Raw genomic sequence first — 112,442 nt, forward strand, 5'->3', positions numbered from 1 at the left:
ATATCCTCTCGGGCATGCGCCCGTTCATGGGCGGCGGCGAGATGATCGAGGAAGTGACGGAAGACATCGTCACCTACAACGAGCCGCCGCATCGTTTCGAGGCCGGTACGCCGCCGATCGTCCAGGCGATCGGCCTGGGTGCGGCGCTCGACTACATGGAAAAGATCGGCCGCGAGCGCATCGCCGCGCACGAGGCCGATTTGAAGGTCTATGCCCATGAGCGGCTGAGAAGCATCAACTCGCTGCGCATCTTCGGCGATGCGCCGGGCAAGGGCGCCATCATCTCCTTCGAATTGCAAGGCATTCATGCCCATGACGTATCGATGGTGATCGACCGGCAAGGCGTAGCGGTCCGCGCGGGCACCCATTGCGCCCAGCCGCTGTTGAAACGTTTTGGCGTAACCTCCACATGCAGGGCATCGTTCGGCATGTATAATACCAGGGCCGAAGTCGACGCTTTGGCCGATGCGCTCGAAAAAGCGCGCAAGTTTTTTGGATGACGCCCATGGATGATGCGAGCCAAACCACAGAGACGGTACCGGAAGCAGCAGTCAATCCGCTGGTTTCCGCCTCGGCCATTCCCGCCGACGAACTGGCGCGGCTGACCGACGACATCGTCTCGGCGCTGAAGACGGTCTATGACCCGGAAATTCCGGCCGACATCTACGAGCTCGGCCTTATCTACAAGATCGACATCGAGGACGACCGTTCGGTCAAGATCGACATGACGCTGACCGCGCCCGGCTGCCCGGTGGCCGGCGAAATGCCCGGCTGGGTGGAAAACGCCGTCGGCGCCGTCGAAGGCGTTTCCGGCGTCGAGGTCAACATGACCTTCGACCCGCCCTGGTCGCCCGACCGCATGTCGGAAGAGGCGCAGGTCGCGGTGGGTTGGTATTAATGGGCGCACTTGCGCCGGGTAGAAAACTTCACCATTTTAGGTGAGGAATCATTCGGCAGGCCTTGAACCTGCACGGAATGGAGAAGGAAAACATGGGACGCTTCGCCGTCATCACGATGACCGAAAAGGCTGCCGACCGGGTACGCGAGATCGTCGCTACGCGGGAAAGCGCGCATGGCATCCGCCTCGGCATCAAGAAGGGCGGCTGCGCCGGCATGGAATATACGGTCGACCTGGTGACCGAGCCCAACACCAAGGACGACCATATCGAGCGTGATGGCGCCCATGTCTATGTCGCGCCGGAGGCAGCACTTTTCCTGTTCGGCACCGAGATGGATTTCGAGCAGACGACGCTGCGCACGGGCTTCACCTTCAGGAACCCGAACCAGAGCTCGGCCTGTGGCTGTGGCGAATCAGTCGAACTGAAGCCGGCCGATTTGAAGGCTCTGGCCGAGGCGCGCGCGACAAGCGCTGCTTAGCGCCGAACGATGAGCGCGGAGGCATATCGCTGGCGGTGTGCCTGCTGTGGTGAAGAGAATACCGGCCTTCCGATGGACATGGCGTTCGGTGTTCCGGTGACCCCGGATGCGCTCGACGATGCCGCTCGATCGAGCTTCCGACAGAATGATGATTTCTGCGAGGTGCGCTATGCATCAGGCAAGACGGATCGGTTCATTCGTTGCTTGCTGCCTTTGCCCGTCCCTCAACTGCCCGACGAGTTCTGTTTCGGCGTATGGATGTCTGTCTCGGAAAGAAGCTGGAAAGTCTACCGAGATGGATATGACAGCGGCCAGTATGAAGACGAGCTGTGTTTTGGGTATCTGATGCACGACATTCCTGAGTATCCGGGCTCGTTGCTGCTGCATGCCAATGTTGTGTTCCAACCTGGCAGTGATCGTCCGAAGGTGTTTCTGCATGACGCAGATCATCCCTTGGTCTCGGCCCAACGCAATGGGGTGGATGTGACTCAGATCGAACGCTGGGTTGCTCTTTCGCACCGGACCTAGGGCCAGGAGCAACTAATCCACCCACATCCCCGTTCGCTTGTGCCAATCGGCGATCGTCTCTTGGGGATAGACGTCAAAGCTCTTGTCCTTCCTGCCAATGTCCGGCTCGACCCAGTTCGCCTTGTACTTCAGCATCAGGTGCACCTTCTCCGCCGGTTTCGGCAGGTCTGTGTCGATCGCCGAGGCGAAGGGATGCACCAGCTCCGGCCAGGTCGGATCGTAGAGCCAGAGCGCGGACCCGCATTTCCTGCAGAAATTGCGCTCGCCTGACGAGATCTCGCATTGCGGATGCTCGTCGTCCTCGATCTGCGCCCGGTAGACGCCGAGATTGCGCTTGCCGGTTATCTTCAGCGTCTCATAGTCGGCGCCGAGATTGATGGCGAAGCCGCCGCCGCCCTGCTGCTTGCGGCAGATCGAGCAATAGCACAGCATGAACGGCACCGGCGTGTGGCTTTCCACCTCGAAGCGGACGGCATTGCAGCGGCAGGATCCCTTGAGCAGAAGCGGCATGACAAAACTCCGACGAATTGGCTCTCAACCTGTCAGCATGGTTTTGGTTGCGGCGATGACAAGGCCAAATCCGGATGACATGATCACGATATGGACAATGAACGCATCGCCGAACTTTTCGAAGGGCTCGGCCCGGTCAGCATACGCAAGCTGTTCGGCGGCAAGGGCATCTATTTCGACGGCGTCATCGTCGCGATCGTGCTGCGCGGCGAGCTGTTGCTGAAGGCGGACGTTGAGAGTGCTCCCGATTTTGAAGCTGCCGGCTGCCGGCAATGGACCTATACCGGCTCGCGGCACGGCAAGCTCGTGTCCATGCCTTATTGGAGTATTCCAGACAGCGCCTTCGACGACCCCGACGAGATGGCCGTCTGGGCGCGCCGGGCCTATGAGGCCGGGCTGCGGGCTGGCAAATAGGCTATCTGCCTTGCCGATGTCATACCACGTCCCGCGCCTCGGGCACGAGGGCCAGCGCCTCGGCAAAGGCCGTTGCCGTGAAGGCCGGCGCAAGCTCGGCGCTTTCGCTGGCAAGCATCGCTGCGGCAACGCCTTCGCGCAGCGCCGCACGCAGCGTCCGTCCGTTCAGCAGGGCAGCCACCGTCGCACCCGCCAGCGCATCGCCGGCGCCGGCGGCATCCACGATTTTTCGCGTCGGCGGCAGGATTGAGAAGGCGCCGGTTTCGTCGAAGCCCAGCACCAGACCATGGCCCGCCGTCACCGCGCCGCTCTTGAGGCCGGCGCGCCTCAGCCCGCCAACGAGGTCTTGCTCCCCGGCATCGGCGCTGGCCAGCGCGATGGCCTCACGCCGATCCATGAATGCCAGCGCCAGGCTGCCGAGTACGGGTGTCAGCCGCGCCGCCTTGTCAGGCGAAACGGCGATGGCGAAGACCGGCTTGCCGGCAGCGAGACCCACCAGCCGCTCAAGCGCTGCCGACGGCAGGTTGGCATCGCACAGGATTGCATCGGCGGCAGCGATCGCCTCGCGCACCTTGGCGCGGCGGATCTGCTTGGGTAGCGCCAGATCGTAGAGCCCCATGTCGGCAAGGCCGGCGATCGGCGCGCCGTCGCGGTCGAAGAGCACCGTGTGGCTCGGCGTCGCGCGGTCGAGGAACACCGCCGACAGATCGGCGATGCCGGCGGCGGCGATGGCCTGTGAAACCCTTTCGGCCAGCGCATCGCCACCGCGCACCGAAAGCAGCGAGCCGCAGGCGCCGCGCCGCACGGCGCAGCAAAGCGCATTGAACGCATTGCCGCCGACATCCTCGCGCATCGTGCCGGGGTTCGACGCAGCCGGCGAATAGCTGCCCGAGATCCGGCCGCGCCTGTCGATATGGGCGGCGCCTATGGCCAGGACTTTCGGAGATTTCGTCATGCTGCGGTTATTCGCCTGTTATCTGTCCGGCGCAGACACTAGGCTGAGCAGGAGTTGCCCGCAAATCGAAGCAGCGATTCGGAAGACCAGCGCGACAACGAATCCCTTACTGTGCGGATACATCCGAACCTGATTCCGTGAAACAAAAAAAGAACAAATCTGGATATTCCTTGTTTTTCAAATGTTTGGTGCCCCTTGCCAAACGAGAACAAAAAAGGTACAAATAGTCAGGGATTGCGGATTGTCCGGCCTTCATTGACGACCAAGGGGTGATGTATCATGGCTCAGAATTCTTTGCGGCTTGTAGAGGACAAAGCGGTGGACAAATCAAAGGCTCTGGACGCGGCGCTGTCGCAAATCGAGCGTGCTTTCGGCAAGGGCTCGATCATGCGGCTCGGCGCGAACGAGCAGGTCGTCGAGATCGAAACGGTGCCGACCGGCTCGCTTGGCCTCGACATCGCGCTCGGCGTCGGCGGCCTGCCGCGCGGTCGCATCGTCGAGATCTACGGGCCGGAAAGCTCGGGCAAGACGACGCTGGCGCTGCATACGGTGGCGGAAGCCCAGAAGAAGGGCGGCATCTGCGCCTTCGTCGATGCCGAGCACGCGCTCGATCCGGTCTATGCCCGCAAGCTCGGCGTCGACCTGGAGAACCTTTTGATCTCGCAGCCCGACACTGGCGAGCAGGCGCTCGAGATCTGCGACACTCTGGTGCGCTCCGGCGCCATCGACGTGCTAGTGGTCGATTCGGTCGCGGCGCTGACGCCGCGCGCCGAAATCGAGGGTGAGATGGGCGATTCGCTGCCTGGCCTGCAGGCCCGCCTGATGAGCCAGGCGCTGCGCAAGCTGACCGCCTCGATCTCGCGCTCCAACACCATGGTCATCTTCATCAACCAGATCCGCATGAAGATCGGCGTCATGTTCGGTTCGCCCGAGACCACCACCGGCGGCAACGCGCTGAAATTCTATGCCTCGGTGCGCCTCGACATCCGCCGCATCGGCTCGGTCAAGGACCGCGACGAGGTCGTCGGCAACCAGACCCGCGTCAAGGTTGTCAAGAACAAGCTGGCGCCGCCCTTCAAGGTGGTCGAGTTCGACATCATGTATGGCGAGGGCGTGTCCAAGACCGGCGAGCTGGTCGACCTCGGCGTCAAAGCCGGCGTGGTCGAGAAGTCGGGCGCCTGGTTCTCCTACAATTCGCAGCGTCTCGGCCAGGGCCGTGAGAACGCCAAATTGTTCCTGCGCGACAATCCCGACACGGCGCGCGAGATCGAATTGGCGCTGCGGCAGAATGCCGGGCTGATCGCCGAGAAATTCCTCGAAAATGGCGGCCCTGAGCGCGGCGAAAGCGACGACGGCTTTGAGGAAGAATCCGGCGCCATGTAGGACCTCAGTGGTGGCCGGAATCTGGCCATAATCCCGGTTCATTACCTTCAACTTATGTAATCGAGTTCCGTATCCTTGCGTTTCAAACCGCCGGCCTAGCGCCGGCGGTTTGCGTTTCAGCCGTAGTGCAAGGACGACCGGCAGGCCCCGTGAATTGGCCCAATTCCGTGTTTCTGGACAGGCTGCGGCGTGATCGCTAAAAGGCCCAATCCATCTTCTAGAACGAAGAGCCCATTTGCCGTCGGCCGGGCCGGCGGTTCTCTCCAGAAGGCAGTATCATTCATGAGTGGCGTGAACGAGATCCGGTCGACATTCCTCGACTACTTCCGCAAGGAGGGTCACGAGGTCGTCGCGTCGAGCCCGCTGGTGCCGCGCAACGACCCGACGCTGATGTTCACCAATGCCGGCATGGTGCAGTTCAAGAACGTCTTCACCGGCCTGGAGAAGCGGCCTTATTCGCGTGCCACCACCGCCCAGAAGAGCGTTCGCGCCGGCGGCAAGCACAACGACCTCGACAATGTCGGCTACACCGCGCGCCACCTGACCTTCTTCGAGATGCTCGGCAATTTCTCGTTCGGCGACTACTTCAAGGAGCGCGCCATCGAGCTTGCCTGGAACCTGATCACCAGGGAGTTCGGGCTGAAGCAGGATAAGTTGCTCGTCACCGTCTATCACACCGACGACGAGGCAGCCGGCTTCTGGAAGAAGATCGCCGGTTTTTCCGACGACCGCATCATCCGCATCCCGACCTCGGACAATTTCTGGGCGATGGGCGACACCGGACCGTGCGGGCCGTGCTCGGAGATATTCATCGACCGCGGCGAGCATATCTGGGGCGGCCCTCCCGGCAGTCCGGAGGAGGATGGCGACCGTTTCCTCGAATTCTGGAACCTGGTGTTCATGCAGTATGAACAGGTGACGAAGGACGAGCGCATCGACCTGCCGCGCCCGTCGATCGACACCGGCATGGGCCTGGAGCGCATGGCCTCCATCCTGCAAGGGGTGGAAAGCGTCTTCGAGACCGACCTGTTCCGTCACCTGATCGACGCCGCGTCGTCCGCGCTTGGCCGCGGTCCGGATGCGGACACTGTCGCATCGTTCCGCGTCATCGCCGACCATCTGCGTTCGTCCTGCTTCCTGGTGGCCGACGGCGTGCTGCCATCCAATGAAGGCCGTGGCTATGTGCTTCGCCGCATCATGCGCCGCGCCATGCGCCATGCGCAGTTGCTCGGCGCCCGCGATCCCCTGATGTGGCGCCTGGTGCCTGCGCTGGTGCGCGAGATGGGCCAGGCCTACCCGGAACTGCTGCGCGGCGAACAGATGATCACCGAGACGCTGAAGCTTGAGGAAACCCGTTTCCGCAAGACGCTGGTGCGCGGCCTCGGCCTGCTTTCGGAGGCGACCGAAAAACTGGGCGCCGGCGACATGCTGGATGGCGAGACAGCTTTCAAGCTCTACGACACCTATGGCTTTCCGCTCGATCTGACGCAGGACGCGCTGCGCCAGCGCAACATCTCGGTCGATCTTGCCGGCTTCACCCATGCGATGGAGCAGCAGAAGGCCGAGGCACGCAAGCATTGGACCGGCTCCGGCGAGGCCGCGACCGAAACGGTGTGGTTCCCCGTGCGCGAGAAGACCGGCGCCACCGAGTTCCTCGGCTATGAGACCGAGCAGGCGGAAGGCCTCATCCAGGCGCTGGTCAGGGACGGCAAGACCGTCGACAGCGCCGCCAAGGGCGACGCCGTTGCCGTGGTCGTCAACCAGACGCCGTTCTACGGCGAGTCCGGCGGCCAGATGGGCGATACCGGCGTCATTTCGGGCGAAGGCTTCTCGATCGAGATTTCCGATACGCAAAAGAAGGCCGATGGGCTGTTCGTGCATCTCGGCAAGGTGGCCAGCGGCACGGTCAGGACCGGCGCGACCGTCGAGCTGAAGGTCGACCATGCGCGCCGTTCCAGGCTGCGCGCGAACCACTCCGCCACGCATCTGATCCATGAGGCGCTGCGCGAAGTGCTGGGCACCCACGTTGCGCAGAAGGGTTCATTGGTTGCGCCCGAGCGCCTGCGCTTCGACATTTCGCACAACAAGCCGATCTCGCCTGACGAACTCGAAGAGGTCGAGCGCATGGCGAACGAGATCGTCGTGCAGAACAGCCCGGTGACCACGCGCCTGATGTCGGTCGACGATGCCATTGCCGAAGGCGCCATGGCGCTGTTCGGCGAGAAATACGGCGATGAAGTGCGCGTCGTTTCGATGGGCACGGGCCTGCATGGCGCCAAGGCCAACCGACCCTATTCGGTCGAGCTCTGCGGCGGCACCCATGTCAGGGCGACCGGCGATATCGGTCTTGTGCGCATCGTGTCGGACGGCGCGGTCGCCGCCGGCGTACGCCGCATCGAGGCTTTGACCGGCGAGGCCGCGCGAAGGCATCTCGACGAGCAGGACAGACGGCTGAAGGCGGCCGCGGCAACGCTGAAGATCTCGCCGGCCGATGTGCCGGCGCGCGTCGAAGCGCTGCTCGACGAGCGCAAGAAGCTCGAGAAGGAACTGACCGAGGCGCGCAAGAAATTGGCGCTGGGCGGTGGTGCTGCAGCCGGTGCACCGGCCGAAAACGAGACGGTCGCCGGTGTCGGTTTCCTCGGCAAGGCGGTCTCCGGCGTCGCGCCGAAGGATCTGAAGCCGCTGGCCGATGCCGGCAAGAAGTCGCTCGGCTCCGGCGTCGTCGTCTTCGTCGGCGCCGGCGAGGACAACAAGGCAAGCGTCGTGGTCGCCGTCACCGATGACCTGACCGCCCGCTTCAGCGCCGTCGACCTGGTGCGTGTCGCATCCGCCGCCTTGGGCGGGCAGGGCGGCGGCGGCCGCCCCGACATGGCCCAGGCCGGTGGCCCCGACGCCTCGAAGGCCGGCGAGGCGATCGCTGCGGTGAAGGCGGCGCTGGAAGCCGCCTGATCGGGTAGGAGAATTTATCGCAAGGCTCGGAGGGACAGCCCCCCTCTGTCCTGCCGGACATCTCCCCCTCAAGGGGGGAGATTGGATGTCATGCCTGCTTTCGCCAATTTTCAACGTTGGAGGAAAGGCGGGGCAATGAAGCTGCCAATCTCCCCCCTTGAGGGGGAGATGTCCGGCAGGACAGAGGGGGGTGCTGTCCCTCGGCCTCTCGTATTTTTCACCCAACCTTTTCGGTACGAGCAAAGCTCGGGCGCTGAACGATGCCGTCCCACCATCGCCGAATGTCTGGAAACGCAGCCAGCAGCTTCCGCCCTTCGGCGACCTTGAGGAAATAGCCGATGATCGGCGCCGCATGCAGGTCGGCGAGCGTCAGTTGCTCGCCCAGCAGCCACGGCCCGGCGGCTTTCAGTGAGGTGAGCACGCGAAGCACCGTTTCCGCCTGGCCAAGCCCATCGGCAATCTGCGCCTCGTCCGGTGTTGTCTTCTCCAGCCGCTCGACGGCGACGTCCCAAACCATCGCCCGATAGGCATAGGCGTCGAGCATGCCGATGATCTGGTTCATTCTCGCGCGGGCGCGGGCATCCGCAGGTTGCAGCGCCGGCCCGTCGAAGGCCTCGTCGACATAGCGCGCGATCGCGCTCGCTTCGAACAGGCGAAAGCCGTCATGCTCGAAGGCCGGAATGCGGCCGAACGGATGATGCTCGAAATACCAGTCGGGAATGCCTTCAGCCGCGAAGACATCGACCGGCGCGAGCTCGTAGTCGATGCCCTTTTCCTCAAGCGCGAGGCGGACGATGCGCACATAGACGCTGTAGTCCGCCCCGTAGACGACGGGCTTGCTCATGCTGCCTGTGCGATCAGGCCATAGCCTTCTGCAAATTCTCATCGATCTTGTCGAGGAAGCCGGTGGTCGACAGCCAGGGCTGATCCGGGCCGATCAGCAGCGACAGGTCCTTGGTCATGAAGCCGCTCTCGACGGTCTGGATGCAGACCCTTTCCAAGGTCTCGGCGAAGCGCTTCAGCTCGGCATTGTCGTCCAGCTTGGCGCGGTGCGCGAGGCCGCGCGTCCAGGCGAAGATCGAGGCGATCGAGTTGGTCGAGGTTTCCTCGCCCTTCTGGTGCTGGCGATAGTGGCGGGTGACGGTGCCGTGCGCTGCTTCCGCCTCCACCGTCTTGCCGTCCGGCGTCATCAGTACCGAGGTCATCAGGCCGAGCGAGCCGAAACCTTGCGCCACCGTGTCTGACTGCACGTCGCCGTCATAGTTCTTGCAGGCCCAGACATAACCGCCCGACCATTTCAGGCTGGAGGCCACCATGTCGTCGATCAGCCGGTGTTCGTACCAGAGCTTCTTGGCCTTGAACTCGGCCTCGAACTCCTGCTCGTAGACCTCCTGGAAGATGTCCTTGAAGCGGCCGTCATAGGCCTTGAGGATGGTGTTCTTGGTCGAGAGGTAGACCGGATAGTTGCGCAGCAGGCCGTAGTTCAGCGAGGCGCGGGCGAATTCGCGGATCGACTCGTCGAGATTGTACATGGCCATGGCGACGCCGGCGGCCGGCGCATCGAACACATCGTGCTCGATCACCTTGCCGTCCTCGCCGACGAACTTGATCGTCAGCTTGCCCTTGCCGGGGAAGCGGAAATCGGTGGCGCGATACTGGTCGCCGAAGGCGTGGCGGCCGACGATGATCGGCTTGGTCCAGCCTGGCACCAGCCGCGGCACGTTCTTCATGATGATCGGTTCGCGGAAGATGGTGCCGCCGAGGATGTTGCGGATCGTGCCGTTTGGCGACTTCCACATCTTCTTCAGCTTGAATTCCTCGACGCGCTGTTCGTCGGGCGTGATCGTCGCGCATTTCACGCCGACACCGTGCTTCTTGATGGCGTTGGCCGCATCGATCGTCACCTGGTCGCCGGTCGCGTCGCGGTGCTCGACGCCGAGGTCGTAATATTCGAGCGTCAGGTCGAGATAAGGATGGATCAGCTTGTCCTTGATGAACTGCCAGATGATGCGGGTCATCTCGTCGCCGTCGAGTTCGACGACCGGGTTCGCCACCTTGATCTTCGCCATGGAAAGAATGCCTCGTTGTTGGGGATCGGAACGGCCTTGCCCGCATGGCTTTCGGCCGGGGATGCGGCCCGTATATCAAAGCATTTTTGGCCGCGCAAACGGCGATCCGCCCCAGCGAGCATTGGATGCTCTTTTGCGAAAGCTTCATTTTCGCGGCCGTATATGGCAGGGAACGCCGAAATGCCGCAAACAGCAGTTCATTGACAGCCATGCCCAAGGATCCCGACATTCCTCTTGCCGCCGGCCCGGCGATCATCCTGGTCGAGCCGCAGCTCGGCGAGAATATCGGCATGGTCGCGCGCGCCATGGCGAATTTCGGCCTTGCCGAGCTACGCCTCGTCAATCCGCGCGATGGCTGGCCGAGCGAAAAGGCGCGCGCTGCCGCAAGCCGCGCCGATCATGTCATCGACGCCGTCACGGTCTTTGAGGATCTGGCCGCGGCGGTCGCCGATCTGAACTTCGTCGTCGCCACCACGGCGCGCGAGCGCGACGGCTTCAAGCCGGTGCGCGGTCCGGTCGAGGCGGGCAGGGTGCTGCGGGCACGGCAACGCTCCGGCCAGCGCACAGGCATCCTGTTCGGTCGCGAGCGCTTCGGTCTCTACAATGACGAGGTCGGTCTCGCCGACGAGATCGTCACCTTTCCGGTCGACCCGGCCTTCTCCTCGCTCAACATCGCGCAGGCGGCCCTGCTGATGTCCTATGAATGGATGAAGTCCGGCCTGGAAGACGAGACCAGGACCAATTTCTCCAGCCCTGAAATGCTGCCGGCGACGAAGGAGCAGCTGCACGGCCTGTTCGCCTATCTGGAGGGTGCGCTCGAGGCGCGCGGCTATTTCCGCCCGGCGCCGAAGAAGCCGAAGATGGTCGACAATCTGCGCGCGGTGCTGACCCGCGCCGGCTTCGCCGAGCCGGAGCTCAAAGTGCTGCGCGGCATCATCTCATCGCTGGACAGGTTCTCGCCGGCGATGCCGCGCGGCGACGGATCGCCAGGCGATGATCCCAGACGGCTTCCTGCGGCCGCGCGCGCCCGTAAGGCGGAGATCGACGGTCCGGCCGACACGGCCGCCGGCAAGGACGACGACATACCACTGCCGGGTGGCAAGGGAACCGACAATGACTGATCGCCCGATCCTGATGTTCGATTCCGGCATTGGCGGCCTGACGGTGCTGCGCGAGGCGCGCGTGCTGATGCCCGATCGCCGTTTCGTCTATGTCGCCGACGACGCGGCTTTTCCTTTCGGCGCATGGGAGGAACCGGCGCTGAGGGCGCATATACTGGAGCTGTTCGCCAAATTGCTCGACCGGTTTTCGCCGGCCATTTCGGTCATCGCCTGCAACACCGCCTCGACGCTGGTCATCGATGCTTTGCGCGACAGATTTCCCGACCATCCTTTTGTTGGCACGGTGCCGGCGATCAAGCCGGCGGCCGAACGCACGCGTTCGGGACTGGTTTCGGTGCTGGCGACGCCCGGCACGGTCAAGCGCCAGTACACGCGCGACCTGATCAGTAAATGGGCGCAGAAATGCCATGTCCGCCTGGTCGGCAGCGACAATCTGGCCGGGCTGGCCGAAATCTATATGCGTGAGGGTTTCGTCGATGAAGAGGCCGTGCGCGCCGAGATCGCGCCGTGCTTCGTCGAACATGACGAACTCAGGACCGACATCGTCGTGCTGGCCTGCACGCACTATCCTTTCCTGGCCAATCGCATGCGCAAGACGGCGCCTTGGCCGGTCGACTGGCTCGATCCCGCCGAGGCGATCGCGCGCCGCGCGATGTCGCTGCTCGTTCCCATGGACGGACCTCTGCCGGTCGACAAACCCGATATCGCCGTCTTCACCTCCGGCAAGGCGGATTTCGCCATCAGCCGGCTGATGCAGGGTTTTGGCCTGACCGTTCCTTGAGACGGGAACCCCAGGAACATAGACGCGACCATCGCGTTTTTCTCCCATCGCAAACGGGAGAAACCATCATGCCAGCCACCTCGAAAGCCCAGCAAAAGGCCGCCGGCGCGGCCCTGTCCGCCAAGCGCGGCGAGACGAAGAAGAGCGAACTGAAGGGCGCCTCGAAGGGAATGTACGAGTCGATGAGCGAAAAGCAGCTTGAGGAATTCGCTGAGACCAAGCGCAAGGGCTTGCCGGCGCGGCGTTCTCGGCCAAGCCCGGCGAGACAAAAATGAGCCGGCTCAAGGCACCGCCGGCGATGCGCTGAGCAAACGGCGGGTTTGACTCAACGCTTCCTTGACCCATAGTCTCCAATCCCCGGACGCTTGAAAGGAGATGGAGTCGATGGCGGACGCTGCGATGCACCAAAAATCCGTGGAACCAAGTCTGCACCGGGTGATGGGTCCGTGGCTGCTTTTGCTGTTCATCGTCGGCGATATTCTCGGCACGGGCATCTACGCTCTGACCGGCAAGGTTGCGGCACAGGTCGGCGGCGTTGTCTGGTTGCCTTTTCTGGTCGCCTTCGCCGTCGCGGTCATAACTGCCTTCAGCTATCTCGAACTGGTGACGAAGTATCCGAAGGCCGCCGGAGCGGCGCTCTATACGCACAAGGCGTTCGGCGTCCATTTCATCACCTTCATCGTTGCCTTCGCGGTGATGTGTTCGGGCATAACGTCGGCGTCGACGGCGTCGCGGGCATTCGCGGTGAATCTCTCCAAGGCCTTTAACCTTGGTTGGGAGGGAACCGGCGCGATCGTCATGCTCAGCCTCGCCTTCATGGCTCTGGTCGCCATCGTCAATTTCAGGGGCGTCGGTGAAAGCGTGAAGGCCAATGTGGTTCTCACCTGCGTCGAATTGACGGGCCTGTTAATCGTCATCTTTATCGGCCTGTCGGCGATTGCCGGCGGCCAGGGCGATGTCTCGCGCGTTACACAGTTCCATGCACCGGACGGCGGCGGCGTTTTTTGGCCGGTGATCGCGGCGACGACGCTGGCCTTCTTCGCCATGGTCGGCTTCGAGGATTCGGTGAACATGGCCGAGGAAACGAAGGAGCCGAGCCGCATCTTCCCCAAGATACTGCTCGCCGGCCTGCTGATGACCGGCCTGATCTATGTTCTGGTGTCGATCTCCGCGGTGACCCTGGTCGAACCGGCCCAGCTTGGCGAAGGCGAAGCGCCGCTGCTGAAGGTCGTGGAAGCCGGCGCGCCCGGCTTCCCGCTTTGGATCTTCGCCTTCATTACGGTGTTCGCGGTGGCGAACAGCGCACTGATCAACATGCTGATGGCTAGCCGCCTCGTTTATGGCATGGCGCGCGAGCACGTACTCCCGCCCGTGTTGGGCAAGGTGCACGCCGGCCGCCGCACGCCGTTTGTCGCGATCGGCTTTACGACGCTGCTCGCCTTCGGCCTGATCACCTTTGTCGGCAATGTCCCCGATCTTGGCGGCACCACGGCGTTCCTGCTGCTTTGCGTCTTCACCATCGTCAACATCGCGGTGCTGGTTCTGCGCAAGGACAAGGTGGCGCACGATCACTTCACCGCCCCGACGATCCTGCCGTTGATCGGCGCCGTGTGCTGCGGCTTCCTGACCGGGCCCTGGACGGGCCGCAATCCCAATGAATACAGGATCGCCGGCATCCTGCTCGCCCTCGGCATCGCCTTGTGGGTTGTCACGGTGTTGATCAACCGCGCGACCGGAATGAGGCCGGCCGCACCGACCATGGAAGAGCTGGGCGGCGGCGGACCGGTCAATTGACGTCGGCCAGCCTGACGTTCTGATCGTGGAATTGTCGCGGCCGGAGAGCTTGACAGCGACCAACTCCCGGTTTAATCAGCGCGCCAACACCGGGCCGCAATGCCCGGTGGTTTCTTTTATGTGTGCAAGGCTCCATGGGAAGCCGATTTATACTTTCCCAGAGCCTTGTTGAAATGACGTGTCCCGTGGGTTTTCCGTCGCGTTGCGTGGAAAACCCTGTCAGGTCTCGAAAACGGAGGCCAGAGGAGGGCGCGTTTCCTTCACCCGGACCATGAGGTTCGGGTGTGTTGTTTTGAAAGGGAATGCGATGAGCAAGCGCGAATCCGCGAAGTACAAGATCGACCGCCGTCTCGGCGAAAACATCTGGGGCCGCCCGAAGTCCCCGGTCAACAAGCGTGAATACGGCCCCGGCCAGCACGGCCAGCGCCGCAAGGGCAAGCTTTCCGATTTCGGCCTGCAGCTGCGCGCCAAGCAGAAGCTGAAGGGCCACTATGGCGACGTTTCGGAAAAGCAGTTCCGCAAGGTTTATGAAGAGGCTGATCGCCGCAAGGGCGACACTTCGGAGAACCTGATCGGCCTGCTCGAATCGCGTCTCGACGCGGTCGTCTACCGCGCCAAGTTCGTGCCGACCATCTTTGCCGCCCGTCAGTTCGTCAACCACGGCCACGTCAACGTCAACGGCAAGCGCGTCAACATCGGCTCCTACCGTTGCAAGCCGGGCGACGTCATCGAAGTGCGCGAGAAGTCGAAGCAGCTGGTGATCGTGCTGGAATCGGTTGGGCTCGCCGAACGCGACGTGCCCGACTACATCGAGGCCGACCACAACAAGATGACCGCGAGCTTCACGCGCATCCCCGGCCTGGCCGACGTTCCGTTCGCCGTGCAGATGGAACCGAACCTGGTCGTCGAATTCTATTCGCGCTGATCGGGCACTTCGTCCGAGACATTATCGAAGGCCGCCCGTCGAGGCGGCCTTTTCTTTGCCCGCCATGTCCGTTAATCCCAAGTCCAGCAAAGACTCTTCCGGGCACCAATGAAGACTCTGGGGCCGACGCGCCATGAACATGCTGCCAGAAACGCTCGAACCGGTCGCCGATGCCGAAGGCGGCTTTCATCCGTTGTTTGCCGACGTGCCGTCTTCCGTCGAATTCAACAAGCTGCGCAAGCGGCTGCTGCGGCTCACCCGTCAGGCGATCGACGATTTCGCGATGGTGACACCCGGCGCTCGCTGGCTGGTCGCTTTGTCCGGCGGCAAGGATTCCTACGGCCTGCTTGCTCTGCTGCTCGATCTCAAATGGCGCGGCCTGCTGCCGGTTGAGCTCTTGGCCTGCAATCTCGACCAGGGTCAGCCGAACTTCCCCAAGCACATCCTGCCCGACTATCTCGACAGAAACGGCATCCCGCACCGCATCGAATATCAGGACACCTATTCGATCGTCACCGACAAGCTCCCCGAGGGCAGCACCTATTGTTCGCTCTGCTCGCGGCTGAGGCGCGGCCATCTCTACCGCATCGCGCGGGAGGAGGGTTGTTCGGCCCTGGTGCTCGGCCACCACCGCGAGGATATCCTCGAAACCTTCTTCATGAACCTGTTCCATGGCGGACGCCTCGCCGCCATGCCGCCAAAGCTGCTCAATGACGATGGCGACGTCATGGTGCTCAGGCCGCTGAGCTGCTGCGCCGAGGCCGATCTCGAAAAATTCGCTGCCGCCATGCAGTTCCCAATCATCCCTTGCGATCTCTGCGGTAGCCAGGAAGGCCTGCAGCGCAACGCCATGAAGGCGATGCTCGACGAGCTGGAAAAGCGCATGCCCGGCCGTAAGGATACGATGATCCGCGCCATGGCCAATGTGCGGCCCTCGCACCTGCTCGACCGCAAACTGTTCGATTTTACCGCCCTCAACGACACCCTCACCGCAAGGCAAGATATTTCCGATGACATTTGACGATACCGCGATCGATTGGCTCGCCGAACTTCTGTCCGACGTCGCCAAGGCCGAGATCATGCCGCGCTTTCGCCGGCTGAACGAGGGCGACATCCGCCAGAAGACTTCGGCTGCCGATTTGGTTACCGAGGCCGACGTCAACGCCGAGCGGCTGATCACCGTCAAGCTGCGCGAGCGTTACCCCCAGGCGATGATCGTCGGCGAGGAGGCGTGTTCCGACAATCCGGTGCTGCTTGAGGGCCTCGGCGACGCCGATCTCGCCTTCGTCATCGATCCGGTCGACGGCACCTTCAACTTCGCTTCGGGCGTACCGCTGTTCGGTGTCATGCTCGGCGTCGTGGTCAAGGGTGAGACCGTCGCCGGCATCATCCACGATCCCGTCGGCAAGGACTGGCTGATCGGCGCCAAAGGCGCCGGCAGCCACATCCGTCACGCACATGGCAATATCGAGAAGGTGCATGTCGCCAAGCCCGCGGCGATGTCGCAGATGACCGGCGCCGTGTCCTGGCAGTATCTGCCGGAGCCGGAACGGTCGCGGCTGGCGCGCAACCAGACCAAGACCCTGTCGCAGTTCAATTATCGCTGCGCCGCCCACGAATACCGTTTGCTGGCAAGCGGCCACGGCCATTTCGTCGTCTACAACAAGCTGATGCCATGGGACCATCTGCCTGGTGTCCTGATCCATGCCGAGGCTGGTGGCTATACGGCGCGTTTCGATGGCAGCGACTATCTGCCTTCGCATCTCGGCGGCGGCATCATTGTCGCGCCGGACAGGGAAAGCTGGCGGGAATTGCGCCGCGAGCTCTGGGCTGAATAGGCTCGCCAGAGTTTAACCGGCGGGGGTCCATGGCTGAAAGATTGGCGCAACCTCGTCCACATGGGGAGACGCGAATGAAGACGCGGTTCGCAATTGGTGCAGCGGCCCTTGCCCTCGCTGTGGTTGCCGGCGCTACCCAGGCAGGGGCACAGGAGCGCGCGTGTCGCAGTCCCGAGCCCATCAACACCATAGACGAGATGTTCTCCGCGATCTTTGCTTGTTGGGAGCCGCCCCCCGGAAGCGCGGGCATGACCCTGACGCTGCAGTTCTCACTTCGACGAAACGGCACGCTTATTGGCAAGCCTCGCGCCACCTATTCCCATCTGGGGAACGATGGCCATCTGAACCGGCTTTTCGTGGCTTCCGTCCTCAAGGCTCTCGACAAGGCTCTGCCAATGCCCCTTTCGAACAGCATGGGTGGAGCAATCGCGGGACGTACGCTGTTTCCTCGTTTCACTGCAGCCGCTGACGGTAGGTCCTAAGGCGCGCGGCCATCAAACCGGCGGATTGTGTGGCTGGAACATCTTGCCACGCTCGGCGATCAGGATCATCAGCAGCGCCGCGACCGAGACGCTGCAGAAACCGGCGGCCAGCGGCGTGACCGTGCCGTTGAAGGCCTGGCCGATCAGCGTGCCGAGAATGCCGCCGAGGAAGGTCTGCATGAAGCCCAGAATGGACGATGCCGTGCCGGCCAATTGCCCAAGCGGCTCCATGGCGAGCGCGTTGAAATTGGCGCCGAGCGCTCCGAACGGAAGCATCGCACAGGCGAAAAAGGTAATGAAAAGCCAGAGCGGCATCTTCATTTCGATCGATACGACCAGCCAGGCGAGGCTGATGGCCAGGAACAACAGCAGCGCGCTCTGCGACAGGCGGCGCATGCCGATGCGGCCGACGAGGCGGGAATTCAGATAGTTGGAGAAGGCGAGCACGCCTGCAACGCCGGCGAAGATGACGGGGAACATCTCACCGACATTGAATATGGTGACATAGATCTGCTGCGCCGAGGCGATGAAGCCGAACATGGCGCCGAAGATGAAGGTGCTGGCGAAGGCGTAGCAGAGCGCCATGCGGTTGGTCAGCACGATGCGGAAGCCGCCGAGGACGGACTCGACCGTCAACGGTCTGCGATATTCGGGATGCAGCGTCTCGGGCAGGCGCAGCAGCGACCAGGCCGACACGACCAGCGCGCCGGCCGCCATGACGATGAAGATCACATGCCATGTCGCGAACAGCATGATGAACTGGCCGATGCCGGGGGCGATGACGGGTATCGCCATGAACACCATGAAGATCAGCGACATCACCTCGGCCATGCGCCGGCCGTCGAACGTGTCGCGCACGATCGAGACGGCGATGACGCGTGTGGCGGCGGCGCCGATGCCTTGCACCGCCCTGCAGATCAGAAGCGTGGCGAAGGAGGGCGCAATGGCAGCCGCGGCTGCCGCCGCGACATAGATCACCAGTCCGGCGACCAGTGGCGCGCGCCGCCCGAAGCGATCCGAAATCGGCCCGAAGAAAAGCTGTCCGCCGCCGAAGCCGAGAATATAGGCGGTGATCACATATTGGCGGTGGTTTTCATTGGCCACGCCGAGCGACGCGCCGATCTGCTGCAGCGCCGGCAGCATGATGTCGATGGCAAGCGAGTTCAATGCCATCAGCGCCGCACACAGCGCAATGAATTCCCAGCGCGGAATAGGCAAGGTGCTTGCCTGTTGCGGCGCTTGTGCATGCTGATCCACGGCGAAGTCCGATCTTTAAAAACGAACGCGCGCCGGGCATGCCGGCGCAATAGCTCGTCCTGTTCCCGACATTTCGGGACTTAAGAAATGCCGAGGTGGGGGCTGCCCCGGTGCCTTGGCGCATGACCCCGAAAATCGGAGCCGATTCTCGGACAGGATCATGCGCAAAATCAAAGTGCTACAGCGTCCCTTTGCGCGTCCCAAAGGACGCGCGGCGCTGTAGTGCATGTCGCCCAAAACTGTGCGGCGGACATGCACAAAAGAGAAGTCAGGCGGCGCCTTTGACGCTCACGCCCTTTTCGACGAGGAATGTCTGCAACTCGCCCGCCTGGAACATCTCGCGTACAATGTCGCAGCCGCCGACGAACTCGCCCTTGACATAGAGCTGGGGGATCGTCGGCCAGTTGGAATATTCCTTGATGCCCTGGCGCAGTTCGGCAGAGTCCAGCACGTTCACGCCTTTGTAGTCGGCGCCGATATAGTCGAGGATCTGGACGACCTGGCCGGAAAATCCGCATTGCGGGAAACCGGGCGTCCCCTTCATGAAGAGAACGACGTCGTTGCCCTTAACTTCATTGTCGATGTAGTCGTTGATACCGCTCATGGAGAATCCTTTCACGCCCGTGGGAGGCAGGCTCGAAGCATACTCTTCAAATAAACCCATAGGTTGCTCGAAACAAGACGTTTGCCGCATCGCCTTGCAAATGGCGCAAAGGATGCCTGATGTTGGGCCAAGAGATGTGGTCACTGTTTTTCCCGGAAGATGATGAAAAGGCGGCATATCGCGGCAATCCTGACTGGCGTTCTCGCGCTCGCGCTGGCCTTGATCTGGTGGTTCAGGCCGTCGGCGTCTCCGCCAGTCATCATTGGTGGCGAACTGCCCGCGCCATGCCGCGATCTCAGCTTCGAGGCGGTTCCTTACGTCGTCTGCGAGATCGATCTTCGCAGCCATGACATCGGCGTCTTCCACGCTGGCGCGGACGGCAAGGCCTTCGGTTCGCTGGAAGAATTCGACAAGGCGATGACGGGCGAGGGCAGGTCGGTCCTGCTCGCCATGAATGCCGGCATGTATCACGAGGATTTGTCGCCGGTTGGGCTTCTCATCGAAAGTGGACATGAAGAGGCGCCGCTCAACCTTACCGAGGGCGAAGGCAATTTCTTCCTGAAACCGAACGGCGTGTTCCTGGTCCGTAAGGACGGCAAGGCTGCGGTCATGGAAACCAGCGCGTACGCCGCCGCTCGACCGGATGTGGCATTCGCCACGCAATCAGGCCCGATGCTGGTGATCGACGGCCGGCTTCATCCTCGCTTCGAGGAAAATGGCGTCTCACGCTATATCCGCAACGGCGTCGGCGCGCGCGATGGCAACACCGTCGTGCTGGCGATCTCACGCGCCGAGGTCAGCTTCGGCAGTTTCGCCCGGCTGTTTCGCGACGCGCTGCATTGTTCCAACGCGCTCTTCTTCGACGGTGTGGTGTCGGCGCTGTCGAATGGCGACAGGATGATCGTCGGCGGCAAATACCCGGCCGGGCCGATCATCGCCGTGTTCGCGAAGAAGCCGTTGTCCGGGTAGCTCCAAAAGGAAGGCCTCTGCCTGCCTTGTTCAGCATCAATCGGTCGTTGCCTGGAATATAGCTCTAGCTAAATCTTAGAGCATGCACTATGCTTGCTCCCATCTGGAGGGTACAGGCATGCGAGAGACGAAATCCTTGCTGGAACGAAAGCTCGATCGAAGGCTTCTCCTGGTCGGTGGCCTTGCCGCTGCCGGCGGCACGGCGGTCGCGGCGAGTACCGCTCGCGGGCAGACAAGCCATGCCGGTCACGAGATGCCAGCGGCGGCCGCCGGTGGAGAACCGCCGGCGCATCTTTCGGCCCATGGCTCGATGATCACGGTCGGCGAGGTCGACGACGCCCGCAACGGCTTCGATCCGTCGAAGCTGTTGGGCGACTGGGACACGGGGACTGTCTCGACGCTGCCGGACGGGCGCACGCTTCGCAGCTTCGAAGTCACGGCCGAGGACAAGGAGATCGAGATCGCGCCGGGCATCATGTTCCCGGCCTGGACCTACAATGGCCGCGTGCCGGGGCCATCGTTGCGCGCGACCGAGGGCGACCGGTTGAGGATCGTCTTCCGCAACCACGGCTCGCATCCGCATTCGATGCATTTTCACGGCATCCATGCCGCGCGCATGGATGGCGTCCCGGGAGCCGGCCTGATCGGGCCGGGCGAGGAATTCGTCTACGAGTTCGATGCAAGGCCGTTCGGCTGTCACCTCTACCACTGCCACGCCCTGCCGCTGAAGCGGCACATTCAGAAGGGCATGTACGGCGCCTTCGTGATCGATCCCGATCCGGCCCGGCATCCCGAATACGAAGCGGTCGCCCGCTCACGCCTCCTCGGCACGCCCGAGAATGCCGGCTGGCAGGAATTCGTCATGGTCATGAATGCCTTCGACACCAATTTCGACGGCGCGAACGAGGTTTACGCCGTCAATACCGTCGCCCACGCTTATGCGAAAAAGCCGATCCGGGTGCTGAAGGACAAACCCGTGCGCATCTATCTCGTCAATGTCGTCGAGTTCGATCCGATCAATTCCTTCCATTTGCACGCCAATTTCTTCGACTACTACAATCAGGGCACGACGCTCACCCCTACGCTCAAGACCGTCGACCTGATCACCCAATGCCAGGCCGAGCGCGGCATCCTCGAGTTCCATTTTCGGGAGCACGAACCGGGCCTCTACATGTTCCATCCTCACCAGTCGGAATTCACCGAACTCGGCTGGTCCGGCATGTTCGACGTCGTGGAGGCCGTGTCGTGACCGATCTGAGCCAGCCTTCCGCCGACACGCCTGCCGACCGCCCGAGATGGGCCTATCTGTTCTGGATCGCGCTGCCGCTCGCCGTGCTCGGGCTGGCCGTCGCCTGGCTGCTCGCCTCGGACCCGCTGTCGAGCTTCCGCAATGGCGCGCCGCCGGTCGAGAATATCACCTTCGAACGGACGATCCTGGGGACGGATGGCATCCGCGTCCTCGTTCGGGCCGGCGGATCGGAACCGATGACCATCGCGCAGGTCCAGGTCGACGATGCCTACTGGCAGTTCACGCAAGACCCGCCTGGCCCGATCGCGCGCGGCGGAACGGCCTGGATCACCCTGCCGTATCCCTGGGTGCTGGGGGAGGCGCATGCGATCAACGTCGTGACCAATACCGGGACCACGTTCACGCACGAGATCGCTGTCGCCGTACCCACGCCGACGCGCGATTCGCTGAGCTTCGCCGCGCAGGCGGCGCTCGGCGCCTTCGTCGGCATCCTGCCCGTGGCGATCGGCCTGATGTTCTATCCCGCCCTCCGCGGCGTCGGACGAAGCGGCATGGACTTCCTGCTGTCGCTGACCGTCGGATTGCTTGCCTTCCTCTTCGTCGATGCCCTGGAGGACGCGTTTGAACTGGCGAGCGAAGCCGCCGCCTTGTTCCAGGGGCCGACAATGATCGTGCTCGCCTCCGCCGCCAGTTTCCTTCTGCTGATGGCCGCGGGCCGGCGGAGCGGGACGCCGACGGGCCTGGCGCTCGCCACCTTCATCGCGCTCGGCATCGGCCTGCACAATCTCGGCGAAGGACTGGCGATCGGCGCCGCCTTTGCGTCGGGCGCGGCGGGGCTCGGCACCTTCCTCGTGCTCGGCTTCACATTGCACAACATCACCGAGGGCATCGGCATCGCCGCCCCGATCCTGAAGCAGCGCCCGCCACTGCGGACCTTCGCCGCGCTGACGCTGCTCGCGGGCGGTCCTGCGGTCGTCGGCCTGTGGATCGGCAGCCTCGCCTATGCTCCGCAGTGGTCGGCACTGGCGCTGGCGGTCGGCGCGGGGGCAATCCTGCAGGTGATCGTCGAACTGGTGTCGATGCAGCTTCGTCAGCGGGCCGACGGCACGCGCGCCTTATTCGCACCGGCCGCGATGGCTGGATTGGCGGCCGGGGTTGGCTTCATGTACGTGACGGCGATGCTGGTGAAGATCTGAGCAACGCCGGGCGGCTAGTCCGGCACGCTGGTCTGCAGCGCCAGTGCGTGCAGCACGCCGCCCATATTGCCCTTCAGCGCGTCATAGACCATCTGGTGCTGTTGGACGCGGCTCTTGCCGCGAAAGCTTTCGGCCACCACTTCGGCCGCGTAGTGGTCGCCGTCGCCGGCCAGGTCGCGAATCGTCACCTTGGCGTCCGGAATGCCTTCCCTGATCAGTTTCTCGATGTCGTGGGCGTCCATTGCCATGGCAAATTCCTGTTTCGGGCGGGGCAGCGGTGCGCCCCGTGCGATGTGACTCGGATGAACCTAAAGCCTTTCTGGTCCGTATTGAAGCGGTTCCGTCCAGTGCCAAGGCGATTGGCGGTTCACGACTGCTCAGGATGGGCAGCATCGGCGGGAACGTCCTCGCGTGTCGAAAAGGCACGGCCAAGGCCGAAAGCCAACACATAGAGCGGAACGTTGATCACCAGGCTGACGATCGGGAGGTAGCTCGTCATCTGCCAGAGCGGCGAGAAGAACGGCTGGCCGTAACCATCACAGGCCAGCGAAGAGCCGTATTCCCACAACGATCCCGTGACGATGGCCACGCCAAACAGCTTGACGCAGGTGGCGACGTGCCGTGCCCGCGCCGGCTCAGGCGAAAGCCGGTTCCAGAGGAGAAGGCACAGGATCGGAATCGCATAGACAAGGCTCTGGACGGCCAACATCAGGAGCGTGCCATTGGCCGCGGCCAGGAACTCCGCACGGGTTTCCAGCCGGGGACAAACCTCGCTTGAGGTCGTCGACAGCAGGAAAAAGACGAAAGGCCCGAGAAACCAGAAGAAGAACAGCGACGGCCAGAAAACGACTGCAAGCAGTGCCCGGGCAGCCAGCCTCGTCAAATGGCTTGATCCATGAAGCGGGGAAACCAGGATTCGTGGGCGGCGGTCAATTCGCTGACCGGGATCGCACGCGCCTCGCCAAGTTTCAATTCGCTTCCTCCGGTCGAGCCGATCCACGGCGCAAAGATGCCGAGCTTGCCCTGCTCATCGCGAATGGCGTCCCATTGCTCGCTCTGCGGATCGATCGACAGCGTCAGGAGATAGCGGCCCTGGTCCTCGCCGAACCAGACCGGGATGGGATCGGTCCCGACGAGGCCGGGAACGGTTGCGCCGATACCGGATGCCATCGCCATCTCGGCCAGCGCCACCGCTATGCCGCCATCGGAAACGTCATGTGCGGCGGTCACGACGCCGGAGGCGATCAGCGCGCGCACATGATCGCCGACGCGCTTTTCATGGTCGAGATCGACCGGCGGCGGCGGGCCGTCGGCGCGGCCGTGGATGTCTCTGAAATAGACGGACTGGCCGAGATGCGTTCCCCACATCGGCGGCGCGCCGACCAGCAGGATCATCTGGCCTTCGGCGGCAAAGCCGATCCGCGCCATCTTCGACCAGTCGGCAATCAGCCCGACGCCGCCAATGGTCGGGGTCGGCAGGATGCCCTGTCCGTTGGTCTCGTTGTAGAGCGAAACGTTGCCCGAGACGATCGGAAAGCCAAGCGCCCGGCAGGCATCGCCAATGCCTTTCACCGCGCCGACCAATTGGCCCATGATCTCGGGCCGTTCCGGATTGCCGAAATTCAGGTTGTCGGTGGCCGCCAGCGGCAAAGCGCCGGTGGCGGTAAGGTTGCGCCAGCATTCGGCCACCGCCTGCTTGCCGCCTTCATAAGGGTCGGCCTCGCAATAGCGCGGCGTCACGTCCGAGGAGAAGGCCAGCGCCTTGGTCGCATGGCCCTCGACGCGCACCACACCGGCATCGCCGCCCGGAAGCTGCAGCGAATTGCCCTGGATCAGCGTGTCATACTGCTCCCAGACCCAGCGGCGTGAGGACAGATCCGGCCCGCCGAGCAGTTTCAGCAATGCGTCGGCGACGTCCGCCTGCGGGGCATCGGCGGCCGCCAGCGGCGCCGGCTTCTTCGCCTCGGTCCAGGGCCGGTCATATTCCGGTGCCTGGTCGCCAAGATCCTTGATCGGCAGATTGGCGACTTCGTCGCCCTGGTGCAGGACGCGAAAACGCAGATCGTCGGTGGTCTTGCCGACGATGGCGAAGTCGAGGCCCCATTTGTGGAAGATCGCCTCGGCTTCCTTTTCCTTTTCGGGGCGCAGCACCATCAGCATGCGCTCCTGGCTCTCCGACAGCATCATCTCATAGGCGCTCATGCGCTCCTCGCGCACCGGCACCTTGTCGAGATCGAGCTCGATGCCGAGGTCGCCCTTGGCGCCCATTTCGACCGCCGAGCAGGTGAGGCCGGCCGCACCCATGTCCTGGATGGCGATGACGGCGCCCGACGCCATCAGTTCGAGGCAGGCCTCCAGCAGGCATTTTTCGGTGAAGGGGTCGCCGACCTGCACGGTCGGGCGCTTCTCGTCGATCTTGTCGTCGAATTCGGCTGAGGCCATTGTGGCGCCGCCGACGCCGTCGCGGCCGGTCTTGGCGCCGAGATAGACGACCGGCAGGCCAACGCCCTTGGCTTCCGACAGGAAGATCGCGTCGGTCTTGGCGAGGCCCGCCGCAAAAGCGTTGACCAGGATGTTGCCATTATAGCGGGCATCGAAATTGACCTCGCCGCCGACCGTCGGCACGCCGAAGGAATTGCCATAGCCGCCGACGCCGGAAACGACGCCGGCAACCAGATGCCTGGTCTTGGGGTGGTCAGGCGCTCCGAAGCGCAGTGCATTCATCGCCGCGATCGGCCGCGCGCCCATGGTGAAGACATCGCGCAATATACCACCGACGCCTGTCGCCGCCCCTTGATAGGGCTCGATATAGGAGGGGTGGTTGTGGCTCTCCATCTTGAAGACGACGCAGTCGCCGTCGCCGATATCGACCACGCCGGCATTCTCGCCCGGACCCTGGATGACCCGCGGCCCGGTGGTCGGCAGCGTGCGCAGCCACTTTTTCGAGGATTTGTAGGAGCAGTGCTCGTTCCACATCGCCGAGAAGATGCCGAGTTCGGTAAAACTCGGCTCGCGCCCGACCAGGTCGAGGATGCGCTGGTATTCGTCGGGCTTCAGCCCGTGCGCGGCAATGAGTTCCGGAGTGATCGGCACGGAATTGGAAATGGTCATGGGCGGCGATTGGTATCCGTGGGAGCGGGGATTTTGAGTCCCCTCTTATCGCAAGCTTGGCGCTGTTACACCCCATCGATTAGCGAAAAACGCCGGAAAACCACAGGGCGGCGCGCATGCCTGCCTGACTTGCCGAACCGCGGGGCCGAACTCAGGAAAAACTGTCGTAGCCGGCGCGGCCTTCGTCGAGCAGCCGCCTGATCACCGCGATGCCATCGGCAAGATCCTTGCGTTGCCCCGGCTGCGAAACGCCGAAGCGAACGCCATGGAACACCTGCTCCGAACGGCCGGCCTTGAACTCATCCTCATCGTCGAGCAGCACGCCGTTCTCAAGGCAGGCATTCTTGAAGGTCCCGGAAAGCCACGGCTCGGGCAAGGTAAGCCAGACGAACGGCACCCTGTCATGCGCCCTGAAGTCGAACCCGGCCAATGTCTCGCGTACGATCGCGATGCGCCCACCGATTTCGGCGATGCTGCGCTCGCGGATCTCGTGGGCCTGGCCGGACAGCACCAGCCTTGCGCCGACTTCCGCCAGCAGGAAGGGCAGGCCGCCGGTCATCATCTTGTGCGCCACCCGAATGCGGTGGCGATAGGCCGCCGGACAGGCGAGCCACCCGCCGCGAACGCCCGCTGCGACCGATTTCGACAGGCCGCCGGCGACTATGGTCCGTTCAGGCGCATATTCGGCCAGCAGCGGCTCCTTGTCGTCGGTCAGATGGCCATAGAGGTCGTCCTCGATCAGGATGACATTGTATTGGCGCGCCACGCGCGCGATCGCCTCGCGCCGCGCCGCCGGCATCGTCACCAGCGTCGGGTTCTGGGCCGTCGGCATCAGGAACATCATCTTTGGGTGTTTCTGCGCGCAGACGCGTTCGAAATCGTCGGGATCGACGCCTTCATTGTCCGATGTCACCAGCGCGGTGCGGCGGCCGATCAGGCCGGCGCTGCGCGAGATCTGCGAATAGGTGAGGTGCTCGAAGGCGATGGTGTCGCCGGGCGTGGTGATCGCGGCGATGGCCGCCATGACAGCCGCATGCGTGCCGAGTGTCGGCACGATGGCGTCGGGCGCCGGGCGAAAAGAATTCCGCGCCAGCCAATGGCTGCCGGCCTCGAACCAGCGGTCGGGAAAGTCGCGCGTGTAGCTTGAAATTTCATGCGGATGGTCCTGCGCCGTGCGCGACAGCACGTCGGCAATAATGGCACCTTGGCCGACGTCGGGCGCGGCCGTGCTGTCGAAGCGCAGCTTGCCGCGCGGCGCATCGACAAAGCGTGTGCCTTGCTGGCCGGGTTCAAGGAAATCGGGCTTCGTGCCCTCCGATTGTTGAGCCAGGACATAGGTGCCGCGCCCGACCTCTCCGTTCACCAATCCGCGCTCGCGCAGCAGTTGATAGGCCCGGCCGACCGTGCCGACGGTCGCGCCGATATCGTAGGCCAGATCCCGCTGCGGTGGCAGCTTTGCGCCGGCTCCGATGACGCCCTTGTCGATATCTGACTCAATGCTGTCAGCAAGACGCTGATAGAGGGGGCCGGAACCGGCACTGAGATCGGGAAGCCAATTTGTCATGGTGACAATTTTCTATATTGCACCGAATTGGGAGTCAATACATATGGATTGCGTGATAAAAAGGGTACAATCGGAATTTTGGCAGCCATGGCAATGAGTACAATCAAGGCAATCAATCGAGCAGGTGCCGAAGCGTTCGGGTACGCCGATCGGCCTTCGAGCTGGAAGGCCTATGTCCGCCGCCTCGTACGCATGGTCAGGTCGCTGGCGACTTTGCTCAACTATTTCTATGAGCGCCGCCGCAGCCGACTGGCATTGCTGGAGATGACCGATGAGCAGTTGAAAGACATCGGCATCTCGCGTTGCGATGCCCATCGCGAAGGCCTGAGAGCGTTCTGGGATTGAGCATGCGCACGCCCGAGATTCTAACGTGCTTTTTGTGCCCTCAGGCGTGAGACGCCGTGGTCCGCAAGCACGGCAACGACACACAGCACGAGAAAAAGCCCAGTGACGGCCAGCGCCGAGATGGCGACGCTGGTCGCGCCGTTCTTGGCGACATTGAGGAAGGGGTAGGGCACCTCGCCGGCGATCGGCGCCCGGGCCAGCACATAGACCAGGTAGGCGATGGGATAGACCATCCACCAGGATATGTCGCGCCACCTTGTGGTGCCGTCGGCGCCGGCCACAAGCCACCACAGCACGAACAGCATCGGCGTCACATAATGCAGCAGCACGTCGCAGACCAGAAACAGCCCTTGCGGTTGCCAAAGCTGCGCCAGAACGGTTGCGTAGATGATGAACACCAGCGTGATCGCCACCGCCACGCCCGCACGCACCCGTGGCCCGGCAAAAGCCGGAAACCAGGCATAGCCAGTGGATGACAGCAGGGCAGTGTGGACGAGCACTGCGCCGATATTGGTCAGGATGGTGAAGAAGCTGAAATAGAAGATAAGCGAGTCGAGGAAACCGCGGCCTGCTTGCATCGACGCCGGTATGGAGATGCAAAACTGCAGGACAAGCCCGGCCAGGCCAATGACCAGGCCTGATATCTGCAGGAACCGGCCCATCGCCCTATGCGGCGGCAGTGCAGGAGGGATTGCCCGCCTGCCAGCGGGCGATGTCGGAGCCGATGCGCGCGCCAAGCGGCTCGGCCATCAGCGGCCCGAAAACGTCGACGCGGCTGGAATTACCCTTCGCCTGCACAACCAGCAATGGTTTTCCGCCATAATGCTTGGCCGGAACCAGCAGGAAGCGCGGCGTGCCGCTGAACGAATTCAGCTCATTGGCCATCTGGTAGGATTTGAAGGCAGGATCCTTGCTGGCGATCCAGCATTTGTGGGCGGCGATTGCGACTTGCTCCATGGCCAGCAGCGAGGCGCTCTTGCCCGAGGGAACCGGTGCGCTCTTCGGGCTCGACTGGCAGGAGGCAAGCACAAAACCGGTTGCGATGAGAGCGAGGCAGGCGATCGTCTGTCTCATGGTCAAGCGGCTTCCATCTCAGGTTGGAAAGGAGGATATCAAGCGGCGATGCCGAGGGCGCCTTCGAACAAAGCCCGGCCGTCATTGCCGCCATGCGCCGCTTCGATCAGGTTCTCGGGATGCGGCATCAGGCCCAGCACATTGCCCTGGCTGTTGATGATTCCGGCGATGTCGTTGATCGAGCCGTTGGGATTGGTGCCTTCGGCATAGCGGAACACCACCTGGCCTTCGCCTTCGAGGCGGGCAAGCGTCTCGGCGTCGGCGAAATAGTTGCCGTCATGATGTGCTACCGGTGAACGGATGATTTGGCCCGGCTGGTAGCGGCGGGTGAACATCGTGTTGGCATTGGCGATTTGCAGCTTCACCTGCCGGCAGACGAATTTCAGCGAGCTGTTGCGCATCAGCGCGCCCGGCAGCATCCCGGCCTCGACCAGGATCTGGAAGCCGTTGCAGACACCGATGACCATGACGCCCTTGGCCGCCTTTTCGGCGACCGCCCGCATCACCGGCATGCGCGCGGCAATCGCCCCGCAGCGCAGATAGTCGCCGAAGGAAAAGCCGCCGGGAATGGCGATCAGGTCGACGTCGGGGATTTCGGTGTCGGTCTGCCAGACGGTGGCCGGCGCCTTGCCGGAAATCTTGGTCAGTGCCGCAATCATGTCGCGGTCGCGATTGAGGCCGGGGAGAAGAACGACGGCTGATTTCATTTCGGTTCGTAAGGCCTCTGGGCTTCGGCGAGTTCGCGCAGGTCTAAACGGCGATCGATACGCTCCAGGCGTTCGTCCTGTCGGGCGAGAATGCCATAGATGTTATGAATATCGCTTTGCGTTGCCACCATGTGACCCCGCATCACATTCAATTCCCGTTTCGTCTCGGAAACGTCCTGACGAAGCTCACCGATTTCGTGATGCACGCGCTTTAGAAGCTCGAACATCAGGTCGTTCGTGACTTCCGCCACCAGCCCCTCCGACACAACCTCAGGTTATGGCCACACTATAGTTCTCAATCACGGTATTCGCCAGAAGCTTGTCGCACATCGCCTTGAGATCAGCCTCGGCCTTGGCCTTGTCGGTCTCGGCGAGTTCGACGTCGAACACCTTGCCCTGGCGCACTTGGCCGACGCCGCCAAAACCCAGTCCCGACAGCGCGTGTTCGATCGCCTTGCCTTGCGGGTCGAGCACACCGTTTTTGAGGGTTACGGTAACGCGGGCCTTGATCACGCTGGACATGCTCCTGTTTGGGTTTAGTGTTTCATGCCCTTCGGCGGCTCGCTGGACGCGACGAGTACCGGCCCACCGTGGCGCGGTGGCTCGTTCTCGTTCATGATGCCGAGCCTGCGGGCAACTTCCTGGTAGGCTTCGACCAACCCGCCCATGTCGCGGCGAAAGCGGTCCTTGTCGAGCTTGTCCTGCGTCGCCACGTCCCACAGCCGGCAGGAATCGGGCGAGATCTCGTCGGCGACGACGATGCGCATCATCTCGCCCTCGAACAGGCGGCCGCACTCGATCTTGAAGTCGACGAGCTGGATGCCGACGCCCATGAACAGGCCGGACAGAAAATCGTTGACGCGGATGGCCAGCGCCATGACGTCGTCGATCTCCTGCGGGCTTGCCCAGCCGAAAGCGGTGATATGCTCTTCCGACACCATCGGATCGTCGAGCGCGTCGGCCTTGTAATAGAATTCGATGATCGAGCGCGGCAGCACGGTGCCTTCCTCGATGCCGAGGCGCTTGGACAGCGAGCCGGCGGCCACATTGCGCACGACCACCTCGAGCGGAATGATCTCGACTTCCTTGATCAACTGCTCGCGCATGTTGAGTCGGCGGATGAAGTGGGTGGGAATGCCCATCCGGTTGAGATGGTTGAAGATATGCTCGGAAATACGGTTGTTGAGCACGCCCTTGCCATCGACGACTTCATGTTTCTTCTTGTTGAAGGCGGTGGCGTCGTCCTTGAAGAACTGGATCAGCGTTCCCGGCTCAGGTCCTTCATAGAGGATCTTGGCCTTGCCTTCATAAATGCGGCGGCGATTTTTCATCTGATTTTTTTCTCTGGATTTCCGGGCAGGCGGCAAGCGACCAGTTCCTGTCCGTCAGCCTAAATTAGTGAGGCAACGGGTAGGGTTCAATGCCGGTGTCTATCTCAATCCAGGTGTTTGCTCAATCGGCAAATCCTTTCAATCACCGCTTTCCGGACCGAAATGCCGCAGCGCAGCAAGTGATGTAGCATATTGACCGGCCCGCGGCCTTTTGGTTTGTGCTCGCCCACCACACATATTCACCGTCAACGAATCGGATTTCATCGGAGGGTGCCATGAGCAGCATGAAAGACCGCGAAGAGGGCTTCGAGCGCAAATTCGCATTCGACGAGGAGCTTCGGTTCAAGGCCTCGGCCCGCCGCAACAGGGCGCTCGGCATGTGGGCCGCGGAGAAACTGGGCAAATCTGGCGCCGAAGCCGAAGCCTACGCCAAGCAGGTGGTCGTCGCTGACATCGAGGAAGCCGGCGATCACGACGTTTTTCGCAAGATCCGCAAGGATTTCGATGAGGCCGGCGTCGACCAGTCGGACCATCAGATCCGCCGCACCATGGATGAGCTGATGGCGCAGGCCATCGAACAGATCAAAAATACCTGATGGATTCTGGACCAATAGACCGCCCGGCCCAGCCGGGCGGTTTTTCTTTGCCTTTGCTGTCGTTTCCGGCTGAAACTGCGCCAGACCCACGGGCCTCTATCCAACAAGGAACGCGCGAATGTCCCTGAAGTCACGCCTGGCGGCGGATGAAACGCTGTGCACCGCGTGGTCCGGCGTGCCGGATGCTCTCACGGTCGAAATCCTGGCCAAACAGGGGTTCGATGCCGTCACGCTCGACATGCAGCATGGCGGCCATAACGAGGACAGCGTGTTGCGCGGCATCGCGCCGGTCCTGGCGGCCGACAAACCGGCGCTGGTACGCATTCCAGTCGGCCGCTTCGACATGGCCAGCCGCGCGCTCGATTTCGGCGCCGAGGCGGTAATCGCGCCGATGGTGAATTCTGTTGCGGACGCCAGGCTGTTCGCGGCCGCCATGAAATACCCGCCGCTCGGCGAGCGCTCCTGGGGGCCGACCTACGCCTTCCCGCGCCACGGCAAGGGCGACTTTGCCGACTGGCTGCGCGATAGCAACCAGCGCACCATGGCCTTCGCCATGGTCGAGACGCGCGCAGCACTGGACGCGCTCGACGGCATCCTCGACACGCCGGGCATCGACGGCATCTTCCTCGGCCCGTCGGATTTCTCGATTGCCTGGTCGAAAGGCACCACCGTCAATTCGACGCTGGAAAGCATGATGGAAACGGTCGCCTCGATCGCCGAACGCACGCGCAAGGCCGGCAAGCATGCCGCGATCTACGTCATGGAGCCGGCCATTGCCGGCCGTGTGGTGGCCATGGGCTACCGGCTGCTGGCCATGGGCTCCGAGCATTCGCTCATTTCGCTCGGCGCAAAAACCCTGTTGAAAAGCGTCAAGGATTCGCTCGGGTCCTAAAGGTCCGTCAGGAACTTGGCGAAGGTCATCGAGCCTTCAGGCCACGGGCCGAATCCCGAATCCGCATTGAGATGGCCGGCATCGCCGGCGTCGATGAACAGCGAGCCCCAGGCGCCGGCAATGTCTTCGGCAACTTCGAAGGCGCAGAACGGGTCGTTGCGGCTGGCGATCACCACCGAGGGGAAGGCCAGCGGCTCGCGCGGGTAGGGGCCGAAGGTCATCAGGTGCTTCGGCTTTATCTTGGGATTAGCGACGTCGGGTGGCGCCACGAAAAAAGCGCCGGCCACCGGCCGCTGGAACTGCGGCATGGCCTGGACAGCCGTGGCGACACCGAGCGAATGCGCGACGATGACGACTGGCCGCTCGGCCTCATTGACCGCTTTCACCACGCTCGCCGTCCAGTCGTCGCGCACCGGCTTCGACCATTCCGCCTGCTCGACGCGGCGCGCCGTCGACAATTTCGCCTGCCAGCGGCTTTGCCAATGGTCCGGGCCGGAATTGGTGTAGCCCGGCACGATGAGAATATCTGCATCCCTGACTTTCATGGCGCGCATGTAGCGAGCGGCATCGCCGCATGCAACCGCGCATGATCCCAAAATGTGGCTGCCGGTTCTTGGAGAAGGCCAAAGCTGTTCGACGCTTGTGATCACAATAGTGAACACCTTGTTCGCTTCCTGCCGTCTTGTGTGAACGATCGTGATCGACGATCTGTCATGGGGAGAGAAACAGCCGTGAAGGACCGGATTTTGGCGCTGACACGACGTACAATGATCGGCGGTGCCGGGCTCCTGGCCTTAGGAGTTGTGTCAAGTGCTGCCCAAACGGAGAGTTCGATGAGCGAATTGCCTTTTGCCGCCACGACACCGGTGAGCGTTGCCCGCGTCGGGCTGCGCGCGCGGGACGCCGAAAGTCTGGCCGCCTATTATCGCAAGGTCGTGGGGTTGCAGGAATTGAGCCGTGCCGATGGCGCGATCACGCTTGGCGCCGCCAATCGCCCGCTGTTCGTCATCGAGGCGGATCCGGCGGCAAAGCCCGACGATCCGCGTAGCGCCGGCCTGTTCCACACCGCCTTCCTGCTGCCCAGTCGTGCCGATCTCGGCCGCTGGATCAATCATGCCATCGCCAACAAGATCGCCATCGAGGGCGCATCCGATCACCTGGTCAGCGAGGCGCTCTACCTGACAGACCCCGAGGGCAACGGCATCGAGATCTACGCCGATCGCCAGCCACGGGACTGGAAGTGGAACGGCGACAAGATCGCGATGGCTACCGAGCGGCTGAATATCCCCTCGGTCGTCGCCGAAGTTCCGGCCGGCGATGCCGGCTGGCAAGGCGCGCCGGACAACAGCATCATCGGCCACGTCCATCTGCGCGTGGGCCGGCCGGAAGAGGCCGAAGCCTGGTGGAACAAGGAGTTCGGCTTCGATACTGTGGCGAAATATGGCGGCGCGGCGGTATTCCTGTCGTCCGGTGGCTACCACCACCATATCGGCGCCAATGCCTGGCAGAGCGCCGGCGCCGGACGCCGCGATCCCGCCCGGTCTGGCTTGGCCTGGGTTGAGATGCGTTCGAACAATGTGACCGATGAGACGGCCCGTGAGGACCCTTGGGGAACGGTAATCAGGACCGTTCCCGGTAAGGCCTGATCAGTTCGTCGGCGCTTAGAGCCCGGCCTTTCCCAGCAAACGGCCAAGCATGAGCAGGCCCGCCGGCCACGGGCCAAGGCGGACCTCGTTTCCCATGTGACCGAGATCGCCGGCATCGGCGAGTTCCGCGCCCCAGGCGGCGGCAAAGGCCGTCGCCTGGTCGAAAGTCACGCGCGGATCGGTTCGACTCGCGACCACCAGTGTCGGAAAGGACAGGCGCTTCAGCGGCATGGGCGCGAAGGGGCGAACCAGATCGAAGGACGGATCGGGGTCCTCGACATTGGTCGGGGCAACCAGCAATGCGCCCGCAACTTTCCGCAGTTGGCTTTCGCTGGCGCCGGCCGCCCATTTGACGGTCGTCGCCACCGCCAGTGAGTGCGCAAGCAGCACCACGCGCCGAGGTGCCGCGGCAACCGCGGCATCCACCCGGCCGATCCAGTCCTCAGGACTGGGCCTGTCCCATTCGGCTTGCAGCACGCGGCTCGAATTCGGGAACGCCTGGCACCAATGCGACATCCAGTGATCCGGCCCGGAGTTGCCGCGCCCCGGTAAAGCGAGAAAATCGAAGTCCCCAGCCGCGGAAATCATCACGCCTCTCCGAATACCCGCTTGAAGATCGTGTCGACATGCTTGGTATGGTAGCCAAGGTCGAATTTCTCGCGGATCTCGGCTTCCGGCAAGGCGGCGGTGACCTCCTTGTCGGCGAGAAGTTCTTCAAGAAAATCAGCCCCTTGCTCCCACACCTTCATGGCGTTGCGCTGCACCAGCCGGTAGGCGTCTTCACGTGATACGCCAGCTTGGGTCAGTGCCAGAAGCACGCGCTGCGAATGCACCAGGCCGCGGAACTTGTTCATGTTCTTCAGCATGTTATCGGGGTAGACAAGCAGTTTGTCGACGACACTGGTCAGCCGCGACAGCGCGAAATCGAGCGTCACAGTCGCGTCCGGTCCGATCATGCGCTCGACGGACGAATGCGAAATGTCGCGCTCGTGCCAGAGCGCCACGTTCTCCATCGCCGGCAGCGCGAAGGAGCGCACCATGCGGGCAAGGCCGGTGAGGTTCTCGGTCAGCACGGGGTTGCGCTTGTGCGGCATCGCCGAAGAGCCTTTTTGTCCGGGCGAAAAATACTCTTCCGCTTCCAGCACTTCGGTGCGCTGCAGATGGCGTATCTCGATCGCCAGCCGCTCGATCGAGGAGGCGATGACCCCAAGCGTGGCGAAGAACATGGCGTGGCGGTCGCGCGGGATTACTTGCGTCGACACCGGTTCCGGCTTCAGCCCCAGCTTCTTCGCCACATGCTCTTCGACATAGGGGTCGATATTGGCAAACGTGCCGACAGCACCGGAGATGGCGCATGTGGCGATGTCCTCACGCGCATGCACCAGGCGCTCGCGGCAGCGCGAGAATTCGGCATAGGCCTGCGCCAGCTTGACGCCGAAGGTGGTCGGCTCGGCATGGATGCCATGGCTGCGGCCGATGGTGACGGTGTCCTTGTGCTCGAAAGCGCGGCGCTTGAGCGCCGCAAGCAGGCCGTCGATGTCGGCGAGAAGAATGTCGCTGGCGCGGGTCAATTGCACGGCAAAGCAGGTGTCGAGAACGTCTGAGGAGGTCATGCCCTGGTGGATGAAGCGGGCGTCAGGCCCGACGAACTCACTGAGATGGGTCAGGAAGGCGATGACATCGTGCTTGGTGACGCGCTCGATCTCGTCGATGGCCTCGACGTCGAATTTAGCAGCCCCGCCCTTTTCCCAGATGGTCTTCGCGGCCTCTTTCGGGATCACGCCAAGTTCGGCCAGCGCGTCACAAGCGTAGGCCTCGATCTCGAACCAGATGCGGAACCGGGTCTCGGGCGACCAGATGGCCACCATTTCCGGCCGGGAGTAGCGAGGGATCATCGGTCAGTCCTGACTTGCGAGAGCGTTTGCCCGCGTCCTAACAGAGGCCGACAAAATGCTCAACGCTGCTGCCGCGCAAACCAGATGCTGGCGGCAAACAGCGCGATGAAACCAAGCGGAAAATAAAGCCGGATGCCCAGAACGATGAACTGGTAAAGCGCCGTCGCCATCGTGAACACGAACTGGATAGACCAGGCGATGGTCAATGCCGGTGCATGCCACTGGACATAGTAGGAGCGGTATTGCAGCGCAAAGAGCCCGCCGGTGAAGGCGATCGTTATGGTGAGAAGGCAGATAAAGGCGGCGGCAAAGGCAACTTCCCAATGCCGGCCAAGCGAGACCAGCCGCGCCAGGAACAGGCCAACCGGAAAGGCGAGCGCTCCGCCGGTGGCATAGAGCAGCGAGACGAAGCGGATCTTTGCCGGGGTCTCCCAGTCATCCAGCAACAGGTTGACGAGTGCGCTGGCGCCCATCGCCACACCCCACAGCAAAGCGCCGCAAAGAGCGGTGCCCGGCGAAGGCAAGGCGCGCCGGACAAGACTCAAGACGCGGTTGCGGACGACGGGGAGCGGCGTCACAGGCGGCCAGTTACCGCGATCCAGCGATAGTCCGGTCCTTCGAAGCCGTATTGGCGTACCGCGATTAGCACGGCATAGGCGCTGAGGCCTTGCGGCGAGAATGTCTGCACCGCGCCGATCCGATAGCCATTCGGACAGCCTCGGCTTTTGGGGATCGACTTGTCCTCATGCAGAAGCTCTGTCTTGCCGCCGGCTTTCGCCTCGATGCGCAGCAGGCGAAAGCCGTTGATCTCGCCCTGGCTCTCGCAGCCCTCGGTATTGTTCATGCCGATCTCGTCGAGCCGGAATTCGAGCGGATCGTCGACCGGAAAGAAGATAGGGCGCGGGTTCACCACCATGCGGAACGGATCGGCCGAAAGCTCCGTCACCGGATTGAACCCGGCGGTGATGCCGCGATTGGCGGTCAATTCAACCTGCTTGACGATGGCCTCACCCTTTTGCCGGGCCTGGAGGCGCACCGCTTCGAGCGTGGCGTTCTCGTCGTCAAGCCGGACCTTGATCGGCGTGCCCTGGAGAAAGCTGTCGTCTGCGGTGTTGATGTAATACCGGTTCGCGTAGGGAAATCCCGATCCGTCCTGGACGCCATATTCCTCGAAGGCGAACACGCTTCCGTCCTGGCTGAAGCCGAGGATTTCAAGCTCGGCCACGTCGCCGGCGTGAGCGGCGAGGGGCGCTGCCAATTGGGCGAGCAGGAGAAAGGCAGAAAGGACGAGAATTCGCATCATTTTTTCTCTTCAGCCGCCAAGGTCGAGTGGTTCCCTACCACGACGAGATCAAAACGTCGTGCAGTCTGAAGGCCGATGCATCCAATTCGGTCGGCGTTTGTTATTGTCCGCAGCTTCAAAAGGAGACCCACCATGACCGACGCCAGCAAAATTCGCGAGCATATGGAAGTGATCGGCGCCGATGGCGTTCATGTCGGCACTGTCGACAAAGTCGAGGGGCAGCGGATCAAGCTGACCAAGGCCGACAGCGGCATGGGCGCGCACAAGGGCCATCACCACTATATCCCGCTCAGCCTCGTCGCTGAAGTCGACGGCAAGAAGGTCTGGCTGTCGGCAAATTCGGACGTCGCGGTCACCTTCGAGGAAGAAAAATCCGATCCCACCTGATTACACCGTCGCGCATTCAGCGCGACGACCAGACCGGGAAGAGATCGCCCTCGGCCGGCGTCGCTGCAAAGACGCCGCGGCTGATGGCGCGCGCCATGGTGGCGCCGGCTGCGGCATAGAGGTCGATCGCATCGTTGGGAGCAAGCGCGATGCCGCTCTTGCCTGTCGCCAGCGCGAACACCAGATCGCCGTCGGCCGGCGTGTGCGTCGGCCAGGTGGCGCGCACGAAGCCGTCATGCGCTGCTATGGCAAGGCGTTTCGCGGCGGCCTTGGTGAGAACGGCGTCGGTGGCGATGACGGCGATGGTGGTGTTGCCGCCGGGCTCTATGCTTTTGTCGCGGAATTTCAGCAGGATCCGTCTTGCATCGGCCGGCATTGGCGAGGGATAGCCGAGCCCACCAAACTCGTCGCCGATTTCGAACGGTGCCGCCCAGAAGTGCCTGCTGCGACCAACCGTCACCGAGCCGGTCGGGTTGACGGCGGCCAGCGCGCCGATGGTGACGCCGCTGTCGAGCAGCGTCGAGGCCGAGCCGAGGCCGCCCTTCAGGCCTGCACTCAGCGCGCCGGTGCCCGCACCGACAGTGCCAAGTGGAAAGTCGCTGCCGGCTGCCTGCGCGGCCTCATGGCCGAGGTCGCGGTAAGGCGGATAGCGGCCCCAATCCTTGTCGCCGCCGTTGCGCAGGTCGAATAGGATTGCCGCCGGCACGATCGGCACCCGAAAGCCGCCGACCTCGACGCCGATATTCCTCTCGCGCAAGGCGGCCTGCACGCCGGAGGCGGCGTCGAGGCCGAAGGCGGAGCCACCGGAAAGCACGACGGCGTGGATCGCTTCGATGGAATTATGCGGTTCCAGCAGGTCCGTCTCGCGCGTGCCCGGCGCGCCGCCCAGCACCTGGACACCAGCCACCGCCGGTTCATCGCAAAGCACGGCGGTCACGCCTGACTTCAGCCTGGCGTCGGAAGCGTTGCCGACGCGCAGGCCGGCGACATCGGTGATCAGATTGCGCGGCCCGGTGCGAAACATCACTTCACCTCGAAAGGCACGAAACGCGCGCCATCAAAACGGAAGGCGCGGTAGGGATTCTGGCTGAGATCGCCCTTTTCGTCGAAACGGACCGGTCCGGTCACGGTGGTGAAATCATGCGCGGTGAGCGCTTCGGCAAGCGGCTTGCCGGAGGTTGCTGCGAGCGCCGCGGCCGCCTTGGCGGTCTCGACCGCCGCGTAGGCCGGCAGCGCGTAACCTTCCGGCGCGATCCCTCGTGCGGCAAAAGCCTCCAGCACCTTGGGGTCGGCAACATCAGACCATTCGGGTTGCGCAATCATCAGCGTGCCAGTGGCGTAGGCCACGTCGCCGGGCGGCGTGCGCAGCGTTTCGCCGCCGGCAAAAGTCATGCCGGCTTCGAGCTGGCCGGCGTCGCGGCCCATGATGGCGATATCGTCGCCGTCGCCCCCGGCAAAGATGTGCGTCGCCCCGGCTTTCTTCAGCCGCCCGATCAGGCCGATCTGGTTGTCGAGCTGTGGCCGGAACGTGTCGACGAACACCGGTCTCAGCGCCGCCTGCTCGGCTGCTGCGCGAAACGTCTCGGCGATTTCACGGCCGTAGATCGTGCCGTCGTCGACGATGGCGAACAATTCGTTCTGCCAGAGCCGGGTGAGGATGGTGGCTACGGCGTTGCGCTCGTCGTCGCCGCGCGGCCCGAGGCGAAACACCGGCCAGCCGGTCTTGGCGCGCCGGTCGGTCAGGCTTTCGGTGCGCACGCCGACGGTGATGACCGGGATGTTGGCGTCCTTCAGGATGGGCAGCGCCGCCTCGATCGCGTCGGTGCAGAGAAAGCCAACAACCACGCTGACCTTCGTCGCCGCGAATTCCCTCGCTGCGGCGGCGCCGCCATTGGCCGTACAGGCGTCATCGACCGTCTTGAACTCGACGCCGCTCGCTTCTGCCGCCAGGCCGGCGCCCGCCTCGATCTGCTTGCCGAGGATCGCCGACGGTCCGGACAGTGGTGCAGCGACGCCGACGAACAGCGTCTCGGCGCCCGCATTGCCGCAGAGCGACAGCCAGGCCAGCAGCGCTATTGTCGTTGTCCCGAATCGCATGCGTGCGAAGAATTCCTCCGTGCCGGCCAAGCGTTTCCCGGCACTATGCCCCACAAAGACCTAAAGGCTGCCTAACCCCGGTGCAACACGCGAATTTCAGGATGCAAGTCAAGCACTTCGCTTGTGGCAGGCACTATGTGGCCATATATAACGGTTGGGTTCCAAGGGAAATCATCGGTGCTGAAGAAGAACGACATTGGGCCGCAGGCCTATCGCGACGCGATGAGCCATTTTGCCGGCCACGTCCATGTGGTGACCACCGACGGTCCCGGTGGCAAGCGCGGCGCGACGGTCATCGCGGCCTGTTCGGTGTCGGACACGCCGCCGACCATTCTGGTCTGCCTCAACCGCGAGAATCCCAAGAACGAGCCATTCTTAAAAAACGGCAAATTCGCCTTGAACACGCTGGCCTCGCATCAGGAGGCGCTGTCGGTTGGCTTTTCCGGTCTCACCGGCCTGCCGGCTGCGGAGCGCTTTGCGCTGGGCGAATGGGATGTCATCTCGACCGGCGCACCGACACTGAAGGGCGCGCTCGCCGTGTTCGACTGCGAATTGATCGACACCAAGGACCTCGCCACCCATCGTGTGCTTTTTGGCAAGGTGACAGGCCTGCGCATCGGCGATAATTTGCGGCCGCTGATTTATCACGACCGCGGCTACCACGCCTTGTAGCGCCATGGTTGTACCCACGGAGAGAGAATGACCGAGTTGAAACCGCGCCCGGCGCCGCGGACGATCGACGAGACGCTCGCTCTGCTGACCGGTGCGGACTATGTGGCGGACCGGTCATTGGCGACCGTGTTGTTCTTATCCCTGCGCATGCAGCGGCCGCTGTTCCTCGAAGGCGAGGCCGGCGTTGGCAAGACCGAGATCGCCAAGGTGCTGGCGCAGGCGCTCGGCCGCCGGTTGATCCGCCTGCAATGCTATGAAGGCCTCGATGTCTCTTCCGCGGTTTACGAGTGGAACTACGCCGCCCAGATGATCGAAATCCGCATGGAAGAGGCGGCTGGCAAGGTCGATCGCTCCGACATGGAGCGCAATGTCTTCTCCGAAAAATACCTGATCCGCCGCCCGGTTCTCGATGCGCTGACCGGCAAGGCCGGCGCCGCCCCGGTGTTCCTGATCGATGAGCTCGACCGCACCGACGAAGCCTTCGAAGCGTTTCTGCTCGAAATCCTGTCGGACTTCCAGGTCACGGTGCCCGAACTCGGCACGATCAAGGCGGAAGAGCCGCCGATCGTCATCATCACCACCAATCGCACCCGCGAGATCCATGACGCGCTGAAGCGGCGATGCCTCTATCACTGGGTCGACTATCCCAACGCCGAGCGCGAGCTGGAGATCGTGCGCAGGAAAGTGCCGCAGGCCAACCGCCGGCTCTCGGCGGAAGTGGTTTCGTTCATCCAGAAGCTGCGCCAGATCGAGCTGTTCAAGGTGCCGGGCGTCGCCGAGACCATCGACTGGGCCGGCGCACTGACCGAACTCGACAAGGTGGCGCTCGATCCGGAAACCGTTTCCGACACGATCGGCGTGCTCTTGAAATACCAGGACGACATTGCCCGCATCGGACAAGGCGAAAGCCGGCGCATCCTCGACGAGGTGAAAGCCGAGCTTTCGGCGGCGGAGTAGGGCATGGCGCCGCGTCCCGAACCGAAAGAGGCGACGGCGGACGGGCGCATCGCCGACAACATCGTCTATTTCGCCCGCACCCTGCGCAAGGCGGGCATGCGGGTCGGGCCGGCCTCGGTGAAGGATGCCATCGAGGCGGTGCTGGCTGCCGGCATCGGTTCCCGAGACGACTTCTACTGGACGCTGCACGCCGTACTGGTGTCGCGGCACGAGGACCATCCCACCTTCGACGAGGCTTTCCGGCTGTTCTGGAAGTCGCACGAGCTGATCGAGAAGATGCTGGCGATGTTTTCGCCGGTGGCGCCCGACAACAGAGAGAAGCAAAAACCTCGCGCGGCTGAAAACCGCGTCAGCCAGGCGATGTTCGAGGGCCACGGCAAGAGCCAGCCGCCACGGGAAATTCCCGAAATCGAGGTCGACGCCCGCTTCACCTTCTCTGGCAACGAGGTGCTGCGGGGCAAGGATTTTGCTCAGATGAACGCTGCTGAGATGGCCGAGGCCAAGAAGGCGATTGCTCGGTTGCGGCTGCCCTTCGACATGGTCAGGACACGGCGCTTCAAGGCCGATGCGCATGGCCGTCGCATCGATCCGCGTGCCATGATGCGCTCGGCCGCGCGCACCGGCGGCGAATTGATCCTGCCGAAATTCCGCTCGGCCCGAGAGGTTCACCCGCCGCTGGTGGTGCTTGCCGACATTTCCGGCTCGATGAGCCAATATACGCGCATCTTCCTGCATTTCCTGCATGCGCTAACGGAAAAGCGCCAGCGCGTCCATGCCTTCGTCTTCGGCACCAGGCTCACCAATTTGACGCGCCAGATGCGCCATCGCGATCCCGACGCCGCGCTTGCCGATTGCTCGGCGGCGGTGAAGGACTGGTCGGGCGGCACGCGCATCGGCGACGCGCTCTCCGAGTTCAACCTTCTGTGGTCGCGACGCGTATTGGGGCAGGGCGCGGTGGTGCTTCTGATCACCGATGGGCTCGAACGCGACGACGTCGCCGGCCTGTCGGAGGAGATGGAGCGCCTTCACAAATCCTGCCGGCGGCTGATCTGGCTGAACCCGCTGCTGCGCTTCGACGGCTTCGAGCCCCGCGCTCGCGGCGTCAAGGCGATGCTGCCGCATGTCGACGAGTTCCGCCCGGTGCACAATCTCGAAGCGCTGGCCGATCTCTGCGCCTCGCTGGACAAGAAATCGGCACTGTCGGTCGATCCGCGCCGATGGCTGCAAGCTGGCGAGAGGCGCGCCGCGTAACCATATCGAGGGAGAATAGATGTCTCCCTGGGAAAAACAGACTCTGAGAGAAGCGATCATGGAAAACAGCATCTATCTCGATGAAGCCCGCGATCCCCTGATTATCGCGGAAGGCTGGATGAAGGATGGCAAGGATGTCGCCATCGCAACCGTGGTCGAAACCTGGGGTTCGGCGCCGCGGCCTGTCGGTAGTCATCTGGTCATCGACGCCGACGGCAATTTCCACGGCTCGGTCTCGGGCGGCTGCGTCGAGGGCGCGGTGGTGACCGAGGCGATCGACGTCATCGGTTCGGGCAAGGCGAAAATGCTGGAGTTCGGCGTTGCCGACGAGACCGCCTGGCAGGTCGGCCTGTCCTGCGGTGGCCGGATAAAAGTCTATGTCGAAAGATTGGGCTGATCTCGAATGGATCCCTATGCGCTGAAGACGCTCAACGCCGAACGCCGCGCCCGCCGCGCGGCTATTCTGGTCACCGACCTTGGCGACGGCCGCGACCGCATCGTTCGCGAAGGCGATCAGGTCGCCGGCGACCTTGGTGCGGCGATCGCCAAGGCGTTTCGCACGGGCAATTCGGGTTCGGTCGAAGCCGAAGGGCGCACCTTCTTCCTCAACGCCCATCTGCCGCAGCCGCGCCTGGTGGTGATTGGCGCCGTCCACATCAGTCAGGCGCTGGCGCCGATGGCGAAGATCGCCGGCTACCCCGTCGAGATCGTCGATCCGCGCACCGCCTTCGCCACGCCCGACCGTTTTCCCGATGTCGCGCTGCATGCCGAATGGCCGCAGGATGTGCTTTCGCGCCAGCCGCTGGACGGCTACACGGCGCTCGCCGCCGTCACCCATGATCCCAAGATCGACGATTTCGCGCTGAAGGCGGCGCTCGACGCCAACTGCTTCTATGTCGGTGCACTCGGCAGCCGCAAGACACACGCCAAGCGCGTCGAGCGCTTGCTGGCCTTGGGCGCCACAGCCGACCAGATCGCCCGCATCCATGCGCCGATCGGTCTCGATATTGGTGCGGCAAGCCCGGCCGAGATCGCGGTCGCCATCCTCGCGCAGACGATCGATGCCTTCCGCTCGCGCGGCCTGGAAAGCAAAGGCGCGGCGGCGTGAAATTTGGCCCGGTTCCGATCGATCAGGCCGAAGGTGCGGTGCTGGCGCACGCCACCACGGCCGGCGACCGGCGTTTGCGCAAGGCGCACAGGCTGAGCGCTGATGATCTGTCGGTGCTGAAGGCGGCTGGGGTAACCCAGATAGTCGCCGCTGTCCTGGCGCCCGATGATCTCGGCGAGGACGCAGCGGCCGAAAAAATCGCGCAAAGCATGGTCCATCGCAACATCGAGGCGAAGCCTGCCGCGACCGGGAGGGTCAACCTTTACGCCAAGGTCGCCGGCATCTTCACCGTCGACGCGGCGATGATCGACGCCATCAACGCCGTCGACCCGACCATCACCATCGCCACGCTGGCAAGGCATGCGCCGGTCGAGAAGGGACAGATGGTCGCGACGGTAAAGATCATTCCCTTTGCCGTCGCCGCGGTCCTGGTCGATGCCGTGGCAGAAATCTGCGCTGGCGGCGAGATCTTTGCCGTCAATGCTTACCAGCCGGTGCGCGTCGGCGTCATCCAGACGGTGCTACCCGGCATCAAGCCGAGCGTGCTCGATAAGACGTTGCGGGTGACCGAAGCAAGACTGACGCGTTCAGGAGCCCGGCTGACGGCGGAGCGTCGCACGCCGCACGAAGTCGCGGCGGTGGCGGAGGCCGCGATCTCGCTGGCGCGTGATAACGACATGGTGGTGATTTTCGGCGCCTCGGCGATGAGTGATTTCGGCGATGTTGTTCCAGCCGCGATCGAGAAGGCCGGCGGCGTCGTCATCCGTGCCGGCATGCCGGTCGATCCAGGCAACCTGTTGGTGCTTGGCACGCTTGCTGGCAAGCGCGTCATCGGCGCGCCTGGCTGCGCCCGCAGTCCCAAGGAGAACGGCTTCGACTGGGTTCTCGACAGGCTGATTGCCGGGCTCGATATGACGGCGAAGGACATTGCCGGCATGGGCGTCGGCGGGTTGCTGATGGAAATCCCGACACGGCCGCAGCCGCGCGAGCCGCTGCCGGCGAGGGCCGAGCCAAGGATCGATGTGGTGCTTTTGGCCGCCGGCCGCTCCAGCCGCATGGGCGGCCCGAACAAGCTGCTGGCGCTGTTCGATGGCAAGCCGCTGGTGCGCCGCGCTGCCGAGCGCGCTCTTGGCTCCAGAGCCGCAAACACGATCGTCGTCACCGGACATCAGCGCGAGCGGGTGCGGACGGCACTTTCGGGGCTCGACGTGACGTTGGCAGATAACCCGGATTTCGCCGAGGGCCTGTCTTCCTCGCTGAAGGCCGGCATCGCGCGGGTCAGCGATGACGCCGCCGGCGCCCTGATCGCTCTTGGCGACATGCCGAGCATCTCGTCGGGCGACCTCGACCGGCTTATCGAGGCGTTCCGCAAATCCGGGAGCAGGGCGGTCGTGCGCGCCTCGCACCAGGGAAAGCGCGGCAACCCGGTGCTGCTGCCGCGCTCACTGTTTCCAGCGATCGCGCATCTGGAAGGCGATACCGGCGCGCGTCATCTGGTCGAGGCCGAAGGGCTCGATGTCATCGATATCGAGATCGGCGAGGGCGCGGCCGTCGATGTCGACACCCGCGAGGCATTGGAAGGCGCTGGCGGCGTGCTGCAGGATTGACAAACCGAAGCCGAATTTCGCATGGCTGGAGCATGGCTATCAGCTCCCTTCCGCCCGCGTCTGCGCTTGTACCCCCCTCTGGCCTGCCGGCCATCTCCCCCTCAAGGGGGGAGATTGGCAGCTTCGATTACGGTGCCCATCTTGCAGCCTTGGAGACTGGCGAAAGCCGAAGTGGCGTTCAATCTCCCCCCTGGAGGGGGAGATGGCCGGCTGGGCAGAGGGGGGCGGCCACGCTCCATGCTCTTCTGGTTTCGCTGTTTTTCCTTTCTTCTGCCGTTCACGCCGACGCTTTCGAACTAAAGCCCTTCAGGGACGATCTCTTCGCCTATCCGGCCACGCTCTCATCCGCAAACAATGGCGCCTACACGGTCATCGACTATCGTGAGCTGCGCGATATCAACGCTCGCGACGAAGTGCCTGAGCGCCGGGTGCATGCGCAATATGTCGATACCGGTGTGCGCAAGGTGCAAAAGGATCTGTTGCTGAAGACCGACGCCGGCGATGTCCGCCATGTCGCCGTCGGCAAGACTGAAGGCGCCGGCATCATCATGCTCTATTTGCACGGCCAAGGCGGCAGCCGGAAGCAAGGCGTCGACGACTTCAGCTTCGGTGGTAATTTCAACCGCATCAAGAACCTGATGGCCGGCAATGGCGGCCTCTATCTCAGCCCGGATTTTTCCGATTTCGGCGACACCGGTGCGGCGCAGGTCGCAGCGTTGATTGACCATTACGCCGAGCAGTCGCCAGGTGCGAAAATCTTCGTCGCCTGCGGTTCGATGGGCGGCGCGCTGTGCTGGAAGCTGGCTGCTCGCAAGGACACCGGCGGACGCATCGATGGGCTGCTGCTGCTCGGCTCGCTGTGGGACGAAAGCTTTTTCGCAGGCCCTGCCTACAAGCGCCGCGTGCCGGTCTTCTTCGGCCAGGGCAGCAAGGACCCGGTCTTTCCCATTGCAAACCAGGAAGCCTTCTTCCGTTCGATCCTGGCCAAATCGAAGACCTATCCGACCCGCTTCGTCCGCTTCGAGACCGGCACCCACGGCACGCCGATCCGCATGGCCGACTGGCGCGGCACGCTCAACTGGATGCTGTCGAAAACGCCCTGATACATAGGCCGATCAAGGCGGAGTGTTGTAGTCGAGCACGGTCTGCGGGTTGATCTCGCCGTCATAGGACGCGTCGACATCGTATTGCACCAGCGAGAAATTGCCGTTGCGAAACAGATAGGTGCCCGCCGATGAGGCATCGCCGACGCCGCGCCATTTGTTCATGGACGAAATCGTCTTGGTGGCGTCGTCATAGCCGGAATTGACCAGCTGGTCGTCGGTCTGGAAGCCGATGATGTTGATCGACTCGACCTTGCCTTCGCTGTTGTTGTTCTCATAACGGATATCGAGTTCCGGCGAAGCGAACTGCAGCTGCCGCACACCCGAGACGTCGTCAAAGATGTAGTAGACGGCACTCTCATTGTAGGCCGCCATCGAGCAGAAGAAGCGGAACAGCCGCGTCTCGCGTTCGGGTTCGTCGGCAGCGGCATTCACATCCTTGTAGTGGAGCGTATGGGTCTCCGGCTCGCCCACTGGCTTGCCATCAGGCGTTTCCTTGTCGCACTGGTCGCTATAGGTGGCGGCGAAGGCCTTCCTGGCCTGCTCCAGCGCCGTGTCCTTCTTCGGCGGCGGCGGACCGTCGCCACAGCTTTCCGGCACCGCGTCCTCGAAATCGGCCGTCGCCGGCTTCAGCGCACCCTTGTCGATGAAGATCGGGGTGAATGGCGGTTCCTGGATCGAGGCATTGACCTGGCGCAGCGTGTAGCAGCCGGCGAAGACCGTCTGCTTGCCATCCTTGTCGGTTGCGCGGATGGCGACGGGAACATTGTAAAATATGCTGCCGGCCGCGCCTTCATCGGACACGACGCCGGTCTGGACCTCGACCTTGTCGGTGCCGTCATAGCCCTTGACGAATGTGTCGAAATCCTTGGCCGGCTTGGTGTCACCGAAATAACCCCAGGCGCGCGCGAATTCATGCCGGCTGATGGCGCTGTAAAGCGAGCGGACGACCGCTTCAGCTGTGGACCGGTCGTCGACATAGGGCGCTTCGGCGGCGAGCACTGGCTGGCCCGCTACGGCAAGGGAGAAGAAAGCGGTTGCTGCAACAAAGGCGCTTCTCATCGGGAATCTCCACCTGATGGAGAGATTCTATCATAACGATTGCGGCGGCGCGGTGACGCTTGAAGAATCGCTGAGGAAGGCGCTACGTCCCGCCGCCGGCATTCCGGCCGGACAGGAGAAACTCACGTGACCATATCGATGTACGAGGCATCCGTGCCGGTGTTTACGGCCAGATTGAAAGCATTGTCCGACATACTGTCGGCGGCCGAACAGAATGCGCTTGATCGCAAGATCGATCCGCAGGTGTTTTTGACCTCGAGGCTTGCGCCCGACATGTTCGCCTTGACCAGACAGGTACAGATTGCCACCGACCACGCCAAGGGCGCGCCGTCACGGCTTGCCGGCCGCGAAGTGCCGAAATACGAGGACAATGAGGCGAGCTTTGCCGATTTGCAGGCGCGCATTGCCAAGACCCTGGATCTTTTAGCGACGTTCTCGGCTGCCGATTTCGAAGGCTCGGATGACAAGGTGATCGAACTGAAGCTTGGCCAGCGCGAAATCTCGATGGCAGGCCTGCAATATCTGCTGCATCTGGCCATGCCCAACTTCTATTTCCACGTGACCACCGCCTACGGCATTCTACGCCACAATGGCGTGCCGCTGAGCAAGGCGATCTTTTTGGGATCACGCTGAGATTTTTGGGTTTCCCGGTCCCGCCGGGAAACCTGAAGCTACCAGATATTCAGCGCAGGGACATCTCGCGGGCGATGCGCGGGAAGTCGGCCGGCTTGACGCCGATGTCGGCGCGGTCGGCATTGCTCATCGCGTTCAGCAGGGCAAGTGCCGCGCGATAGCGCAGATGCTCCTGCGGACGCGGCCGGGCGAACATTTCAGTGAAGAACCCCATGAATCATGGCCCCTTGTTGATCCTCCACGGCCCTCAATATAGGCAAATCATGACAATTGTGCAGTGCAGCATTTGCATGGCAGCCATGCCGCATCGATTTTTTTGATCACAATCGACGTGTCCGTTGAAACTTCTGGCGCGGTCGAACGTACGTATAGTGCCGGCCTAGGGCCGGTTTTCCTCGCCATTCCTGGCGAACTTCCGGACTGCACGAAAATGCAGTCCGGCTTTTTGTATCAGCGCAACGAGATCAATGGCGGCCGGGCTTGGAGACGAGCGGTGCCTTCCTGTATGTTGCAGCTTCATCCCCGCGCAGCCGCGCAAATTTCCCGCCGGAGAAAAATTCCATGGATAAACGCCGCCTCGGTCGGACCGATCTTCTTGTTTCCCAGATATGTCTTGGGTCGATGACCTGGGGCCAGCAGAACACCGAGGCTGATGGCCACGCCCAGATGGACCTGGCGTTTTCGCGCGGCGTCAATTTCATCGATACGGCCGAGCTCTATCCGATCCCGCCCAAGGCCGAGACACAAGGCCGGACCGAGAAGATCATCGGCAGCTGGATGAAGGCCAGAGGCAACCGCGACCAAGTGATCCTGGCCTCGAAAGTGGTCGGCCGCACCGCCAATGCATGGTTTCGCGGCGACCGCCCGTCGAAGCTGGTACGCGCCGACATTTTCGACGCCGTCGAAAAGTCGCTGGCCAAGCTCGGTACCGACTATATCGATCTTTATCAGATCCATTGGCCGGAACGCGATATACCCTGGGGCGCCAACCCGAACCGCATCGGCGCCGTGCCACGGCGGGCCGACGCTGTTGGCGCGCCGGCCGGCGAGACGCCGATCGCCGAGACGCTGGCCGTCTTCGACGAACTGGTGAAGGCAGGAAAAATCCGCCATTTCGGCCTGTCGAACGAGAGTTCCTGGGGTGTCATGCGCTTCATCGCCGAGGCCGACAAAGGCATCGGGCCGCGCGTGGTCTCGGTGCAGAACGCTTACAATCTCGTCAACCGCGGCTTCGAGGTGAACCTCGCCGAGGTCTGCGAGCGCGAGCAGATCTCGCTGCTTCCGTATTCGCCGCTGGCGCAGGGCTATTTGACCGGCAAATACGACCATGGGGCGCGGCCGCAGGGCTCGCGCTCGCAGCTCTTCAACCGCGGCCAGCGCTATGAGACGCCGAATGCCGCGGCAGTGCTGCTCGAATACAACGAGTTGGCGCGCTCCTTTGGCATGGAGCCGGCGCTGTTCGCCAATGCCTTTGTAGCGAGCCGGCCCTTCGTCACCTCGAACATCGTCGGCGCAACCGCCATCTGGCAGCTCGAAATGGCGCTGTCGTCAGTCGACGTGACCTGGACCGAGGAGATGCAGAAGGCGGCCGATGCCATCCACCAGCGCGTCGGCAACCCATGTCCCTAGTGTGGCGGGTCGAAATTATCCAGCAATAACAAGCGGGAGGGGACAGAAATGAATTTTCCGATCGAGGCCGTGCGGGAACGATTTCCGGCGCTATCCCTGACCGACAAGGGCCGCCGTCGCATCTATCTTGACAACCCGGCCGGCACGCAGGTGCCGCAAGCGGTCGCCGATGCGGTGGCGCGCTGCCTTTTGACCACCAACGCCAATCTCGGCGGGTTCTTCGAGACCACGGTGGCGGCGCAGGCTGTCGTGGACGCCGCCCATGCGGCCATGGCCGATTTCCTCGGCGCCGCGAGCCCTGAGGAAATCATCATCGGCGCCAACATGACGACGCTGACCTACCACATGTCGCGCACGCTCGGCCGCACGATGAAACCGGGCGACGAGATCATCCTCACCCGCATGGACCATGAGGGCAATGTCTCGCCCTGGCTGCAACTGGCCGAAGACCTTGGCCTCGTCGTGCGCTGGCTGCCTTTTGACGAGCAGAGCTGGCAGGTCGAGGAGGCGGCGCTTGCCGGGCTGATCACCAACAGGACACGGCTCGTCGCCCTGAACTACGCCAGCAACCTCACCGGTTCGATCAACCGCGTGAAGGCTTTGACCCGCATCGCAAAACAAGCCGGCGCCCTGGTTTATGTCGATGCCGTGCAGTTCGCGCCGCACGGCCTGATCGACGTGCAGGATCTCGGCTGCGATTTCCTGATCTGCTCGGCCTACAAATTCTTCGGCCCGCATATGGGCATTCTGTGGGGGTGCCGCGCGGTCATCGATGCGCTGCAGCCGTACAAATGCCGCTGTTCGTCCAACGGCCTGCCGGAACGGTTCGAACTCGGCACGCCGCAAATCGAGCTGATGGCCGGCCTGTCGGCCGCTGTCGACTATTTTGCCGAACTGGGCGCTGCGGCGGGCGAGGGCGGGTCGCGGCGGCGCAAGATTGCCAGGGCGTTCGAGCTGTCCATCGCCTATGAGAATCCGTTGGCGCAAAGGCTGATCGACGGTCTGTCCGACATTTCAGGCCTGGCCATCCACGGCATCACCGATTCGGCCCGCCTCGGGGAACGCGTGCCGACGGTTTCCTTCAGCGTCGACGGCATGGACCCGGAGACGATCGCGCGACAGATGAACGCCGAAAACATCTTCCTGTGGTCCGGCCACAACTATGCCTGGGAGATCGTCCAGCAGCTCGGCATTCCGGCCGAACAGGGCGTCGTGCGCATCGGCATTGCGCACTACAACACGGCGGCCGAAATTGACGAGACGCTGGAAAGCGTGCACCGGGTGATCGCCATGCTGAGGCAACAGCGATCCTGAGCGGCACGAAAACTACTTGCCGCCGAACCCGGTCAGAAACGCGGTGAGATTGTCGCCGAGTTCGTCGCAGAGATAGCCGCCTTCCTGGACGATGACCGTCGGCAGGCCGAGCCCGGCAATGGCCTCGCCGATGCGCGAGAAGCCCGGTGTCGTCACCGACAGCCCGCCGAACGGATCGCCTTCGAAGGCATCGAGCCCCAGCGCCACCACCAGCGCTTCCGGCGCAAAGGCGCGGATGCGCTGGAACGCCACGTCCAGCGCGTCGAGGAACGCCGCATCGCCGGATTTGCGGGCCAGCGGCAGGTTGAGATTGTAGCCGAGGCCCGCGCCGTCGCCGCGCTCGTCGGCATAGCCCCAGAAGAACGGGTAGAAGCGCACCGGGTCGGCATGCAGCGAGATCGTCAGCACGTCCGGCCGCGCATAGAAAATGCCTTGCGTGCCATTGCCGTGATGCAGGTCGACATCGAGGATCGCCACACGGGCTGCTTGTCGGCGCAAGACCTGCGCTGCTACCGCCGAATTGTTGATGAAGCAGAAGCCGCCGGCGACATCGGCAAAAGCGTGGTGGCCAGGCGGACGGCAGAGCGCATAGGCAGCTTGCGCGCCTGCCATCACCGCCTCGGCGGCCTCAACCGCGCTCCAGGCGCTCCACAGCGCGCTCTGCCACGTCTCGGCGGAGATCGGGCAAGCGGTGTCGGCCATATGGTAGCCGGCCTGGCCGACCGCCGAAGCCGGATAGGAGCCGCCGCGCGCGATCGGGTGGATGTTGGGGATGACTTCAGCCGAGGCGCCCTCGATGCGTTGCCAGCGCGTGAAGATATGCTCGAGGAAATCGAGATATTCGGGCGTATGCACCGCAGCAATCGGGCCTAGCCCATGATCCCTAGGTCGCTCGATCGTGCAGCCGGCGGCCTTGGCTCCAGCCAACAATCGCTCGACGCGTTCGGGTTTTTCAGGGTTGGGCTGTGGTGCGCCACTTGAGAGGAAGGCCTTGGGGTCGTGGCGTTTCTGCTCCTCGGCATAGAAGGCTTTCACTCTCGCTCTCCATCGTCCGATGCATCGGCGAAGGCGAAGAAGGCGTCGCCGACGACCTTCTGCACCTGCTCGTAGCTCGACCAGGCGATGCCAAGCCTTTCGTAAAAGGCCTTGGCGGTTTCATTGTCGGTATCGACGGACAGCCGGAGATAGACGCCGCCCTCCTTCCGGCATTCTCGCGCGACCCGGCGCAGCAGGCGCTCGCCGATCCTGCGGCCGCGAAAACGGTCGTCGACATAGAGGTCCTGCACATAGACGCCGGGCCGCCCCATCCAGGTCGAGAAGATCGGGAAATGCAGGCAAAGGCCGGCGAATTCGCCGCCCACTTCCGCGATCAGGGTGGAGAAGGCAGGTTTTTCGCCAAAGCCGTAGGTGCGCAAATCCTCAACCGTCGAGGTAATTTCCTCAGGCGCACCGATATGCACGCCAAGCCGCAGGATCGCGGCATGGATCGTCTCGACGTCCTCGACGGTACCAAGTCGGATGAGGACCTTGGGCGAGGGAGCCGTCACTGGAAGCGCAGCGCCAAGGCACCCCCCTCTGTCCTGCCGGACATCTCCCCCTCAAGGGGGGAGATCAGATGTCGCTTCGGCATTCGCCAATCTTCAACGTTGAAGAAAGGGAGCGGTCGGCGAAGCTGCCGATCTCCCCCCTTGAGGGGGAGATGGCCGGCAGGCCAGAGGGGGGTGCGACCGGTCGCCATAGTCCGCCCTCAACCCTCGACCGGCAGATCAAGCTCCGCGGCGAGCACTTCAAGCGACTCGCCGATGATGGCGACGATTTCGCCGATCTGCTCGGCGGTGACGATCATCGGCGGCGCGACCATGAAATTATCACCGTCGACGCCGCCCTTGACCCGCCTGCCATAGATGATCAAGCCGCGCTCATAGGCGAGGTCGAGCAGTCGTTGCGTGGCCTTCTTCGCCGGCGCGATCGGCCGCAGCGTATCGGGATCGGCGACCATCTCGGCGCCCAAAAGCAGGCCCTTGCCGCGCACGTCGGCGATAAAGGGGAAGCGTTTGGCCAGTGCTTTCAGCTCGCTGATCAGCAGCTTGCCCATGGCGGCCGCATTGGCGATCAGGTCGAGCCGGTCCATTTCGCCCAGCACAGCAAGGCCGGCGGCGCAGGCCAACGGATTGCCGGCATAGGTGTGGCCGTGCTGGAAGCCGCCGGAGGCGAGCAGCGGCTCGACCAGACGAATCGGTGCCGCCAGCGCGCCGAGCGGCGCGTACCCCGAGCCAAGCCCCTTCGACAGCGCGACGATATCGGGCTTGCAGTTCCAATGGTCGCCGCCGAGGAACTTGCCGGTGCGCCCGGCGCCGCTCATCACTTCGTCATGGACGAGCAGGATGCCATGGCGGTCGCAGATCTCGCGGATGCGCGGATAGTAGCTGTCGGGCGCCACAAGGGCTGCGGTTGCCGCACCACCGACCGGCTCCATGATGAAGGCGAGCACGCTTTCCGGCCCCTCGGCGAGGATCCTCTCCTCCAGCATGTCGGCATAACGGATGCCGCGCTGTTCCATCGAAAGGTTGTCGCGGTCGCGCCAGGCAGTTGGCGCCGGTACGGTCGGCATCACCTGCATCAATGGCGTGAAGGCTTCGGCCAGGGCATCGTCGCCGGTGACGGCGAGCGACCCTAAAGTGCCGCCATGATAGGACGGAAAGCGCGTGATCACCTTCCAGCGCTTGGGTTGGCCGGTAGCGACCGCCCATTGCCGGGCCAGCTTGATGCAGGCTTCCGTAGCCTCCGAGCCGCCCGAGACGAAGAAGATCCGGTCCATGCCTTCGGGCAGCTTACCGGCCAGCTCGCGTGCAAGCTCTTCGGCCGGCTCATTCTCGAAATGCAGCCGGTAGGCGAAGGTGGCGCGATCCATCTGCCGCTTCATGGCGTCGAGCACATTGCGGTTGGAGTGGCCGATATTGGCGACCATCGGCCCGCTCGATCCGTCGATGAAACGGCGACCGTCCTGTGTCCAGATGTAGATGCCCTCGGCGCGGTCGACCAGCGGCCGGCGTAGGCTGGACAAATAGAACAGATGCGATGGCGACCGGGCCGCGATATCTGGCGCTGAGGTCTGGGATTTCGGCATGTCAGGTCTTTCCGAGGTAGCGGTCGAGAACATTTTTCGTCACGCGCTCGACCATCGCATCCTGCCTTAGCAGGCCGGCGACCCATTCGCAGCTTCCGGCGTGGAAAACCTCGCCCTTGCCGCGCGGGAAATTGACGATCATGCCGTTGCCGCGCTTGACCTTGTCGAGATTGGCATCGCTCGCCTCGCCGAACAGCGTCTCTGCGGTGAAACGGCCGTCCTCGTCGCCGAGAAACTGGTCCTTGAGCGGGATGTCGGCGCTTTCCTCGACCTGGCTCGCCATGCCGACGGCAAGCACTTGCAGGCCGTCAGGCGCGCCGCTTGCGGCTGTCGGATAGGGCAGGCCGCCGCGAAGTTCGAAATCGAGCCCGTCGACCTCGTAGCCATAGACATGGCTGTCGGCGCCGAGCAGGTCGCCATAATAGATGCCGGTGCCGGCGAAGGCCCAGTGCTCCGGCCTGTAGACCGGAAAGCCGCGCACGCCGCGCGGCGCGCAGCCGCCCCAGCCGGCATAGACGCCCCTGGTCGCATTGAGCCCGAAGGTCGCCGAACCCGGCCGGCCGATTTCCGGCGCTTCCCAGGAATTGGTGGCGCGGGTGACGTCGCCGCCGCGATAGGCCGGGTCCTCGGCGCGGGCGCGGTATTTGTAGCAGACCTGCCGGCGGCCCTCGTCCTCCAGCCTGGTCTGCCACATGAAATTGCCGGCAAAGCGCGCCGCATGGCCACCGCTTGTCACATAGGCGTCGACCGCGTCGCGCATCTCCCAAGTCCAGTATTCGTCATGGCCGACGAAGACGACGCAGTCGTAGCCATCGAGGATTTCGGGCGAAAAATGCAGATCGTGCTGGCTGGCGAGATCCACGGCATAGCCCGAGCGCTCGGCAAAGCGGAAGAAATGGCTGTCATAGCTCGCCCAGCCGGAGGAGGCGTATTTCTTCGAATGGCCGGTGGCGAAGGCCCATTCCATATGCGGATAGCGCGGCACGGTCCTGGGCGGCACAGCGACCTCCAGCGGCACGCGCGGCGCTTCCCTCGGCAGCACGACGAAGCCGCGGCACCATGGCCGCTGCGTCGACACCATGCGCGCATACTGGTCGCGGTTTGGGCCGGTGATGCCTTCATAGTGATTGGAGCCACCCCACGTGTTGTAGGCAAGCCATGTACCTGTCGCCGCGATTTGCAGCACGCGGCCGGGCTTTTGGCCGAGCTGCGGAGCGACGATGAAAAGATGGTGGCAGTGGGCCGGCTGACCGTCGCGTCCATCGGCCGTCAGCGTGACGCGATAGGCGCCGGACGGCCAGTCGTCGCCGATCCCGAATTCGAACGATGCTTCCCAGCCGCAACCCTCGACCGAGCACTGGTCCGGCGTGTCCTGCCAGCGCGCCGCGATGCCGGCTTTCTCGAACAGCTTGGTCTCACTGCCGCCGTCACGGATAATGGTGATGCCAAAGATTGGGGCCGTCGAGCTGACATGCAGCGCCACCGTTTCGCCCGCGCGGTATGAGAAGCGGTCTGTGTAACACCAGATCTCGCCGCGCTCGCCATCCATGCCCGGCCGCTCCCAGTAGTGGGTGCGCACCGCCTGCCGGCGTTGCTCCGGCGTCAGTCCGAAATCGGGAAATTCGGTTGGCAGATGGGTCATGAGCACCGAAAGAGTGACAGGCCGCCATTTCGGCCATCCGCCAGCCGGGCGTCAAATGGAAACGATCGGGCCAGCATTCGGCCGCATCGCTCTTGGCCCCATTCGTCAAACGGACTATCTCAGGTGAGGGCGGCAATCTCTGCCGCGGGAGACGTCATGCTGCGAGTGCAAAAGGTCAAGGTCGACGACATCTATGTGCCGACAGCGCGCAAGAAGACGCTGCATCCCGAGACCGTCCGGCATCTGGCCGAGGATATTCTGGAAAACGGCATGAAGACGCCCATCCAGGTCCGCCACGACGGCAAGCGCCATATCCTTGTCGAGGGCCTGCACCGGCTGGAAGCGGCGAAGTGGCTCGGCGAGACCGAGATCGACGCCTATCTCGTCCAGGCCAAGCGCCATTAAGGCGACGGGCCGTCCATCGCAATCACCTGTCATCGTCCGTATTTTTTTCGCGAACCGTGTCGGCCAGCGCTTTGCCCGCCCGTCTTTCAGGCGGAACCGAAAGCAAGCGGCCCTGAATCGCCGTCACCGGAGGAGTTTGACATGTCCCGATCGATGTTTTTCGCCATTATTGCCTCGGCCGTCGCACTCCTTGCCGCGCCGGGCGCCACCACCGCGGAGGAGACTAAACCCGCCATGACCACCGAGACGAACACAATGCCCAAGCCGGAAAAGTCCGGCCTGCTGCCGGTCGACGGCCTGGATTATTATTACGCCGTCTATGGCAAGGGCGAGCCGCTGCTTCTGCTGCATGGCGGCCTCGGTACATCGGACATGTTCGCACCGCTCCTGCCCAAGCTCGCCGAGAACCGCACAATCATCGCGGTCGACCTGCAGGGGCATGGCCGCACCGCGCTCGGCGAACGTCCGTTCACCCTTGAGGCGATGGGCGACGACATGGCCGCGATCGTCAAGGCGCTCGGCTACGATCATGTCGACGTCATGGGTTATTCCCTGGGCGGCGGCGTTGCCTTCCGCATGGCCGTCCAGCATCCAGAAGCGGTGCGCCGGCTGGTTCTTGTCTCGACCGGCTATGCCGCCGACGGCTTCTATGCCGAGATGCGTGGCCAGCAGGCGCAGGTCAGCGCCGCCACCGCCGATTTCATGAAGGACACGCCGATGTACAAATCCTATGTGGCGGTGGCGCCGCGCCCGCAGGATTTCCCGAAACTGCTCGACACGCTCGGCAACTTCATGCGCAACGACTATGATTATTCGGCCGACGTCGCCAAGCTGAAGATGCCTGTCATGCTGGCCTATGGCGACGGCGACATGTACCGGCCCGAGCACGAGATCAAGTTCTACCAGATGCTCGGCGGCGGGTTGAAGGACGCCGGCTGGATGCGCGAGAACCTGTCGCAGAACCGGCTGGCCATCCTGCCCAACCGCACCCACTACGACGTCTTCTTCGCCCCGGAACTGACAGCGGCAGCGCTGCCTTTCCTCAATGGCGAGACCAGGGTCAAGAGCTGGGACGAGGTCGTCAGCGAAACGAAATAGCCGTCTGACATCTGCCTGTCGGCCGTCTCGGAGATGGCCGGCAGTCTCGTGGCGCCTGCCGATCTTCTTCAGGAAGCCTTGGCGCGGCGCGGCTCTCTCAGATGTTTGATCCCTGCCATCTCGACGAAATTCGTCGCCGACTCCCAGAGATAGTCGCCATAGAGAAACGGCTCGAAGGGTTGCGCGCCGGCGAGCGGCAGCGGCGCGATCTCGGCGTCGACACGCGGCTCATAGAAGAACGGGATCGAATAGCGTGCGGTTTTCGGCGCAATCACCCGGTGCCGTGTCGCCCTGACCCGGCCGCCCGTCCAGCGCTCCAGCAACTGGCCGAAATTGACCGCCAGCGTGCCGTTGGCCGGCGGCACGTCGATCCATTCGCCCGCCAGGTTTTTCGCCTGCAATCCCTCGACGCCGTCCTGCGCCAGCAGCGTGACGAAACCGGAATCGGCATGTTCGCGCCCGATGATGCTGCGCGTCTCGCCCTTGTGGACCACCGAGAATTCCGGCCCGCTGGTGTCGATGCCGGCATTCGCCTCGCGCAGGGGATAGCGGATCAGCCGCAAGGTCGAAATGCCGCCTTGGAAATCGGCGTCGAAGATCGTTTCCGGCAGGCCGAGCCCGCGCGCAATCGAGCGCATCAGCGCATTGCCCACCGCTTCCATGGCCCGGTAATAGCTCGCGGCCGCATCGCGCCAGCCGGGCAGTGTTTCCTCGGCGGGCAGGGGCGTCGGCTCGCGCAGCGGATCGTCCGATTGGGCGCCTTTGGAGGCTTGCCCATGCGCAAGGTCCGGCCCCATGTCGATGCCTTCCTTGTAGGACACGGCGGTGGGCTGCAGCGGGAACCAGCCGCGATAGACGTTCTTTTTCGTGCGGTCGAAATTCCAGCGCAGCAATTTCTGCTTCTCGCCATCGGGCAGGGCAAAGATGCGCAGCAGCTCCATTCGCTTTTCGGGCGTCAGCCATGCATCGCCGGGAAAATCCTTGATCGCCATGAAGCCGATGCCCGAGGCGGCGGAGAGAATCCTGGCGTCGGTACGGTCGCGGTCGGGCGAGGGCGGCTCGAACAGAGCTGCAATCCCGATGGTTTCGATATCCATGGCCTCTCTCCCAATCTGCCGACGTAAGCAGGCGCAATGGCCGGCATCCTGTCAATCCCGTGTCGTTGGGCCAAAACGGATCGCGGTTGCATCACGGCGATAGATGGAGCCATCAGGGCTTTTCAATTGACCGGGCCATGCCCGTCGCTACCTTGCCCGCGAGTTTCCAGGCAATGGATCAGGGCGATGGCGAGATATCAGGGCGGATGCCTGTGCGGCGCGGTGCGCTACCGCGCCGAGGCCGCGCCGATCAATGAGCGCGTCTGCCATTGCGGGCTCTGCCAGAAGGCGATCGGAGCCGCGTTCAACGCACGCATCCTGTTCCGCATTGACGATGTGACGGTCGACGGGCCGGTGGCGACGGTGAATTCCTCGCCCGATCTCAAGCGCGGCTTCTGCGCGGCCTGTGGCACGACGATGTTTTCCCGGCGCGATTCAGCCGGCATCATCGGCGTTACCACAGGCTCGCTGGACGATCCGTCCCTGTTCAGGCCGCAGATGCATATGTGGACCGCCTCGAAGCAGCCCTGGGTGCGGCTCGATGACGGCCTGCCGCAATATGAAGGCGCGCCGCCACCCGCTTGATCGTCTGCCTCCCTGCACAAAAAATTAATCCAGAACCACGAGATAGCCGGCAAAGCGTCATTGGTGGGCCATCATTGCCTGCCTATCTATCGCCTGCGGGCCGGCAGTCGAGGAGGCGATCGATGGACGATAGAATCAACACACTGGATGAACTCTTGAGCGATCCGATGGTCCAGCTCGTGATGCAGCGTGACCGCGTGCGCCCCGAACAGGTGCGCGTATTGCTCGAACGTGTCCGTGGCCGGGTGGCCGGGGAAGCGCCTGCCATCGGGCCTCAGCTGCCGCCGGCACATATGGTGGCCAGGACCTGCCAGAAGCTGTGGCTGTGCCGGTAAAATGCGTCGCCTGATTCCGTCACGCGCGTAGTGTCGGCAACGTCGATTCGGTCCTGCTCCGCCCGGCAGGGTAAAAACGTCGTAAAAATTTGATTCAATCTTTGTTGGTAATTTCTCGTTAGTACTCTGGACTGGTTTGTCCGGCGGCGTGTGTCTGCCTTCGGTCTGTTGTGTTTTGCGTACAGGTCCAGATGCGGTTACCAGGCGTCGTCATTTTCTCGCTCGCATCGCTTTGGCTCGCCGGCTGTTCGTCGACGGCGGGCGTCGATGCCCTGCAGATACCGTCGAACGAGACGACAAGTTCGGTGCCGCGGCCGAGCGCGCCGGTCGCCTCCGGGCCGTCTGTTGGGGTGCCGACCGCCGGCCTCGCGCCGATGAAATCCGAAGCCCCCATGAGATCCGAAGCCCTTGCCGAGAGCGATCGGCCCTTTGGCCTGGCTGAGGAGGAAACGGTGGCGTTTCCTGAATTGCCCGACAGCGCCGAACCTCCGGTCGAGCCCGCGGCCCTGATATCGCAGCCAAAACGCCTGTCACGCGCCGCGCCAGCCATGCTTGCCTCGCCGGTCACGCGCTATGGCTTTCGCGACGCCAAGCCGATCAATTTCGGCCGGGGGGCCTCACCACGGCATCTTGCTGTCCACGGCGTCGACGTCTCGCGCTGGCAGGGCGACGTCAACTGGAGCAAGCTGCGCGCCCAGGGCGCCAACTTCGCCTACATCAAGGCGACCGATGGCGGCGACCATCTCGATCCCCTGTTCATGAAGAACTGGCGCAATGCCGACGCCGCCGGTCTGAAGCGCGGCGCCTATCACTTTTTCTACTGGTGCCGCACGGCAGGCGAACAGGCCGACTGGTTCATCCGCAACGTGCCGAGGGTCGAGGGTGCCTTGCCGCCGGTGATCGACGTCGAGTGGAACGGTGACTCCTCCTGCAAGCGGCGGCCGTCGCGCGCAACGGTGCTGGAGAAGATGCAGGTGTTCATGGACAAGCTTGAGCGCCACTACGGCCAGCGCCCCATCATCTACACCGCGCCCGATTTCTACCGCGACAATCTGCGCGGCGCATTCCCCGATTACCCATTCTGGCTGCGCGCCGTAGCGCAGCACCCGTCAAAGGTCTATCCCGGCCGCAAATGGCTGTTCTGGCAATATTCCGGCTCCGGCCTGTCGCACGGCGTGAGAGGCCGCATCGACCTCAACGTGTTCCATGGCGATGAACGCGCCTGGCGGGCATGGGCGGGTGGCAGCCGGGAGATGGTGGCTGAGGCCGAGTAGGGAGAGCGCTGCTTGCCTTCTCCCCCTGTGGGAGAAGGTGGATTGGCGCGTAGCGCCAAGACGGATGAGGGGTGCTGGACGGAATGAGGCGTTGGTGTCTTCTGGAACACCCCTCATCCGACCGAGCTTCGCCCGGCCACCTTGCCGGCCACGGTGACGCGCCCGACAAACTTCTCTTAGCCCCCGTTTACTTCTTGCGTGGCGGCTCGTTCTTGGTGTCCCCATAACCTGGCTTGGGAACTCGTTCGACTGTGGTCGTGTTAGGGCGGCGCTCTGCTTCCTTTACAGGAATGAATTGGCCGCTCTTTGAGCTACGTCCAATATCGAAAGTCTTGCGTTCATTGGTAGTCATTTGCGTATCTTTCTCTAGGACTCGCCTCAGCTACCTCGACTCCAAGAACCGACTCCCCATATAGTATCCTTGCTACAGGAGATGGGATTTCGGTCTCGTCGCCCCGCGTGGGCTTCGGCTTATTCGCGGTATCCAAGGCCGGTCCGAGAGGGTCGGCCTTGGTGTTTTCAGGGGATGTCACATAAAGACATCCTTATGCGTTTGTACTCTTTTTGTTCCTCTTGCCATTTCGGCCCGATCTTACGACCGGGCCGACGATGTTACGTTTTAGCGACCCAATTCCCCTCAACTACACCCGCTCGTCGAACCGCACGTATCGCACTTCTCGCAGGTGCCGTTTCGCACCATGGTGAAATTGTGGCATTCCGAGCATTCATTGCCGGTGTAGCCCTGCATCAGCGACTGCTGACGCCTGGTCGCGGCAAGCGCCTTTGCCTCGGCGGCTTCCTGCGCGGCGGCATCGGTGAACAGTTCGCCCGAAGCCTCTTCGGCCTGTTCCTCGTAGACGATGTCCTCGACCAGCTCCTTCGCCCGCTCCTCGTAGTCGCGCTTGTAGGCGATGGCTTCGTCGCTGGCCGGCTTCAGCGCCAGAACGTTGGAGCCGGAGAAGGCGGTCGGTGCTGCGCGGGCAGGGGTTCCGGACCCGCCTGCGGCAAAGCCCTTGGGCTGCTCGGTGCCCGATACCAGCTTCACCGGCGAGGCGCCGCGCATCAGCCCCTTCGAAAACGGAGTCGCCTTACCTTCATTAATACCGCGCCCAAGTGCCGTCTTGTCGAAATCCGACTGGTCGACATGGGCGAGGTCGTGACGGCCGAGATAGGACACGGCAAGCTCGCGAAACACATAGTCGAGGATCGATGTGGCGTTCTTGATCGCGTCGTTGCCCTGCACCATGCCTGCCGGCTCGAACTTGGTGAAGGTGAAGGCCTCGACATATTCGTCGAGCGGCACGCCATATTGCAGGCCGAGCGAAATGGCGATGGCGAAGTTGTTCATCATCGCGCGGAAGGCAGCGCCTTCCTTGTGCATGTCGATGAAGATCTCGCCGATGCGGCCGTCATCGAATTCGCCGGTCCTGAGATAGACCTTGTGGCCACCGACGACCGCCTTCTGGGTGTAGCCCTTGCGGCGGTTCGGCAGTTTTTCACGGTCGCGGTAGAGCCGCTCGATGACGCGCTCGACGATCTTCTCCGTCACCTGCACGGCGCGCTGCGCCGCCGGTGCCGCGATCAGCTGCTCGACCGCGTCGTCCTCGTCCTCCTCGCCATCGGCGAGCAGCGAGGCGTTGAGCGGCTGCGACAGCTTCGAGCCGTCGCGATAGAGCGCGTTGGCCTTCAGCGCCAGCTTCCATGACAGCATATAGGCGCCCTTGGCGTCTTCCACCGTCGCGTCGTTGGGCATGTTGATGGTCTTGGAGATGGCGCCCGAGATGAAGGGCTGCGCCGCCGCCATCATCATGATGTGGCTGTTGATCGACAGCGAGCGCTTGCCGATCTTGCCGCATGGGCTGGCGCAGTCGAACACCGCCAGGTGCTCGGCCTTGAGGAACGGCGCGCCTTCCAGCGTCATCGCGCCGCAGACATGGATGTTGGCGGCCTCGATGTCCTTCCTGGAGAAACCCAGCGCCGGCAGGATCTCGAACGAGAAATCGTTGAGCTGCTCGTCGGTGAAGCCAAAATTCTCTTTCACCCAGTCGGCGCCCAGTGTCCACTGGTTGAAGACGAACTTGATGTCGAAGGCAGACTTCAAGGCTGCGTTGAGCGCGGCGATCTTGTCGTCGGTGAAGCCCTTCGCCTTGAGCGAGCCGGGGTTGATGCCGGGCGCCTGGTTGAGGTTGCCGTGGCCGACCGCATAGGCCTCGATCTCGGCGATCTGGCTTTCGGAATAGCCCAGCGTGCGCAGCGCTTCCGGCACGGCGCGGTTGATGATCTTGAAATAGCCGCCGCCGGCGAGCTTCTTGAACTTCACCAGCGCGAAGTCGGGTTCGATGCCGGTGGTGTCGCAATCCATGACCAGGCCGATCGTGCCGGTCGGCGCGATCACGGTCGCCTGCGCATTGCGGTAGCCATGCTCCTCGCCGAGCTCGATGGCGCGGTCCCAGGCAGCCTTCGCATGCTCGGCAAGCGCCGGCTGCTTGAGGTCGGAAGCGACCAGCGGCACCGGGTTGACGGCGAGCTTCTCGTAGCCGTCCTTGTCGCCGTAGGCAGCGCGGCGATGGTTGCGCATGACGCGCAGCATGTTCTGCGCGTTGCGGTCATAGTCGGGGAAGGCGCCGAGCTCGGATGCCATCTCGGCCGAGGTGGCATAGGCCGTACCCGTCATGATTGCGGTGAGTGCTGCGCAGATGGCGCGGCCCTCGTCCGAGTCATAGGGGATGCCCGAGGTCATCAGCAGGCCGCCAATATTGGCATAGCCGAGGCCGAGCGTGCGGTATTCGTAGGAAAGCTTGGCGATCTCCTTCGACGGAAACTGCGCCATCATCACGGAGATTTCCAGCACGATGGTCCACAGCCGAACCGTATGCTCATAGGCTGATATATCGATCGTGCCGTCCCCATTGCGGTAGGGCAAAAGGTTGATCGAGGCGAGGTTGCAGGCCGTATCGTCGAGGAACATGTATTCCGAGCACGGGTTGGACGCCCGGATCGCACCGGCCGAAGCGCAGGTGTGCCAGTCGTTCATCGTCGTGTTGAAATGCAGGCCCGGGTCGGCCGACGCCCAGGCGGCATAGCCGATCTTTTCCCAGAGATCCCTGGCCTTCAGCGTCTTCAGCACCTTGCCGTCCTTGCGGGCGGTGAGGTGCCAGTCGGCGTCCTGCTCGACGGCGCGCAGGAAATTATCCTTCAGCGACACCGAATTGTTGGAGTTCTGGCCCGAGACGGTGAGATAGGCATCCGAATCCCAGTCGGTGTCGTAGGTCTTGAACGACATCGAGGTGTAGCCCTGCTTGGCGAACTGGATGACCCGGTAGATGTAGTTCTCCGGCACCGCGTCCTTCTTGGCCAGCTTGATCTCGCGCTTCAGCGCGGTGTTGATCGCCGGATCGAAGCAGTCGTCGTCCTGGCCTTCGCAGTTGATGCAGGCCTTCATGATCGCTTCGAGATGCTTCTTGACGATCTTGGAGCCGGTGACCAGCGAGGCGACCTTCTGCTCCTCATTGACCTTCCAGTCGATGAATTCCTCGATATCGGGGTGGTCGGCGTCGACAATGACCATTTTCGCCGCGCGGCGCGTCGTGCCGCCCGACTTGATGGCGCCCGCCGCGCGGTCGCCGATCTTCAGGAAGCTCATCAGGCCGGACGAACGGCCGCCGCCGGACAGTTTTTCGCCTTCGCCGCGAAGGAACGAGAAGTTGGAGCCGGTGCCGGAGCCGTATTTGAACAGGCGCGCCTCGCGCACCCACAAATCCATGATGCCGCCTTCATTGACGAGATCGTCCTGCACGCCCTGGATGAAGCAGGCATGCGGCTGCGGATGCTCGTAGGACGACTTCGACTTGGTCAGCTTGCCGGTGAACGGGTCGACATAGAAGTGGCCCTGGCTCGGGCCGTCGATGCCGTAGGCCCAGTGCAGGCCGGTGTTGAACCATTGCGGCGAGTTTGGCGCGACACGCTGGGTGGCCAGCATATAGGCAAGCTCGTCGCGGAAGGCGCGCGCGTCTTCCTCCGACTTGAAGTAGCCGCCCTTCCAGCCCCAATAGGTCCAGGTGCCGGCAAGCCGGTCGAAGACCTGGCGGGCGTCGATCTCGGAACCATAGCGCTCGGCTTCCGGCAGCTTGGCCATTTCCGCCTCGTCGGCGACGGAGCGCCACAGGAAGGAGGGGACGTCGTTCTCCTCGACCTTCTTCAGGCGCGCGGGCACGCCAGCCTTGCGGAAATACTTTTGCGCCAGGATGTCGGCGGCAACCTGGCTGAACTGCGCCGGCACATCGATATTGTCGAGGCGAAACACCACCGAGCCATCCGGATTTTTGATCTCCGAAAGCGCCTTGCGGAATTCGATCTCCGCGTAAGCTGATTGACCCTGCTTGGTGAAACGACGCTCGATGCGCATTGGCCCTTTTCCTTTTGTCTATATATAGCGCTTTTCCCCGGGGATTTCTGCCCCCAATGCGAAACGCGCATGTCCGCCGTCTGCCGGCGTTCGAGAACGGCCGGCTCCCTTTTCACAGCATCCGCCGCCCTGCTGGCCAAACTCCTTGCGAAGTCCCTGATCCAACGCGCCGGCGGACCCTGTGGTCCCTCAAAACTGAAACTTTTTCGACTCCCTCAATCGAGGGGAAGTCCACACTATCTAGCGTCGAACCTATCTGCAAACACTAAATATAGTGTTAACAGACAATTTATTCCAGTCCGACAATTCTCCCTTTCGTCTCCCCAAGCCCCACCAGTCCCAACGCTTCCGCCGGCCTCGTAAACGGGCGGAAATGCGGGCAAAACGCACAAAATCCGGGAAAAAAGACCGGGCTCAGAACTTTCCGGTCGCGCTCTCAACAGGAACGCATGGCCTATAAAAGGCGACTCGTTTTGCGCCGTCAAGGATTCGTTTGCGTAGCTTTTGTGACCCCAACATCTTGTGTGTCACACATGTGGATAACGGGGATAGAAAGGGCCGCCGGGGATTGTGATTTGCCCTTTTAGAGGCGCTGCGGCTTCGGCCTGCGAAACGCTGTCCCGCTCAGGAGGATCCGCGCGGGTTGGAGCAGAAATCAGCGATAATCTCGCAAAGATCCGGCTCGTTGACCATGTGCACGGCCTCGGTGGAGGTGACCCATTTGCGGGTGCGCGCGCGTTTTTCCTTCCACCGGTCGGCGATCTTGTCGACCTGCAGCGGAAACACCAGGACTTCGCAAGGCACTTCCTCGCCGGAGGCCAGTGCCTTGGCATAGAAGTAGCGGCCGACCTCGATGTGGGAGATTGTGCCACGCAACCCGGCTTCCTCGCCGGCCTCGCGCGCCGCCGCCTCGCAAAGCGGCTCCTTGGCCTCGGGCCAGCCCTTGGGCAGTACCCAGCGGCCGGTATCGCGGCTGGTGATCAGCATGATCTCGACACTGGGTCCAATGTCGCGCCACGGCAGCGCTGCAACCTGCAGGCGGCACGGCGCAGTGCCAAAAAGTCGCCGGACCCGTGTAGCCAGGTGGTTATGCGTCGTTAGTCTCGTCAACATTGGAGAAGCTTGCCCCCAGCCCCCAGAATCATTTGTCGCCTTACAAATTATACAACCAATATAAGCAGTAAGAGTAAAAAACTTCACATGAATTGGCTAAAATGCGACAATAAGCAGGATTTCATTCAACAATACCCGTTGCGCCATCCCGCGAGACAAATACGTCTTTAGGGCCTGTTGGAGTGGGAAGCGTTGCGCGGATCAGCCGGCGTGGTCGTCGGCAATCGGCTTCTGGTAGGTGAAGCCCATGTCCCAGGGAAAATAGATCCAGGTATCCTGGCTGACCTCGGTGACAAAGGTATCGACCAGCGGCCTGCCTTTCGGCTTGGCGTAGACGGTGGCGAAATGCGCCTTGGGCATCATGGCGCGCACGATGCCCGCCGTCTTGCCGGTGTCGGTGAGGTCGTCGATGATCAGCACGCCGGCGCCGTCATCGGCGAGCAGCGCCGGAGTGATCTCCTTCAGCACCTGCAACTGCCCTTGACTGGTGTAGTCGTGATAAGAGGCGACGCAGACCGTCTCGATGACCCGAATGCCGAGTTCGCGTGAGATGATGGCAGCCGGAACCAGTCCGCCGCGCGTGATGCAGACGATCGCCTTCCACTGGCCTTTGTTGGCCCCGGCAAGCCGCCAGGCAAGGGCGCGCGCGTCGCGATGGAACTGATCCCAGGAGACAGGGAAGGCCTTTTCGGGAAGGGACATTTTTCGCGCACTCCACAGCGCGCGAAATCGCGCGCAGACACTTGAGGGAATGCGCGCGGAATTAACTGGAAAGGCTTGGCCTTGGCAAGGGCGGCGGCAAGCCTGCCTGTGGACTTACCGCGACAGGAAGGCGGCCACCTGCGCTGTCCGCAGCACCGTGCGGGTAACGCCGCCGAACAAAAGCTGGCGCAGCCAGGAGTGGCTGTAGGCGCCGAGCACGACCAGGTCTGCGCCGGTTTCGGTAATCCTGGTCTGGATCACGTCATCGACCGAGGTGCCGCCCGACTGCAGCACCGAGACGCTGACGGTGGCGCCGTGCCTGGATAGCGCCGCGGCGATTTCGGCGCCGGCGGCTTCCGGGTTTTCGTCGAGCGTGTCCGGCGGATCGATGACCACGATATCCGTCTTCTCGGCTTCTACGATGAAGGGCAAGGCGTCGAAGGCGGCGCGCGCGGCTTCCTTGCTGCCGTTCCAGGCCAGCAGCACATGCTTGAAGCTGGTGACGAGCGGGCCGGAATGCGGCACGACCAGCACCGGCCGTCCGGCGTCATAGACCAGCGTATCGACATCGGCGCTTGCATCGCCGTCCGACTCGCGCTGCGCGGCAACGACCAGATCGCAGGTGCGCACGCTGGAAATGCCGGTCAGCGCACTGTCGCCTGAAAAACTTTCGAGACTGCGCCATTCGAACGACAGACCGGAATCCTCGATGCGCTTGAGGAAAAGCGCCTGCAGCTTGTCGGCGCGCTCCCGGCTCATGTCGGCTGAAACCTGCAGGAACTCCGTGTCGGGGAAACCGGTGGCCGACGTGTAGGGGACGGGAAGCGCTTCGGCATGAATGCCAATGAGATGGCTCTGGAACCTGGCTGAGAGCGGAATGGCGCAATCGAGCACGCGCTCCGCGTCCTCCTCGTTCTGCAGTATCGCGACGATGGTCTTGAATCGCATGGTAATCCCTCACTTTACGGCGATTGGAACTCGCCGGCGGGAAACGTTATAGCACCATGCTTGGTTCCGATCCTGGCTGATCAACTGGCTGTGCTGGCAAAGCCCGCGACCATTGCCTCGACATCGGCGCGGGCGGCGTCCAATGCCTCCTGGCTGCGGGCGCGAACAACCAGTTCCGTCCAGAACTTGCCGTCGCCATATTTCGGATAGGAGCCGATGATCGTATCGGGATGGGCCTTTTGGATGTCGGCGAGCGGTCCGCCGATCAGGCCTTCGCCGAACGGACAATGCACGGTTGCCGACAGCATTTTCGTGCCGGCCTTCAGCGTCGGCACGACATTGTCGAGCATCGCCTGGAAAATCGCCGGCACGCCGGCCATGACATGGACATTGCCGATGCGAAATCCCGGCGCGATGGAGACAGGATTGTCGATATGGTCGGCGCCGCGCGGCATGCGTGCCATGCGCTTGCGCGCCTCGGTATATTCGATGCCGCGCGCGGCATAGCTCGCTTCCAGCATGGCATAGGCCTTGGCGTCGTATTCGCATGGCACGCCGAAGGCCTTGGCAATCGAATCCGCCGTTATGTCGTCATGCGTCGGGCCGATGCCGCCGGTCGTGAAGACATAGGTGTAGCGCATCCGCACGGCATTCAACGCGGCGACGATCTCGTCTTCCTCGTCGGGCACGATGCGCACTTCCTTCAGGTCGATGCCGATCGCCGTCATGATGTCGGCGAGGTGGCCGATATTCCTGTCCTTGGTGCGGCCGGACAGAATCTCGTCGCCGATGACGAGCATGGCGGCAGTAACGATTTCAGGCATGAGAGGCTCCGGCAAAAGGTTGCCTTGGGCAGACGGGGTCGCTTGGAGGCAGACACAGTCGCCTGGGGCAGACAGGGTCGCCTGAGATAGCGCGGCGTGCGGCCGGCGGCAATGCCATCAAACGACCGAACGAATACGCATTGCCTGCTGCCAAGGCATCAGCGGCGCCTTCACGCATCGGTCACAAAAAGGTGTCGAAACCGGCTCGCCATCACGATTTTTTCATCGAACCCGCACTCTGCCAGTGGGTTTTCCTTCGTCGAACCAAAGTCGACGATATCCGGAATCCTCCGATATCTGAATTCCATGGAATGGAGTAATGTTCATGCTTACGAAAATTCTCGCAGCCTCGGTCCTCACGATTGGCCTTGCCACATCGGCAATGGCGCAACAGTCGGGCGCTCACCACGTCCGCCATCGCGCGGTCTCGAGCAACGAACAGATGATGACCGTTGATCCGAACACCACCGGCAGCATCAATGGCGACACTTCAGGCCTTGACAGCCTCGGCAATCCCGGGCCGGTCGGACCTTGTGCGTCGAATACCCCTGGACCGGACGCCAATGCCGGCCTGAACGTCAACGATCAGTACTGCGGCAAGTAATCAGGCTTCGTTATGAACCGGCCGGCAGGGTGCCCGCACGGGCATCCGGGCGGCCGGCAAACTCCCACGGTTGGCAAAAGCTCGACCGCGAGCAGGCTATTCCTTGACCGCGCCGGTCATCGAGGAAACGTAGTGCTCGACAAAGAACGAATAAAGCACAACGACCGGCAGCGAGCCGATCAGCGCGCCCGCCATCAGCGCACCCCATTCATAGACGTCGGAGCGGACGAGCTCCGTTAGCACGCCGACCGGCACGGTCTTGTTTTCGGACGACTGGATGAACGTCAAGGCATAGATGAACTCGTTCCATGACAGCGTGAACGCGAATATGCCCGCGGAAATCAGGCCGGGCACCGACAGCGGCAACACGATCTTGGTGAGAATCTGCCACCGGCTCGCCCCGTCGATCAGCGCGCATTCTTCCAGTTCGAACGGGATGGAACGGAAATAACCCATCAAGAGCCACGTGCAGAAGGGGACCAGGAAGGTCGGATAGGTGAGGATGAGCGCGAACGGCGTATCGTAAAGCCCGAGGTTGAACACCATCACCGACAGCGGAATGAACAGGATCGAAGGCGGCACGAGATAGGCGAGGAAAACCGCGAGGCCGACCTGCCGCGCCCCGGAAAACCGCAGCCGCTCGATCGCATAGGCCGCAAACACCGAGGCCAGCAGCGACAGGAAAGTGGCGGCGGTCGAGATGATGATCGTGTTGAGCAGCCAGCCCGGATACGACGTGTCGAACAAGAGATAGCGGATGTGCTCGAACGTCGGATGCACAACCCAGAACGGGTTGAAATTGGCGTAGTCGGTCATCTCGAGATTGGGCTTAACCGCGGTGATCGTCATCCAGTAGAACGGGAACAGCAGCACGATGACGAACACCAGAAGCGGCAGATAGACCGTCACCACACGCCGCGGCAGGCTCTGAAGGTAGCCCATGCCACCTTCGTCGAGTTCGGGACGTTTCGTCTTCCTGGTCGCGGCGCTCTTGATCTCAGCCATGTCAGTCTCCGCCGCCCTGCTGCCATTTGCGGCGTTGCAGGCCGAAATAGCTGAACAGGATCGCCGCCAGCAGGAACGGGATCATGGCGACCGCGATTGCGGCGCCCTCGCCAAGCTGACCGCCGGAAATGCCGCGCTGAAAGGACAGCGTCGCCATCAGATGAGTGGCATTCACCGGTCCACCGCGGGTCAGCACATAGATCAGCTGGAAATCGGTGAAGGTGAACAGCACCGAAAACGTCATGGTGATGGCGATGATCGGCGTCAGCAGCGGCAGCGTCACATAGCGGAACAATTGCCAGCGGCTGGCGCCGTCGAGCGTGGCGGCCTCGTAGAGGGACTGGGGGATCGTCTGCAGGCCGGCAAGCAGCGTGATGGCCACGAAAGGAATGCCGCGCCAGACATTGGCCGCGATGACAGAGGCACGTGCATTCTCCGGATCGCCGAGGAAATTGATGCGATGGTCGATCAGGCCCATTTCCATAAGCGCCCAGGACAGAATGGAGAACTGCGAATCATAGATCCACCAGAAGGCGATGGCCGACAGCACTGTCGGCACCACCCACGGCAGCAGGACGATCGCGCGGAAGAACGATTTGAAAGGCAGGTTCTGGTTGAGGATGAGCGCCAGCCACAGGCCGAGCACGAACTTCAGGATCGAGGCGCTTATCGTGTAGAGCAAGGTGTTGAAAACGGAGAGCCAGAAGACGGCGTCATCCCACAGATATTGATAGTTTTCGATACCTATGAAGATACCGGGGCGGCCGATGCGGGTATCCGTGAAGCCGAGCCAGACGCCGAGCCCGAGCGGATAGGTCAGGAAGACCAGCAGCAGCGCCGCCGCCGGCAGCATGAAGCCGAAACCAAGCGCATTCCGGCTTTCGGACAAGGCCGACAGGCTCCGCGACAGGATCGAAGAACGCGGCTGAACGGCAGCGGACGGCACGGCCATGGGATGGCTCCTCATGAAGTCTTGTGGCATCGCGGCCCGAGTGGCCGCCACGCGATTGCGGAACCAGGCCGGGCAGCGCGGTTGCTGCTGCCCGGCTGCGCTGCGATCAAACGCGATAGTAGCGGTTTGCGCGCTTCTCCGCCTCTTCCATCGCCTCCTGCGGCGTCGCCTGGCCGGTCACGGCCTTGGCGAACATGTCGACCAGGACATAGTCGGCCATGGTTGCCGCCGAGGCATAGCCGAGCGGCCCGGCAAAGCCATTGGGACGCAGCGTCGCCGAGGCCTTGGCGTAAGCGGCATTGTTCGGGTCGGCCGTCCAGACAGGATTGTTGTCGAAGGCTTTGAGTGTCTGGCAGCAGTAGCCGGCCGAGGAGGTGACCCACTGCGCCATTTGCGGTTCCTCGAACATGAACTGCAGATAGGCCTTGGCCGCATTGGGGTAGGGCGTGTAGTCGAAAATGACGGCCGTGGTCACCTGGAACAACTCGACGGATTTCCCGACAGGACCGATCGGCAGGTTGGTCGTGCGTATATCCTTCGCCATTTCAGCCAGTTTGGGGTCATTGTCCTTGTTGATCTTGGCCGTGTTGTAGGCGGAAATGCCGTTGGCGATGACACTGAGTTCGCCCGCCAGGAAGGCGCGGTTGTTGTTCACGTCGAGCCAGCTCTCGGTCCCGGGAATGAAGGTCTTGTAGAGCTCCTGTGCATATTCGATCGCTTTCAGCGTCTCCGGGCTGTTGATCGTCACCTTGCCGCTCTCGTCGACCATCTGGCCGCCATGGCTCCACAGCAGCCAGTGAGCGTAGTTGTTGCCGTCGCCGACGCCGTGGCCGTGCGTGAAGCCGGCCGGATGTCCCTTCGCCTGCAACGCCTTGCAAAGCTCGAGGAGGCCTGCCGTGTCCTTCGGAAACTCAGAGAAGCCGGCCTCCTTCACCCAGCTTTCCCGATAGACAATGGCATTGCCGATGGTTGCCAGAGGCAGGCCGAGGAATTTCCCCTCCCGCGTCGCATATTGCTTTGGTCCGTCGTGCCAGCCGCCGTATTTCGAGCCGAGATACTCACCCAGTTCCGTCACGTCGTGCAGCTTGTCGGGATACTGATGCGGGTCGTCGAACCAGACCAACATGAGATCTGGACCGGAGCCGACATTGGCGGCCACCGCCGCCTTGGGGCGAATGTCCTCCCAGCTTTCCTTGTCGACGCGGACCTCGACGCCTGTCGCCTCGGTGAACCGTTTGGTGTTGGCCAGCCATTGGTCCTCATCGCCCTGTACGAACGGCGACCAACGGAGCATCCGCAGCTTTGCGCCGTCCTCGGGCTTGTATGTCAAGCCTTCCTGGGCAAGGGCGGGAGAGCTGACGAAGCGGCTTCCCAAGACTCCCGCCGCGGCGCCGGCGGTGGTGCGGATCACGTCACGTCTGGTGAATTTCATGCTCGTTTCCTCCTGTTATTCGTTGCCGTGTGGGTCTTACTGTTCGCTGTGCGTCTTGAATCGCTTTCCGGTTTCGCCGTGGAAGAGATGAATGAGGCCAGGCTCGGCCGTGAGCCGTATGGTCTCGCCCGGCGTGAAGGAATGGCGCTCGCGGAAATTCGCGACGATCTCTTCGCCGCCTTCCGTCCGGCCGATGACCTGCACTTCCGATCCACTTGGCTCGACCACCACGACGGTGACCGGAATCCCTTGGTCGGACAGTCGTAAATGCTCGGGCCGTATTCCCAGCACCACCGGTTCGCCCTTGTCGATGGACAGTGCTGTGGCCAACGGGACTGAAACCCCGCCGGAGCCGCGAAACGACGGTGAGCCGCCATCGGTCGTGACTTCGCCCCGGAGCATGTTCATGGCGGGCGAGCCGATGAAACTGGCGACGAAGAGGTTATCCGGCCTGTCGTAGAGTTCCAGCGGCGGCCCGATCTGCTCGACGATGCCGTCATGCATGACCACGATCTTGTCGGCCATGGTCATGGCCTCGATCTGGTCGTGGGTGACATAGACCGTCGTGGTCTTGAGGCGCTGGTGCAGTTCCTTGATCTCGGCACGCATCTGCACCCTGAGCTTGGCGTCGAGATTGGACAGCGGTTCGTCGAACAGGAAGACCGCCGGATCGCGCACGATAGCCCGGCCCATGGCGACACGCTGGCGCTGGCCGCCGGAAAGCTGGCGAGGATAGCGCGCCAGCAACGGCACCAGCCCCAGGATTTCAGCCGCGCGCTGGACGCTGGCGCCGCTTTCGGCTTTCGAAACGCCCTTGAGCATCAGCGAAAACGCCATGTTCTCGGCGACGGTCATATGCGGGTAGAGCGCGTAGTTCTGGAAGACCATGGCGACGTCGCGTTCTTTTGGCGCAACGTTGTTGACGACACGCTCGCCGATCGCGATCTGGCCACGCGAAATCTTTTCCAGGCCGGCGATCATCCTGAGAAGGGTCGATTTTCCGCAGCCAGACGGTCCGACCAGCGTGACGAACTCGCCGTCGTCTATATCCACGCTGACACCGTGGAGAATCTCGACGGTCCCGAATGATTTGTAGACATCGCCAATCGCGACAGACGCCATCGATTTCCTCCCCGAATGCTTTCCTGCGACGTCTTCGAAGGAAACCGCTTCCTGTCTGGCCGCGATATCCCAAGCTCCTCCCTGGTCACGCGACAACGGACGGTAGCGCTACCAAACCGGCCTGTAAAGCGGCGGCGGCAAACGCCTTTCTTCGTTGGTCCTGGTCGTGGAAGGCGCCGTCTAGTCGGAAACTTCCGTTTGCGGCCGGTCACGGCCGTCAGCCAGTTCGTCGTGCCATTTGCCGTCGGCGTCCTCGTACTGGATACCGTCCGTGGTGCCGGCGACCTGCTGCTCGGCCGAGGCGATCTCGGCGGCGCGCAGCGCGTCCTGGTGATTGGGAAACGTCTCGGAGAATGTCGAGCCGACCTTGTAGGCCCAGCCCCCATCATGCTCGACGATCTTGTAAGTCAGCTTCGCCATGAAGTCCTCCGGTTGAAAAGCCTCATCTGCTCAATGCAGCCTGTCATCGGGCAATCTCTCGTCGGGAACCAGTACGTCCGATTCCTTCGCCGCTTCGATCAGTGCCCGACGCGCATCCGCGGTCGAACGATAACCTTCCAGCACTTTGAGGCAAGTGTCGAGAGCATCACGATGCCGAGGGCCGCGATTGAGCGGCCAGGTCGTCATCAGACACTCGGCCGCCTCCCGGGTGCTGCGGATCTCGCGATATTTGCCGACATGGCCAAGTTCGACCACCACTGGCTTTTCAAACGGCTTGTTGTCCACCATCGCCGCCAACGCGGAGCGGCCGATTTGGTTGCAACTCTATCTTCAGCCTGCGCGCAAGCGTCTCAATAACCGCAGTCGTTGCGCATCCAGCGTGCGTTCGCCCAGCCGGTCGTGCCGCCGATCTCGACCTTGTACCACTTGCCGCGCCGGTCGAAGATCTCGGTATGATCGCCATTGAACAATTGGCCGATCATGCGCGACGACGAATTCGGCCGCGCCCGCACGGCAAGAAAACCGCTGCCTTTCGCCAGATTGTAGTGCCTGGAAAGGCCATGCACCGTGCCTTCGCAATATTGCGCGCCGGCCGGCGTCGAGACATTGAACGACAGTCCGGCCGCAACCATTGCGGCCGCCGGATAGATTGCCCTGAAAGACATGATATTGCTCCCAGCCCTGGCCGCGCCAATCGCGGCCTACCCAAGGCCCCAACCCCTGGGACCAATGCGTGGGCCGATTAACGCGAAGCCGCGGCACGCTGTCCAGCGGCGCGTGCCGTAGGTCGGTTGCAACAAGCGGGCCGGTCAGCCCGCTGCCTTCATCCAGTGCTGCATGGTCGTCACCGAGCGCGCAAGCTGCGGGGCAGGATGGATTTTCTCGCCGAAGGTCGCCGCGGCGCGCCACGCCCAGCGCGGATCGGCGAGGAAGGCGCGGGCCAGCGCCACCATGTCGGCGCGGCCGTCGGCGACGATCGCCTCGGCCTGCCTGGGATCGTCTATCAGCCCGACGGCCCGCGTCGGGATGCCGGCGCCCTTGCGCACCGCTTCCGCCAGATGCACCTGGTAGCCCGGACCCGTCGGCAGCTTCTGCAAGGGCGAATTGCCGCCGCTCGAACAGCAGAGATAGGCCACGCCCGCCGCCTTCAGCGCCTTGGCCACCTCGATTGCCTCCTCGACGTCGAAGCCGCCATCGACCCATTCCTTCACCGACAGGCGGGCGCCGAGCATCAGCTTCGGCACGGCCTTTCTCACCGCCTTGGCAATCTCGACGGCAAACCGCATGCGGTTCTCCAGCGAGCCGCCCCAGCGGTCGGTGCGCTGGTTGGAAAGCGGCGACAGGAACTGGAAGATCAGATAGCCATGCGCGGCGTGCAGCTCGATGAAGTCGAAGCCGGCGCGTTCGGCACGCCTGGCCGCCTCGGCGAAGCGTTCGATGATTTGCAGGATCTCGTCGTCTTCCAGCGCCCGCGGCACCTGCCAGCCCGTGTCGTAGGCGATTGCCGATGCAGACACGATCGGCCACGGGTCCTGATCCGGCTTCAGCGGTCCGCCGCCTTCCCATGGTTTCTGGTTGGACGCCTTGCGGCCGGCATGGGCAAGCTGGGTGCCGAATTTCGTGCCGGGGGCGGCGACGCGCTTGGCGGCGTCCAGCGTGCGCCGGGCGGCAGCCTCGTTGTCTTCGGAATAAAGACCGAGGCAGCCATGCGAGATGCGGCCGCGCCGCTCGACGTCGGTCATCTCGACCGTGACCATGCCGGCGCCGGACATGGCGAGGTTCATCCAGTGATACAGATGCCAGTCGCTGGCGGAACCGTCTTCAGCGGAATACTGGCACATCGGCGCCACCGCTATGCGGTTCGGGAAAGTGAGGCCGTCGAGCGTGATCGGCTGGAAAAGGGATGTGGTCATCAAAAAAGCTCCGGGAGGGGTTGCCGTTATTTAGGCAAAGGATTGCGCCGGCGCCAGACACGAGGCAGTGAAACGCGCTCTGGACCAATGACTATCAGGATTGCGCAAAAATCGGTTCGAGGCTAACGCATGGCCGAAATCCGCCGCCGCAGCCTTTCTGCATCCAGGCGACACGCGGCGCCGTGGTCCTCGCGCCGGCAGCAGGAGCCCGTTCATGGAAGATCGCATCCGCATCCGTTCGGAGGAAATTCTCTCCGACGACTGGGCGGTCCTGAAAAAGACCATCCTCGACTATCGCCGGCGCGACGGGCAATGGGAGACGCAGATCCGCCAGACCTACGATCGTGGCGACGGCGCGGTGATCCTGCCTTACGACCCGCAGCGCTCGACGGTGCTCCTGGTGCGGCAGTTCCGCTATCCGGCCTATGTCACCGGCCACCGCGAGCCATTGATCGAGGCCTGCGCCGGACTGCTCGACGAAAACGATCCGGAAACCTGCATCCGCAAGGAGGCCGAGGAGGAACTCGGCTATCGGCTGAAGGATGTGGAGCGGCTGTTTGCGCCTTACATGAGCCCCGGCAGCGTGACCGAGCGGCTCTGGTTCTTCATCGCGCGCTATTCGCCCGCCGACCGCATCTCGGCCGGTGGCGGCGCGCCGGAAGAAGGCGAGGACATCGAAGTGCTGGAGATGCCGCTCGACGAAGCCCTGGCCGGCATCGCCGACGGCCGCATCGTCGATGCCAAGACGATCATCCTGATCCAGCACCTGAAGCTGAACCCGATCCGGGCTTGATCCATGCATGGACCTGGAGATCGCGAAGCAGCGCGCCGGCGGCCGGGCCGGCTGCAACGCTTTGGCGCGAAGGCGTTTCTCCTGGTCTTGAATGTTGCGCTGCTGGTCCGTTACCGGCGCCTGACCCAGCGCTTCTTCGAAAGGATGCGGCACCTGCCGAACTTCGCCGCCCCGGCGACCTTCACGGAGAAGATACATTGGCGCAAGATTTTCGATGACGACCCGCGTTTCGCGATCGTCCTCGACAAGCTGCAAGCCAAGGAGTTCGTCAGGGGTCGGCTCCCCTGGCTGCATGTCCCGGCGGTGCTGTGGCAAGGCGACAATCCGCGCGACATTCCCTTCGGCGGATTGAAAGTCCCCTACATCGTCAAATGCAATCACGGCTGTGCCATGAATGCCGTCGTTGCCGATCCCGCTCAGGCCGACAGCGGCGCAATCATTGCCGACATGAGCCGGCATCTCGCCGAGACCTATGGCGACCGCAAGCTGGAACGCGGTTACGCCCATATCGCGCGCAAGGTCTTCGTCGAGGCGCTGATCGGCAAGGATCAGGGCTATCAGCCCATCGACTACAAATTCAATGTGGTCGCCGGCCGCGTCGCTCTTGTCGTGGTCACCGCCTTCCGCTCGAGCGTCCGCAGGACGGCGCTTTTCGATCGCGAGTGGCGGCGGCTGGCGGTTGCCCAGGGCGGCATCGACGCGACGCTGGAAATTGCCAGGCCGCAAAGCTTTTCGCGCATGATCGAGGCGGCCGAAGCGCTGGGCGGCGAATTCGACATGATACGGGTCGATTTCTACGAAGACGCGGGCGAACCGGTCTTTGGAGAATTCACGATCTATCCCCGCAGCGGCCTGCAGCAATTCGACCCGCCGGCCTTCGATCGTGAGCTGGGCGCCCGCTGGGACATTGCCGCGTCCCGCTATCTGAATTGCCCGCCAGGCCTGTTTGCACGCTGGCACAGGGCAGCACTTGCCGCCGCCGGCCACATCTGATCACGAATGGCCGCCATTGTTGCCGGTGCGGGCAGAAATTAAACCCCATATGATCAGTTGTAGCTAATTTAGCTCCGTTGTGACTATTCCTCATTCCTGCTAGGCTCGATGAGCGTCAGCAGGAAAGGGGGACATCCATGTTCAATCGCGGTTCGTTCGGCCGCGTAGCGGCCGTTTGCGGCATGCTCGCAATCTTCTCGTTTGCCGGCAACGGCCTTGAAGGCGTCCTGGGATTCCGCTTTGTCGGCACGGCAGAGGCAAAGACGGTCGTCATCCAGAGAACGACCGTCTACATCAACACTCTGCCCAAAGGATGCGTGAAGACCACCTACAGCGGCGGCATCGTCGTCTGGAAATGCGGTACGAAATATTACCAGCCCTACAACAACCGCTACGTGCTCGTTTACATCAAGTAAGCGCGCTGGCCTCCGGGAGGGGGCCGTTAGGGCGAGGCGTGAAAAGCGCTCGCGAGATACCACACACCGGCCGCCGCAACAGGGACGTTCCTGGAAGTTCTCCATTTGCTTGGAAATGCGGCAGCTGGTGCGGACGACGGGATGCACAATTCGTTGACGATCAATGGCTTAGATCATTGAAGCTGTAAATAGGTGCTGTAATACGCAATAGGGCAATGACGGCTGGGCCGCTGAAGAGCGGCAGTCTTATGGGCCTCAGTCGCGGTTGACCTACGCCTTCTACGCGAAAGGCAGCTTTGCGCCTCATACCGGCCGTTGAGGTAATCTTTGCTGCGGCCGATAGCAGACCTTGCTGGCGACAACCCTGGACATCGCTGTTGCGTCAACACCTGACATTGCTCATAGATACAGGAGGTCGCGATCAAGCCCACGCGGGGGGAAAAAACTTCGAGAGTCGGGCTTCCGATCTTCCTCGCTGCGAATGGGGACGAATCGATCGACCGTCGGTAACCTAGTATTTTTAGCTTTATTCTGCCTATGGTTCGTCTCCCAACTTGCTGGGTAGCGGTGCGACCGAGGGCTAGAACCTGCACATGCGGGAATCACACGGCCAACTCGAAGCTAGGATTGAGCTTCTCAAGTTCGAGCTTAACGAAGCCCTCGAACGCGAGACGGCGACCGGCGAGCTGCTTCGCGTCATCGCCTCGTCGCCGACCGATATTAAGCCGGTCCTTGACGCTGTGGCGGCGAGCGCCGCCCGTCTTTGCGACGCCTATGACGTGATCATCCGGCTCAGGAAAGACGATATGCTCCATCTCAGTGCTCATTCCGGCCCGATCGCGGTCGATGAGGCGCCGTGGCCGCTGGAGCGCGACCGGGTAATGGCGCGGTCCGTGATCGATGCGGGGACCGTGCAGGTCGAAGACCTCTCCGAGGCCGGGGCCGAATTCGCGGCAGGCCGGGAAATGGCCATTCACTACGGATTTCGCACGATTCTGGCGACACCTCTCGTGAGCGGTGGAAGAGCGATCGGGGCGATTAGCCTGCGGCGAAGAGAGGTGAGACCGTTCAGTGACAGGCAGATCGAGCTGCTGAAGACCTTCGCCGACCAGGCCGTGATCGCCATCTCGAACGTGCGGCTGTTCGAAGAAGTGCAGGCGCGGACGGCCGAACTCAGCGAAGCGCTGGCTCAGCAAACGGCGACGGCCGACGTGCTTAAGGTGATCAGCCGGTCGGCGTTCGACCTTCAACCCGTGTTGACGACGCTGCTTGATTCGGCGATCCACCTGGCCGGCGGGGATATGGGCGCGATCTCGCTGCGCGATGGCGATTGGCTACGGGTCATGACCGGCACCGGATGGACCGATGAGCTTCGCGCTTATGAGGAAAGCCATCCACACCCGATCGGGCGTGGGACATTTCAAGGTCGAGCCGCTCTCGAAGGGGCAACCATTCATGTGCCCGATGTGTCCAAGGATATGGAATACAAGAGGCAGGAAGCGGCAAGCATGGGCCATTTCCGCGCGGCCCTTTCGGTCCCCCTCAAGCGAGGCCAAGAGGTGATTGGTGTCTTCGGCATGGCGAGGCGGACCGTGGGGCCGTTCTCACAACGCCAGATCGAACTTGTGGAGAGTTTCGCCGACCAGGCGGTCATCGCGATCGAGAACGTGCGCCTTTTCGACGAGGTGCAGGCGCGCAATCGCGAAGTGACCGAGGCACTGGAGCGCGAGACCGCGACGGGCTCCATCCTGCGCGTAATCGCGGCGTCGCCTACCGACATCGAACCAGTTCTTGACGCCGTCGCTGAAAGCGCCGCGCGTCTCTGCGATGCCCATGACGCGACGATCTATCTGCGGCAGGGCGATCGTTTGGCGGTCGGAGCGCATCATGGGCCAATCCAGGTCGACGACGCCGGGTTGCCTGTTGCCCGCGACGTGGTCACCGGTCGCGCGGTGCTCGACCGGGCACCGGTCCATGTTCATGACCTGACCGAGGCGGGTGTAGACTTTGCAACGGGCAGGGCAATGGCCCACCGGCTCGGCTTTCGCACCATCCTTGCGATCCCACTGCTGCGTGACGGGGAAGCGGTCGGAGCGCTGATGATCCGGCGCATCGAGATGCGGCCCTTCACTGACAAGCAGATCGAGTTGCTCAAAACGTTCGCCGACCAAGCCGTCATCGCCATCTCCAACGTGCGGCTGTTCGAGGAGGTCCAAGCGCGTACCGCCGAGCTAACCGAAGCGCTGCAGCAGCAGACGGCGACGGCCGACGTGCTCAAGGTCATCAGCCGCTCCGCCTTCAATCTAGGGGCCGTTCTCGACACGTTGATCGCTTCCGCCTGCCGACTCTGCAATGCCGAAATGGGCCTCATATTTCTGGCGCGCGATGGGTCCTTCTCTCCCGAGGCAAGCTACGGCACGCCCCCCGGATACCTGGAGTTCGTGCGAACCCATCCGATCAAACCGGGACGCGAGACGTTCACGGGACGGGCGGCGCTGACCAAGGCGGTCGTGAATGTCGCCGACGCGCTTGAGGACAAGGAATTCACGTTTTCCGAAGCCCGCGACCGCGCCGGCTATCGTGCCATGCTTGCCGTGCCGCTGTTGCGGCAGGGCGAAGTGATCGGCGTCTTCGCCATGCCCCGTCGCGCGCCAGGCGCGTTCAGCGACAAGCAGGTCGAACTCGTGCAGACGTTCGCCGACCAGGCCGTAATTGCGATCGAGAACGTCCGCCTTTTCGAGGAGGTGCAGCAGCGGACACGGGAGGCCACAGAGGCGCTGGAGTACCAGACGGCGACCAGCGATGTGCTTAGCGTTATCAGCCGCTCGCCCACCGATGGGCAGCCAGTGTTTAATATGATCGCGCAAAGCGCCGCCCGTCTATGCGAAGCGCAGTTCTGCTTTGTCTACAGATTTGATGGCGAGCTTCTGCATTTCGTCGCGCATCACGGCATCACTGAAGAAAGCGTTGAGATCGTGCGCAACACCTTTCCCGTGGCACCTACTCGCGGCAGCGCTGCCGAACGGGCAATTCTATATCTTGACGTGGCACAGATCCCGGACCTCACCTTGGATAGTGAATTCACGCATCGCGCCGCGGCGGCTTTTTCGGGCCTGCGCAGTGCTGTCGCCGTGCCGATGCTGCGTGACGGCCTGCCTATCGGTTGCATAGCAGTCGGGCGTGCTGAGACGGGCTTTCTTGCCGCTAAGCAAGTCGAACTTCTGAAGACCTTCGCCGACCAGGCCGTGATCGCCATCGAAAATGTCCGCCTGTTTGATGAGGTCAAGGCGCGGACCGCGGAGCTAAGCGAGTCGCTTCAGCAGCAGACAGCGACAGCAGATGTGCTCAAGGTCATCAGCCGGTCGGCCTTCGACCTGCAGAACGTCCTTGACACCCTGGCAGAGTCCGCCGCGCACCTCTGCGACGCGGACATTGCCGATTTCTATCGTCTGGTCGACGACGGATTTCAGTGGACCACGACCTTCAGCCGAGATCCGGAAGCGGCCCCAGCCCATACCAAGATCATGCGCCAGCCGGGGCGCGGATCGGTGTCGGGGCGCGTTCTGCTGGAACAGAAAACCGTTCACGTACCGGATTTCGAAGCCGATCCCGAGTTCACCTTCACCGACGTGGCGCGGCAGCGCGGCGTTCGCTGCATCCTCGGCGTTCCGCTCCTGCGCGGCACGGAACTGATGGGGTTGCTTCTGGTCATGCGCAAGGCGCCCGGGCCGTTCTCGCCAAAGCAGATCGAGCTGGTCGAGACTTTCGCCGATCAGGCTGTCATCGCCATCGAGAACGCGCGGCTGTTTGAGGAGGTGCAGACGCGCACAGCCGAGCTAAGCGAGTCGCTGCGGCAGCAGACCGCGACGGCGGATGTATTGAAAGCCATCAGCCGCTCGACCTTCGACCTGCAACCGGTGCTCGACACTCTGGTGGAATCAGCGGCGCGGCTCTGCGATGCCGACAAGGGCGTCATCTTCAAGCGCGACGGCGATGCCTACCGCTGGTCGGCGAATTACGGCAACCCTCCGGAGCTGGAAGCCTTCGCCAGAGCAAATCCGTTCAGGCCCGGCCGCTATTCGGTGACGTCGCGGGTCGCACTCGAGGCGAGGACCATCCAAGTTTCCGACGTGCTCGCCGACCCGGAATACGGCGCGACGCAGTTTCAGCAGCTCGGCGGCTATCGGACGATCCTGTGCGTCCCGATTTTACGCGAGGGCGCGCCGGTCGGCGTATTCGCGCTGACCCGCGCGGAGGTGCGGGATTTTACGCCTCGGCAGATCGAGCTGGTCGAAACCTTCGCCGACCAGGCCGGTATCGCCATCGAGAATGTGCGCTTGTTCGATGAAGTGCAGGCCCGCACGGAGGAACTGTCGCGCTCGCTGGCAGACCTGCGCAAGGCCCAGGATCGGCTCGTGCAGACCGAAAAGCTCGCCTCGCTCGGCCAGCTGACGGCGGGAATAGCTCACGAGATCAAGAACCCGCTCAACTTCGTCAACAATTTTTCCTCGCTGTCCGGCGATCTGATCGTGGAGCTGTGCGAGGCGCTGCAAGGCGCGGTGCTTGACGACAAAACCCGCGCGGAGATCGACGACTTGTCGGATATGCTGAAGGGCAATCTTGACAAGGTGGTGCAGCACGGCAAGCGCGCCGACTCGATCGTCAGGAACATGCTGCTCCACTCGCGGTCGGGCTTGGGCGAGCACCGTCCGGTCGACATCAACGCGGTGGTGGAGGAGAGCTTGAACCTAGCCTATCATGGCGCACGCGCCGAGGGGAACAGCTTCAACATCATGTTGGAAAGGAATTTCGATCCAGGCGCCGGCGAGGTCGATCTCTTTCCGCAGGAGATCACTCGCGTGCTGTTGAACCTGATCTCCAACGGCTTTTACGCGACGGCGAAACGGCGAGCGGCCGAAGGTGAGACCGGCTACGAGCCGATATTGGCGGCATCGACGAAAAGCCTGGGAGATGCGGTCGAGATCAGAATCCGCGACAACGGCACGGGCATCCCGCCGGACGTGAAAGAAAAAATGTTCAACCCGTTCTTCACCACCAAGCCGGCAGGCGAGGGGACGGGGCTCGGCCTATCGTTGAGCCACGACATCGTCGTGAAACAGCACGCGGGCACCATAGAGGTCGATACCGAGCTGGGCGCCTTCACCGAATTCCGCATCGTTTTGCCGCGCGGGGCCGCAACGCTCGCCAAAGCAGGAGGCAACGCTTGAGTCTGCTCATCCTGATCGTGGACGACGAGCCTGATGTGGAGGTGCTGTTCAGGCAGCAGTTCCGGCGCGATCTCAAGGTAGGGCGCTTCGACATGGCCTTCGCCCTTTCCGCGCCGCAGGCGCTCAAGGTGATCGAGGCGGCGGGAAGCGCCTCGCTGATCCTCATCCTGTCGGATATCAACATGCCGGGCATGAGCGGCCTGGAGCTTCTGCCTAAAGCGAAGGCGTTGCGTCCCGATGTGCCCGTGATCATGATCACCGCCTATGGCGACGCAGAGACCAAGAGGAAGGCGCTGGAAAACGGCGCCGAGGCGCTATTGACGAAGCCGCTCGATTTCGTCGCGCTGCGCGGCGAGATCGACGTCCGCGTCGAGTTCGCGGCATGACGGCGCTGATCCTCGTTGTCGACGACGAGCCGGACCTGGAGCCGCTGGTCCTGCAGAAATTCCGCCGCCAGATCCGAGACTGCGCCGTGAGCTTTATCTTCGCCCGCGACGGCGTCGAGGCCCTCGACCTGATCGCCGCCAATTCCGACATCGAAATGGTCGTCACCGACATCAACATGCCGCGCATGGATGGGCTGTCGCTGCTTGCGAAGCTCCAGGACGCCGAGGAGCGTTTGTCGACTATCATCGTGTCGGCCTACGGCGATATGGCCAACATCCGAACGGCAATGAACCGCGGTGCCTTCGATTTCCTGATGAAGCCGATCGATTTCGCCGACCTTGAGACGACTATCGCGAAGACGCTGAGGCACATTGCTCTTCTGCGCGAGGCGCGGGGCAAGCAGATGGCGGCCGAGCGCGCGCACGCCTCGTTGTCGCGCTACTTCTCGCCCAACCTCGCCGAGCGGCTCGCCGGCGACGCCGGCGAGCTTGCTGGGCAGCGGCGCGAGGTGGCGTCTCTGTTCACCGACATCGCGGGTTTCACGGTGTTGGCGGAAGCGCTCGACCCGGCGGTCTTGGGCGAGCTACTCAACCAGTACGTCGCCGGCATGACCGACATTGTTTTCCACCACGAGGGCACGGTGGCCAAGATCGTCGGGGACGCACTGCATGTGCTCTTCGGCGCGCCGGGCGAGCAGCCCGATCATGCCGCCCGCGCCGTCGCCTGCGCGCTTGACCTCGACGACTTCTCGGAAGTCTTCCGCGCCGGCTGGCGCGCCAGGGACGTGGCGCTCGGCCCCACCCGCATCGGCGTCCATTCCGGGCCGGCGATCGTCGGCAATTTCGGCGGTGCCCGCTTCTTCGACTACACGGCCTATGGGGACACAATCAACATCGCGGCGCGGCTGGAAGCCGCCAACAAGCAACTAGGCACTCGTATTTGCGTGAGCGAGAGCGTCGCGAGACAAGTTGCGAATTTCCGAGGGCGCCCGGTGGGTGACCTCGTGTTGAGAGGACGAACGGAGTCGCTGCGCGCTTTCGAGCCACTGAGGCCTGAGCAATGCGATGAACTCGCGACGAAGGATTACCTCGCGGCCTTCGCCAAGCTGGAAGCCGGCGACCCTAGTGCGGTCACTTCGTTCGCTGCTGAGGTAGGCAGGCGCGCAGAGGACCAGCTTGCGAGCTTCCACTTGAAGCGATTGCTGAACGGCGCGACAGGTCCGCGGATCAACATGGATTGATCTAGCTGTGGAGCCTCAACGCGTTAGGTCGTTTTGGTTGTAAGCTGCCATGTGGCCTGTGCCAATTGTAGCGATGAAGCCAGCGTGGCAGCTCAACGGCGCGTTCATGAGAAGTGTTGCATGCATCGAATGAAGAAATAGCCTCCCTTGAAGGCATGGTGCATGCGCTGCACGGTGACTTCGTATGGCCTATTTCTGACCGTACCACCCTCATTGAGTTCTCGAACGCGTGATTGTGCCCCCGGTCCCTCGTTGCATGCAACCGCTGGGTCCGGCTCGAACACGAGCTCTCTCGAATGACTGTCGGCTATCGTTACTTATGAGCCAGAAGCCGACTTTCAGCTTACGGCCCCGAAGCCGCCGAGTCAGCTTTGCGCCTCATGTCGGACACGCAAGCAGGTTTAAGCACCTGCTGAAAGCGGACGTGATAGGCCCAAAAAACTGAGGAGCAATGAATCGCAGTACTGAGTGAGCCCCGGTCGACTACCGATGGCTAGGCGTGCCTTGACGACAAGATCCAGGGAAACTGCTATCGGGTCGATGCGTGCCGTGCAATCGTGGCGGGAACCGGGGAACAAAATGCGCGAATGGCAGACTCCGCTCTATACGCCGTTTGAGCCTACCGTGACGGCGGAGGAAGCGGCTCGGGGCGTGGACCTTACCGGGCAGGTTGCATTGGTGACAGGTGGTTCTTCCGGGTTGGGCTTGGAGACTGTCAGAGTGCTTGCAGCATCCGGCGCTAGCATCAGCGTACCCGCGACTGACCCTATAGCCGCCCACGCCGCTTTGAAAGGAATTGGCGGGGTAGAGGTGTGGCCCATAGACCTGCTCGATCACATCTCTGTCAAAGCCTTTGCAAAAGCCTTTCTCAAGCGACAAAGACGGCTTGACCTTCTGGTGCTAAATGCGGGCGTGATGGCTAGGCCGCTGTTCCGCGATGAAGATGGTCGTGAGGGTCACTTCTCCATAAACTATCTCGGACACTTTCGGCTGACGGCGTTGCTATGGCCAGCTTTACTTGCGGTGGCAAAATCTCGAGTGGTTGTACTTTCGTCCCGAGCCCATCAGATGTGTGATCTCGATCTCGACGATCTCGATTTTGTACGGCGCCCCTATGACAAATGGATGGCCTATGGCCAATCAAAAACCGCGAACGCGCTTTTCGCGGTTGCGCTCGACACGCGTGGACGCCGTCACGGGGTCAGCGCTTTCTCCGTGCACCCCGGAATGATAATGACGCCCGGGATACGCCATCTGACCCGGTCCGAATTCGACGCGGTCGGTGCTGTAGCTTCAGATGGGTCCCCCATAATCGATCCCGCAAGGGATTTGAAAACCGTGAAACAAGGCGCGGCGACGACAGTCTGGGCCGCCACCGCTCCTGTGTTGGACTCGATAGGCGGGGTCTATTGCGAGAATTGTGACGTCGCACGCATAGAGCCCAGTGAGGGATTTGGAGTGCGCCCGTATGCGATCGACCCCGAGATGGCTGAGAGGTTGTGGCGCGTGAGCGCAAGGTTGACTGGGTTGGACATCGCAAGAAACTAAGGCACCGCTTAACCCTTTGGGGCAGGTCAGCGCGAAAAGACAGTCAGGCATCAAAGCCCGGTGAATGAATGGACGCCTCACTAACTGGATATCGTCTATTACTTCAAAGGTCAGTCTATCGCACTGTCATCAGTACGTGACCAGGAGACTCGATCTCCTTCGCAGCATCAATCTATAATCTGGCTGGCAACGCTCCATGACGGGGAAGGATAAGTATGCAAGAGCAAGCTTCCCCGAAGGCTACATCGGCAGACCTGGCGCTCGCCTTTGGCTCATTCCTGCTCTATCCGGCGCGACATCTTCTGCTCAAAAACAATGAACCTGTCACGATCGGATCCCGAGCGCTCGAACTCCTCATCACGTTGACCGAGAGACCGGGAGAACTGGTAACGAAGGATCAATTGACCGCGCGGGCCTGGCCCAAAGCCAGAGTGGAGGAGTCGAACCTTCGAGCGCAGATCGCGTTACTCCGGAGGGTGCTCGGCGAGGATCAAGCCGCTCCGCGATACATCGTCGCCGTTCCATCAAGGGGCTATCGGTTCATTGCTCCTCTCACCCGATCTCGTGTTGAGCACGAGCCAGTGAAGACAACGGCCCCGAACAACCTCCCAAAACAGCTGACTCGACCTATCGGACGTGAGGAAGCCATCAAGACCGTCGAAGGGCGGTTTCAAAGGTTCCGGCTGGTCACCATTGTCGGCCCAGGTGGCATAGGAAAGACGACCGTCGGCCTTCGCGTGGCAGAGCAATTGTTGTCATCACATAACGGCCATTGCTTCGTCGACCTCGCCCCAATAACGAACTCCCAAATCGTCCCCTCAGTCCTGGCGTCACAGCTTCGCCTTCCGGAGACATCGGGTGATCCGACTGCGAGCCTCATAGGGCACCTTCGGGGGAAACGTCTGCTACTCGTGTTCGACAGTTGCGAACTCGTTCTCGAGGCAACCGCCCGTCTGGCGGAGACCTTGCTCCGCGAAGTGCCGGAGATCACCATCCTTGCCACTAGCCGCGAAGCCTTGCGAGTGGAGGGTGAAAGCGTCTACAGGCTCCCCCCTCTCGATACGCCGCCCTCGGCGGCGGGTCTGACTGCTGCCTACGCGTTGGAGTTTCCCGCCATACGTTTGTTCGTCGAGCGGGCGACCTCGTCTGGAAGCGGGTATACGTTCGACGACGATGAAGCGCCCGTGGTCACACATATATGCCGGCAGCTCGATGGAATCGCCCTTGCGATCGAGCTTGCCGCAGCGCGGGTGGAGGCTTTCGGCACGCACGGGATTGCCGAACTTCTCAACGATCGTCTGCGGTTGCTGACCGGTGGACGGCGCACCGCTCTACCTCGCCATCAGACATTGGCAGCAATGATCGACTGGAGCTACGGAGCGCTTTCAAAAGAGGAGCGAAAGGTCCTGCGTCGGCTCTCCATCTTCGCAGGCGACTTCGGACGGGAAGCTGCTGTTGCCATTGCAACCGACGTGACCTCCCCCGACCGCGACGTACCAGGTTATCTTGCTAACCTCGTCGCCAAATCCCTGGTAGCCGTCGACGCTCAACGCAAGGCCGCGCGATACCGTCTGCTCGACACAACGCGGGCATTCGTTTTGGAAAAAGTTCGGGAGGAAGGGGAACTCGACGCCGTCATTCGGCAACTGGCGACCTATCTGTGCGATGTCCTCCGACATTCGCAGGAGGAAGTGGAAACCCTGTCGAGCGAAGAGTGGCTGTCGAGACATGGTTCCCACATCAACAACATACGATTCGCTCTGGACTGGGCGTACTCGGATCATGGCGATCTAGAAGTCGGACTAGCGGTTACCGTCGCCGCCATTCCGATGTGGTACCAGCTTTCTCTGGTCGACGAATGCCTGACCAGCGTCCAGCGCGCGCTGACAGGCATCGGTCCGGGAAAGCGAAGAAACGAGTACGCTCGTCAGATCATGCAGCTCTACAGAGCGCTGGGGCTCTCTCAAGCATTCAAAATCGGCTTCGCGCCACAAGCTCCAGCCGCTTTCGCCAAGGCGTTGGAGATATCGGAGGAGCTGGCCGACGTCGACGCTCAAGCGGAGGCTCTTTGGGGCTTGTGGATCGCACAAGTGGGCATGGGTGAGTACAGGGCGTCGCTGGGGAACGCCGAACGGTTCATGGCGCTCGCCCAAAGCGGACTCGATCGGTTCATCGGTGACCGGATGCTCAGTATGACCTTATTTTGCATGGGTGACTTCCGTGGTGCCCGCCGTCACGCCGATATGATGTTGGCTCACGATGTCTCTGCTGAAACTGCCTCCGCGAACTCAGTTCGTTTCAGGTTCGGCCAGTCGATTTCGGCACGAATTCAACCCGCCCAGCTCCTCTGGATGCAAGGCCTTCCCGATCAGGCCGTCAAAGCGGTCCATGCCGCCGTCGTCGCCGCGCGGGAATCGGGCCACGCGATCTCGTTGTGTGAAGCCTTGGCTCGCTGGTCCTGTCCGGTCTTTGTTCATGTCGGCGACCTACCGGCGGCAGATTCAGCTATCACCGAGCTACTTGATTTGGCAAAGACGAACGCGCTCGGACCATGGGAGGTGTTCGGTCGGTGCTGGAAGGCGGCGCTTCTGATCCAGCGAGGACTTCCTGAGAGTGGCGTTCCCCTTCTCCGAAGAGGGTTGGTTGAACTTCGTCAGGTAAAACTCTTCAACCTTTACACCGTCAGATTTCTCGGCTTTCTGGCCGAGGGCCTGTCTTCTCTGGGACAACACGTCGAAGCGCGATCGCTGGTGGAGGCGGCGATCAGCGCCAGCGAGGAGAAGGAGGAGCTCTGGTGCGTCGCAGAACTCTATCGCCTGAAGGGGGATATCCTTTGGCGCGGCGGCGACGACGTCGAGTCCGTACAACAATGCTATCTCCATTCGCTCGACGTAGCGGGTCGGCAGGATGCCCTGTCCTGGGAGCTCCGGACGACCACGAGTTTGATGAAGTTGGCGCGTGACCGGGGAGATATCGATCGGGCGCGTACACGATTAGCTGCGGTCTGCGATCGGTTTACTGAAGGTTTTGATACGGCCGACATGGTGGCGGCAAAGGCTCTTTTGACCGAGTTTTGTTGATCTTCCCGCGCGTTCCCCGCGTTCGTGTTCGTGCTCGTCACAAGATTTCACGACGATTCACTGGTTTGAAATCACGTAGTTCTGCCATCCTCTGTCGGGTCGCCGGATAGCCGTCGACACCGCAGTGAGGCAGACAGATGACTATGCCGAGAAAAATGGAGGCCCTTGTCCTAAACGAGACGAACTCTGACTTCGTCCGCACCCGCATGGACTGCCCAACGCCCTCGGCGGGCGAGGTCCTTGTCCGCGTCAGGGCGAGCAGCGTCAACCCGCTCGATCTCAAGATCAAAAGCGGCCAAGCTCCGCATGCGCGGCATCCACTGCCCGCTATTCTCGGTATGGACGTGGCCGGAATCGTCGAGGCTGTCGGCCCCGGGGTGACCGCATTCAAGCCTCAGGACGAGATCTTCGGCATGACGGGCGGCGTGGGCGGGCTCCAGGGCTCGCTCGCGACCTTCGTCACCGTCGACGCTGATTTGCTTGGGCCGAAGCCTGATAACATGACCATGCGCGAAGCGGCGGCATTGCCGTTGGTGTTCATCACCGCCTGGGAAGGTCTGGTGGATCGCGCCCAGGTCCAGGCCCGGCAGAGGGTGTTGGTGCTCGGCGCCGGCGGCGTCGGCCACATTGCAATCCAGATCGCACGCGCTTTCGGAGCCGAGGTCTTCGCCGTGGACAAGGCTGCCAAGCAACGCGAGATCGAGGAGCTCTGTGCCACCGCGATCGACCGCCATCAGACGACGGTCGAAGAATACGTCAAAGATCATACGGGCGGGCGGGGCTTCGACATTGTTTACGACACCGTGGGCGGTGCCGGGATCGACGCCGCGTTCAACGCCGTGACCCGCTTCGGCCATGTCGTCAGCTGCCTGGGATGGGGCACCCACTCGCTCGGTCCGCTCTCGTTCCGAGCAGCAAGCTACTCAGGCGTCTTCACGCTTTTGCCGATCTTGACCGGGGAAGGCCGCGCCCATCACGGGCAAATCCTGCGAGAGGCGAAGCGGCTTGTGGAAACCGGAAGGATCACTCCTCTCGTCGATCCGCGCCGCTTCAGCTTTGAGACCGTAGCCGAGGCATATGCCGAAATCGAAAACCGAACTGCCAACGGCAAGATCGTGATCGACGTCACCGACTAAAGCGACCCCTTCAAGCTCTAATCAAAGGAAACCCGTCATGCCATTCGTTAATGTGAAACTGGTCGACGGCGTGTTCACGCCGGAAGAGAAACATGCCATGGCGAAGGCCCTGACCGACGTCATGGTAAAGTTCGAGGGATCGGAGGCGTTCCGCGAGGTGGTATGGGTCCTTATCGAGGAGCTTCATACCGACGGCTGGCACATTGGCGGCAGGCCGTTTGAAGGACCCAAGTCGTTGATGACGACTCTTTCGAAATCCAAAGCGGTCGTCGAAATGATCGACGGCACGCCTACCACCCGGAAAGAGTGGGCCGCGGCAGCGCCAGTTCTGGGCTGACCCATTGGCAATCTCTACATGGCCGAAACTAGAGCATCCGGACAGCGCACGTCCCGAGCCGTTAGGCTGTGTCCAGCCCGCAAAGGGGAAGAGAAATGGATACGAACACATCCACGACAATGCCCACGGCGACAAGACGGGAAGTCCTTATCGGGACGGGAGCCGTCGCTCTTGCCACGACGCTGCCTTTGGCGGCCAGGGCGTCTGCGAACTCAACCAATGCAACCATTGAAGATGGGAGTGAGATAATGAACAGCATCAAAGTGAAAGACGGCGCGCAGATTTTCTACAAGGACTGGGGCACCGGGCAGCCGATCGTGTTCCACCATGGTTGGCCGCTGAGCGCCGACGACTGGGACAACCAGATGCTGTTCTTCCTCGGCAAGGGCTTCCGCGTCATCGCCCACGACCGGAGGGGCCATGGTCGCTCAAGCCAGACTTCCGACGGCAATGACATGGATACTTACGCGGCCGACGTCGCCGCACTCGCCGAGGCGCTCGACCTTCGCGATGCGATCCATATTGGCCATTCGACCGGGGGCGGCGAGGTCACCAAGTACGTCGCCCGGCACGGTAAAGGCAGGGTCGCCAAAGCAGTGCTTATCTCTGCGATTCCTCCCGTGATGGTCAAGTCGGCCAAGAACCCTGGAGGACTCCCGATCGAGGTCTTCGACGGCTACCGGGCCGCCTTGGCAACAAACCGAGCGCAACTCTATCTCGATATCGCTAGCGGACCGTTCTACGGCTTCAACCGCCCAGGAGCCGTTATCTCCGAAGGCACGATCCGCAACTGGTGGCGCCAAGGCATGATGGGCGGTGCGAACGCGCACTACGAGTGTATCAAGGTGTTCTCGGAAACCGATTTCACCGAGGACCTGCAGATTATCGACGTTCCTGTCCTGATAATGCACGGAAGCGACGACCAGGTAGTGCCCATCGCCGACTCTGCCGAACTCTCCGTCAAGCTGCTCAAGAACGGAAAACTCAAGGTCTACGATGGATACCCGCACGGAATGTTCACAACGCATGCCGATGTGATCAACGCAGACCTGCTCGCCTTTATCACCGCGTGACCGTCTGGGCAGGTGGAAAGCCTGCCCTTGGTCTCCTCAATTCAAAAGCTGTCCGCCCACCTGAGGCTGACTGCGGAAAGGTATGTCATGAAGACTGAACACATGCTTTCTCGGCGTGGATTTTGCCTTTGCTGCATAAGCGCCGCCACCTTCGCAGCGACCGGTGGTTGGATGAGCCCGCGCGCGGCCTATGCCGAAGCGCGCGGGCTGGTGAGCCTCATTAAGGATAGCGCCGCCAAGGCAGACATTGCCACGCACAAGCTGAGGAACAACATCACCATTCTCGAAGGCTCTGGCGGCAATGTCGCGGTCCTGGGCGGCAAGGACGGACTTGTCATGGTCGACGCGGGCATTAGCGTATCGCGCCGCCAGATGACGAAGGCGCTCGCAGCCATCTCCGCCGAACCCGTGACCCATCTGATCAATACCCACTGGCATTTCGATCACGCGGACGGCAACCCCTGGATCGGTTCTGGCGGCGCCAAGATCATTGCGCACAAGAATACCCTCAAGCACCTGTCGCAGGTGCAACGGGTCGAGGACTGGGACTACAATTTCATGCCGCTGGAGCAGAGCGGGGTGCCCAAGCACGTCTTCTCAAAGGAGCATTCGCTTAAGCTGAACGGCCAGTCGGTAGCCATGAAATATTATGGCCCGGCGCACACCGACGGCGACATCTCGGTCATGTTCGGCGAGGCGGACGTCCTCCATGTCGGCGACACCTACTGGAACGGGATCTATCCCTTCATCGACTATTCGACGGGAGGCGGCATTGACGGGATGATCGCGGCTTCGGATGCGAACTTGGCTACATCGACCGCCAAGACGATCATCATCCCAGGCCACGGAAACCCCGTGAGCAATCGAGCGGAGCTCCAGGAATTCCGCGACATGCTTGGCGCCGTGCGCGAGAAGGTCGCGGCGCTCAAGCACCAAGGGCGATCGAGAGACGAGACAGTCGCCGCCAAGCCCACGGCGTCGTTCGATGCCAAGTGGGGGAATTTCGTCATCGATCCAGGCTTCTTCACGCGGCTGGTCTACGAGGGCGTCTAGTACGAGCCTTCGTCTTCCTTCCGATTTCTTCTGGCGCTTCCTCCCAACGCACACGCCCGCGGGACGCCCTTAAAGGGCGTCCCGCGAACTGAACCTTCGACAGAATTCCGAACCCTAGGAGACAGCCATGTTGGAAGCAAAAAGTGCTCTTTTCATCGATATCCCGGTCGAATTAAAGGAAGTGAAGTCTGTTCACAGCATCGGGGGCCTTCAGTTCGAAGGCGACCTGCCAGCCGCGCTGTTCCATCTTCAACTGATCACCACGGACATCGCGAACTGGAAGGCGACATCGGACGTGATCGTGGTCTTCCACACCAATGCGGGTCACGTCACGCTCAGTGACGCAGCCTATAATGCGTCGCGCAACATTGCCACCGGCAACCCATACAAGAAGCTGGTTGCCGACCTCATCGACAAGGGCGTCAAGGTCGAACTTTGCGGTGCGACCGCGAACGTTAACGGCTGGGGAAACGCCGATCTTCTCCCCCGCATCAAGATCAATCTCGACGCCATGGCACGCACGATCCAGCTCGTGCAGAAGGGCTTCGTCAAGATCACAGAGTGACGGTCGGTTCACCCAATCGAATCTCTCATTGGGAGCAAAGGAGACCGCCATGCCGACCCATGCACCGATCAGAGTTGGCATCATCGGCGTGCACCCCGACCGCGGCTGGGCCTCGACCGCCCATGTGCCTGCGTTGAGAGATTTGCCGCAGTTCAGCCTTTCTGTCGTGAGCCATCATAGAATTGAAACTGCGCGGGCGTCAGCCGAGAAGTTCGGTTTCCAGCGCGCGGTCTCGTCGACGGAGGAGCTTGTGAACCACCCTGATGTCGATCTGGTGGTCGTCACGGTGAGGGTTCCGGAACACCTTCGAGTGGTAACTGCGGCGCTGGAAGCGGGAAAGTCGGTGTTTTCCGAATGGCCACTTGGAATGAACTTGCGTGATGCGGAGACGATGAACTCGCTCGCCGTCGAAAAACGCGTCTCGACAATGATCGGCCTTCAGACCCGCGCGAATCCGACCGTCCGGCAAATGCGTGAGCTCATCAGGCAGGGCTATCTAGGCGAAGTGCTCTCTTGCTCGATCATTGGCTCGGGGATCACTTGGGGGGAAGAGCTGGAAGAGGCCTTTCGATATACCTTGGACCCGTCGAAGGGCGCAAGTATGCTGCACGTGCCGTTTGCCCATACTATCGACGCCTTATTGTTCGCATTGGACGACAACTTCCACAGCGTGTCGGGGACACTGGTCAATCGTCGCACCACGATTAGGATGACGGAGAGCCAGGAAATCGTTCCGCTCGACGTCGCCGACCAGATCGCCTTCAGTGGGAAGCTCACGTCAGGCGGCCTGGTGACAAGCCATTTCCGTGGCGGACTGTCGCGAGCTACCAATTTCCATGTGGAGATCAACGGTAGCAGGGGTGACCTGTTGCTGACGAGTCCTGTCGGCTACGTGGGCCTGGGGGGATTCAAGCTTATGGGGGCACAAGCAGACGAGTCCCTTCATCAAATTCTCGCACCGGGTGAATTCGCCGCCGGCGAAAACGTCCTGACGGGCAACGTGAGAAACCTCTACGATTTCTTCGCTTCCGACATGACTTCCGGCACGCGTCAGGGGCCGACGTTTGGAGACGCTGTCACACTGCATCGTCTAATCGACGCGATCGAGCAAAGCGGGGGAGTCGCGCGCGATGTCTGAGACGACGAAGCGCTGGTGATGTGTCCGCCCGGCGGATCTGAGTTCTACAGGTTCGCGAGATAACAAGACCTGAGTCGAGAGATCCTCGGACGAGCTGTCAGGGTCCGCGCGACCGGCTTGAAGGCTGTCTGGATGCCAGCCGAAGTAGTTGGATGAGGGTTCTTGGACGTCTGTACGTATTTCGGCGGCGTTATGACATCCTATACGACCAAAATTGGGTCGCCAGCGGAATGGCCGCTTCCTGATAATTTCGGCCTGATTGCGGACGGTCAGCTTCCGGCCCTGAAGCCGCCGAGTCAGCTTTGCGCCGCATGTCGTTAAAGTTAGCTGTGCCACCGCCTCACAGCGGACACTACCGGCGACCGCGCTGGAGGTCGAAGGTGCGCTAAGAGCGGTCATGGGAGGTTGTGTGGCCGCCCGGCACGGAGCGCGTTTTCTGCGATCAAAAGTGCTTTTCCGCTATCCACTTCGGTCACGCCATCCACTCCGGTCACAGAGCTGATGGCCTGCGGTCCTTTGAGTTCACGCATTCTGGTATGCGAATGGGGCTCGCGACCCCGTTGAGCTGATCCGGCAGAGCGCAAGGCGGAAAACCCGCGCGTTGCATCGCGTCCATTATTCGCTTCCGCTCGGAGGCGCTCCACCCAGGTCCATTCACGAAACCTTCGATTGTCAGCTCTGGATATTTCGCAAGGCCCTTGGCCACCCAAGTCCTGGCCTCCCCGTCACGGCCAAGTTCAACATAAACGGCAGCGCGAACGATCCAGGAGAAGCTGTTATAGTTTTCGAGCGGCAGGCGCTCCAGAACGTGCAGTGCATCCTCGTATCGTCCCGCCATGAAATAGGCGTAGCGGAATCCCAACGCGGCCCAGTTCGGGTAGTTGGGATTGAGCCGGATTGCCTTGTCGGCGGCCTCCGCTCCGCGCTCGGGTTTTCCGAAGGCGTTTGCCCACAGCGAATAAAGGGTCATGATGTCGGCTGAGCCGGGATTCAGGCGAAGGGCGATGTCGAACTCCGCCTCTGCCCGTTCGAAATCGTCCATGTGTCCAAGGACGAGGGCCATGATCGCATGCGCAAGCGCGTCCTGCGGATCGATGGCGAGACCAGTTTCGGCGGCGGCGAGAGCCTGAGGCAGGACCTCATCGTTATTCGCCCCAAAGCCTGCCAGCGTGTTATAAGCAGAAGCCATCTCGATCCAAGCCCGCGCAAGCTTCGGGTCCAACGTAACGGCTTGCCTGAAGAGCGGAATGGAGGCCTCTATGCTTTGCTTGGTGAAGCGCAGCAGCGATTCCCGACCGCGGAGATAGGTTTCATAAGCAGTTAGATTCTGGGGCTGAAGCCGTAGTCCGGCGATACGATCCGCCTCCGGAATGGCGCCCTTCGAGCTGCCGAGCTGGCTTGTCACTGCATTTGAGATTTCGGCCTGTACAGCGAAAAGGTCGACAACAGGCCGATCCCAGCGCTCCGACCAAAGACTTACAGCCGTCGCTGTGTCGAGGAGTTCTGTCGTCACGCGAATCTGGTCTTGGGCGCGTTGGACGGAGCCCTTCAGTACATAGCGCACGTTCAGGTCGCGCCCGATCTTGCGGACATCGACCGGCGCTCCGGCATAGGGGCTGCTCGAGTTCCAGCCGATGACCTCAATATCGCGATAGCGAGAGAGATCTGTGATGATGTCCTGACCGATCCCGCTTGCGAACCGTTTGGTGGTTTCATCGCTGTCGATGACATGGAACGGAAGTACGGCAATCGACGGAATGCCCTCCAGCGTCCTTTGAGACGGCCGGATGTGCCAGATTGTGGCCCCGATGATGCCGAGAGCCGCAACGATGGTGACCACCAGCGAGGCCCGGAGTGGTTTTCGCGAACGCCGTGCCGCCATTGCTTCAGGGATTGGCGCCGCTGCCTCAAGTGACGACTCCACAAACCCCGCCGCCGCCAACCCAGCCGGACGCTTCTCACCGTTTACTGACAGCACCAGCCGGTAGCCACGCTTCGGCGCAGTCTGCAGGATCGTCCGGGCTTCATCGTGGAGGGCGCGCCGTATCTCGTGAATGCATTGAAATAGGCTGTCTTCGGTGACGGCGATGCCGAGCCAGACCGCCTCGATCAATTCGTCCTTGGTCACGAGGCGATCGGCATTCTGCGCCAGGTAACGCAGCACCGCAAAAGCCTGCGGCCGCAAATCGACGGGATTGCCCTCCCGATCGCGCAACGTTTCGTTGCCGAAATCGGCGGTCACCCCGTTTATTGCGAGCGATTGACCGAACCGGATTTCCATTCAGTCTCCCGCCGCAGGTGGGCTCCCATTCCTCGGACAGCACTCTAGCACGACTTACCGCTGGTGCATCGTTCACAAAACATCGCGGTTTCCGCTCGCTTCAGGAGAATTTCGGGAAATTTTCGGACGGCCATTAGGACTTCCGGCACGGGCCATTGTTTTGTGCCACCCAATTGGACGAGCTGACGCACCGCGAGGGACGCGACGGCAAACCGCCGCAAGGGCATGGGAGGCTGTGATGCGGTCTGGATCTGTCAGGATCGGGTTTGCATTTGCTGGCGGGCGCGTGGCTCACGCGCATCTTCCTAATCGCCGTTCACCCTGATCCGGCACACGTTGGATCCAATAGGAGGACTACCCATGAAGCCGCGATTCCTCAACACGCGCCGTATCGGCGTGCTTATTTTCTCACTGTGGGCTTTCCAGCCAATAATGCCCGCCTTGATGCCAGCTCAGGCAGAGCCGGCGGTCGGGGTCACCCCAACCGTTATTGGACGGGCTACGTATGATCCATTTGACCTGCAGTCCGATCTCGGGTTTGCGGCCCAAGCGAAGGGCCCGCTCGACATCGTCGTGCGGACCCATGACTACGCGCTCGGAAGCTCGACGGGATGGCATTCGCATCCGGGGCCGGTCTTCATCACAGTCACTGAAGGCGAAGTGACGTTCTACGAGGGCGACGATCCGACGTGCACGCCAAAGGTGGTCTCGAAAGGCCATGGGTATGTTGATACCGGCCGTGGGCACATCGGGCGAAACGAGTCCGGAGCGCCTGCCAAGGACGTGACAGTCATCTTCGCTCCGGTGGAAAAGTCATTCCGAGCGGAGTTGGATCGTCCGAACACAGCCTGCAAGTTTTAGCGGCAGAATTGTCCGTCTACTCGGCGGACAGTCCTACCGTCCCAGTGCGGACAGCGATCAAGCTTGAACTGTCCGCTCTGGGTCAGATCGCGTCGATGCATGGGGCGCCCGACGTCCGCTTCTCACGTTCCAAGCCTCGAAACCTGCCAGTTCGCTTGCGACCCAAAGGCTGAACGTCAGTTCCGTTTCTCCTGCGGCGATTGAGGCCAAGGAGAAAAGCAATGGCTACTCACAATATGATCCGGCGGTGCAAGGCCGCGCTGCTTGGAACGCGGGGAAAACGGTAGGTACGAAGCGGCCGCTGACCCAGAAACAGATTTGGGCCATCCGCTTCTTTCTCGATCGGGAAGGGCGCGTTCGGGATCGGGCGCTGTTTGACTTGGCAATCGACAGTAAGCTGCGCGGATGCGACTTGGTCAAGACCAAGATCGGCGATCTGGTTGCCGGATCAGGCATCCGAACCCGGGCGATTGTCGTCCAGCAGAAAACGGGGCGTCCGGTGCAGTTCGAGCTGACTGCCGACGTGCGAGCTTGCTGGCCTAGCTGGAGAGGCGCGGTGGATCGGTCGCGGACCATGCATTTCCAAGCCGCGTGGATCACTCGCGACACATGAGCACGAGGCAGTACGCGCGACTGGTTGACGAATGGGTTGACGCGATCGTACCCATTCATTGCGACGCACGAAGGCATCGATGATCTACAAGGCGACCGGCAACCTCCGAGCCGTCCTGATCCTGCTCGGTCACACTAAGATCGAGAACACCGTGCGATACTTGGGCGTCGACATAGAGGATGCGCTCTTGCTCGCCGAACGCACCGAGATCTGACGTTGGAGCGGCCATTTGGCAGCGCTGGATGGCCGCTTCCAGCACAATCCGCTCCTCCGCCTGATGGCCGAGCTTAGGTGAATGTCCACGGTCAGGTTGGTTAACGCGCGGGCTCTACGCCGACAACATTCTGCTCCTCGTCCGTGGTGAACGTTCCCTTCGATTGATCCAATATTACAAGAACGTTGCCGAAAGGGTCACAAACACGGGCGCATCGCCCGATCGCGATGTCGAAGGGTGGTTCCACTGCCTTTCCGCCCGCTGCCAAAAGTTCTCGAAATGCCGCGTCCACGTCATCAACCAGAATATCGGTCTCTGGACCAATACGAAGATGAACTACTAGTTCTGCATCAGTTTCAGGCAACGCGAATCCGGCGGCTTCCGCGTCCCGCCAGATGAGGGCATGGCCGAGCCGATCCCGATAAAAGGATATGGCTTCCTCAAGATCGCTTACATGCAGTAGATAGTTGTCGAGTTTTCGGAACAACGGTTTTTTGGCGGCCTCGTAAGCCATTGGGGAACCTCGCGCAGCATCGCACTGCCCAAGATTATGCTTCCGTACGCGTTCCGCAACGACTCAGCGACGGCTCAATTGCTGTCCAGCTTGCAACAGCTTTTGTATCGCGAGAACGGCAGCTATGAGTCGCTTCTGAGGGGCAGCTTCCCGGCCTTTCGAGCGCAAACCTGTCCGTCAGCAAACGGCCCATTTCAGACATTCAGTCTGTTTTGTAGCCCGAAGGCATTGCGGAAACGTCCATCCACATCTGGACATCCCACTGTGCTCGCTCGAAAAGATGCGATTCCAGCGATAGCGGCTAATAGCATCAGAAATTTACGCGCATTGGCTGTGCTGACCTCCCTCGTAACAGCAAGTAGCCAGCTGCCAACATGGTATCACTTTTCGAAATTTGGCGAGCTGGGGACCGTTGCGTCTGAATTAAACTTGACAATTAGAGCATTTGACGCGGTTAATAAATTCTTACCTTGGGGAAGGGGTATATCGGTTATGACGAGCCTCAAGAAGTTGGGGGCGGCTGTGGTTGCAGTAGCAATGCTCAGCGCCTGTGCCACAACGCAAGATGGTCAGCAGACGCAAGCCGAGGCAACTGGGTTGGGGGCGGTCATAGGCGGGATCGCGGGTGCAGCTATCGGCAATGATGCGGGGAGCGCCCTCGCGGGTGCGGCGGTCGGCGGCCTCGGAGGGTACGTGGTAGGAACCGCAGTCGCGCAGCGCAAGCAAAAGTATGTCAATCTGGAGGACTACTACGACGCCCAAATCAGCCAACTCGACGAAGTGAACACGCAGATTGTTGAGCGGAAACGCCAGGCGAATCTGGAACTGACGCGGCTCAAGAAACTTGCGCGAAATCCGGCAACACGGTCGCAAGCCGTGGCTGAGTTGAAGTCGGCACAGCAGAAGAACCGCGAGTTGCTCAGCCTCTCTGCTGATGAGATCAAGGTTCAAAGGGACGGGGTCGCGCAAGAGAGCAAGGGATCGAAATTGCCGCCGGCAAAGATCAAGGCTTGGTCAACCAAGTGTGACGAGGCCCAGAAAAATATCGATGAGCTCACGGAGCTCAACGATCAGTATGATTCCGCGAAATACCTATAGGTGTTGCGGAGGTACCAATACATACGAGTGTTAGGCTCGGCAGTTGGGGTGTGCGAAACATGAAATCGCGACCAAGGCGAATGCTAGCAATTGCCCTCGCGGTGGAAGCACTCTTGCTTCTCGGCGGGTGCAACACCACGGATCCTCGGCAGGGCGGCTTTTTCGGTGGTGTCGGAGGCATCGCTTCCGGCGAGTACGATCGTAGAATTGCTGAACGCCAGGATCGTCTGGCAAGGATGAAGCAAATTAACTGCCAGCTCGAGAAACGATGTCCGCCGGAATAGACGTCGACAGAGAACGTTAGCGGTCGAAAATTACGGAGGCTGCTGTGGTGCGTAAGATTTCCCTTGTTGGCCTCGGAATAATTTTCGCAATCGTGACGCCTGCCTCAGCGGAAACAGGATGCGCGCTCTTCCTCAAACCGGCTATTGAGACCCGCGGTGATGGCGACAACGGCATCTCGACTACCCGCCTGAATCATTATGCTCAGGACAGCCGAGTTTGCCACGGCCAGATCATGTTCAGATGCACGCCCTCCGGTTGGATGCAAGACGGCCCGTGCGACCCCGACGGGGTCGATGCTGAAAGAAGAGCGTGCCTGCTGGAAGGCGAGACGTGCAGTTCGCCCCCGGGCAACCAGGCGTCTGGTGGCAGTAACGATGGCAGTTTCCAAAGCCCTGTTCAAAAAGATCCCCCGGCACCGTTGGATGTTGGCAGGCAGCTGGACGCTCTCTTCGCACCTCTTCATCAGGGGTTTTCGAGCAACGGAACAGATCAAGGCGGCACTACCGCGCCCGATGGTAGCGATGCGATGATGCTGCCCGTGCCCCCCGCCGGGACCGACTGGACGAAGGGGCCGCCGAAGCCAAAACCCAAGCTCAACGGGACAGGCGTCGCCAACGCGGGCGCTGGAACACCCAAAAGGACCGAATCCTCGAACGGTCAATCGACGGCGAGGAGATCCGGCAACAACGGCGGCATTCCGGCGGGGTGTTCTTCCCAGCAGAGAGCTCTCGAGGCTGAGGTGCGGCGAATTTCGGCTCAAGCCAGTTCGATGGGCATTTGTGCCGCGAGCCGCGTTGCGGCTGGCATCTATGCGAAAGCTGCAGCCCTCAATCGTCGCTGCATTCCCGGACCGGAAGGTCAGGCGCAGGCAAGCGAATACGAAAGTGCCGCTCAGCAAGCGCGGCAAAGCGCGGCGCAGGCGTGCATGTAGATGGACACGACCATGCTACGTATATTGTCACTAACGACGCTTTTTGCCTGCGGCTTTTTAGAAGCTGAACCGGCCGCGGCTGCCGATTGCGACTTCTATTTGCCGATGCTTGACAAGCTGAAGCGCAGCTGTGATGCTGGCGAATCCTGTCCCGATTACAGAGCAATGAAGGCGCGAGCCCGCGACGAGGGCTGTATTGGCGGCACGCCACCTCGGGCTGCAAGGACTCCGCGGCCTAAGACAGCCGCTCCTCAGGCTCCCGCGCCGACGCCGACTCTGGTCGTTCCAGAACTCGGCCCGGATGATTTTTCACAACCACCCGAGAAGCAACAGGCCTGCTCCGAAATCCCGACCGATCCAGCCTTTTTCCGCAATCAGGCTGAAGAAGTGTTGAAGAGGAAGGTCGAAGCTTATACCGAGGTACTTGCAGACCTGAGAGAACTGCAGAGAAAGCAGAAGGATGAGTTTGATTCCGATGTCGGCGAGCTTGGAAGTAACACCGCCAACATTAATGATCTGAGGATGACGGCGAAGACAACACTGGACCTGGTCGGCGGTATCTTGCCGTTGACGCCGGTTAAAAACGCCTCCGGCAAGGCGGCTCTCACAGCCATCGACTTTTTCAAGGCCTACAAGACCGGCAAAACAGTGAAGGGGTTGATTGCTGCCGACAGTGATCAAGTACTGTTCGATTTCACGATGGATGCCGCCGGCGAAATGAACGTTTACATGAAGGCGGTAAACGTAATTAGAGGCTTTGCGGAAAACGTCATGATCATGCGTAGCGCAGACGAAGCGCGTCAGCAATATCGGCAATCTATGGCGAAGATTGAAGGCGTAATCATGGAAGTTCAACGAAAGCTCATTGACTCTCAGGAAAAGCTCGCGGCGCTGACGGCCAATAAGGTTAAGACACGCTGGGACAGCCTCCGAAACCTGTGCGTTCGCGAAGCGAGATTGCCGTAGAATACACATACCTCAGTTAGCGACACGCTCTTGCAGCGATCGTACTATTCGTGATCGATCCGTTCCGTCGGCGCCGCCGAGCGCTTCGGTGCGACGTAGGTCTTGTTCAACAATGGCGAGATAAAGCCGATCCGCCGCACCCTGGAATTGGGCGTCAAGCTTCGTCAGTGCGGTGCCAGAGTAATCCGATCCGAGGCTAAATAGCTCGCCGACACGGTCAGCATAACGCCCATAGATTGAGGTGATCAACTTGTCCGCAGCTTCAATCCGGTTCCGTAGAGATTGAATACGCAGGACAACATCGGGGTCATCGGTGCTTGCGGGGGCGCCGTCGAGGAGCTTGAGATCGCGCGACTGTTGGTCGATCGCTCGGCTCAGCTCCGCAAGATTGGCGAGGGACAGGCGCGCTGCCGCGATTGCGGCGGCTTCGCCGCGCTCCCGTAGGAGCCGACGTAGCTGAGCCAACTGTGTCTCGATTGCAGCGTAGTCCGGCTCGCGACCCGTCGACCGTGCGCGCTGCAGAAGTGCCTCGACGGCATCGAGCGGATCGCCGGCAGCGACGAGACCGTCGCTCAGGCTCCGGCCGGCTGGCGTCGCCGCCCGTCTTGATCTGAAGCGCTCGTACGATGCCTTGATCTGGTCGAATAGGGCTGGAGTCGCAACAAAGTCCGAGCCAACGGCGAGGCGGATTCCCACCGTGGGGGACCGAGTGTCGCCCACGGTGGATCCGCCATCCCATTGATAGGTACTCACTTCACGTCGCAGGGACGAGCGCAAATCTGCGCCCTGGTCTAGGAAACTTCCTCCGCGTACGACCGCTCCGCCTGGTCGTCCTTGACGCCATTCGGTGTAGAAACGCTCAGTCATCTGCTCCGCAGCATTGCCGAACATGTCGAAGAACCCTCCGCTAGTAGGCTTAAATCGGCCGATGCGTGTCGTGTTGCTTTGCGAAACTGGAGCCGCCCACGCATAGCTTTGCCAATCCTGCGGTGGAAAAGGAGTCTTCTCTTTAAAGGCCCCATTGTCGAGCGCCGCGGTCCCTCCTCTTGCGCCGAACTCCCATTCCACCTCAGACGGTAGCCTGAAGAAGCCCGGCGCGCCACCCACGCGCGGCAGGCGGGCGAAGCATTCGGCCGAGCGGAAGCACCAATGATTGAGCGTCTCGACGAATTCGAGGATGCTCGCTGTGCTAATCCAGGTGAGAGGCTTGGCCAGGTCGCGCTCAGAAGGGGCGGGCGTTGCGGCGAGCTTCTTATCGAGTGGATCGCCGCTCCTTTGCGCCAGAACCTTCAGGCCCGAAACGATATCGCCATTGCCCATGACCGCGGCGTACTGCCCTTTGGTGACCTCGTACTTGCCGAGCAGGATTGTCCATCCGGCTTGCGTCCCAGAAGGGAAAGAGCCTGCGACCTCGACCTTGTATGGGTCTTCGAATAGGCCGCCAGACTGGTTACCCAACGTGACAACTCGACCGATGTCCCAATAGTCAGGCCCGCGGACTTCTACCGGGCGGAATAAGAGAGAGGCTACGCCCGGAAGCGGAAAGCTGACGTCGTCGGGCAGTGGCTGCGGGTCCCACCAGATGTGCTCCTCAGCGAGGCTGGATGCTGACGACAAAGTGGCCGTAAGCAGTAGGGCGAAGGCGAAAAAGCGTAGATCGCCAGACATTCTCATTCGCGCCTGAGGAGACCAGAGATATCCATTCTAATGATCATGGTCGAGGCGAGCAACGACGAAAGGATGGCTGCCGTCGCGCTGGCCGCCATAGTCACGCCTATAGTGGCAGCGCTCGGCAGTGCGATTGTCCGCTCTCCTGCCTCAAGAGCCATGAACGCGTTGGTGATCCTGTTCGCCGCGATCGAGGCCAGGAGGCCGACGCCCGCGGCAATTAGGCTACCGCCAACGGCGAGAGCTATGGACTGCACGACTTGGATAATCGCCAGATCCCTTCGACGCAATCCCAGTAGCGCGAGCACGGCAAACTCAGGCGTCTTGCGCAGCGTGGCCGCATAGAAGTTCGACAGCAGCAAGGCGGTGCCGCCAATGACGGCGACAGACCCGACGATCGCCAGTAACAGGTTCAACGCCGATCGCAGTATCTGCACCCGCTCGATCGCCTGCGTCCTCGCTAGAACAGAATAACCAAGCTTCTCCATTGCATCGAAGACGGGAGCCACATCTTCGACGGTGCGGGCGTAAAGCCGAAATCCATAGTACTTCGGCCCTCCGGTCGGCACTAGCCTATCGCCCTCCAGTAAGGCACCGGACCGCTCGGCGGATAGCAGGACTCCAGCGAGCTCCGGGAGAACCACGACCCTGCCCGGTTCGGACTCGCCGACGACTATTGCGTGCACAACAAGGCCGTGCGGCAGGGAGAGAGCCAAGTCGTTGCCTCGCCTCGCGATAGCGGCCGGAGCGAGAAGCGCGAAGGGAATCTCTAGGGGATCCGTTTTCGCCTCGCGAAGCACGACGTCCTGGCGGCTGCCTTCCACGGCGGTCGAGACCTTCAGCACAGTAGCGGCCGCTCTGACCGACAGATCTCTAGTGACCGGCGTGAGGGACACAAGCCTTCCCCGAAGCCGCTCGGCGAGCGCGGTCATGCTCGCACGCCCCACGATCGAGGTCGTCGTCGTCGCAAGCTCAGTGATCGAGGCGGAGGGTAGGCCGGCCACGAATTCCGACGTTTCGTAAGGCGTCACTGCGCGGATCGCGGCGAAACCTGTCGAGAGCTTGGCTTGCAGCCGTTCCACGTCGTCTAGCGGAGCCGTCACGCTCGCGATCGCTCCATTCCAGCGGGGCTCCAGTCCTGTTGTCTGGCCGGGCCAGCCCCGTGCAGGAACAGCGATACCCATGCGGAAAGCCTCAATGTCGCGAGCAAGGTCGAGCGTCGTGTAGATGCGCTCGGCCGGCTCGAGGCGAGGCGGGAGGATGCCGGTCACTCGCAGATTGGCCGTCTGAACCTCGTCTACCCCCCCCACGTGACGATTGATCTGCACTACAATGGTCTTGCCGATCGCCAAGTCGAGCCCAGTCGCGATGGATTGCGAGATGGCGGCTTCGCCTGGCTTCAGGGCGTCAGCTCCAATCTCAGCGAGAAGCGGGTCGCCGCGCATACTCGGGAGTAAGTCGATGGCGATACGTGCGAGTCTGCCTGTCGAATCGCGCGCTTCGCCGGATCCCCGCACTGATGCAGCGCCTTGGGTCATGGTCGGCACGACGAAGGACACACCGGGCAAGGCCGCAATCTGCTGGATGTCTGAGTCGTCGAGCGGCCGCGTCTCCGTCAGCTTGAGCTCACGTGTCGCGGGATCCTGGATGAGGCGCTTTTGCAAGCCCGTCACGACCCCGTCCTTTACGCCAGCGAGGATGATGATCGGAGCGCCAACGGCAGCGATCGACAACAACGCGCAGAGGACGAGCAGCTTTTCATTGATCAGATCCTTGACGCACAGGCGAGCGATCAGGAGCATGCCCTTCATCAATCGGCCACCAAGTGGGATCGGATGAAATCGGATCCGACGCGCTCGGGGACAAATCTCCAGCGAGACGCTGAATAGCGTTCGACCAGCTCGATATCATGGGTGACAAGGACAGCCGACAGGTTGAGAGACCGGCACGCCTCCTGCAATCCGCCAATGACCTCTCGTCCTCGTTCGCGATCGAGCGCTGCCGTCGGCTCGTCGGCGAGAACGATTGTGGGGCTGTGCAGCAGCGCGCGGAGCAGAGCGGCTCTCTGTCTTTGTCCTCCTGAAATGTGGCGTGGCTTTCGGTGAAGACACTCGGTGATGCCGAGGCGCGACGCCCACTCGGCGACGTCCTCGTTGCACAGGCGTCGCCCGAGAATGGCGCATGGAAGCAGGATGTTGTCGCGAACGCTCAGATATGGAAGGAGCCCGCCCTGCTGCAGAATATAGCCGATGTCCTCGCGGCGGCATCTAAGCAGCGCGCGCTCGTCACGCCTCGCCCAAAGGTCTGCAACGTCGATAAAGTCACCACCGCGACGTTCGAGATGGAATGTGGCAACGCTGTCCGGGCGCATGATCAGAGACAGGATGTCAAGCAACGTCGACTTTCCCGATCCGCTTTCGCCCACGACGGCGGTGATTTCACCGGGGCGCGAAAAGAAGCGTTCGACGACGAGATCGAACCGGGAGCCCGCTTGGGTGCGGGATTTCCTCAGATCCTTCACGTCAAGGCTCGCAGTCACGGAAGGAAATCGAGCTTGATAGGCGTCACTTGATCGATCGCTGCGTCGCCTTCGGCAAGCGTCTGCCACTGTCCCGGCGACGTATAGACTTTTTGATAGTATGCGAGAAGAGATTCGAGGCGGCTCTCAAGCTGCTGCCGATCGGCTGCCGGAAGGGACTGAAACATGTCGTCGCTCATCGCGAGGATCTGGCTTTTGTAAGGGAGAGAGTCGATCCAGCGCGGCAGCAGGCGCGTGTCTTTCAACGCCTTCGCTCTAGAGAAATCGATCTCACCGTTTTGAATGGCGCTCTGGGCGACAAGAGCCTGCAGGGTCTTAAAGAAGCTTTCCTGAGTGGCGTCAGCCTCGATTACTGCCTGACGGACGAGAGTCAGCGCGCGCATAAAGCTGTCGAGATCCCGGCGGCTGAGCAGAATTTGGACGTCGAAAGACCGCTTCGACAGATCGGTGAGGTCGCGATCGACGACCCAGCCGGTGATATCCTTCGGCGGGCGCCCCTCTCGGCCGACATATTTCACGAGCGCCGCTTCGAGCATCTCGTTGGTCACATCTTGGACGCTATCGGCTGGCGACGGCTCGACGGGTTCCTCGGTGACCTGTGAGGCATCGTTGGGGTTCCCCGTCTTGTTGTCGGGAGAAGTTCCGGAAATGATCGTCTCCAAAAAGACCATGGACGCCCTCGTCATCAGATTGACGACCTGAATGAAATCCGTCTTGTTCGAGACGTCCACGGCGTAGCTCGCCGGCCGACCCATACCTTCATTCATGCCCAATCGAGCGAATTGTCGGGTGCCGAACTCATGGTCCTGAGAATGGAGAGGATTCTTCAGATAGATGCCGAACAGATAAATATCGCGGTCGGTCAACGCGGCCCGGAGAGTCTCGGGATCCTGGCGCGTCGAATTAAGTGGATCGGTCGAAGGATGGGACGACGCGTCGCCGACCAGAACGATTAGGCGGAGCGCGCCCTCACGCCAAGGCTCGTTCATCGCCTCAGCAACGCCTGCGTAGACGTCCTCCGCCCATTCGTCTGGAGTGACAGGCGCAGCCTTAGCTTCCGTGCCAAGTATCGACACCATGTCGATACCGCTGACGAGTTGGCTCGGCGTGAAGTTCTTGGTCCGCCACTGGAGCGCCGGCGTTCGCGCTGGATCGTCGCGATAGCCTACCAGGCCAAAGCGCACTACGTCATCAAGCCCGCCGGTCTTCGCAGTGACGCTGCGGATGACGGCCGAGAGCACCTCCTTTGTCTGGTCGATATAGGGCTGCATGGAACCCGTCATGTCCATCACGAAGACGATGTCGAGCTTCAGGCCTGCAGTCGACGATCCAGAGGGGGAATGCCGCTTGACGAGGCCCTCCGCAGTTCCCTCGACCTCCTTCGCTTCCTTCGCGAATTCGGCCAGATTGCTCGAGCCTGCCGCCCCTGGCGCAGCTCGCTCGTTCGGCACCGCCGCCGCAACCTTCAGCAACCGCGTCGGATCATCGTAGATGTCGATCGCTTCGTGCTCCAGCACAGGCAGAATATAGAAGCGCTTAGACGCGTCTACGAAGCGGTCCGGCTCGATCGAGACAATGTCTGGCGGCGGGTCGCCGCGAGAGACGCGCTGAATATCCTCGCTCGCTATCTGGGCACGCGAGGGCGATGTCGCTGCCGCCAGCACGGACTTTCGCGTATCAAAAAACAGCACCGGCGCGCGGCTTCTGCTTCCGATGCCCGGGTGCGAATATGTCAAGATGAGCGCGCTGTGCCATTCGAACACGTCGGCTGCCCGCATATAGCCGATCGGCTCCTTGGTCTGGACCCCGACCCGATACCAACCGCTCGCGCCGTCGAGGCCGACCTTTGCCACGTCGTCGACGTTGCGCTCGAACGCAAGGATGGGAAAAAACGCCCGCACGTTCTCGCGCACTACAGCCGAGTCGGCCTCAGGCGCTTCGTAAATATTCGAGAACGGTCGCGGCATGAGCCGCAGTGGGAGACCAGTCGCGACAACGCGGCAAACTGATCGTCCGTCGCAGTCTACATCTGACGATGGGCGGGCTTGATTCTGGCCGTTCCCGTCGACGACTTCAGGCCCAGCGGGACGCGACCCAGAGGCGTCCTTCCCAAGGTCCTTGGGCTCCTCGCCGGTCGCATCGTTCGACTGGAACTGCGGCGCCATTACACCACTACCGCCCTCATTCGCTTGTGCAGGTATCTCCTCTGCGGGCTTCTCTATCGGTGCTTCATCACCGCCGATCGGTGCATCGGGCGCGACCGAGGTTTGGCTGGCCGATAGTTCGTCGCCCTGAGCGAGAGCGCGGCTGCCGAGATTAAGCGCGATACTCAGCGCGCTAAGCGCAATTATCGCAGCGAACAAGATCTCTAATCTGGGAAAGTACCGCATTCGATTCCCGCCTATTGTGGCACTACAAGTTGAAAGACAGACATGTCGACGGCTCGACCTTCGCCGAACTGACGGGCGGTCACTAGGCCTGCCAGGTACTGCCGTCCTCGCACGACAACGATTAGGGGCGAGCCGGACTCGCCGTGCTGGGCGGGGCAGTCGTGCACAAGTGAGCCGAAGTCGGGATCCTCGACGCCGCGTCGATGCGTGATCTTGAGCAGCATACACTTGTGTACTTTAAGGCGTAGCTCGCCCGCGGCGTCCAAGCTGAAGCCGGCCTGCAGCACGCTCTGTCCAGCTAAGAGATCAGCTGGAGCCGCTATAGAGATCGGCGGCAGAGTCGATGTAGGCCAGATATTGATGAATGCCACGTCCCACCGCTCGACGATCGTGGATTGTCGGTTGCGCTGCGGATCAAACTCAAAAGGCACTCGGATCGCGCCTGCACTTGCGACGCCACTTTCACCGCCGATCTGACGCAAACGGATCGAGGCAACTCCCAGGCGCTCCCCGCCGCGATCGAAAACACAATGCGCCGCAGTGACCAACGTTTCCGGGTCGAGCAGCGCGCCTGAGCACATCGATCCGTCGGATAACGTGACCAATCCTACTGTCGCGGCGAGGACCTTTAACGAAGAAGAGATAACCCCTAGGGCCGCGATCAACATGAGTCCAGACCGCGTGCCCCACCGACTTTTCATGCGTCGAAACAGTCCTATTGACGTTGCTCAGGGTGCAACCGCAAAGGCGTGCAGAAATGTTTGAACAGCATAGTGCCTGCGACCACTTTGTACAATGGATCATAGTTTACCAATCGTGAACAGCAAAGAACGGATTCATAAAAGCCACCAATATGCGCAAGGGGAAACCAACGCCCCGGTTTGGAGGTCAGATCAGGTCAACACACGCGAGCGCCTGAAGGTCTGGTTATGGAATGCCGCCTCAATAGCCGTCAGTCGCTAACGGGCAAAATGAGAGCTTATAACGGGGGCAGGGGGCGGTTCATGGAGCAAATGAGATGAAAGCTGCGACCAGCTTATCGCTGCTCGCGAAACAGTCGATTTCGAACATAGCGATTTGCTTAGTGCGAACACTCTCAACAAAGTCGTATCGAAAAACTTCACTGCTTCTATTGCGAGTTGCGTGGAACAATCGCATGGGTTGGTGAACCCGTATCTGATCGACTAACCATCGTAATGACGCGGCAGAATGGCGGCGGTCATTTCTCGCAACGCTTGCAGGCGAGGGCTAGCACAAGCTGGGGTGATGATAATTCGTGAACGCTGGTCGATTGGCTAGAATTTAAGCTATTCGTCTGTCGCTGGAACAATTGACCTGATGGCAGCTTACCGCAGATGAGATATCTTGCGCTGCTAATGATCCTGTTCGTCTGCGCCTGCATCACGAAGCCGACCGTGCTTGGATACGCCGAACGACATAAGTTGATGTCCGGCTCTAAGGTGAAAAAGGAGCTAGCGCATCAACCTCCGCCTGATGCGCCCCGACGATTGTCTTAGGCGCGCCGGCAGCGATCAGAAGTACAACAGCAGCGCGCCAGTTTTCCATCCGCATCCTCCATCGTTGACCTTATGCAGGGCTTTCCCCAGCCTCCAGAAACTGCCCCGCCGCTCGAAAAGGTAGCGGGCTTTTTTGTTGCATGAGCGGAACCTGATATGTGGGCGCTGGTTTCGTAAACGGCAGCTTCCCTCGCTGCTGGTCAAGAGCCGGCAAATCTTGACCGGGCCCGCTTCCTCGCCAGTGAGGCGGGCCCACTACCTGCGCTCCTCAGTCGGCGGCAATAGCCCTAGTTTGAGATCTTGGGCGAAGAACGGATCTGGCCAGCAGTGGTGATTGGCGAGCGGACGATGACCTCCAACGCGTCGCCCACCGAAATGCCGTTCTTTTGAGCGAGAACTTGCGCCAATGCATTCATCTTCGGATCTGTGTAAAATTTGACTTTCATCACCACTGCAAGCCCCCTCACTGATGTTCGAGGCACCCAACATTTATTGAAGCAGAAATTTCCGTGCGAGGCGGTGCCTTCAATGCGCGCGAGTGTCAGGAATGAGGGACCATGGGTCTCGGCTGCTCCAGACCCTTCCCGCTTCGGAAAGGTGGAGGGTTTTTTTGTGAGGCTTGGGAACGGCCTTCTCCTCAAAGAATTCTCTCATTGAGGGAAAGCGTGGAGCATAGCCATGAAGAAAACCTACCAGACACCCACCCTGACCAGGCGCGAGGTTCTGTCCAAAGTCACGGCCGGACCCGGCCCCTCGGTCATTATTGTAGTGCCTTAGTACCAACATAGTCCCCGAACGAGCCCGCTGTGCCTAACGGTGCGGCGGGCTTTTTGCTTTGCGCGAAATCGCCAATTGGGATTAGCTGCGCCAGATCGATCTGGTGTGGGAGGGTCACATGCCGATTCGTCGAAAAGCCGAGGAAGCTGGCGTATTCACTCCGTCCGAAGTTGCCTTGCTGGGCCGCGTATTCGACCGGCTCAAGATTGAGGGCCAATCCGAGCAACGGCGCGAAGCGCTGGCCTCTCGCATTATAGCGAATTTCTCAGCTGGCATTACGGACGAGGACGACCTTGTTCTGGCTTCCAAGTTGCCGCTCGGTCGCTAGAATTTTAGGCCGACATTATTGATCTGACGTCGGAACAAAAGCCCGCAAAAAAAGTTGGGCAACGTCGGGTAGCCGTCCGCCAAGCCACCCCCGACAGGCGGCCAAAAGCCCACCCGTTCGAGGTCGCCGGAAGCCCGTCGTTTTGCTGTTAACGGCGGGCTTTTCACATCTCAAGTGTCTCTCAGCGAGCGGCGCACGCTTGCGCGGCGCCGTTGGAGAGCGGGAACAATGGGAACGCTAGCCCGATCCATTCGAGAGTTCGACGGCCTCAGCTTCCACTTGAGCCAGCCTCGCCTTGATCTCTTTCGGGTCTGCGTGTTCTAGCCCGACAACATCGTTTCGCGTTTCGTTGAGGGCCACGATGATCTCATCTAGCTTGGCGTGAATGGCAGCAGTGTCTCGGTAGCCCTGTATCAGAACGACGCCGGTTATTATGATCGCCGCGACTGAGAGCGCGTAGGTCACGACATTCGTCAGGCCAAAAGGCACCAAAGCGGTGGAAACCGCCATTGCAATAATCATCACATAGAAGCCAGGCGGCCGTGAGAGAAATTCTGCCACGGCGAACAGAAGCTTGTTCATGCTACATTCTCACCATCACGGTGTTGCGTGGCGTCAAAAATCACCCCGAACGCGATATGCGGGGGCTCACCTGCAAATCCAGGAATAACGGCAGAGCCCCCTTATCGGCGCAGTAAGGGACGAAGCTGCGCAGATATTGATTGGTATGGTGACGTTCGCGTTTGTGCCTCATCCAATGATCA

The 112,442-nt window shown here is 62.0% G+C and carries 112 protein-coding genes and 1 pseudogene (1 of these 113 cut by a window edge); 60 read left to right on the forward strand and 53 right to left on the reverse strand.

The window, feature by feature from the left end:
* The 4 genes from C9427_RS01475 to C9427_RS01490 all read left to right on the forward strand — a co-directional run.
* Window positions 1-500, forward strand: the 3' end of a protein-coding gene (locus C9427_RS01475) for a cysteine desulfurase (RefSeq protein ID WP_107647455.1). Its footprint begins 742 nt before the window's first position; only the last 500 of its 1,242 coding nucleotides appear in the window; its start codon lies beyond the left edge, outside the window; the stop codon is at window positions 498-500.
* Between the two features lie 5 nt (window positions 501-505).
* Window positions 506-898, forward strand: coding sequence for an SUF system Fe-S cluster assembly protein (locus C9427_RS01480; RefSeq protein ID WP_107647556.1), 393 nt, complete (start codon window positions 506-508; stop codon window positions 896-898).
* Between the two features lie 92 nt (window positions 899-990).
* Window positions 991-1,377 carry a Fe-S cluster assembly scaffold SufA gene (gene sufA / locus C9427_RS01485; RefSeq protein WP_107647557.1) on the forward strand — a complete coding sequence of 129 codons (387 nt, stop codon included), beginning with the start codon at window positions 991-993 and terminating at the stop codon, window positions 1,375-1,377.
* Between the two features lie 9 nt (window positions 1,378-1,386).
* On the forward strand, window positions 1,387-1,905 hold the full coding sequence (locus C9427_RS01490) for a DUF2199 domain-containing protein (RefSeq protein ID WP_107647456.1): 519 nt from the start codon (window positions 1,387-1,389) through the stop codon (window positions 1,903-1,905).
* Window positions 1,906-1,917: 12 nt separating this feature from the next.
* Here C9427_RS01490 and C9427_RS01495 read toward each other — a convergent pair whose 3' ends face one another.
* Window positions 1,918-2,415: a GFA family protein gene (locus C9427_RS01495; protein WP_107647457.1), complete on the reverse strand. Its 498-nt coding sequence runs from the start codon at window positions 2,413-2,415 to the stop codon at window positions 1,918-1,920.
* A gap of 90 nt (window positions 2,416-2,505) precedes the next feature.
* Between C9427_RS01495 and C9427_RS01500 the strand changes: the two genes are divergently transcribed.
* The gene (locus tag C9427_RS01500; RefSeq protein WP_107647458.1) at window positions 2,506-2,829 is read left to right on the forward strand and encodes a TfoX/Sxy family protein; all 324 of its coding nucleotides are present in this window, start codon (window positions 2,506-2,508) and stop codon (window positions 2,827-2,829) included.
* A 19-nt stretch (window positions 2,830-2,848) separates the two neighbouring features.
* Here C9427_RS01500 and C9427_RS01505 read toward each other — a convergent pair whose 3' ends face one another.
* Window positions 2,849-3,784 carry a PfkB family carbohydrate kinase gene (locus C9427_RS01505; protein ID WP_107647459.1) on the reverse strand — a complete coding sequence of 312 codons (936 nt, stop codon included), beginning with the start codon at window positions 3,782-3,784 and terminating at the stop codon, window positions 2,849-2,851.
* 279 nt (window positions 3,785-4,063) lie between these two features.
* Here C9427_RS01505 and recA point away from each other — a divergent pair, with 279 nt between their 5' ends.
* Together recA and alaS are read left to right on the forward strand one after the other, a co-directional pair.
* Window positions 4,064-5,167, forward strand: coding sequence for a recombinase RecA (gene recA / locus C9427_RS01510; RefSeq protein ID WP_023669117.1), 1,104 nt, complete (start codon window positions 4,064-4,066; stop codon window positions 5,165-5,167).
* A 282-nt stretch (window positions 5,168-5,449) separates the two neighbouring features.
* Window positions 5,450-8,116, forward strand: coding sequence for an alanine--tRNA ligase (gene alaS, locus C9427_RS01515; protein WP_107647460.1), 2,667 nt, complete (start codon window positions 5,450-5,452; stop codon window positions 8,114-8,116).
* 217 nt (window positions 8,117-8,333) lie between these two features.
* Here the strand turns inward: alaS and C9427_RS01525 are convergent, their stop codons facing one another.
* Both C9427_RS01525 and C9427_RS01530 read right to left on the reverse strand, forming a co-directional pair.
* The gene (locus C9427_RS01525) at window positions 8,334-8,960 is read right to left on the reverse strand and encodes a glutathione S-transferase family protein (protein ID WP_107647461.1); all 627 of its coding nucleotides are present in this window, start codon (window positions 8,958-8,960) and stop codon (window positions 8,334-8,336) included.
* Between the two features lie 13 nt (window positions 8,961-8,973).
* On the reverse strand, window positions 8,974-10,185 hold the full coding sequence (locus C9427_RS01530; RefSeq protein ID WP_107647462.1) for an NADP-dependent isocitrate dehydrogenase: 1,212 nt from the start codon (window positions 10,183-10,185) through the stop codon (window positions 8,974-8,976).
* 209 nt (window positions 10,186-10,394) lie between these two features.
* Here C9427_RS01530 and C9427_RS01535 point away from each other — a divergent pair, with 209 nt between their 5' ends.
* From C9427_RS01535 to C9427_RS01570, 8 genes are all read left to right on the forward strand, one after another.
* A complete protein-coding gene (locus C9427_RS01535) occupies window positions 10,395-11,306 on the forward strand; it encodes an RNA methyltransferase (RefSeq protein WP_107647558.1) in 912 nt (303 codons plus the stop codon).
* Entirely contained in the window at window positions 11,299-12,087 is a 789-nt protein-coding gene (gene murI / locus C9427_RS01540) for a glutamate racemase (RefSeq protein WP_107647463.1), read from the forward strand. The genes C9427_RS01535 and murI overlap by 8 nt, the downstream gene beginning before the upstream one ends.
* Window positions 12,088-12,155: 68 nt before the next feature.
* Complete coding sequence (locus tag C9427_RS01545) at window positions 12,156-12,362, forward strand: DUF3008 family protein (protein ID WP_107647464.1); 207 nt, start codon at window positions 12,156-12,158, stop codon at window positions 12,360-12,362.
* A 109-nt stretch (window positions 12,363-12,471) separates the two neighbouring features.
* Window positions 12,472-13,881, forward strand: a complete 1,410-nt coding sequence (locus tag C9427_RS01550; RefSeq protein ID WP_245436948.1) for an APC family permease — start codon at window positions 12,472-12,474, stop codon at window positions 13,879-13,881.
* A 307-nt stretch (window positions 13,882-14,188) separates the two neighbouring features.
* The gene (gene rpsD / locus C9427_RS01555; protein WP_097575658.1) at window positions 14,189-14,806 is read left to right on the forward strand and encodes a 30S ribosomal protein S4; all 618 of its coding nucleotides are present in this window, start codon (window positions 14,189-14,191) and stop codon (window positions 14,804-14,806) included.
* A 133-nt stretch (window positions 14,807-14,939) separates the two neighbouring features.
* On the forward strand, window positions 14,940-15,827 hold the full coding sequence (gene ttcA / locus C9427_RS01560; RefSeq protein ID WP_107647465.1) for a tRNA 2-thiocytidine(32) synthetase TtcA: 888 nt from the start codon (window positions 14,940-14,942) through the stop codon (window positions 15,825-15,827).
* Window positions 15,817-16,644, forward strand: coding sequence for an inositol monophosphatase family protein (locus C9427_RS01565; RefSeq protein ID WP_107647466.1), 828 nt, complete (start codon window positions 15,817-15,819; stop codon window positions 16,642-16,644). The genes ttcA and C9427_RS01565 overlap by 11 nt, the downstream gene beginning before the upstream one ends.
* Before the next feature lie 74 nt (window positions 16,645-16,718).
* Window positions 16,719-17,126: a hypothetical protein gene (locus C9427_RS01570; protein WP_107647467.1), complete on the forward strand. Its 408-nt coding sequence runs from the start codon at window positions 16,719-16,721 to the stop codon at window positions 17,124-17,126.
* 12 nt (window positions 17,127-17,138) lie between these two features.
* Here the strand turns inward: C9427_RS01570 and C9427_RS01575 are convergent, their stop codons facing one another.
* On the reverse strand, window positions 17,139-18,383 hold the full coding sequence (locus C9427_RS01575; protein WP_107647468.1) for a multidrug effflux MFS transporter: 1,245 nt from the start codon (window positions 18,381-18,383) through the stop codon (window positions 17,139-17,141).
* 268 nt (window positions 18,384-18,651) lie between these two features.
* The gene (gene grxD / locus C9427_RS01580; protein WP_013532137.1) at window positions 18,652-18,987 is read right to left on the reverse strand and encodes a Grx4 family monothiol glutaredoxin; all 336 of its coding nucleotides are present in this window, start codon (window positions 18,985-18,987) and stop codon (window positions 18,652-18,654) included.
* A 162-nt stretch (window positions 18,988-19,149) separates the two neighbouring features.
* Here grxD and C9427_RS01585 point away from each other — a divergent pair, with 162 nt between their 5' ends.
* The 3 genes from C9427_RS01585 to C9427_RS01595 all read left to right on the forward strand — a co-directional run bounded on the left by C9427_RS01585 (window position 19,150) and on the right by C9427_RS01595 (window position 22,401).
* Window positions 19,150-19,956, forward strand: a complete 807-nt coding sequence (locus C9427_RS01585) for a phosphodiester glycosidase family protein (RefSeq protein ID WP_245436949.1) — start codon at window positions 19,150-19,152, stop codon at window positions 19,954-19,956.
* Window positions 19,957-20,074: 118 nt separating this feature from the next.
* On the forward strand, window positions 20,075-21,205 hold the full coding sequence (locus C9427_RS01590) for a multicopper oxidase domain-containing protein (protein ID WP_107647470.1): 1,131 nt from the start codon (window positions 20,075-20,077) through the stop codon (window positions 21,203-21,205).
* Window positions 21,202-22,401 carry a ZIP family metal transporter gene (locus C9427_RS01595; protein ID WP_107647471.1) on the forward strand — a complete coding sequence of 400 codons (1,200 nt, stop codon included), beginning with the start codon at window positions 21,202-21,204 and terminating at the stop codon, window positions 22,399-22,401. The genes C9427_RS01590 and C9427_RS01595 overlap by 4 nt, the downstream gene beginning before the upstream one ends.
* 14 nt (window positions 22,402-22,415) lie before the next feature.
* On the opposite strand, the gene C9427_RS01600 is transcribed toward C9427_RS01595, so the two are convergent.
* The 4 genes from C9427_RS01600 to C9427_RS01615 form a co-directional block, all read right to left on the reverse strand.
* Window positions 22,416-22,649: a BolA/IbaG family iron-sulfur metabolism protein gene (locus C9427_RS01600; protein WP_008875486.1), complete on the reverse strand. Its 234-nt coding sequence runs from the start codon at window positions 22,647-22,649 to the stop codon at window positions 22,416-22,418.
* 119 nt (window positions 22,650-22,768) lie between these two features.
* Window positions 22,769-23,284 (reverse strand): hypothetical protein, encoded by a 516-nt coding sequence (locus C9427_RS01605; RefSeq protein ID WP_107647472.1) that lies wholly within the window; start codon window positions 23,282-23,284, stop codon window positions 22,769-22,771.
* Complete coding sequence (gene purL, locus C9427_RS01610; RefSeq protein WP_107647473.1) at window positions 23,281-25,512, reverse strand: phosphoribosylformylglycinamidine synthase subunit PurL; 2,232 nt, start codon at window positions 25,510-25,512, stop codon at window positions 23,281-23,283. Before purL ends, C9427_RS01605 begins: the two co-directional genes overlap by 4 nt.
* Window positions 25,513-25,663: 151 nt before the next feature.
* Window positions 25,664-27,076 carry an aminotransferase-like domain-containing protein gene (locus tag C9427_RS01615; protein ID WP_107647474.1) on the reverse strand — a complete coding sequence of 471 codons (1,413 nt, stop codon included), beginning with the start codon at window positions 27,074-27,076 and terminating at the stop codon, window positions 25,664-25,666.
* Window positions 27,077-27,169: 93 nt separating this feature from the next.
* Here C9427_RS01615 and C9427_RS01620 point away from each other — a divergent pair, with 93 nt between their 5' ends.
* Window positions 27,170-27,421: a DUF1127 domain-containing protein gene (locus tag C9427_RS01620; RefSeq protein WP_107647475.1), complete on the forward strand. Its 252-nt coding sequence runs from the start codon at window positions 27,170-27,172 to the stop codon at window positions 27,419-27,421.
* 20 nt (window positions 27,422-27,441) lie between these two features.
* On the opposite strand, the gene C9427_RS01625 is transcribed toward C9427_RS01620, so the two are convergent.
* From C9427_RS01625 to purC, 6 genes are read right to left on the reverse strand one after another with little or no spacing between them, the layout of a single operon-like run.
* Complete coding sequence (locus tag C9427_RS01625; RefSeq protein WP_107647476.1) at window positions 27,442-28,083, reverse strand: Pr6Pr family membrane protein; 642 nt, start codon at window positions 28,081-28,083, stop codon at window positions 27,442-27,444.
* A gap of 4 nt (window positions 28,084-28,087) precedes the next feature.
* A complete protein-coding gene (locus C9427_RS01630) occupies window positions 28,088-28,495 on the reverse strand; it encodes a hypothetical protein (protein ID WP_208636324.1) in 408 nt (135 codons plus the stop codon).
* A gap of 38 nt (window positions 28,496-28,533) precedes the next feature.
* Window positions 28,534-29,202 carry a phosphoribosylformylglycinamidine synthase subunit PurQ gene (gene purQ / locus C9427_RS01635; protein WP_107647478.1) on the reverse strand — a complete coding sequence of 223 codons (669 nt, stop codon included), beginning with the start codon at window positions 29,200-29,202 and terminating at the stop codon, window positions 28,534-28,536.
* Window positions 29,199-29,453, reverse strand: a complete 255-nt coding sequence (locus tag C9427_RS01640; RefSeq protein ID WP_107647560.1) for a hypothetical protein — start codon at window positions 29,451-29,453, stop codon at window positions 29,199-29,201. Before C9427_RS01640 ends, purQ begins: the two co-directional genes overlap by 4 nt.
* Window positions 29,454-29,472: 19 nt before the next feature.
* The gene (purS, locus tag C9427_RS01645) at window positions 29,473-29,715 is read right to left on the reverse strand and encodes a phosphoribosylformylglycinamidine synthase subunit PurS (RefSeq protein WP_006332903.1); all 243 of its coding nucleotides are present in this window, start codon (window positions 29,713-29,715) and stop codon (window positions 29,473-29,475) included.
* Window positions 29,716-29,738: 23 nt separating this feature from the next.
* Entirely contained in the window at window positions 29,739-30,533 is a 795-nt protein-coding gene (gene purC, locus C9427_RS01650; protein ID WP_107647479.1) for a phosphoribosylaminoimidazolesuccinocarboxamide synthase, read from the reverse strand.
* Window positions 30,534-30,808: 275 nt separating this feature from the next.
* Between purC and C9427_RS01655 the strand changes: the two genes are divergently transcribed.
* Both C9427_RS01655 and C9427_RS01660 read left to right on the forward strand, forming a co-directional pair.
* Window positions 30,809-31,129, forward strand: coding sequence for a DUF1476 domain-containing protein (locus C9427_RS01655; protein WP_107647480.1), 321 nt, complete (start codon window positions 30,809-30,811; stop codon window positions 31,127-31,129).
* Window positions 31,130-31,247: 118 nt separating this feature from the next.
* A complete protein-coding gene (locus C9427_RS01660; RefSeq protein ID WP_107647481.1) occupies window positions 31,248-32,021 on the forward strand; it encodes an HpcH/HpaI aldolase family protein in 774 nt (257 codons plus the stop codon).
* Here the strand turns inward: C9427_RS01660 and C9427_RS01665 are convergent.
* Window positions 32,018-32,566, reverse strand: coding sequence for an RBBP9/YdeN family alpha/beta hydrolase (locus C9427_RS01665; RefSeq protein WP_107647561.1), 549 nt, complete (start codon window positions 32,564-32,566; stop codon window positions 32,018-32,020). The two genes, C9427_RS01660 and C9427_RS01665, sit on opposite strands and share 4 nt — an antisense overlap.
* A gap of 288 nt (window positions 32,567-32,854) precedes the next feature.
* Between C9427_RS01665 and C9427_RS01670 the strand changes: the two genes are divergently transcribed.
* Complete coding sequence (locus C9427_RS01670; RefSeq protein ID WP_107647482.1) at window positions 32,855-33,667, forward strand: VOC family protein; 813 nt, start codon at window positions 32,855-32,857, stop codon at window positions 33,665-33,667.
* A 15-nt stretch (window positions 33,668-33,682) separates the two neighbouring features.
* Here C9427_RS01670 and C9427_RS01675 read toward each other — a convergent pair whose 3' ends face one another.
* Genes C9427_RS01675 through C9427_RS01690 form a run of 4 tightly spaced genes read right to left on the reverse strand, consistent with a single transcriptional unit; the run spans window position 33,683 to window position 36,862 of the window.
* Entirely contained in the window at window positions 33,683-34,255 is a 573-nt protein-coding gene (locus C9427_RS01675; RefSeq protein WP_107647483.1) for an RBBP9/YdeN family alpha/beta hydrolase, read from the reverse strand.
* A complete protein-coding gene (gene purB, locus C9427_RS01680; RefSeq protein ID WP_008875504.1) occupies window positions 34,255-35,562 on the reverse strand; it encodes an adenylosuccinate lyase in 1,308 nt (435 codons plus the stop codon). Before purB ends, C9427_RS01675 begins: the two co-directional genes overlap by 1 nt.
* Before the next feature lie 59 nt (window positions 35,563-35,621).
* Window positions 35,622-36,140 carry a hypothetical protein gene (locus C9427_RS01685; RefSeq protein ID WP_167434210.1) on the reverse strand — a complete coding sequence of 173 codons (519 nt, stop codon included), beginning with the start codon at window positions 36,138-36,140 and terminating at the stop codon, window positions 35,622-35,624.
* Window positions 36,137-36,862, reverse strand: coding sequence for a DUF2259 domain-containing protein (locus tag C9427_RS01690; RefSeq protein ID WP_107647562.1), 726 nt, complete (start codon window positions 36,860-36,862; stop codon window positions 36,137-36,139). The genes C9427_RS01685 and C9427_RS01690 overlap by 4 nt, the downstream gene beginning before the upstream one ends.
* 135 nt (window positions 36,863-36,997) lie before the next feature.
* Here C9427_RS01690 and C9427_RS01695 point away from each other — a divergent pair, with 135 nt between their 5' ends.
* The gene (locus C9427_RS01695; protein WP_107647485.1) at window positions 36,998-37,252 is read left to right on the forward strand and encodes a DUF2171 domain-containing protein; all 255 of its coding nucleotides are present in this window, start codon (window positions 36,998-37,000) and stop codon (window positions 37,250-37,252) included.
* 16 nt (window positions 37,253-37,268) lie between these two features.
* Here C9427_RS01695 and C9427_RS01700 read toward each other — a convergent pair whose 3' ends face one another.
* Both C9427_RS01700 and C9427_RS01705 read right to left on the reverse strand, forming a co-directional pair.
* Window positions 37,269-38,276, reverse strand: coding sequence for a P1 family peptidase (locus tag C9427_RS01700; RefSeq protein WP_107647486.1), 1,008 nt, complete (start codon window positions 38,274-38,276; stop codon window positions 37,269-37,271).
* The gene (locus C9427_RS01705) at window positions 38,276-39,349 is read right to left on the reverse strand and encodes a branched-chain amino acid ABC transporter substrate-binding protein (RefSeq protein ID WP_107647563.1); all 1,074 of its coding nucleotides are present in this window, start codon (window positions 39,347-39,349) and stop codon (window positions 38,276-38,278) included. The genes C9427_RS01700 and C9427_RS01705 overlap by 1 nt, the downstream gene beginning before the upstream one ends.
* A 177-nt stretch (window positions 39,350-39,526) precedes the next feature.
* On the opposite strand from C9427_RS01705, the gene C9427_RS01710 reads away from it, so the two are divergent.
* From C9427_RS01710 to C9427_RS01745, 7 genes are read left to right on the forward strand one after another with little or no spacing between them, the layout of a single operon-like run.
* On the forward strand, window positions 39,527-40,021 hold the full coding sequence (locus C9427_RS01710) for a flavin reductase (protein ID WP_107647487.1): 495 nt from the start codon (window positions 39,527-39,529) through the stop codon (window positions 40,019-40,021).
* A gap of 27 nt (window positions 40,022-40,048) precedes the next feature.
* Complete coding sequence (locus tag C9427_RS01715) at window positions 40,049-40,978, forward strand: AAA family ATPase (RefSeq protein WP_107647488.1); 930 nt, start codon at window positions 40,049-40,051, stop codon at window positions 40,976-40,978.
* Window positions 40,979-40,981: 3 nt separating this feature from the next.
* Window positions 40,982-42,229, forward strand: a complete 1,248-nt coding sequence (locus C9427_RS01720) for a vWA domain-containing protein (RefSeq protein ID WP_107647489.1) — start codon at window positions 40,982-40,984, stop codon at window positions 42,227-42,229.
* Between the two features lie 58 nt (window positions 42,230-42,287).
* Window positions 42,288-42,626, forward strand: coding sequence for an XdhC family protein (locus C9427_RS01725; protein ID WP_006206050.1), 339 nt, complete (start codon window positions 42,288-42,290; stop codon window positions 42,624-42,626).
* Between the two features lie 6 nt (window positions 42,627-42,632).
* A complete protein-coding gene (locus C9427_RS01730) occupies window positions 42,633-43,337 on the forward strand; it encodes an XdhC family protein (protein ID WP_107647490.1) in 705 nt (234 codons plus the stop codon).
* Window positions 43,334-44,944: an NTP transferase domain-containing protein gene (locus C9427_RS01735; RefSeq protein ID WP_107647491.1), complete on the forward strand. Its 1,611-nt coding sequence runs from the start codon at window positions 43,334-43,336 to the stop codon at window positions 44,942-44,944. The genes C9427_RS01730 and C9427_RS01735 overlap by 4 nt, the downstream gene beginning before the upstream one ends.
* Before the next feature lie 32 nt (window positions 44,945-44,976).
* A complete protein-coding gene (locus C9427_RS01745; RefSeq protein WP_245436950.1) occupies window positions 44,977-46,047 on the forward strand; it encodes an alpha/beta hydrolase in 1,071 nt (356 codons plus the stop codon).
* A gap of 12 nt (window positions 46,048-46,059) precedes the next feature.
* Here C9427_RS01745 and C9427_RS01750 read toward each other — a convergent pair whose 3' ends face one another.
* Window positions 46,060-47,109, reverse strand: coding sequence for a DUF1176 domain-containing protein (locus tag C9427_RS01750; RefSeq protein WP_107647492.1), 1,050 nt, complete (start codon window positions 47,107-47,109; stop codon window positions 46,060-46,062).
* 126 nt (window positions 47,110-47,235) lie between these two features.
* Between C9427_RS01750 and C9427_RS01755 the strand changes: the two genes are divergently transcribed.
* Window positions 47,236-47,742, forward strand: a complete 507-nt coding sequence (locus tag C9427_RS01755) for a DUF1993 domain-containing protein (RefSeq protein WP_107647493.1) — start codon at window positions 47,236-47,238, stop codon at window positions 47,740-47,742.
* A 49-nt stretch (window positions 47,743-47,791) separates the two neighbouring features.
* Here C9427_RS01755 and C9427_RS01760 read toward each other — a convergent pair whose 3' ends face one another.
* Window positions 47,792-47,956 carry a DUF1127 domain-containing protein gene (locus tag C9427_RS01760; RefSeq protein ID WP_097575216.1) on the reverse strand — a complete coding sequence of 55 codons (165 nt, stop codon included), beginning with the start codon at window positions 47,954-47,956 and terminating at the stop codon, window positions 47,792-47,794.
* A 347-nt stretch (window positions 47,957-48,303) separates the two neighbouring features.
* On the opposite strand from C9427_RS01760, the gene C9427_RS01765 reads away from it, so the two are divergent.
* Together C9427_RS01765 and C9427_RS01770 are read left to right on the forward strand one after the other, a co-directional pair.
* Window positions 48,304-49,371, forward strand: coding sequence for an aldo/keto reductase (locus C9427_RS01765; protein WP_107647494.1), 1,068 nt, complete (start codon window positions 48,304-48,306; stop codon window positions 49,369-49,371).
* Window positions 49,372-49,419: 48 nt separating this feature from the next.
* Window positions 49,420-50,685 (forward strand): cysteine desulfurase-like protein, encoded by a 1,266-nt coding sequence (locus C9427_RS01770; RefSeq protein ID WP_107647495.1) that lies wholly within the window; start codon window positions 49,420-49,422, stop codon window positions 50,683-50,685.
* A 12-nt stretch (window positions 50,686-50,697) separates the two neighbouring features.
* Here C9427_RS01770 and C9427_RS01775 read toward each other — a convergent pair whose 3' ends face one another.
* From C9427_RS01775 to C9427_RS01795, 4 genes are all read right to left on the reverse strand, one after another.
* A complete protein-coding gene (locus C9427_RS01775; protein WP_107647496.1) occupies window positions 50,698-51,720 on the reverse strand; it encodes a histone deacetylase family protein in 1,023 nt (340 codons plus the stop codon).
* Window positions 51,717-52,232: a GNAT family N-acetyltransferase gene (locus tag C9427_RS01780; RefSeq protein ID WP_107647497.1), complete on the reverse strand. Its 516-nt coding sequence runs from the start codon at window positions 52,230-52,232 to the stop codon at window positions 51,717-51,719. Before C9427_RS01780 ends, C9427_RS01775 begins: the two co-directional genes overlap by 4 nt.
* 200 nt (window positions 52,233-52,432) lie before the next feature.
* A complete protein-coding gene (locus C9427_RS01790) occupies window positions 52,433-53,812 on the reverse strand; it encodes an aminotransferase family protein (protein WP_107647499.1) in 1,380 nt (459 codons plus the stop codon).
* 1 nt (window position 53,813) lies between these two features.
* Window positions 53,814-55,454, reverse strand: a complete 1,641-nt coding sequence (locus C9427_RS01795; protein WP_107647500.1) for a N,N-dimethylformamidase beta subunit family domain-containing protein — start codon at window positions 55,452-55,454, stop codon at window positions 53,814-53,816.
* Between the two features lie 156 nt (window positions 55,455-55,610).
* On the opposite strand from C9427_RS01795, the gene C9427_RS01800 reads away from it, so the two are divergent.
* Window positions 55,611-55,859, forward strand: a complete 249-nt coding sequence (locus C9427_RS01800) for a ParB N-terminal domain-containing protein (RefSeq protein ID WP_008875526.1) — start codon at window positions 55,611-55,613, stop codon at window positions 55,857-55,859.
* A gap of 141 nt (window positions 55,860-56,000) precedes the next feature.
* Window positions 56,001-56,957 carry an alpha/beta fold hydrolase gene (locus tag C9427_RS01805; protein ID WP_107647501.1) on the forward strand — a complete coding sequence of 319 codons (957 nt, stop codon included), beginning with the start codon at window positions 56,001-56,003 and terminating at the stop codon, window positions 56,955-56,957.
* Window positions 56,958-57,025: 68 nt separating this feature from the next.
* On the opposite strand, the gene C9427_RS01810 is transcribed toward C9427_RS01805, so the two are convergent.
* Window positions 57,026-58,054, reverse strand: coding sequence for an isopenicillin N synthase family dioxygenase (locus C9427_RS01810; RefSeq protein WP_107647502.1), 1,029 nt, complete (start codon window positions 58,052-58,054; stop codon window positions 57,026-57,028).
* Window positions 58,055-58,240: 186 nt separating this feature from the next.
* Here C9427_RS01810 and C9427_RS01815 point away from each other — a divergent pair, with 186 nt between their 5' ends.
* From C9427_RS01815 to C9427_RS01825, 3 genes are all read left to right on the forward strand, one after another.
* Window positions 58,241-58,639 carry a GFA family protein gene (locus C9427_RS01815; RefSeq protein ID WP_107647503.1) on the forward strand — a complete coding sequence of 133 codons (399 nt, stop codon included), beginning with the start codon at window positions 58,241-58,243 and terminating at the stop codon, window positions 58,637-58,639.
* Between the two features lie 122 nt (window positions 58,640-58,761).
* Window positions 58,762-58,974 carry a hypothetical protein gene (locus C9427_RS01820; protein ID WP_107647504.1) on the forward strand — a complete coding sequence of 71 codons (213 nt, stop codon included), beginning with the start codon at window positions 58,762-58,764 and terminating at the stop codon, window positions 58,972-58,974.
* A gap of 191 nt (window positions 58,975-59,165) precedes the next feature.
* Window positions 59,166-60,248 (forward strand): glycoside hydrolase family 25 protein, encoded by a 1,083-nt coding sequence (locus C9427_RS01825; protein WP_107647505.1) that lies wholly within the window; start codon window positions 59,166-59,168, stop codon window positions 60,246-60,248.
* A 637-nt stretch (window positions 60,249-60,885) separates the two neighbouring features.
* On the opposite strand, the gene C9427_RS01830 is transcribed toward C9427_RS01825, so the two are convergent.
* From C9427_RS01830 to C9427_RS01850, 5 genes are all read right to left on the reverse strand, one after another.
* Window positions 60,886-64,653 carry a vitamin B12-dependent ribonucleotide reductase gene (locus C9427_RS01830; RefSeq protein ID WP_107647506.1) on the reverse strand — a complete coding sequence of 1,256 codons (3,768 nt, stop codon included), beginning with the start codon at window positions 64,651-64,653 and terminating at the stop codon, window positions 60,886-60,888.
* A 624-nt stretch (window positions 64,654-65,277) separates the two neighbouring features.
* Window positions 65,278-65,766: an NUDIX hydrolase gene (locus tag C9427_RS01835; RefSeq protein ID WP_107647507.1), complete on the reverse strand. Its 489-nt coding sequence runs from the start codon at window positions 65,764-65,766 to the stop codon at window positions 65,278-65,280.
* Between the two features lie 201 nt (window positions 65,767-65,967).
* Window positions 65,968-66,468 carry a xanthine phosphoribosyltransferase gene (gene gpt, locus C9427_RS01840; RefSeq protein ID WP_006200882.1) on the reverse strand — a complete coding sequence of 167 codons (501 nt, stop codon included), beginning with the start codon at window positions 66,466-66,468 and terminating at the stop codon, window positions 65,968-65,970.
* A gap of 114 nt (window positions 66,469-66,582) precedes the next feature.
* Complete coding sequence (locus C9427_RS01845) at window positions 66,583-67,416, reverse strand: universal stress protein (RefSeq protein ID WP_107647508.1); 834 nt, start codon at window positions 67,414-67,416, stop codon at window positions 66,583-66,585.
* Window positions 67,417-67,496: 80 nt separating this feature from the next.
* Window positions 67,497-68,240 carry a competence/damage-inducible protein A gene (locus C9427_RS01850; RefSeq protein ID WP_107647509.1) on the reverse strand — a complete coding sequence of 248 codons (744 nt, stop codon included), beginning with the start codon at window positions 68,238-68,240 and terminating at the stop codon, window positions 67,497-67,499.
* Window positions 68,241-68,565: 325 nt separating this feature from the next.
* On the opposite strand from C9427_RS01850, the gene C9427_RS01855 reads away from it, so the two are divergent.
* Window positions 68,566-68,844, forward strand: a complete 279-nt coding sequence (locus C9427_RS01855) for a hypothetical protein (protein WP_107647565.1) — start codon at window positions 68,566-68,568, stop codon at window positions 68,842-68,844.
* A gap of 96 nt (window positions 68,845-68,940) precedes the next feature.
* Here the strand turns inward: C9427_RS01855 and C9427_RS01860 are convergent, their stop codons facing one another.
* The 8 genes from C9427_RS01860 to C9427_RS01895 all read right to left on the reverse strand — a co-directional run bounded on the left by C9427_RS01860 (window position 68,941) and on the right by C9427_RS01895 (window position 75,709).
* On the reverse strand, window positions 68,941-69,849 hold the full coding sequence (locus C9427_RS01860; RefSeq protein ID WP_107647510.1) for a carbohydrate ABC transporter permease: 909 nt from the start codon (window positions 69,847-69,849) through the stop codon (window positions 68,941-68,943).
* 1 nt (window position 69,850) lies between these two features.
* Window positions 69,851-70,702 (reverse strand): carbohydrate ABC transporter permease, encoded by an 852-nt coding sequence (locus C9427_RS01865; RefSeq protein ID WP_425351625.1) that lies wholly within the window; start codon window positions 70,700-70,702, stop codon window positions 69,851-69,853.
* Window positions 70,703-70,907: 205 nt separating this feature from the next.
* Window positions 70,908-72,233 (reverse strand): ABC transporter substrate-binding protein, encoded by a 1,326-nt coding sequence (locus C9427_RS01870; RefSeq protein WP_107647512.1) that lies wholly within the window; start codon window positions 72,231-72,233, stop codon window positions 70,908-70,910.
* 36 nt (window positions 72,234-72,269) lie between these two features.
* Window positions 72,270-73,355 carry an ABC transporter ATP-binding protein gene (locus C9427_RS01875; protein WP_107647513.1) on the reverse strand — a complete coding sequence of 362 codons (1,086 nt, stop codon included), beginning with the start codon at window positions 73,353-73,355 and terminating at the stop codon, window positions 72,270-72,272.
* A 180-nt stretch (window positions 73,356-73,535) separates the two neighbouring features.
* Complete coding sequence (locus tag C9427_RS01880; RefSeq protein ID WP_006333070.1) at window positions 73,536-73,775, reverse strand: DUF2188 domain-containing protein; 240 nt, start codon at window positions 73,773-73,775, stop codon at window positions 73,536-73,538.
* 30 nt (window positions 73,776-73,805) lie between these two features.
* The gene (locus C9427_RS01885; RefSeq protein WP_107647514.1) at window positions 73,806-74,084 is read right to left on the reverse strand and encodes a DUF982 domain-containing protein; all 279 of its coding nucleotides are present in this window, start codon (window positions 74,082-74,084) and stop codon (window positions 73,806-73,808) included.
* Window positions 74,085-74,146: 62 nt separating this feature from the next.
* A complete protein-coding gene (locus tag C9427_RS01890; RefSeq protein WP_107647515.1) occupies window positions 74,147-74,461 on the reverse strand; it encodes an SH3 domain-containing protein in 315 nt (104 codons plus the stop codon).
* A gap of 144 nt (window positions 74,462-74,605) precedes the next feature.
* Window positions 74,606-75,709, reverse strand: a complete 1,104-nt coding sequence (locus tag C9427_RS01895; RefSeq protein WP_107647516.1) for an NADH:flavin oxidoreductase/NADH oxidase — start codon at window positions 75,707-75,709, stop codon at window positions 74,606-74,608.
* Between the two features lie 214 nt (window positions 75,710-75,923).
* Here C9427_RS01895 and C9427_RS01900 point away from each other — a divergent pair, with 214 nt between their 5' ends.
* From C9427_RS01900 to C9427_RS01925, 6 genes are all read left to right on the forward strand, one after another.
* Complete coding sequence (locus tag C9427_RS01900) at window positions 75,924-76,502, forward strand: NUDIX domain-containing protein (RefSeq protein WP_107647566.1); 579 nt, start codon at window positions 75,924-75,926, stop codon at window positions 76,500-76,502.
* 3 nt (window positions 76,503-76,505) lie between these two features.
* Window positions 76,506-77,495 carry an ATP-grasp fold amidoligase family protein gene (locus C9427_RS01905; protein ID WP_107647517.1) on the forward strand — a complete coding sequence of 330 codons (990 nt, stop codon included), beginning with the start codon at window positions 76,506-76,508 and terminating at the stop codon, window positions 77,493-77,495.
* 137 nt (window positions 77,496-77,632) lie between these two features.
* Window positions 77,633-77,911, forward strand: coding sequence for a hypothetical protein (locus C9427_RS01910; RefSeq protein WP_107647518.1), 279 nt, complete (start codon window positions 77,633-77,635; stop codon window positions 77,909-77,911).
* Between the two features lie 593 nt (window positions 77,912-78,504).
* Window positions 78,505-83,139, forward strand: coding sequence for a GAF domain-containing protein (locus C9427_RS01915; RefSeq protein WP_107647519.1), 4,635 nt, complete (start codon window positions 78,505-78,507; stop codon window positions 83,137-83,139).
* Entirely contained in the window at window positions 83,136-83,525 is a 390-nt protein-coding gene (locus C9427_RS01920) for a response regulator (protein ID WP_107647520.1), read from the forward strand. Before C9427_RS01915 ends, C9427_RS01920 begins: the two co-directional genes overlap by 4 nt.
* Entirely contained in the window at window positions 83,522-84,766 is a 1,245-nt protein-coding gene (locus tag C9427_RS01925; protein ID WP_107647521.1) for an adenylate/guanylate cyclase domain-containing protein, read from the forward strand. Before C9427_RS01920 ends, C9427_RS01925 begins: the two co-directional genes overlap by 4 nt.
* 1 nt (window position 84,767) lies before the next feature.
* On the opposite strand, the pseudogene C9427_RS01930 reads toward C9427_RS01925, so the two are convergent.
* Window positions 84,768-84,878 (reverse strand): annotated as a pseudogene (locus C9427_RS01930) (IS481 family transposase); the annotation flags it as partial.
* A gap of 467 nt (window positions 84,879-85,345) precedes the next feature.
* On the opposite strand from C9427_RS01930, the gene C9427_RS01935 reads away from it, so the two are divergent.
* From C9427_RS01935 to C9427_RS01970, 8 genes are all read left to right on the forward strand, one after another.
* Window positions 85,346-86,314 carry an SDR family NAD(P)-dependent oxidoreductase gene (locus tag C9427_RS01935; protein ID WP_107647567.1) on the forward strand — a complete coding sequence of 323 codons (969 nt, stop codon included), beginning with the start codon at window positions 85,346-85,348 and terminating at the stop codon, window positions 86,312-86,314.
* A 215-nt stretch (window positions 86,315-86,529) separates the two neighbouring features.
* Window positions 86,530-89,394, forward strand: a complete 2,865-nt coding sequence (locus C9427_RS01940; protein WP_107647522.1) for an ATP-binding protein — start codon at window positions 86,530-86,532, stop codon at window positions 89,392-89,394.
* Window positions 89,395-89,531: 137 nt separating this feature from the next.
* Complete coding sequence (locus C9427_RS01945; RefSeq protein ID WP_107647523.1) at window positions 89,532-90,530, forward strand: zinc-dependent alcohol dehydrogenase family protein; 999 nt, start codon at window positions 89,532-89,534, stop codon at window positions 90,528-90,530.
* Between the two features lie 37 nt (window positions 90,531-90,567).
* Entirely contained in the window at window positions 90,568-90,867 is a 300-nt protein-coding gene (locus tag C9427_RS01950) for a tautomerase family protein (protein ID WP_107647524.1), read from the forward strand.
* Window positions 90,868-91,115: 248 nt separating this feature from the next.
* Window positions 91,116-91,940 (forward strand): alpha/beta fold hydrolase, encoded by an 825-nt coding sequence (locus C9427_RS01955; protein ID WP_208636325.1) that lies wholly within the window; start codon window positions 91,116-91,118, stop codon window positions 91,938-91,940.
* Between the two features lie 87 nt (window positions 91,941-92,027).
* Entirely contained in the window at window positions 92,028-92,993 is a 966-nt protein-coding gene (locus C9427_RS01960) for an MBL fold metallo-hydrolase (RefSeq protein WP_107647526.1), read from the forward strand.
* 127 nt (window positions 92,994-93,120) lie between these two features.
* Complete coding sequence (locus C9427_RS01965) at window positions 93,121-93,558, forward strand: DsrE family protein (protein ID WP_107647527.1); 438 nt, start codon at window positions 93,121-93,123, stop codon at window positions 93,556-93,558.
* A 49-nt stretch (window positions 93,559-93,607) separates the two neighbouring features.
* Window positions 93,608-94,696, forward strand: coding sequence for a Gfo/Idh/MocA family protein (locus tag C9427_RS01970; RefSeq protein ID WP_107647528.1), 1,089 nt, complete (start codon window positions 93,608-93,610; stop codon window positions 94,694-94,696).
* A gap of 490 nt (window positions 94,697-95,186) precedes the next feature.
* On the opposite strand, the gene C9427_RS01975 is transcribed toward C9427_RS01970, so the two are convergent.
* Window positions 95,187-96,977, reverse strand: a complete 1,791-nt coding sequence (locus tag C9427_RS01975; RefSeq protein WP_107647529.1) for a winged helix-turn-helix domain-containing protein — start codon at window positions 96,975-96,977, stop codon at window positions 95,187-95,189.
* A gap of 360 nt (window positions 96,978-97,337) precedes the next feature.
* Between C9427_RS01975 and C9427_RS01980 the strand changes: the two genes are divergently transcribed.
* The 3 genes from C9427_RS01980 (at window position 97,338) to C9427_RS35380 (ending at window position 98,665) form a co-directional block, all read left to right on the forward strand.
* The gene (locus tag C9427_RS01980; RefSeq protein ID WP_107647530.1) at window positions 97,338-97,838 is read left to right on the forward strand and encodes a cupin domain-containing protein; all 501 of its coding nucleotides are present in this window, start codon (window positions 97,338-97,340) and stop codon (window positions 97,836-97,838) included.
* A gap of 247 nt (window positions 97,839-98,085) precedes the next feature.
* Entirely contained in the window at window positions 98,086-98,451 is a 366-nt protein-coding gene (locus C9427_RS35375) for a site-specific integrase (protein ID WP_425351623.1), read from the forward strand.
* Window positions 98,452-98,530: 79 nt separating this feature from the next.
* Window positions 98,531-98,665, forward strand: coding sequence for a site-specific integrase (locus C9427_RS35380; RefSeq protein ID WP_425351624.1), 135 nt, complete (start codon window positions 98,531-98,533; stop codon window positions 98,663-98,665).
* Between the two features lie 100 nt (window positions 98,666-98,765).
* On the opposite strand, the gene C9427_RS01990 is transcribed toward C9427_RS35380, so the two are convergent.
* Window positions 98,766-99,179 carry a VOC family protein gene (locus tag C9427_RS01990; protein WP_107647531.1) on the reverse strand — a complete coding sequence of 138 codons (414 nt, stop codon included), beginning with the start codon at window positions 99,177-99,179 and terminating at the stop codon, window positions 98,766-98,768.
* Between the two features lie 492 nt (window positions 99,180-99,671).
* Between C9427_RS01990 and C9427_RS01995 the strand changes: the two genes are divergently transcribed.
* The 3 genes from C9427_RS01995 (at window position 99,672) to C9427_RS02005 (ending at window position 102,459) form a co-directional block, all read left to right on the forward strand.
* Entirely contained in the window at window positions 99,672-100,277 is a 606-nt protein-coding gene (locus C9427_RS01995) for a hypothetical protein (protein WP_167434212.1), read from the forward strand.
* 331 nt (window positions 100,278-100,608) lie between these two features.
* Window positions 100,609-101,493 carry a hypothetical protein gene (locus C9427_RS33710; RefSeq protein ID WP_146172484.1) on the forward strand — a complete coding sequence of 295 codons (885 nt, stop codon included), beginning with the start codon at window positions 100,609-100,611 and terminating at the stop codon, window positions 101,491-101,493.
* Entirely contained in the window at window positions 101,494-102,459 is a 966-nt protein-coding gene (locus C9427_RS02005; RefSeq protein ID WP_107647534.1) for a hypothetical protein, read from the forward strand.
* A gap of 12 nt (window positions 102,460-102,471) precedes the next feature.
* Here C9427_RS02005 and C9427_RS02010 read toward each other — a convergent pair whose 3' ends face one another.
* The 6 genes from C9427_RS02010 to C9427_RS34000 form a co-directional block, all read right to left on the reverse strand.
* Complete coding sequence (locus C9427_RS02010; RefSeq protein ID WP_167434213.1) at window positions 102,472-104,127, reverse strand: SUMF1/EgtB/PvdO family nonheme iron enzyme; 1,656 nt, start codon at window positions 104,125-104,127, stop codon at window positions 102,472-102,474.
* A 2-nt stretch (window positions 104,128-104,129) separates the two neighbouring features.
* Window positions 104,130-105,938: an ABC transporter permease gene (locus C9427_RS02015; RefSeq protein WP_107647536.1), complete on the reverse strand. Its 1,809-nt coding sequence runs from the start codon at window positions 105,936-105,938 to the stop codon at window positions 104,130-104,132.
* Window positions 105,938-106,666, reverse strand: a complete 729-nt coding sequence (locus C9427_RS02020; protein WP_167434214.1) for an ABC transporter ATP-binding protein — start codon at window positions 106,664-106,666, stop codon at window positions 105,938-105,940. The genes C9427_RS02015 and C9427_RS02020 overlap by 1 nt, the downstream gene beginning before the upstream one ends.
* Window positions 106,663-109,056, reverse strand: coding sequence for a vWA domain-containing protein (locus tag C9427_RS02025; RefSeq protein ID WP_107647538.1), 2,394 nt, complete (start codon window positions 109,054-109,056; stop codon window positions 106,663-106,665). The genes C9427_RS02020 and C9427_RS02025 overlap by 4 nt, the downstream gene beginning before the upstream one ends.
* Window positions 109,057-109,067: 11 nt before the next feature.
* On the reverse strand, window positions 109,068-109,724 hold the full coding sequence (locus tag C9427_RS02030; protein ID WP_167434215.1) for a trypsin-like serine peptidase: 657 nt from the start codon (window positions 109,722-109,724) through the stop codon (window positions 109,068-109,070).
* 1,136 nt (window positions 109,725-110,860) lie between these two features.
* Window positions 110,861-111,025: a hypothetical protein gene (locus C9427_RS34000; protein WP_167434216.1), complete on the reverse strand. Its 165-nt coding sequence runs from the start codon at window positions 111,023-111,025 to the stop codon at window positions 110,861-110,863.
* Window positions 111,026-111,468: 443 nt separating this feature from the next.
* Between C9427_RS34000 and C9427_RS02035 the strand changes: the two genes are divergently transcribed.
* Window positions 111,469-111,678 (forward strand): hypothetical protein, encoded by a 210-nt coding sequence (locus tag C9427_RS02035; protein WP_107647540.1) that lies wholly within the window; start codon window positions 111,469-111,471, stop codon window positions 111,676-111,678.
* Window positions 111,679-111,915: 237 nt separating this feature from the next.
* On the opposite strand, the gene C9427_RS02040 is transcribed toward C9427_RS02035, so the two are convergent.
* Window positions 111,916-112,260, reverse strand: a complete 345-nt coding sequence (locus tag C9427_RS02040) for a low affinity iron permease family protein (RefSeq protein WP_107647541.1) — start codon at window positions 112,258-112,260, stop codon at window positions 111,916-111,918.
* Between the last annotated feature and the right edge of the window lie 182 nt (window positions 112,261-112,442).

Origin of the sequence: Mesorhizobium helmanticense (genome assembly GCF_003034915.1) — a bacterium.
GTDB lineage: Bacteria > Pseudomonadota > Alphaproteobacteria > Rhizobiales > Rhizobiaceae > Mesorhizobium > Mesorhizobium helmanticense.

Coding starts and splice junctions, on each gene's coding strand:
- C9427_RS01715 (WP_107647488.1), top strand. CDS start 40,049: ATGACCGAGTTGAAACCGCGCCCGGCGCCGCGGACGATCGACGAGACG.
- C9427_RS01620 (WP_107647475.1), top strand. CDS start 27,170: ATGAGTACAATCAAGGCAATCAATCGAGCAGGTGCCGAAGCGTTCGGG.
- C9427_RS02015 (WP_107647536.1), bottom strand. CDS start 105,938: ATGAAGGGCATGCTCCTGATCGCTCGCCTGTGCGTCAAGGATCTGATC.
- purC (WP_107647479.1), bottom strand. CDS start 30,533: ATGAAAAATCGCCGCCGCATTTATGAAGGCAAGGCCAAGATCCTCTAT.
- C9427_RS01570 (WP_107647467.1), top strand. CDS start 16,719: ATGAAGACGCGGTTCGCAATTGGTGCAGCGGCCCTTGCCCTCGCTGTG.
- purL (WP_107647473.1), bottom strand. CDS start 25,512: ATGACCATTTCCAATTCCGTGCCGATCACTCCGGAACTCATTGCCGCG.
- C9427_RS01750 (WP_107647492.1), bottom strand. CDS start 47,109: ATGAGAAGCGCCTTTGTTGCAGCAACCGCTTTCTTCTCCCTTGCCGTA.
- C9427_RS02005 (WP_107647534.1), top strand. CDS start 101,494: ATGGACACGACCATGCTACGTATATTGTCACTAACGACGCTTTTTGCC.
- C9427_RS02025 (WP_107647538.1), bottom strand. CDS start 109,056: ATGCGGTACTTTCCCAGATTAGAGATCTTGTTCGCTGCGATAATTGCG.
- C9427_RS01865 (WP_425351625.1), bottom strand. CDS start 70,702: ATGCTGCCGGCGGCGGCGCTGCTGCTGGTCTTCCTGACCTATCCGCTC.
- C9427_RS01940 (WP_107647522.1), top strand. CDS start 86,530: ATGCAAGAGCAAGCTTCCCCGAAGGCTACATCGGCAGACCTGGCGCTC.
- C9427_RS01665 (WP_107647561.1), bottom strand. CDS start 32,566: ATGAAAGTCAGGGATGCAGATATTCTCATCGTGCCGGGCTACACCAAT.
- C9427_RS01480 (WP_107647556.1), top strand. CDS start 506: ATGGATGATGCGAGCCAAACCACAGAGACGGTACCGGAAGCAGCAGTC.
- C9427_RS01995 (WP_167434212.1), top strand. CDS start 99,672: ATGACGAGCCTCAAGAAGTTGGGGGCGGCTGTGGTTGCAGTAGCAATG.
- murI (WP_107647463.1), top strand. CDS start 11,299: ATGACTGATCGCCCGATCCTGATGTTCGATTCCGGCATTGGCGGCCTG.
- C9427_RS02040 (WP_107647541.1), bottom strand. CDS start 112,260: ATGAACAAGCTTCTGTTCGCCGTGGCAGAATTTCTCTCACGGCCGCCT.
- C9427_RS01725 (WP_006206050.1), top strand. CDS start 42,288: ATGGAAAACAGCATCTATCTCGATGAAGCCCGCGATCCCCTGATTATC.
- alaS (WP_107647460.1), top strand. CDS start 5,450: ATGAGTGGCGTGAACGAGATCCGGTCGACATTCCTCGACTACTTCCGC.
- C9427_RS02030 (WP_167434215.1), bottom strand. CDS start 109,724: ATGTTGATCGCGGCCCTAGGGGTTATCTCTTCTTCGTTAAAGGTCCTC.
- C9427_RS01945 (WP_107647523.1), top strand. CDS start 89,532: ATGACTATGCCGAGAAAAATGGAGGCCCTTGTCCTAAACGAGACGAAC.
- C9427_RS01550 (WP_245436948.1), top strand. CDS start 12,472: ATGGCGGACGCTGCGATGCACCAAAAATCCGTGGAACCAAGTCTGCAC.
- gpt (WP_006200882.1), bottom strand. CDS start 66,468: ATGTCCCTTCCCGAAAAGGCCTTCCCTGTCTCCTGGGATCAGTTCCAT.
- C9427_RS01805 (WP_107647501.1), top strand. CDS start 56,001: ATGTCCCGATCGATGTTTTTCGCCATTATTGCCTCGGCCGTCGCACTC.
- C9427_RS01850 (WP_107647509.1), bottom strand. CDS start 68,240: ATGCCTGAAATCGTTACTGCCGCCATGCTCGTCATCGGCGACGAGATT.
- C9427_RS01860 (WP_107647510.1), bottom strand. CDS start 69,849: ATGGCTGAGATCAAGAGCGCCGCGACCAGGAAGACGAAACGTCCCGAA.
- C9427_RS01490 (WP_107647456.1), top strand. CDS start 1,387: ATGAGCGCGGAGGCATATCGCTGGCGGTGTGCCTGCTGTGGTGAAGAG.
- C9427_RS01800 (WP_008875526.1), top strand. CDS start 55,611: ATGCTGCGAGTGCAAAAGGTCAAGGTCGACGACATCTATGTGCCGACA.
- C9427_RS01530 (WP_107647462.1), bottom strand. CDS start 10,185: ATGGCGAAGATCAAGGTGGCGAACCCGGTCGTCGAACTCGACGGCGAC.
- C9427_RS01925 (WP_107647521.1), top strand. CDS start 83,522: ATGACGGCGCTGATCCTCGTTGTCGACGACGAGCCGGACCTGGAGCCG.
- purB (WP_008875504.1), bottom strand. CDS start 35,562: ATGATCCCTCGCTACTCCCGGCCGGAAATGGTGGCCATCTGGTCGCCC.
- purQ (WP_107647478.1), bottom strand. CDS start 29,202: ATGAAATCAGCCGTCGTTCTTCTCCCCGGCCTCAATCGCGACCGCGAC.
- C9427_RS01950 (WP_107647524.1), top strand. CDS start 90,568: ATGCCATTCGTTAATGTGAAACTGGTCGACGGCGTGTTCACGCCGGAA.
- C9427_RS02035 (WP_107647540.1), top strand. CDS start 111,469: ATGCCGATTCGTCGAAAAGCCGAGGAAGCTGGCGTATTCACTCCGTCC.
- C9427_RS01975 (WP_107647529.1), bottom strand. CDS start 96,977: ATGGAAATCCGGTTCGGTCAATCGCTCGCAATAAACGGGGTGACCGCC.
- C9427_RS01825 (WP_107647505.1), top strand. CDS start 59,166: ATGCGGTTACCAGGCGTCGTCATTTTCTCGCTCGCATCGCTTTGGCTC.
- C9427_RS01765 (WP_107647494.1), top strand. CDS start 48,304: ATGGATAAACGCCGCCTCGGTCGGACCGATCTTCTTGTTTCCCAGATA.
- C9427_RS01700 (WP_107647486.1), bottom strand. CDS start 38,276: ATGTTTCGCACCGGGCCGCGCAATCTGATCACCGATGTCGCCGGCCTG.
- C9427_RS01590 (WP_107647470.1), top strand. CDS start 20,075: ATGCGAGAGACGAAATCCTTGCTGGAACGAAAGCTCGATCGAAGGCTT.
- C9427_RS01870 (WP_107647512.1), bottom strand. CDS start 72,233: ATGAAATTCACCAGACGTGACGTGATCCGCACCACCGCCGGCGCCGCG.
- C9427_RS01565 (WP_107647466.1), top strand. CDS start 15,817: ATGACATTTGACGATACCGCGATCGATTGGCTCGCCGAACTTCTGTCC.
- C9427_RS01615 (WP_107647474.1), bottom strand. CDS start 27,076: ATGACAAATTGGCTTCCCGATCTCAGTGCCGGTTCCGGCCCCCTCTAT.
- grxD (WP_013532137.1), bottom strand. CDS start 18,987: ATGAGCGGTATCAACGACTACATCGACAATGAAGTTAAGGGCAACGAC.
- C9427_RS01770 (WP_107647495.1), top strand. CDS start 49,420: ATGAATTTTCCGATCGAGGCCGTGCGGGAACGATTTCCGGCGCTATCC.
- C9427_RS01890 (WP_107647515.1), bottom strand. CDS start 74,461: ATGTCTTTCAGGGCAATCTATCCGGCGGCCGCAATGGTTGCGGCCGGA.
- C9427_RS01875 (WP_107647513.1), bottom strand. CDS start 73,355: ATGGCGTCTGTCGCGATTGGCGATGTCTACAAATCATTCGGGACCGTC.
- C9427_RS01815 (WP_107647503.1), top strand. CDS start 58,241: ATGGCGAGATATCAGGGCGGATGCCTGTGCGGCGCGGTGCGCTACCGC.
- C9427_RS01960 (WP_107647526.1), top strand. CDS start 92,028: ATGAAGACTGAACACATGCTTTCTCGGCGTGGATTTTGCCTTTGCTGC.
- C9427_RS01915 (WP_107647519.1), top strand. CDS start 78,505: ATGCGGGAATCACACGGCCAACTCGAAGCTAGGATTGAGCTTCTCAAG.
- C9427_RS01900 (WP_107647566.1), top strand. CDS start 75,924: ATGGAAGATCGCATCCGCATCCGTTCGGAGGAAATTCTCTCCGACGAC.
- C9427_RS35380 (WP_425351624.1), top strand. CDS start 98,531: ATGATCTACAAGGCGACCGGCAACCTCCGAGCCGTCCTGATCCTGCTC.
- C9427_RS01905 (WP_107647517.1), top strand. CDS start 76,506: ATGCATGGACCTGGAGATCGCGAAGCAGCGCGCCGGCGGCCGGGCCGG.
- C9427_RS01980 (WP_107647530.1), top strand. CDS start 97,338: ATGAAGCCGCGATTCCTCAACACGCGCCGTATCGGCGTGCTTATTTTC.
- C9427_RS01630 (WP_208636324.1), bottom strand. CDS start 28,495: ATGAGACAGACGATCGCCTGCCTCGCTCTCATCGCAACCGGTTTTGTG.
- C9427_RS01935 (WP_107647567.1), top strand. CDS start 85,346: ATGCGCGAATGGCAGACTCCGCTCTATACGCCGTTTGAGCCTACCGTG.
- C9427_RS01660 (WP_107647481.1), top strand. CDS start 31,248: ATGTCCCTGAAGTCACGCCTGGCGGCGGATGAAACGCTGTGCACCGCG.
- C9427_RS01790 (WP_107647499.1), bottom strand. CDS start 53,812: ATGCCGAAATCCCAGACCTCAGCGCCAGATATCGCGGCCCGGTCGCCA.
- C9427_RS01585 (WP_245436949.1), top strand. CDS start 19,150: ATGAAAAGGCGGCATATCGCGGCAATCCTGACTGGCGTTCTCGCGCTC.
- ttcA (WP_107647465.1), top strand. CDS start 14,940: ATGAACATGCTGCCAGAAACGCTCGAACCGGTCGCCGATGCCGAAGGC.
- C9427_RS01720 (WP_107647489.1), top strand. CDS start 40,982: ATGGCGCCGCGTCCCGAACCGAAAGAGGCGACGGCGGACGGGCGCATC.
- C9427_RS01795 (WP_107647500.1), bottom strand. CDS start 55,454: ATGACCCATCTGCCAACCGAATTTCCCGATTTCGGACTGACGCCGGAG.
- C9427_RS01820 (WP_107647504.1), top strand. CDS start 58,762: ATGGACGATAGAATCAACACACTGGATGAACTCTTGAGCGATCCGATG.
- sufA (WP_107647557.1), top strand. CDS start 991: ATGGGACGCTTCGCCGTCATCACGATGACCGAAAAGGCTGCCGACCGG.
- C9427_RS01625 (WP_107647476.1), bottom strand. CDS start 28,083: ATGGGCCGGTTCCTGCAGATATCAGGCCTGGTCATTGGCCTGGCCGGG.
- C9427_RS01880 (WP_006333070.1), bottom strand. CDS start 73,775: ATGGCGAAGCTGACTTACAAGATCGTCGAGCATGATGGGGGCTGGGCC.
- C9427_RS01745 (WP_245436950.1), top strand. CDS start 44,977: ATGGCTATCAGCTCCCTTCCGCCCGCGTCTGCGCTTGTACCCCCCTCT.
- C9427_RS01495 (WP_107647457.1), bottom strand. CDS start 2,415: ATGCCGCTTCTGCTCAAGGGATCCTGCCGCTGCAATGCCGTCCGCTTC.
- C9427_RS01895 (WP_107647516.1), bottom strand. CDS start 75,709: ATGACCACATCCCTTTTCCAGCCGATCACGCTCGACGGCCTCACTTTC.
- C9427_RS01885 (WP_107647514.1), bottom strand. CDS start 74,084: ATGGTGGACAACAAGCCGTTTGAAAAGCCAGTGGTGGTCGAACTTGGC.
- rpsD (WP_097575658.1), top strand. CDS start 14,189: ATGAGCAAGCGCGAATCCGCGAAGTACAAGATCGACCGCCGTCTCGGC.
- C9427_RS01760 (WP_097575216.1), bottom strand. CDS start 47,956: ATGGGGTTCTTCACTGAAATGTTCGCCCGGCCGCGTCCGCAGGAGCAT.
- C9427_RS01970 (WP_107647528.1), top strand. CDS start 93,608: ATGCCGACCCATGCACCGATCAGAGTTGGCATCATCGGCGTGCACCCC.
- C9427_RS02010 (WP_167434213.1), bottom strand. CDS start 104,127: ATGTCTGGCGATCTACGCTTTTTCGCCTTCGCCCTACTGCTTACGGCC.
- C9427_RS01535 (WP_107647558.1), top strand. CDS start 10,395: ATGCCCAAGGATCCCGACATTCCTCTTGCCGCCGGCCCGGCGATCATC.
- C9427_RS01835 (WP_107647507.1), bottom strand. CDS start 65,766: ATGTTGACGAGACTAACGACGCATAACCACCTGGCTACACGGGTCCGG.
- C9427_RS01705 (WP_107647563.1), bottom strand. CDS start 39,349: ATGCGATTCGGGACAACGACAATAGCGCTGCTGGCCTGGCTGTCGCTC.
- C9427_RS01670 (WP_107647482.1), top strand. CDS start 32,855: ATGAGCGAATTGCCTTTTGCCGCCACGACACCGGTGAGCGTTGCCCGC.
- C9427_RS01600 (WP_008875486.1), bottom strand. CDS start 22,649: ATGGCAATGGACGCCCACGACATCGAGAAACTGATCAGGGAAGGCATT.
- C9427_RS01730 (WP_107647490.1), top strand. CDS start 42,633: ATGGATCCCTATGCGCTGAAGACGCTCAACGCCGAACGCCGCGCCCGC.
- C9427_RS01500 (WP_107647458.1), top strand. CDS start 2,506: ATGGACAATGAACGCATCGCCGAACTTTTCGAAGGGCTCGGCCCGGTC.
- C9427_RS01525 (WP_107647461.1), bottom strand. CDS start 8,960: ATGAGCAAGCCCGTCGTCTACGGGGCGGACTACAGCGTCTATGTGCGC.
- C9427_RS01655 (WP_107647480.1), top strand. CDS start 30,809: ATGAGCAGCATGAAAGACCGCGAAGAGGGCTTCGAGCGCAAATTCGCA.
- C9427_RS01545 (WP_107647464.1), top strand. CDS start 12,156: ATGCCAGCCACCTCGAAAGCCCAGCAAAAGGCCGCCGGCGCGGCCCTG.
- recA (WP_023669117.1), top strand. CDS start 4,064: ATGGCTCAGAATTCTTTGCGGCTTGTAGAGGACAAAGCGGTGGACAAA.
- C9427_RS01830 (WP_107647506.1), bottom strand. CDS start 64,653: ATGCGCATCGAGCGTCGTTTCACCAAGCAGGGTCAATCAGCTTACGCG.
- C9427_RS01810 (WP_107647502.1), bottom strand. CDS start 58,054: ATGGATATCGAAACCATCGGGATTGCAGCTCTGTTCGAGCCGCCCTCG.
- C9427_RS01505 (WP_107647459.1), bottom strand. CDS start 3,784: ATGACGAAATCTCCGAAAGTCCTGGCCATAGGCGCCGCCCATATCGAC.
- C9427_RS01845 (WP_107647508.1), bottom strand. CDS start 67,416: ATGCGATTCAAGACCATCGTCGCGATACTGCAGAACGAGGAGGACGCG.
- C9427_RS01690 (WP_107647562.1), bottom strand. CDS start 36,862: ATGCGAATTCTCGTCCTTTCTGCCTTTCTCCTGCTCGCCCAATTGGCA.
- C9427_RS01955 (WP_208636325.1), top strand. CDS start 91,116: ATGAACAGCATCAAAGTGAAAGACGGCGCGCAGATTTTCTACAAGGAC.
- C9427_RS01965 (WP_107647527.1), top strand. CDS start 93,121: ATGTTGGAAGCAAAAAGTGCTCTTTTCATCGATATCCCGGTCGAATTA.
- C9427_RS01675 (WP_107647483.1), bottom strand. CDS start 34,255: ATGATTTCCGCGGCTGGGGACTTCGATTTTCTCGCTTTACCGGGGCGC.
- C9427_RS01910 (WP_107647518.1), top strand. CDS start 77,633: ATGTTCAATCGCGGTTCGTTCGGCCGCGTAGCGGCCGTTTGCGGCATG.
- C9427_RS01990 (WP_107647531.1), bottom strand. CDS start 99,179: ATGGCTTACGAGGCCGCCAAAAAACCGTTGTTCCGAAAACTCGACAAC.
- C9427_RS01695 (WP_107647485.1), top strand. CDS start 36,998: ATGACCGACGCCAGCAAAATTCGCGAGCATATGGAAGTGATCGGCGCC.
- C9427_RS01855 (WP_107647565.1), top strand. CDS start 68,566: ATGCTTACGAAAATTCTCGCAGCCTCGGTCCTCACGATTGGCCTTGCC.